This window comes from Roseobacter sp. MH60115 (genome assembly GCF_015644665.1).
In the GTDB taxonomy this organism is placed as follows: Bacteria; Pseudomonadota; Alphaproteobacteria; order Rhodobacterales; family Rhodobacteraceae; genus Roseobacter.
On record NZ_JADOBQ010000005.1, the window covers coordinates 110,592 to 220,938 of the forward strand.

At 61.0% G+C, this 110,347-nt stretch carries 119 protein-coding genes, 2 tRNA genes and 1 other RNA gene (2 of these 122 only partly in view); 71 read left to right on the top strand and 51 right to left on the bottom strand.

What is annotated here, in order from left to right:
- A protein-coding gene (gene pdxR, locus ISX84_RS16235) for a MocR-like pyridoxine biosynthesis transcription factor PdxR (protein WP_195821448.1) crosses the window boundary here: on the bottom strand, positions 1-680 show its 5' end (the start). It extends 817 nt beyond the left edge of the window; 680 of the gene's 1,497 nt are visible here — the first part of the coding sequence; its start codon is at positions 678-680; its stop codon lies beyond the left edge, outside the window.
- A 469-nt stretch (positions 681-1,149) separates the two neighbouring features.
- On the opposite strand from pdxR, the gene ISX84_RS16240 reads away from it, so the two are divergent.
- On the top strand, positions 1,150-1,389 hold the full coding sequence (locus tag ISX84_RS16240; protein ID WP_195821449.1) for a YdcH family protein: 240 nt from the start codon (positions 1,150-1,152) through the stop codon (positions 1,387-1,389).
- Between the two features lie 81 nt (positions 1,390-1,470).
- On the opposite strand, the gene ISX84_RS16245 is transcribed toward ISX84_RS16240, so the two are convergent.
- The gene (locus ISX84_RS16245; protein WP_195821450.1) at positions 1,471-2,865 is read right to left on the bottom strand and encodes an aminotransferase family protein; all 1,395 of its coding nucleotides are present in this window, start codon (positions 2,863-2,865) and stop codon (positions 1,471-1,473) included.
- Positions 2,866-3,820: 955 nt separating this feature from the next.
- Between ISX84_RS16245 and ISX84_RS16250 the strand changes: the two genes are divergently transcribed.
- The 5 genes from ISX84_RS16250 (at position 3,821) to ISX84_RS16270 (ending at position 9,024) form a co-directional block, all read left to right on the top strand.
- Positions 3,821-4,822: a taurine ABC transporter substrate-binding protein gene (locus tag ISX84_RS16250; protein ID WP_195821451.1), complete on the top strand. Its 1,002-nt coding sequence runs from the start codon at positions 3,821-3,823 to the stop codon at positions 4,820-4,822.
- Positions 4,823-4,932: 110 nt separating this feature from the next.
- Positions 4,933-5,739, top strand: a complete 807-nt coding sequence (locus ISX84_RS16255) for a taurine ABC transporter ATP-binding protein (protein ID WP_195821452.1) — start codon at positions 4,933-4,935, stop codon at positions 5,737-5,739.
- Entirely contained in the window at positions 5,736-7,001 is a 1,266-nt protein-coding gene (locus ISX84_RS16260) for an ABC transporter permease (RefSeq protein WP_195821453.1), read from the top strand. Before ISX84_RS16255 ends, ISX84_RS16260 begins: the two co-directional genes overlap by 4 nt.
- Before the next feature lie 163 nt (positions 7,002-7,164).
- Entirely contained in the window at positions 7,165-8,217 is a 1,053-nt protein-coding gene (locus tag ISX84_RS16265; RefSeq protein WP_195821454.1) for a fatty acid desaturase, read from the top strand.
- 171 nt (positions 8,218-8,388) lie between these two features.
- Entirely contained in the window at positions 8,389-9,024 is a 636-nt protein-coding gene (locus tag ISX84_RS16270) for a hypothetical protein (protein ID WP_195821455.1), read from the top strand.
- On the opposite strand, the gene ISX84_RS16275 is transcribed toward ISX84_RS16270, so the two are convergent.
- Positions 9,021-11,048, bottom strand: coding sequence for a DEAD/DEAH box helicase (locus ISX84_RS16275; protein WP_195821456.1), 2,028 nt, complete (start codon positions 11,046-11,048; stop codon positions 9,021-9,023). The two genes, ISX84_RS16270 and ISX84_RS16275, sit on opposite strands and share 4 nt — an antisense overlap.
- A 181-nt stretch (positions 11,049-11,229) precedes the next feature.
- On the opposite strand from ISX84_RS16275, the gene ISX84_RS16280 reads away from it, so the two are divergent.
- Complete coding sequence (locus ISX84_RS16280) at positions 11,230-11,859, top strand: LysE family translocator (RefSeq protein WP_195821457.1); 630 nt, start codon at positions 11,230-11,232, stop codon at positions 11,857-11,859.
- Here ISX84_RS16280 and urtE read toward each other — a convergent pair whose 3' ends face one another.
- The 16 genes from urtE to ISX84_RS16360 all read right to left on the bottom strand — a co-directional run bounded on the left by urtE (position 11,860) and on the right by ISX84_RS16360 (position 26,243).
- A complete protein-coding gene (gene urtE / locus ISX84_RS16285; protein WP_195821458.1) occupies positions 11,860-12,555 on the bottom strand; it encodes an urea ABC transporter ATP-binding subunit UrtE in 696 nt (231 codons plus the stop codon).
- On the bottom strand, positions 12,548-13,297 hold the full coding sequence (gene urtD, locus ISX84_RS16290; protein WP_195821459.1) for an urea ABC transporter ATP-binding protein UrtD: 750 nt from the start codon (positions 13,295-13,297) through the stop codon (positions 12,548-12,550). Before urtD ends, urtE begins: the two co-directional genes overlap by 8 nt.
- The gene (gene urtC / locus ISX84_RS16295) at positions 13,294-14,460 is read right to left on the bottom strand and encodes an urea ABC transporter permease subunit UrtC (protein ID WP_195821460.1); all 1,167 of its coding nucleotides are present in this window, start codon (positions 14,458-14,460) and stop codon (positions 13,294-13,296) included. Before urtC ends, urtD begins: the two co-directional genes overlap by 4 nt.
- A gap of 4 nt (positions 14,461-14,464) precedes the next feature.
- Positions 14,465-16,390, bottom strand: coding sequence for an urea ABC transporter permease subunit UrtB (urtB, locus tag ISX84_RS16300; RefSeq protein WP_195821461.1), 1,926 nt, complete (start codon positions 16,388-16,390; stop codon positions 14,465-14,467).
- A 65-nt stretch (positions 16,391-16,455) separates the two neighbouring features.
- A complete protein-coding gene (gene urtA, locus ISX84_RS16305; RefSeq protein ID WP_195821462.1) occupies positions 16,456-17,736 on the bottom strand; it encodes an urea ABC transporter substrate-binding protein in 1,281 nt (426 codons plus the stop codon).
- Positions 17,737-18,088: 352 nt separating this feature from the next.
- Positions 18,089-18,748, bottom strand: coding sequence for a DUF2461 domain-containing protein (locus tag ISX84_RS16310; RefSeq protein ID WP_195821463.1), 660 nt, complete (start codon positions 18,746-18,748; stop codon positions 18,089-18,091).
- A 12-nt stretch (positions 18,749-18,760) separates the two neighbouring features.
- Positions 18,761-19,105, bottom strand: coding sequence for a TfoX/Sxy family protein (locus tag ISX84_RS16315; RefSeq protein WP_195821464.1), 345 nt, complete (start codon positions 19,103-19,105; stop codon positions 18,761-18,763).
- Positions 19,105-19,503 carry an MAPEG family protein gene (locus tag ISX84_RS16320; protein WP_195821465.1) on the bottom strand — a complete coding sequence of 133 codons (399 nt, stop codon included), beginning with the start codon at positions 19,501-19,503 and terminating at the stop codon, positions 19,105-19,107. Before ISX84_RS16320 ends, ISX84_RS16315 begins: the two co-directional genes overlap by 1 nt.
- A gap of 22 nt (positions 19,504-19,525) precedes the next feature.
- Positions 19,526-19,912, bottom strand: coding sequence for a VOC family protein (locus ISX84_RS16325; protein ID WP_229884368.1), 387 nt, complete (start codon positions 19,910-19,912; stop codon positions 19,526-19,528).
- A gap of 69 nt (positions 19,913-19,981) precedes the next feature.
- Positions 19,982-21,217 carry an RNA polymerase sigma factor gene (locus ISX84_RS16330; protein ID WP_326838754.1) on the bottom strand — a complete coding sequence of 412 codons (1,236 nt, stop codon included), beginning with the start codon at positions 21,215-21,217 and terminating at the stop codon, positions 19,982-19,984.
- Between the two features lie 4 nt (positions 21,218-21,221).
- On the bottom strand, positions 21,222-21,593 hold the full coding sequence (locus ISX84_RS16335; RefSeq protein ID WP_195821466.1) for a YciI family protein: 372 nt from the start codon (positions 21,591-21,593) through the stop codon (positions 21,222-21,224).
- A gap of 400 nt (positions 21,594-21,993) precedes the next feature.
- Positions 21,994-22,467: a ribonuclease E activity regulator RraA gene (rraA, locus tag ISX84_RS16340; protein ID WP_195821467.1), complete on the bottom strand. Its 474-nt coding sequence runs from the start codon at positions 22,465-22,467 to the stop codon at positions 21,994-21,996.
- A 6-nt stretch (positions 22,468-22,473) separates the two neighbouring features.
- Entirely contained in the window at positions 22,474-23,112 is a 639-nt protein-coding gene (gene otnC / locus ISX84_RS16345; RefSeq protein ID WP_195821468.1) for a 3-oxo-tetronate 4-phosphate decarboxylase, read from the bottom strand.
- Positions 23,109-24,389, bottom strand: coding sequence for a 3-oxo-tetronate kinase (otnK, locus tag ISX84_RS16350; protein WP_195821469.1), 1,281 nt, complete (start codon positions 24,387-24,389; stop codon positions 23,109-23,111). The genes otnC and otnK overlap by 4 nt, the downstream gene beginning before the upstream one ends.
- Entirely contained in the window at positions 24,380-25,069 is a 690-nt protein-coding gene (locus tag ISX84_RS16355; RefSeq protein WP_195821470.1) for an aspartate/glutamate racemase family protein, read from the bottom strand. The genes otnK and ISX84_RS16355 overlap by 10 nt, the downstream gene beginning before the upstream one ends.
- Positions 25,070-25,157: 88 nt before the next feature.
- Positions 25,158-26,243: an isocitrate/isopropylmalate dehydrogenase family protein gene (locus ISX84_RS16360; RefSeq protein ID WP_195821471.1), complete on the bottom strand. Its 1,086-nt coding sequence runs from the start codon at positions 26,241-26,243 to the stop codon at positions 25,158-25,160.
- Positions 26,244-26,536: 293 nt separating this feature from the next.
- Here ISX84_RS16360 and ISX84_RS16365 point away from each other — a divergent pair, with 293 nt between their 5' ends.
- From ISX84_RS16365 to ISX84_RS16385, 5 genes are all read left to right on the top strand, one after another.
- Positions 26,537-27,502 carry a Bug family tripartite tricarboxylate transporter substrate binding protein gene (locus ISX84_RS16365; protein ID WP_195821472.1) on the top strand — a complete coding sequence of 322 codons (966 nt, stop codon included), beginning with the start codon at positions 26,537-26,539 and terminating at the stop codon, positions 27,500-27,502.
- Between the two features lie 78 nt (positions 27,503-27,580).
- A complete protein-coding gene (locus ISX84_RS16370) occupies positions 27,581-28,108 on the top strand; it encodes a tripartite tricarboxylate transporter TctB family protein (protein ID WP_195821473.1) in 528 nt (175 codons plus the stop codon).
- Between the two features lie 23 nt (positions 28,109-28,131).
- Positions 28,132-29,670 (top strand): tripartite tricarboxylate transporter permease, encoded by a 1,539-nt coding sequence (locus ISX84_RS16375; RefSeq protein ID WP_195821474.1) that lies wholly within the window; start codon positions 28,132-28,134, stop codon positions 29,668-29,670.
- A gap of 164 nt (positions 29,671-29,834) precedes the next feature.
- A complete protein-coding gene (locus ISX84_RS16380; RefSeq protein ID WP_195821475.1) occupies positions 29,835-30,764 on the top strand; it encodes a GntR family transcriptional regulator in 930 nt (309 codons plus the stop codon).
- Positions 30,761-31,165: a methylglyoxal synthase gene (locus ISX84_RS16385; protein WP_195821476.1), complete on the top strand. Its 405-nt coding sequence runs from the start codon at positions 30,761-30,763 to the stop codon at positions 31,163-31,165. Before ISX84_RS16380 ends, ISX84_RS16385 begins: the two co-directional genes overlap by 4 nt.
- A 50-nt stretch (positions 31,166-31,215) precedes the next feature.
- On the opposite strand, the gene ISX84_RS16390 is transcribed toward ISX84_RS16385, so the two are convergent.
- From ISX84_RS16390 to ISX84_RS16405, 4 genes are read right to left on the bottom strand one after another with little or no spacing between them, the layout of a single operon-like run.
- Positions 31,216-31,773, bottom strand: coding sequence for an SDR family NAD(P)-dependent oxidoreductase (locus tag ISX84_RS16390; RefSeq protein ID WP_195821799.1), 558 nt, complete (start codon positions 31,771-31,773; stop codon positions 31,216-31,218).
- Between the two features lie 31 nt (positions 31,774-31,804).
- Positions 31,805-32,248 carry a GFA family protein gene (locus ISX84_RS16395; protein ID WP_326838755.1) on the bottom strand — a complete coding sequence of 148 codons (444 nt, stop codon included), beginning with the start codon at positions 32,246-32,248 and terminating at the stop codon, positions 31,805-31,807.
- Positions 32,245-33,093 carry an ergot alkaloid biosynthesis protein gene (locus tag ISX84_RS16400; protein WP_326838756.1) on the bottom strand — a complete coding sequence of 283 codons (849 nt, stop codon included), beginning with the start codon at positions 33,091-33,093 and terminating at the stop codon, positions 32,245-32,247. Before ISX84_RS16400 ends, ISX84_RS16395 begins: the two co-directional genes overlap by 4 nt.
- Positions 33,086-33,679 (bottom strand): nuclear transport factor 2 family protein, encoded by a 594-nt coding sequence (locus ISX84_RS16405; protein WP_326838757.1) that lies wholly within the window; start codon positions 33,677-33,679, stop codon positions 33,086-33,088. The genes ISX84_RS16400 and ISX84_RS16405 overlap by 8 nt, the downstream gene beginning before the upstream one ends.
- On the opposite strand from ISX84_RS16405, the gene ISX84_RS16410 reads away from it, so the two are divergent.
- Positions 33,672-34,226 (top strand): TetR/AcrR family transcriptional regulator, encoded by a 555-nt coding sequence (locus ISX84_RS16410; protein ID WP_229884370.1) that lies wholly within the window; start codon positions 33,672-33,674, stop codon positions 34,224-34,226. The two genes, ISX84_RS16405 and ISX84_RS16410, sit on opposite strands and share 8 nt — an antisense overlap.
- A gap of 198 nt (positions 34,227-34,424) precedes the next feature.
- Here the strand turns inward: ISX84_RS16410 and ISX84_RS16415 are convergent, their stop codons facing one another.
- The gene (locus ISX84_RS16415; RefSeq protein WP_195821481.1) at positions 34,425-35,174 is read right to left on the bottom strand and encodes an SDR family oxidoreductase; all 750 of its coding nucleotides are present in this window, start codon (positions 35,172-35,174) and stop codon (positions 34,425-34,427) included.
- A 103-nt stretch (positions 35,175-35,277) separates the two neighbouring features.
- Here ISX84_RS16415 and ISX84_RS16420 point away from each other — a divergent pair, with 103 nt between their 5' ends.
- Positions 35,278-36,183 carry an AraC family transcriptional regulator gene (locus ISX84_RS16420; RefSeq protein ID WP_195821482.1) on the top strand — a complete coding sequence of 302 codons (906 nt, stop codon included), beginning with the start codon at positions 35,278-35,280 and terminating at the stop codon, positions 36,181-36,183.
- A gap of 146 nt (positions 36,184-36,329) precedes the next feature.
- On the opposite strand, the gene ISX84_RS16425 is transcribed toward ISX84_RS16420, so the two are convergent.
- Positions 36,330-36,405: transfer RNA gene (locus ISX84_RS16425), tRNA-Ala, on the bottom strand.
- A 118-nt stretch (positions 36,406-36,523) separates the two neighbouring features.
- The gene (locus ISX84_RS16430) at positions 36,524-36,856 is read right to left on the bottom strand and encodes a TIGR02300 family protein (RefSeq protein WP_195821483.1); all 333 of its coding nucleotides are present in this window, start codon (positions 36,854-36,856) and stop codon (positions 36,524-36,526) included.
- Positions 36,857-36,968: 112 nt separating this feature from the next.
- On the opposite strand from ISX84_RS16430, the gene ISX84_RS16435 reads away from it, so the two are divergent.
- The 3 genes from ISX84_RS16435 (at position 36,969) to ISX84_RS16445 (ending at position 39,021) form a co-directional block, all read left to right on the top strand.
- Positions 36,969-37,667, top strand: a complete 699-nt coding sequence (locus ISX84_RS16435) for a M48 family metallopeptidase (protein ID WP_195821484.1) — start codon at positions 36,969-36,971, stop codon at positions 37,665-37,667.
- A 74-nt stretch (positions 37,668-37,741) separates the two neighbouring features.
- The gene (locus ISX84_RS16440; protein ID WP_195821485.1) at positions 37,742-38,392 is read left to right on the top strand and encodes a GntR family transcriptional regulator; all 651 of its coding nucleotides are present in this window, start codon (positions 37,742-37,744) and stop codon (positions 38,390-38,392) included.
- 224 nt (positions 38,393-38,616) lie between these two features.
- On the top strand, positions 38,617-39,021 hold the full coding sequence (locus ISX84_RS16445; RefSeq protein ID WP_229884371.1) for a GNAT family N-acetyltransferase: 405 nt from the start codon (positions 38,617-38,619) through the stop codon (positions 39,019-39,021).
- Positions 39,022-39,024: 3 nt separating this feature from the next.
- Here the strand turns inward: ISX84_RS16445 and ISX84_RS16450 are convergent, their stop codons facing one another.
- Positions 39,025-39,987, bottom strand: a complete 963-nt coding sequence (locus tag ISX84_RS16450; RefSeq protein WP_195821487.1) for an acetyl-CoA carboxylase carboxyltransferase subunit alpha — start codon at positions 39,985-39,987, stop codon at positions 39,025-39,027.
- 63 nt (positions 39,988-40,050) lie between these two features.
- Positions 40,051-40,647 carry a LysE family translocator gene (locus ISX84_RS16455; RefSeq protein ID WP_195821488.1) on the bottom strand — a complete coding sequence of 199 codons (597 nt, stop codon included), beginning with the start codon at positions 40,645-40,647 and terminating at the stop codon, positions 40,051-40,053.
- 72 nt (positions 40,648-40,719) lie between these two features.
- On the opposite strand from ISX84_RS16455, the gene ISX84_RS16460 reads away from it, so the two are divergent.
- Entirely contained in the window at positions 40,720-41,172 is a 453-nt protein-coding gene (locus tag ISX84_RS16460) for an Lrp/AsnC family transcriptional regulator (RefSeq protein ID WP_195821489.1), read from the top strand.
- A 53-nt stretch (positions 41,173-41,225) separates the two neighbouring features.
- Here the strand turns inward: ISX84_RS16460 and ISX84_RS16465 are convergent, their stop codons facing one another.
- The gene (locus ISX84_RS16465) at positions 41,226-41,696 is read right to left on the bottom strand and encodes a DUF302 domain-containing protein (protein ID WP_195821490.1); all 471 of its coding nucleotides are present in this window, start codon (positions 41,694-41,696) and stop codon (positions 41,226-41,228) included.
- Between the two features lie 66 nt (positions 41,697-41,762).
- The gene (locus ISX84_RS16470) at positions 41,763-42,719 is read right to left on the bottom strand and encodes an L-malyl-CoA/beta-methylmalyl-CoA lyase (protein WP_195821491.1); all 957 of its coding nucleotides are present in this window, start codon (positions 42,717-42,719) and stop codon (positions 41,763-41,765) included.
- 251 nt (positions 42,720-42,970) lie between these two features.
- Between ISX84_RS16470 and dgcN the strand changes: the two genes are divergently transcribed.
- The 5 genes from dgcN (at position 42,971) to ISX84_RS16495 (ending at position 46,905) form a co-directional block, all read left to right on the top strand.
- Positions 42,971-43,972, top strand: a complete 1,002-nt coding sequence (dgcN, locus tag ISX84_RS16475) for an N-acetyltransferase DgcN (protein WP_195821492.1) — start codon at positions 42,971-42,973, stop codon at positions 43,970-43,972.
- A 42-nt stretch (positions 43,973-44,014) separates the two neighbouring features.
- Positions 44,015-44,980 (top strand): N-acetyl-D-Glu racemase DgcA, encoded by a 966-nt coding sequence (dgcA, locus tag ISX84_RS16480; RefSeq protein ID WP_195821493.1) that lies wholly within the window; start codon positions 44,015-44,017, stop codon positions 44,978-44,980.
- Positions 44,971-45,567 carry an NUDIX domain-containing protein gene (locus ISX84_RS16485; protein WP_195821494.1) on the top strand — a complete coding sequence of 199 codons (597 nt, stop codon included), beginning with the start codon at positions 44,971-44,973 and terminating at the stop codon, positions 45,565-45,567. The genes dgcA and ISX84_RS16485 overlap by 10 nt, the downstream gene beginning before the upstream one ends.
- Complete coding sequence (locus ISX84_RS16490; protein WP_195821495.1) at positions 45,564-46,427, top strand: D-amino-acid transaminase; 864 nt, start codon at positions 45,564-45,566, stop codon at positions 46,425-46,427. Before ISX84_RS16485 ends, ISX84_RS16490 begins: the two co-directional genes overlap by 4 nt.
- Positions 46,428-46,713: 286 nt before the next feature.
- The gene (locus ISX84_RS16495) at positions 46,714-46,905 is read left to right on the top strand and encodes a hypothetical protein (RefSeq protein WP_195821496.1); all 192 of its coding nucleotides are present in this window, start codon (positions 46,714-46,716) and stop codon (positions 46,903-46,905) included.
- A 38-nt stretch (positions 46,906-46,943) separates the two neighbouring features.
- Here the strand turns inward: ISX84_RS16495 and ISX84_RS16500 are convergent, their stop codons facing one another.
- Positions 46,944-47,255, bottom strand: a complete 312-nt coding sequence (locus ISX84_RS16500; protein ID WP_195821497.1) for a DUF1244 domain-containing protein — start codon at positions 47,253-47,255, stop codon at positions 46,944-46,946.
- Between the two features lie 225 nt (positions 47,256-47,480).
- On the opposite strand from ISX84_RS16500, the gene pyk reads away from it, so the two are divergent.
- From pyk to ISX84_RS16565, 13 genes are all read left to right on the top strand, one after another.
- Positions 47,481-48,929 carry a pyruvate kinase gene (gene pyk, locus ISX84_RS16505; RefSeq protein WP_195821498.1) on the top strand — a complete coding sequence of 483 codons (1,449 nt, stop codon included), beginning with the start codon at positions 47,481-47,483 and terminating at the stop codon, positions 48,927-48,929.
- Positions 48,930-48,962: 33 nt separating this feature from the next.
- The gene (locus ISX84_RS16510; RefSeq protein WP_195821499.1) at positions 48,963-49,187 is read left to right on the top strand and encodes a hypothetical protein; all 225 of its coding nucleotides are present in this window, start codon (positions 48,963-48,965) and stop codon (positions 49,185-49,187) included.
- 130 nt (positions 49,188-49,317) lie between these two features.
- Positions 49,318-49,518 (top strand): 50S ribosomal protein L35, encoded by a 201-nt coding sequence (gene rpmI / locus ISX84_RS16515; RefSeq protein ID WP_027263382.1) that lies wholly within the window; start codon positions 49,318-49,320, stop codon positions 49,516-49,518.
- Positions 49,519-49,536: 18 nt separating this feature from the next.
- The gene (rplT, locus tag ISX84_RS16520) at positions 49,537-49,902 is read left to right on the top strand and encodes a 50S ribosomal protein L20 (protein WP_195821500.1); all 366 of its coding nucleotides are present in this window, start codon (positions 49,537-49,539) and stop codon (positions 49,900-49,902) included.
- Between the two features lie 123 nt (positions 49,903-50,025).
- Complete coding sequence (locus ISX84_RS16525) at positions 50,026-50,964, top strand: lysophospholipid acyltransferase family protein (protein WP_326838758.1); 939 nt, start codon at positions 50,026-50,028, stop codon at positions 50,962-50,964.
- 122 nt (positions 50,965-51,086) lie between these two features.
- Positions 51,087-51,896, top strand: coding sequence for an ABC transporter substrate-binding protein (locus ISX84_RS16530; RefSeq protein WP_195821501.1), 810 nt, complete (start codon positions 51,087-51,089; stop codon positions 51,894-51,896).
- A 10-nt stretch (positions 51,897-51,906) separates the two neighbouring features.
- Entirely contained in the window at positions 51,907-52,716 is an 810-nt protein-coding gene (locus ISX84_RS16535) for an amino acid ABC transporter permease (protein ID WP_195821502.1), read from the top strand.
- Positions 52,703-53,431, top strand: a complete 729-nt coding sequence (locus ISX84_RS16540) for an amino acid ABC transporter ATP-binding protein (RefSeq protein ID WP_195821503.1) — start codon at positions 52,703-52,705, stop codon at positions 53,429-53,431. Before ISX84_RS16535 ends, ISX84_RS16540 begins: the two co-directional genes overlap by 14 nt.
- A gap of 105 nt (positions 53,432-53,536) precedes the next feature.
- Positions 53,537-54,610: a phenylalanine--tRNA ligase subunit alpha gene (pheS, locus tag ISX84_RS16545; protein WP_195821504.1), complete on the top strand. Its 1,074-nt coding sequence runs from the start codon at positions 53,537-53,539 to the stop codon at positions 54,608-54,610.
- 143 nt (positions 54,611-54,753) lie between these two features.
- Positions 54,754-54,900 (top strand): hypothetical protein, encoded by a 147-nt coding sequence (locus ISX84_RS16550; protein WP_195821505.1) that lies wholly within the window; start codon positions 54,754-54,756, stop codon positions 54,898-54,900.
- Positions 54,901-54,956: 56 nt separating this feature from the next.
- Positions 54,957-55,769, top strand: coding sequence for an alpha/beta hydrolase family esterase (locus ISX84_RS16555; protein ID WP_229884373.1), 813 nt, complete (start codon positions 54,957-54,959; stop codon positions 55,767-55,769).
- A gap of 85 nt (positions 55,770-55,854) precedes the next feature.
- On the top strand, positions 55,855-58,254 hold the full coding sequence (gene pheT / locus ISX84_RS16560; protein ID WP_195821506.1) for a phenylalanine--tRNA ligase subunit beta: 2,400 nt from the start codon (positions 55,855-55,857) through the stop codon (positions 58,252-58,254).
- A gap of 63 nt (positions 58,255-58,317) precedes the next feature.
- On the top strand, positions 58,318-58,767 hold the full coding sequence (locus ISX84_RS16565) for a YtoQ family protein (RefSeq protein WP_195821507.1): 450 nt from the start codon (positions 58,318-58,320) through the stop codon (positions 58,765-58,767).
- A 95-nt stretch (positions 58,768-58,862) separates the two neighbouring features.
- On the opposite strand, the gene ISX84_RS16570 is transcribed toward ISX84_RS16565, so the two are convergent.
- Positions 58,863-59,567 (bottom strand): glutathione S-transferase family protein, encoded by a 705-nt coding sequence (locus ISX84_RS16570; RefSeq protein WP_195821508.1) that lies wholly within the window; start codon positions 59,565-59,567, stop codon positions 58,863-58,865.
- 142 nt (positions 59,568-59,709) lie between these two features.
- Here ISX84_RS16570 and mscL point away from each other — a divergent pair, with 142 nt between their 5' ends.
- Entirely contained in the window at positions 59,710-60,132 is a 423-nt protein-coding gene (gene mscL / locus ISX84_RS16575; RefSeq protein ID WP_195821509.1) for a large conductance mechanosensitive channel protein MscL, read from the top strand.
- A 56-nt stretch (positions 60,133-60,188) separates the two neighbouring features.
- Here mscL and ISX84_RS16580 read toward each other — a convergent pair whose 3' ends face one another.
- A complete protein-coding gene (locus ISX84_RS16580; protein WP_195821510.1) occupies positions 60,189-61,055 on the bottom strand; it encodes a LysR family transcriptional regulator in 867 nt (288 codons plus the stop codon).
- Positions 61,056-61,150: 95 nt separating this feature from the next.
- Between ISX84_RS16580 and ISX84_RS16585 the strand changes: the two genes are divergently transcribed.
- Complete coding sequence (locus tag ISX84_RS16585; protein WP_195821511.1) at positions 61,151-62,209, top strand: sodium-dependent bicarbonate transport family permease; 1,059 nt, start codon at positions 61,151-61,153, stop codon at positions 62,207-62,209.
- Between the two features lie 57 nt (positions 62,210-62,266).
- On the opposite strand, the gene ISX84_RS16590 is transcribed toward ISX84_RS16585, so the two are convergent.
- Complete coding sequence (locus ISX84_RS16590) at positions 62,267-62,548, bottom strand: DUF1330 domain-containing protein (RefSeq protein ID WP_195821512.1); 282 nt, start codon at positions 62,546-62,548, stop codon at positions 62,267-62,269.
- A 104-nt stretch (positions 62,549-62,652) separates the two neighbouring features.
- Between ISX84_RS16590 and ISX84_RS16595 the strand changes: the two genes are divergently transcribed.
- On the top strand, positions 62,653-63,549 hold the full coding sequence (locus ISX84_RS16595; protein WP_195821513.1) for a LysR family transcriptional regulator: 897 nt from the start codon (positions 62,653-62,655) through the stop codon (positions 63,547-63,549).
- On the opposite strand, the gene ald is transcribed toward ISX84_RS16595, so the two are convergent.
- Complete coding sequence (ald, locus tag ISX84_RS16600; RefSeq protein WP_195821514.1) at positions 63,539-64,657, bottom strand: alanine dehydrogenase; 1,119 nt, start codon at positions 64,655-64,657, stop codon at positions 63,539-63,541. The two genes, ISX84_RS16595 and ald, sit on opposite strands and share 11 nt — an antisense overlap.
- A gap of 139 nt (positions 64,658-64,796) precedes the next feature.
- Here ald and ISX84_RS16605 point away from each other — a divergent pair, with 139 nt between their 5' ends.
- Positions 64,797-65,258 carry an Lrp/AsnC family transcriptional regulator gene (locus tag ISX84_RS16605; RefSeq protein ID WP_195821515.1) on the top strand — a complete coding sequence of 154 codons (462 nt, stop codon included), beginning with the start codon at positions 64,797-64,799 and terminating at the stop codon, positions 65,256-65,258.
- Positions 65,259-65,328: 70 nt separating this feature from the next.
- Here the strand turns inward: ISX84_RS16605 and ISX84_RS16610 are convergent, their stop codons facing one another.
- Together ISX84_RS16610 and rpsU are read right to left on the bottom strand one after the other, a co-directional pair.
- On the bottom strand, positions 65,329-66,462 hold the full coding sequence (locus ISX84_RS16610) for a CAP domain-containing protein (protein ID WP_195821516.1): 1,134 nt from the start codon (positions 66,460-66,462) through the stop codon (positions 65,329-65,331).
- 285 nt (positions 66,463-66,747) lie between these two features.
- Positions 66,748-66,954: a 30S ribosomal protein S21 gene (gene rpsU / locus ISX84_RS16615; RefSeq protein WP_007118112.1), complete on the bottom strand. Its 207-nt coding sequence runs from the start codon at positions 66,952-66,954 to the stop codon at positions 66,748-66,750.
- A gap of 114 nt (positions 66,955-67,068) precedes the next feature.
- Here rpsU and ISX84_RS16620 point away from each other — a divergent pair, with 114 nt between their 5' ends.
- From ISX84_RS16620 to ISX84_RS16630, 3 genes are all read left to right on the top strand, one after another.
- Positions 67,069-67,767 carry a COQ9 family protein gene (locus tag ISX84_RS16620; RefSeq protein WP_195821517.1) on the top strand — a complete coding sequence of 233 codons (699 nt, stop codon included), beginning with the start codon at positions 67,069-67,071 and terminating at the stop codon, positions 67,765-67,767.
- 266 nt (positions 67,768-68,033) lie between these two features.
- Positions 68,034-69,023, top strand: coding sequence for an NAD(P)H-quinone oxidoreductase (locus tag ISX84_RS16625; protein WP_195821518.1), 990 nt, complete (start codon positions 68,034-68,036; stop codon positions 69,021-69,023).
- Positions 69,024-69,084: 61 nt separating this feature from the next.
- Positions 69,085-70,059 (top strand): quinone oxidoreductase family protein, encoded by a 975-nt coding sequence (locus ISX84_RS16630; RefSeq protein ID WP_195821519.1) that lies wholly within the window; start codon positions 69,085-69,087, stop codon positions 70,057-70,059.
- 33 nt (positions 70,060-70,092) lie between these two features.
- Here ISX84_RS16630 and ISX84_RS16635 read toward each other — a convergent pair whose 3' ends face one another.
- Positions 70,093-70,722, bottom strand: coding sequence for a ribonuclease T2 family protein (locus ISX84_RS16635; RefSeq protein WP_195821520.1), 630 nt, complete (start codon positions 70,720-70,722; stop codon positions 70,093-70,095).
- 138 nt (positions 70,723-70,860) lie between these two features.
- Here ISX84_RS16635 and ISX84_RS16640 point away from each other — a divergent pair, with 138 nt between their 5' ends.
- Complete coding sequence (locus ISX84_RS16640) at positions 70,861-71,640, top strand: DUF1013 domain-containing protein (RefSeq protein ID WP_195821521.1); 780 nt, start codon at positions 70,861-70,863, stop codon at positions 71,638-71,640.
- Between the two features lie 108 nt (positions 71,641-71,748).
- Complete coding sequence (locus ISX84_RS16645) at positions 71,749-72,279, top strand: DUF1569 domain-containing protein (protein WP_195821522.1); 531 nt, start codon at positions 71,749-71,751, stop codon at positions 72,277-72,279.
- A gap of 18 nt (positions 72,280-72,297) precedes the next feature.
- Here ISX84_RS16645 and recR read toward each other — a convergent pair whose 3' ends face one another.
- The 5 genes from recR to ISX84_RS16670 form a co-directional block, all read right to left on the bottom strand.
- A complete protein-coding gene (recR, locus tag ISX84_RS16650; protein WP_195821523.1) occupies positions 72,298-72,891 on the bottom strand; it encodes a recombination mediator RecR in 594 nt (197 codons plus the stop codon).
- A gap of 81 nt (positions 72,892-72,972) precedes the next feature.
- A complete protein-coding gene (locus tag ISX84_RS16655; protein ID WP_195821524.1) occupies positions 72,973-73,317 on the bottom strand; it encodes a YbaB/EbfC family nucleoid-associated protein in 345 nt (114 codons plus the stop codon).
- Between the two features lie 51 nt (positions 73,318-73,368).
- Positions 73,369-73,767, bottom strand: coding sequence for a RidA family protein (locus ISX84_RS16660; protein ID WP_195821525.1), 399 nt, complete (start codon positions 73,765-73,767; stop codon positions 73,369-73,371).
- The gene (locus ISX84_RS16665) at positions 73,760-75,523 is read right to left on the bottom strand and encodes a DNA polymerase III subunit gamma/tau (RefSeq protein WP_195821526.1); all 1,764 of its coding nucleotides are present in this window, start codon (positions 75,521-75,523) and stop codon (positions 73,760-73,762) included. The genes ISX84_RS16660 and ISX84_RS16665 overlap by 8 nt, the downstream gene beginning before the upstream one ends.
- Before the next feature lie 79 nt (positions 75,524-75,602).
- A complete protein-coding gene (locus ISX84_RS16670; RefSeq protein WP_195821527.1) occupies positions 75,603-76,193 on the bottom strand; it encodes a TetR/AcrR family transcriptional regulator in 591 nt (196 codons plus the stop codon).
- An 86-nt stretch (positions 76,194-76,279) separates the two neighbouring features.
- On the opposite strand from ISX84_RS16670, the gene ISX84_RS16675 reads away from it, so the two are divergent.
- Positions 76,280-77,158: an alpha/beta hydrolase family protein gene (locus ISX84_RS16675; protein ID WP_195821528.1), complete on the top strand. Its 879-nt coding sequence runs from the start codon at positions 76,280-76,282 to the stop codon at positions 77,156-77,158.
- 57 nt (positions 77,159-77,215) lie between these two features.
- Here ISX84_RS16675 and ffs read toward each other — a convergent pair.
- An RNA gene (gene ffs / locus ISX84_RS16680) (signal recognition particle sRNA small type) lies at positions 77,216-77,312 on the bottom strand.
- A gap of 45 nt (positions 77,313-77,357) precedes the next feature.
- Positions 77,358-79,238, bottom strand: coding sequence for a 5'-nucleotidase C-terminal domain-containing protein (locus tag ISX84_RS16685; RefSeq protein ID WP_195821529.1), 1,881 nt, complete (start codon positions 79,236-79,238; stop codon positions 77,358-77,360).
- Between the two features lie 145 nt (positions 79,239-79,383).
- Between ISX84_RS16685 and nudC the strand changes: the two genes are divergently transcribed.
- The gene (nudC, locus tag ISX84_RS16690; RefSeq protein ID WP_195821530.1) at positions 79,384-80,352 is read left to right on the top strand and encodes an NAD(+) diphosphatase; all 969 of its coding nucleotides are present in this window, start codon (positions 79,384-79,386) and stop codon (positions 80,350-80,352) included.
- A 35-nt stretch (positions 80,353-80,387) separates the two neighbouring features.
- Complete coding sequence (locus tag ISX84_RS16695) at positions 80,388-80,855, top strand: SRPBCC family protein (protein WP_195821531.1); 468 nt, start codon at positions 80,388-80,390, stop codon at positions 80,853-80,855.
- A 245-nt stretch (positions 80,856-81,100) separates the two neighbouring features.
- Here the strand turns inward: ISX84_RS16695 and ISX84_RS16700 are convergent, their stop codons facing one another.
- Complete coding sequence (locus tag ISX84_RS16700; RefSeq protein WP_195821532.1) at positions 81,101-81,946, bottom strand: prephenate dehydratase; 846 nt, start codon at positions 81,944-81,946, stop codon at positions 81,101-81,103.
- Between the two features lie 119 nt (positions 81,947-82,065).
- On the opposite strand from ISX84_RS16700, the gene ISX84_RS16705 reads away from it, so the two are divergent.
- The 5 genes from ISX84_RS16705 to ISX84_RS16725 all read left to right on the top strand — a co-directional run bounded on the left by ISX84_RS16705 (position 82,066) and on the right by ISX84_RS16725 (position 88,485).
- Positions 82,066-82,569, top strand: a complete 504-nt coding sequence (locus ISX84_RS16705) for a c-type cytochrome (protein WP_195821533.1) — start codon at positions 82,066-82,068, stop codon at positions 82,567-82,569.
- Between the two features lie 199 nt (positions 82,570-82,768).
- Positions 82,769-84,700 (top strand): extracellular solute-binding protein, encoded by a 1,932-nt coding sequence (locus ISX84_RS16710; protein WP_195821534.1) that lies wholly within the window; start codon positions 82,769-82,771, stop codon positions 84,698-84,700.
- A gap of 7 nt (positions 84,701-84,707) precedes the next feature.
- Entirely contained in the window at positions 84,708-85,802 is a 1,095-nt protein-coding gene (locus tag ISX84_RS16715) for a microcin C ABC transporter permease YejB (RefSeq protein ID WP_195821535.1), read from the top strand.
- Positions 85,802-86,908, top strand: coding sequence for an ABC transporter permease (locus ISX84_RS16720; protein WP_195821536.1), 1,107 nt, complete (start codon positions 85,802-85,804; stop codon positions 86,906-86,908). The genes ISX84_RS16715 and ISX84_RS16720 overlap by 1 nt, the downstream gene beginning before the upstream one ends.
- Positions 86,905-88,485 carry an ABC transporter ATP-binding protein gene (locus ISX84_RS16725; protein ID WP_195821537.1) on the top strand — a complete coding sequence of 527 codons (1,581 nt, stop codon included), beginning with the start codon at positions 86,905-86,907 and terminating at the stop codon, positions 88,483-88,485. Before ISX84_RS16720 ends, ISX84_RS16725 begins: the two co-directional genes overlap by 4 nt.
- Positions 88,486-88,543: 58 nt before the next feature.
- Here ISX84_RS16725 and hemN read toward each other — a convergent pair whose 3' ends face one another.
- Positions 88,544-89,899, bottom strand: coding sequence for an oxygen-independent coproporphyrinogen III oxidase (gene hemN / locus ISX84_RS16730; RefSeq protein WP_195821538.1), 1,356 nt, complete (start codon positions 89,897-89,899; stop codon positions 88,544-88,546).
- A 64-nt stretch (positions 89,900-89,963) separates the two neighbouring features.
- On the opposite strand from hemN, the gene fnrL reads away from it, so the two are divergent.
- Positions 89,964-90,707, top strand: coding sequence for a transcriptional regulator FnrL (fnrL, locus tag ISX84_RS16735; protein WP_195821539.1), 744 nt, complete (start codon positions 89,964-89,966; stop codon positions 90,705-90,707).
- Between the two features lie 18 nt (positions 90,708-90,725).
- Here fnrL and ISX84_RS16740 read toward each other — a convergent pair whose 3' ends face one another.
- Complete coding sequence (locus ISX84_RS16740; protein ID WP_195821540.1) at positions 90,726-91,562, bottom strand: universal stress protein; 837 nt, start codon at positions 91,560-91,562, stop codon at positions 90,726-90,728.
- Positions 91,563-91,756: 194 nt separating this feature from the next.
- Here ISX84_RS16740 and ccoN point away from each other — a divergent pair, with 194 nt between their 5' ends.
- From ccoN to ccoS, 8 genes are all read left to right on the top strand, one after another.
- On the top strand, positions 91,757-93,370 hold the full coding sequence (ccoN, locus tag ISX84_RS16745; protein WP_195821541.1) for a cytochrome-c oxidase, cbb3-type subunit I: 1,614 nt from the start codon (positions 91,757-91,759) through the stop codon (positions 93,368-93,370).
- Positions 93,371-93,381: 11 nt separating this feature from the next.
- Positions 93,382-94,107 (top strand): cytochrome-c oxidase, cbb3-type subunit II, encoded by a 726-nt coding sequence (gene ccoO, locus ISX84_RS16750; RefSeq protein WP_195821542.1) that lies wholly within the window; start codon positions 93,382-93,384, stop codon positions 94,105-94,107.
- 11 nt (positions 94,108-94,118) lie between these two features.
- The gene (locus ISX84_RS16755) at positions 94,119-94,304 is read left to right on the top strand and encodes a cbb3-type cytochrome c oxidase subunit 3 (RefSeq protein WP_195821543.1); all 186 of its coding nucleotides are present in this window, start codon (positions 94,119-94,121) and stop codon (positions 94,302-94,304) included.
- Positions 94,301-95,164, top strand: coding sequence for a cytochrome-c oxidase, cbb3-type subunit III (ccoP, locus tag ISX84_RS16760; RefSeq protein ID WP_195821544.1), 864 nt, complete (start codon positions 94,301-94,303; stop codon positions 95,162-95,164). The genes ISX84_RS16755 and ccoP overlap by 4 nt, the downstream gene beginning before the upstream one ends.
- A gap of 67 nt (positions 95,165-95,231) precedes the next feature.
- Positions 95,232-96,686, top strand: a complete 1,455-nt coding sequence (ccoG, locus tag ISX84_RS16765) for a cytochrome c oxidase accessory protein CcoG (RefSeq protein ID WP_229884374.1) — start codon at positions 95,232-95,234, stop codon at positions 96,684-96,686.
- Positions 96,683-97,156 (top strand): FixH family protein, encoded by a 474-nt coding sequence (locus ISX84_RS16770; RefSeq protein WP_195821546.1) that lies wholly within the window; start codon positions 96,683-96,685, stop codon positions 97,154-97,156. The genes ccoG and ISX84_RS16770 overlap by 4 nt, the downstream gene beginning before the upstream one ends.
- Entirely contained in the window at positions 97,153-99,342 is a 2,190-nt protein-coding gene (locus ISX84_RS16775; protein WP_326838759.1) for a heavy metal translocating P-type ATPase, read from the top strand. The genes ISX84_RS16770 and ISX84_RS16775 overlap by 4 nt, the downstream gene beginning before the upstream one ends.
- Positions 99,339-99,497 carry a cbb3-type cytochrome oxidase assembly protein CcoS gene (ccoS, locus tag ISX84_RS16780; RefSeq protein ID WP_195821548.1) on the top strand — a complete coding sequence of 53 codons (159 nt, stop codon included), beginning with the start codon at positions 99,339-99,341 and terminating at the stop codon, positions 99,495-99,497. Before ISX84_RS16775 ends, ccoS begins: the two co-directional genes overlap by 4 nt.
- A 10-nt stretch (positions 99,498-99,507) precedes the next feature.
- Here the strand turns inward: ccoS and ISX84_RS16785 are convergent, their stop codons facing one another.
- Positions 99,508-100,977 (bottom strand): D-alanyl-D-alanine carboxypeptidase family protein, encoded by a 1,470-nt coding sequence (locus ISX84_RS16785; RefSeq protein WP_195821549.1) that lies wholly within the window; start codon positions 100,975-100,977, stop codon positions 99,508-99,510.
- A gap of 235 nt (positions 100,978-101,212) precedes the next feature.
- On the bottom strand, positions 101,213-101,920 hold the full coding sequence (locus ISX84_RS16790) for an HAD family hydrolase (RefSeq protein WP_195821550.1): 708 nt from the start codon (positions 101,918-101,920) through the stop codon (positions 101,213-101,215).
- An 88-nt stretch (positions 101,921-102,008) separates the two neighbouring features.
- On the opposite strand from ISX84_RS16790, the gene clpS reads away from it, so the two are divergent.
- From clpS to hemF, 4 genes are all read left to right on the top strand, one after another.
- Positions 102,009-102,350, top strand: coding sequence for an ATP-dependent Clp protease adapter ClpS (gene clpS / locus ISX84_RS16795; RefSeq protein ID WP_195821551.1), 342 nt, complete (start codon positions 102,009-102,011; stop codon positions 102,348-102,350).
- A 4-nt stretch (positions 102,351-102,354) separates the two neighbouring features.
- On the top strand, positions 102,355-103,347 hold the full coding sequence (locus tag ISX84_RS16800) for a class I SAM-dependent methyltransferase (RefSeq protein ID WP_195821552.1): 993 nt from the start codon (positions 102,355-102,357) through the stop codon (positions 103,345-103,347).
- A gap of 38 nt (positions 103,348-103,385) precedes the next feature.
- Positions 103,386-104,186 (top strand): SDR family NAD(P)-dependent oxidoreductase, encoded by an 801-nt coding sequence (locus tag ISX84_RS16805; protein ID WP_195821553.1) that lies wholly within the window; start codon positions 103,386-103,388, stop codon positions 104,184-104,186.
- A gap of 73 nt (positions 104,187-104,259) precedes the next feature.
- Entirely contained in the window at positions 104,260-105,153 is an 894-nt protein-coding gene (gene hemF, locus ISX84_RS16810) for an oxygen-dependent coproporphyrinogen oxidase (RefSeq protein ID WP_195821554.1), read from the top strand.
- A 15-nt stretch (positions 105,154-105,168) separates the two neighbouring features.
- Here hemF and hemC read toward each other — a convergent pair whose 3' ends face one another.
- Positions 105,169-106,119, bottom strand: coding sequence for a hydroxymethylbilane synthase (gene hemC, locus ISX84_RS16815; RefSeq protein ID WP_195821555.1), 951 nt, complete (start codon positions 106,117-106,119; stop codon positions 105,169-105,171).
- A gap of 103 nt (positions 106,120-106,222) precedes the next feature.
- On the opposite strand from hemC, the gene hemE reads away from it, so the two are divergent.
- The 5 genes from hemE to ISX84_RS16840 form a co-directional block, all read left to right on the top strand.
- Entirely contained in the window at positions 106,223-107,257 is a 1,035-nt protein-coding gene (gene hemE / locus ISX84_RS16820) for a uroporphyrinogen decarboxylase (RefSeq protein ID WP_195821556.1), read from the top strand.
- A gap of 53 nt (positions 107,258-107,310) precedes the next feature.
- Positions 107,311-107,387, top strand: a tRNA-Met gene (locus ISX84_RS16825).
- A gap of 74 nt (positions 107,388-107,461) precedes the next feature.
- Positions 107,462-108,673: a 3-hydroxybenzoate 6-monooxygenase gene (locus tag ISX84_RS16830; protein ID WP_195821557.1), complete on the top strand. Its 1,212-nt coding sequence runs from the start codon at positions 107,462-107,464 to the stop codon at positions 108,671-108,673.
- 136 nt (positions 108,674-108,809) lie between these two features.
- Entirely contained in the window at positions 108,810-109,850 is a 1,041-nt protein-coding gene (locus ISX84_RS16835; RefSeq protein WP_195821558.1) for a TRAP transporter substrate-binding protein, read from the top strand.
- A 71-nt stretch (positions 109,851-109,921) separates the two neighbouring features.
- A protein-coding gene (locus tag ISX84_RS16840) for a TRAP transporter small permease (protein ID WP_195821559.1) crosses the window boundary here: on the top strand, positions 109,922-110,347 show its 5' portion. 75 nt of this gene lie beyond the right edge of the window; 426 of the gene's 501 nt are visible here — the first part of the coding sequence; its start codon is at positions 109,922-109,924; its stop codon lies beyond the right edge, outside the window.

A 110,347-nucleotide genomic window follows, 5' to 3' on the forward strand; every position in this document is an offset into this window, starting at 1 on the left:
GCCGGATAACAAGGATCCTCCAGTGCGGCGCGACGTCTTTGCGTCAGCAGGACCTGTGTGGTCAGCCAGAGTGCATTCTGTGCGCCCAGCGTGATCAGGATCTGTTCCGGGCGCGCAGTTATGCCGCGTCGGGGCAGCGTGTGGCGGGCGATGAATTCGATCAGTTGCGGGTCGTCCTGATCGTAGTAATCGGTCGTAAGGGCGGTGAAGTCCTTCTGCCCCAGCGCCTTCAGCGCACAAAGCCGCCAGTTGGCGTGATCAAACAGTTCCGGATCGGCCTGCCCGTAAATGAAAGGATACCGATAGCCGCCCCAGTCCGCGGGCTTGCGGGGCATATCCCCGCCGGAGAATTTCTGGCCGATTGCGCGGGTCCAATCCACCGCGTCCTGACCGGTCTGGCTTGGGGCAAAGGCGGGCGGCACGGGCGCATTGTCGGAGACGTAGTACCCTGACCGGCCCCGCGACGTCAGGTAATCGTTAGCCAGCAATTCGGTGTAGGCAATGGTTACGGTGATCCGGCTGACCCCCAGATGGGTTGCAAGCTTGCGGGTTGATGGTAGCTTCTCGCCGCGCTGGAAACGCCCCGAGAGGATGCCTTGGGCAATCATCTGCTGAATCTGCGACTGCAGCGTTCCCTGTGCATCGGGATGCAGAAAAAATGTTTCCACGGGCAGCGCCATGACGATAGCCTATACTGGATATAGACTGCCATCAATCTGGTATTAATCGGAGATGAAAACCTCCGACCTCTCCCCCCATCTATGCAGTCTGCTTTGACCAAAAAGCGAATTATTGAAACCATGGGTATCATTAATTGAGAAATTTGACAAGTGGTTCGCGCCTTTGTCCGGTCAGACGCAACTATGTCACTGATTATGCAACAAGAGACAGATTTGCAGGCACCATTTGATCTGTATCAGTGACCGGCTTCCGGAGTGCGGCAAAACTGTGTGGGACCGAAAAGAGAGGCGTCATGTATGAGGCACACAGGCCTGCGCATAAATCAAGCATCCGTTTGGCTGCCTGATCCTTTGGCGGGAAGCCCCCATGCACGTGCCGAAACAAGTCGGAGCGTCCCCGCGTCTTGATCGAGGCGCCTTTCATCACATCCCGCCGGTTTTGATCCGGCCTCAGCCAATGGAGACATAAATGGCCAACACCCCACATGAGCTGCACGAAGAATTCCCCGAAAAAAAGCAGGCCATAAGCGATCTGAAATCGTCAGACGGTCACTTTGCCCGCCTGTTTGAAGAGTATCACGAGGTCAATCGCGCGATCCATCGGGCCGAGACCAATGTCGAGCCAACCGACGACCTGCACATGATGGAAATGCGCAAGGAACGCATGGTCCTGAAGGACGAGATTGCCAAGTGCCTCGCCGAGGTGTGAAGCCGCCCGGTTAAAAAGGACCGGTCTCCGCACATAAAAGGCCCCGGTTTCGCGCCGGGGCCTTTGTGTTCGCGTATGGGTTTATCCGAAGACGCGGGTGAGGGCGCTGTCGACCGCACTACAGATGTGGTCAATGTCGTCCTTCGTCGCGATCAGCGCGGGCGAGAAACAGAGCGTGTTGTTCTTGCCGGGCAGAGACCGGTTGGTCGCCCCGATGATCACCGCCTGTTTCATGCAGTCACCCACGACGGCCTGAACCATCTTCTCGGCGGCGGGCTCGCGGGTTTCGCGGTCGGCAACAAGCTCGGCCCCGACAAAGAGGCCCTTGCCGCGCACGTCACCGATCACCGCGTGCTTGTCCTGCAGCGCGCGCAACTGGTCGACCATGTAGTCGCCCATGGCCACGGTGTTCTCCAGCAGGTTCTCATCCTCGATGATCCGCATGTTTTCCAGTGCTGCCGCCGGACCGGCCGTGCAGCCGCCGAAGGTCGAGATATCGCGGAAGTAGCTCATGTGGTCCGAGGTGTCTTCCTTGAACATGTCAAAGACTTCGTTAGTGGTGGCCAGGCAGGAGATCGCCGCGTAGCCTGAGGCGACACCTTTGGCCATGGTCACCATGTCGGGCTGGATGCCGTAGTGCTGGTAGCCGAACCATGTGCCGGTCCGGCCCACGCCGCAGACAACCTCATCGATGTGCAACAGGATGTCATATTTCTTGCAGATCTCGGCGACGCGCGGCCAGTAGCCGTCGGGGGCTTCGATGACGCCGCCACCGGCTGTGACCGGCTCAAGGCAGAGCGCGCCCACGGTGTCGGGACCTTCGCGCAGGATGATCTCTTCGATCTGGTTCGCTGCCCATTCGCCGTAGTTCTGATCGGGCGCGCCGTCCTGCTCGTGTTTGCGGTACTCAAGGCAGTGGGGCACGCGCACGAAACCGGGGGTATAGGGTCCGTATTGCGCGTTGCGCTCGTCCTGGCCGCCCGCGCTCAGGCAGGCGATGGTGGTGCCGTGATAGTCGCGGTCGCGGTAGAGGATCTTGTGCTTCTTGCCGCCATAGCGCTTGTGCGCGATCTGGCGCACCATCTTGAAGGCTTTCTCATTCGCCTCGGAGCCGGAATTGGCGTAGTAGATACGGTCAAGCCCGGGCATCTTGGTCAGCAGCTTTTCGGCGAAAAGCGCGCCTGGGATCGAGCCCACGGTGCCGCCAAAGAAGTTCATTTTTACAATGGCGTCGCGCACCGCATCGCCCATTGTCTCGCGGCCGTAGCCCACGTTGACGGTCCAGACCCCACCGGAGACTGCGTCGATATGTTCGATGCCCTTCTGATCCCAGACGCGCATCCCCTTGCCTTCGATGATGATCTTTGGATCGGCGCCGGTAAAGAAGGGCTGGTGCTGGATCAAGTGGTGCCAGACATTGGCGCGGTCCGCTTCGACAACGCGGCTCAGGTCGTTCTCATTGAAATTGCCGTCCATGGATCGGGCCTCTCCTCATGTGTAGAATCAGGTGAAATCGGATGACATATTATCCGGATTTGGCTGACATGACTGTTTTTCAGGCGCTGGAAGTAGGGCCAGTTCCGTGCAAACATAGAGCCAGATAGCCCTTTCGATCAAGCGATATCGGGCGCAGTGCCCTGTATTTATGGGCCAATTGGCACGATGCCGTCAAATCCCAGGGCACGGCCTCCGCATCGACCGATGCCGCATTTGTGAGCAACTGCCCTGCCGACGCAGATCCCTGACGCCCTCTTGTGGGTTACCCTCCTGATGCTGTCCGTGGTGGTGTCCGACGGTCCGCACAGGACGGTGGGCCGATCTATTTCGAGTGGATAGTGGAAACTTAGCAGAGATCAGCTGACGACCTTTTCGATCTCATCCGCGCCCATCTGATCCCATACGATGCACGACCGATGGGGTGGATTCGCATGGATCATTGCAGGTGGCGCGGGACGTGTCGCGGAAGGATCTGCCGTTTTCAGTCACCAAAGTCCCGTCCTATAAGTTCCACACACTGCAGGTGCTGGCGGCGGGGCTGCCGATGGCCGCGCCGTGCATATGCGACCAGATGAAGTGGAAAAGCGACGCAGGAGAAAAAACTGGACTCATGTAGCGTGTCAAAGTGGTCATTTTTTCTTGTCCGCGCAATGCCACTATGCGCGCGAAACCCGCCAGAAGGCCGGTTTGACTTCAGGGTTTTGCAATCGGAGTTTTCAGGTTTTGCAATGTCCCGCATAAATAGAAAAGAGGGGCATGTTTTTCGGGCAGTTTCATCCAGATGACAGTTTTGTATCAATAATGCTCTTGCAGGCGGTGCAATTCTGACATTGGATACCTTGTGCAATAACGAACGATAAGCGGCGCAAAGCCGCATCGCACCAAATGAAGGCTGGCCTGGGACGGGCTGGCGTATGATCAACGGGAGAACAAGATGATCAAGAAGACAACATGCGCATTTGTAGCGGGCGCCGTGATGGCGATCAGCGCGCAGAGTGCCCTGGCCGACGGCCACGGTGAAATCACCGTAGGCTACTTCCTGGAATGGCCCATGCCGTTTCTGGCAGCGAAAGCCACTGGGGCCTACGACGAAGCGCTGGGGATGAAGGTGAACTGGGTGTCGTTTGAGACCGGGACAGCGATGTCCGCGGCGATGGCCTCTGGTGACGTACAGATTTCCGTCAGCCAGGGTGTGCCGCCCTTCGTGGTTGCGACCTCCGGCGGTCAGGACATCCAGGTCGTGGACGTTGCGGTGTCCTACTCCGAGAACGATAACTGCGTTGTGCATGCCGATCTGGAAATCGAAAAGGAAACCGCAGGCGAATTGGCCGGTAAGAAGGTGGCTGTACCTCTGGGGACCGCCGCGCATTACGGTTTCCTGCGGCAGATGGATCATTTCGGCGTTGATGTGGCCAGCCTGCAGGTCGTGGACATGGCACCACCAGAGGGTGCGGCTGCATTGAGCCAGAAAGCAGTGGATTTTGCTTGCGGCTGGGGCGGTGGCCTCGCGCGGATGCAGGAATATGGCAACGTGCTGCTGACAGGCGCTGAAAAGCAGGAACTGGGTATCTTGGTGTTTGACGTCACCTCAGCACCCGCCTCCTACATTGCCGAAAACGGCGATGTCGTCGCGCAGTTCGCAGCGGTGACCGCGGCGGCCAATGCCGACTGGAACGCAAACCAGTCCGAGGAAATGCTGGAAATGATCGCTAAGGAATCCGGTATGGATTTGGAAGCGGCGCGCGCGTCGATCTCCACCTTCGAATTTCCGTCGGTCGAAGAGCAGCTGTCCCAGGCCTGGCTCGGCGGCAACGCGGCTGAGTTCATGAAAGGCGTCGCGGATGTCTTCGTGGAAGCGGGCTCCATCGACTCGGCGCTCGACAGCTATGACGATGCCGTGAACACCGGGCCGCTCTCGGCAGCAGGCGGCAGCTAAGACAATGGCAGGCGGCGCGGGACACCCCCGCGCCGCTTCACATTAAAGACCAGAGGCGGGGCCAACCCCGCCCATCCACCCGCAGTGCGCGGACAACAGGTGGGGACCTTATGACGGGATTATCCATAAACAGTTTATCGATGCGCTTTGATCTGCCGAATGGCGATCATGTGCAGGCGCTGCAGGATGTGTCGCTCGACCTCAAGGCGGGCGAGCTGCTGAGTGTGCTGGGCCCGTCGGGCTGCGGCAAGACCACGCTGCTGAACATCGTGGCGGGGTTTCTCGCGCCCACCAGCGGGGAACTGATCCTGAACGGCCACAAGGTCACCGGGCCCGATGCCGAGCGTGGAATGGTGTTCCAGCAGGGCGCGCTCTTTGAGTGGATGTCGGTGCGTGAAAACGTAGGCTTTGGCCCCTCGATGAAGGGCACACCCAAGGCCGAGAAGGACGAGACGGTGAATCACCTGCTCGATGTGGTGGGCCTGCAGGACTTCAAGGAAAAGGCCGTCTATGAGCTCTCGGGCGGCATGCAGCAGCGGGTCGCTCTGGCGCGATGCCTGGCCAATGATCCTGACGTCATCCTGATGGATGAACCGCTGGGGGCGCTCGACGCGCTGACGCGGGAGAAGATGCAGAGCCTCGTGCTGAAGCTCTGGAAAGAGACCGGCAAGACGATCATCCTCATCACCCACTCGGTGGAAGAGGCGCTGCTCTTGGGCGAGCGGCTGATCGTGATGGCACCGCGCCCCGGACGCATCCACACCGAATACCGCCTGCCTTTTGCAGACCTCGGCGTCGATGCCGACCTGCGCGAGGTCAAGAAACACCCCGACTTCGGGCCCAAGCGCGAAGAGATCCTGAACATGATCTGGGATATGGAAGAAGAAATTATGGGCGGTAAGGAGGACGCGGCATGATCCCTCTGCTGATGTATGTGGCCATCTTCGTGGCGGCCTTCTTTATCGTCACCAAGGTGGTGCAGGGCGCGGGCCTCAAGGATTACACCTCGCTGAAAACCGTGACTTTTGGGGATGAAAGTGCCGTGCGACCGAACCGGGCGGCGGGCATCATCTCGATCCTGACGATCTTCCTGATGTGGGGCATCTTCACCGGCTCCAGCCTGTTACCGGGGTTCCTGCATGCGCCGGGCCCCTATGAGGGCACGACCACCTTCACCTATACCGCCGAGGCCGACGGCCAGACGGATGACGCGACGGTCACCGTGGTCGTGCATCCGCGCGAGCAGGCTACCGAGGCGCCCGAGGTCGATCCGGGGGACGGGTTTGCCAAGAACGATTCCGCCGCCATTGCGCAATGGCGGACGGGGCTGATCCGAGTGGACCGCAACGACGAATTGGGCCGCGATGCGGGCGCCACGGTCGTGGCGATCAACGGTGAGCCCATCGCGCCGGGCGAGACGGTGTCGGTAGACGGCGGATCGGTGACGCTGAGCGACCGCGGCACGCCCAACTTCGAGCCCACCAAGGGCTGGCAGATGGAGCCGCTCTACCTGCCGGCACCCGAAGCGGTCTGGACCCGGTCGCTGGAGATTGCCGGTGCAGGCTTCCGGAACTTTACGCTGATCGAGCATCTGGGCTATTCGCTGTTCCGCGTGGTCGTGGGCTTCCTCTTTGGCGCGCTGGTGGGCATTCCGCTGGGCTATGCCATGGGGCTTTCGGACTGGTTCCGCGGCTGGTTTGACCCGATCGTGGAGTTCATGCGTCCGGTGCCGCCGCTGGCGCTCATTCCGCTGGTGATCATCTGGGCGGGCATCGGCGAGGCGGGCAAGATCATCCTGCTGTTCCTGGCGGCCTTATGGATCATGGCGATTGCAGCGCGCTCCGGCGTGTCTGGCGTGAAGATCTCCAAGGTGCACGCGGCCTATAGCCTCGGGGCCAGCAAGTGGCAAATCATGCGCCATGTGATCATCCCCAACTCGCTGCCCGAGATCTTCACCGGTGCCCGGGTGGCGATGGGGGTCTGCTGGGGCACGGTGGTCGCGGCGGAACTGGTCGCGGCGGAGCAGGGGGCGGGCATGATGATCATGACCGCGTCGAAGTTCCAGAACACCGACATCGTGATCATGGGCATCATCCTGATCGGCGTCATTGGCTTTGGCATCGACATGCTCATGCGATGGGCCGAACGCCTCCTCGTCCCGTGGAAGGGCAAAGGGTGAGGCGCTTTGACAGCCTCAAGTCTCCAAACGGAGCCTCCGGGCTCCGTTTTTTATGGGCAAAAGGTCACAATGATCACAGCTTCGTTCAGGAAGGCTCAATTTTCTTGTGTAATGCTGCGCAATCTCTATGCCTGAGGAAACGCGCGTACGGAAGGCAGACCTCATGACATCCCAAACCCAAATGGAGGGTGCGATCCCGGTGGATCCCGCACCAAGGTCTGCTGCAAGCTGGGTTCGGGTGCTCGCCCGTTACCGGGAACCGAACACCGTGCGATCCTGGTTCGAGATCGGGGTGAGCCTGATCCCCTTCCTCGCGATCTGGGCCCTGGCGTGGTGGTTGTTGTCGGTGAGCTACTGGGCGGGTTTCGCGCTGGCCTGCTTCAACGGTCTGTTTCTGGTCCGCATCTTCTGCATCCAGCACGATTGCGGCCACGGCTCCTTTTTCAACAACCGCGTGCTCAGTGACTGGATTGGGCGGGCGCTTGGGGTGCTGACCCTGACGCCCTACGATGTTTGGCGGCGCAGCCACGCGCTGCATCACGCAGGCTCCGGCAATCTGCAGAAACGCGGCATGGGCGATGTCTACACCCTGACGGTGGAGGAATACCGCGCCCGGACCTGGTTTGGCAGGCTGCGGTATCGCGCCTATCGTCACCCATTGGTCCTCTTCGTGATCGGCCCGGCCTATCTTTTTTACCTCGAAAACCGCCTGCCGTTTGGCCTGATGGCGGATGGATGGCGCATTTGGGTCAGCTCCATCTGCACGAATATTGGCGTGGCCCTGTCCGTTGGTCTGATCCTCTACTTTGGCGGCTGGGGGCCTTTGCTGCTGGTCTTCGTCCCGACAACGCTGATTGCCGCAACCCTGGGGGTCTGGCTCTTTTACGTGCAGCACCAGTTTGAAGAGACACACTGGGATCAGGCAGAGGATTGGGCGCTGCACGATGCCGCGCTGCACGGCTCTTCGCACTACGTTATGCCCCGGGTGTTGCAGTGGTTCACCGCCAACATCGGTATCCATCACGTGCATCACCTCTACAGCCGCATCCCGTTTTACCGCCTCAGCGAAGTGTTGCGCGATCATGGCGAATTGGCTCAGGCCCAGCGGCTGAGCATCGCCGAGAGCATTGCCTGCGCGCGGCTGCATCTGTGGGATGAAAAGGAACGACGCCTCTTGTCTTTCCGGCAGATGCGCGCGGCTTACGGCATCGCCTGAACGCTCACGCAATGGTCAGGCCCTGTGCGCGAGGTGCGATAGCTTCCGGACAGTAAAAAGGCTAACCAAGCCTATTGCCGGGCGCATCGCCCTCTATCTTCAGGATATTCTGTTGAACTCATTTCAGATTGCCAAATTGCATTTTATGGTCCCAGCGTCGGGGGTCCGACCATGATCCGTCGCTGGCTGCCGCTGCTTTTGATCTACGCATTGCTGATCCTACTGGGACTGATGATCAGCGATCAGGTCTCCGAGGCCATTGCGCAAAAGGCGGGTTCTGACACAGGCGACATGATGTGGATGATCGCCTTGGTATGTCTCGTCTACATGCTCGCGTCCGCGATCCCTTTTGTCCCTGGGGCCGAAATCGGCTTGGGCCTGATCGCGGTCTTTGGCGCGCGCAGTGCCCTGCTGGTCTATGGCTGTATGATTGTGGCGCTGAGCCTGTCCTACCTGATCGGGAGGCTGGTGCCCGCGCGGTGGCTTGCTGCAACCTTTCGCATTCTTCGGCTGCACAAACCGGCTGCTCTTGTTCACGAACTGGCCGAGCTGCCCCCCGCCGCCTGCGAGGCCCGATTGCGCAACCACACCAGTAATCGCTTCCTGCGGGCCCTGCTCGGGTATCGCTACGTGGCGCTGGCGCTGGCCATCAATCTGCCCGGCAACACGGTGCTGGGCGGCGGTGGCGGGTTGGCGCTCTTTGCGGGCATGAGCAGGCTCTTCAGCCCCTTGGGCTTTCTGATCACATTGCTGATTGCCGTCGCGCCGATCCCGTTGACCGTTGTGATGATGGGTTACCAGCCCTAGGGTTTGCGCCGTGGCGTTGCGTTGGGCCCTTTGCCGCCGGGTTTGCCGCGCTTGTGCGGCGGTACAAACCGTTTCGAGGTATCGGCGGCGCGTTTCTTGGAAGCCCCGTCATCGCGTTTGCCCGCCGGTTTGCCTTTGGGCCTGTCCTCCCGCTTGTCGCGCTTTGGCCGTTCGGATTTTGCCGCATCGCGGTTTTCCTTGGTCCAGACCGGTTTGGCCCGCGGTGTGCGCGCGCCATCCGCTGCAGTATCCGATTTCGGTTTGGGCTTGGCGCCGGGCTTCATCGGCGAGCGGTCGGTCTTGTGCGACTTCGGTGGCTTCTTTCCCTTGGCGGCGGCGGCTGGTTTATGGGGTTTTTCCTCTCTGTGGGGCCTGCTCTCTGGTGCTCCTCCGTCGCGGGCCGGTTTCCGCCCGCCGGGTTTCGTCCCTCGGGACGGTGCGCTGCGCTCCAGCGTCGGAGGTGTATCAAGCCGGGTGAGGCGTGCGCCGTCTTCCAGGGTCATATCCGCGCCGACGGCGGCCACGAAAGCATCCGCGCGGCTGGCCAATACCTCGATATAGCTGTGATCCTGCTGGATGCGGATGGCGCCGATGTCATCCTTGGTCAGGTCACCCCGTTTGCACACCATCGGCAACAGCATGCGCGGCTCTGCACCATCGCGCCGCCCGAGCGAGACCGAGAACCACACCGACGGGCCAAATTCCTTGCGCGGACGGTCATCCTTTGCGGCAGGGTCCGACAGCTCCTCGGGCGCGGATTTGCGCGCACGGCTGAGATTGACAAAAGCAGCCGCCAATTGTTCGGCGGAGAATTCAGCGACCAGTTGGGAGACGATTTCCTGCGCATCATCGGGCACGGGGTCCGTCCAGGAGGGGTCCGACATCATCCGCGTCTGATCTGCGGCCAGCACATCGGCGGCGGAGGGCGGCACATCCCACTCCGCCGTCAGTTTAGCCCAGCCCAGCAGACGGTTGGCCTTGCCGCGCATCTTGGGCGGCACGATCAGCGCAGAGACGCCTTTGCGTCCCGCCCGCCCGGTGCGCCCGGAGCGGTGCAGCAATGTATCGGAATTCGACGGCAGATCGGCGTGGATCACCAGTTCGAGGTTGGGCAGATCGATGCCGCGCGCGGCGACATCGGTGGCAACACAGACCCGTGCACGCCCGTCGCGCAAGGATTGCAGCGCGTTGCTGCGTTCTGATTGGGTAAGTTCGCCTGAGAGGGCCACAACCGAAAAGTTGCGATTGGTCAGCCGCGAGGTCATACGCGCCACGGCTGCCCGCGTGTTGCAGAAGATGATCGCGTTTTTCGCTTCGTAAAACCGCAGCACGTTGATGATCGCATTGTCGATGTCGCGCGGATGCGTGTTGAGCGCGCGGTATTCGATATCGCTGTGCTGGCGGGCATCGCCTGCGGTGGAGATACGCTGCACATCGCGCTGATAGCTCTGCGCCAGCTTGGCGATGGCTGCCGGGACAGTGGCCGAAAAGAGCAGGGTGCGGCGATCTTCGGGCGTCTCAGACAGGATGAATTCCAGCTCTTCGCGGAACCCCAGATCCAGCATCTCATCCGCTTCATCCAGTACCACGGCACGGATAGCAGAGAGGTCGATATTGCCGCGTTTGATGTGATCGCAGAGCCGCCCCGGCGTGGCGACCACCACATGCGCGCCCCGTTCCAGCGCGCGGCGTTCGCTGCGGCTGTCCATGCCACCCACGCAGGAGGTCACGGCGGCACCGGCCAGCCCGTAGAGCCATGTCAGTTCACGGTTCACCTGCATGGCCAGCTCACGCGTGGGCGCAATCACTAGCGCCAGCGGTGCACCGGCGCGGTCAAAATGGGTGTCGTCTCCCAGCAGGGTCGGCGCGATGGCAAGGCCAAAGCCTACCGTCTTGCCGGAGCCGGTCTGGGCGGAAACCAGCAGATCAGCCTGCGCAAGGCTCGGATCGGTGACAGCCTCCTGCACGGGGGTCAGCGTCTCATAGCCCTGCTGTGCAAGGGCGTCGGAAAGGGTCTGGATCACGGAAAGGTCCTTCGTATGATGAGCGGCGGGGCCGCCTGCGCAGGGGCGCGGTTGCGGCGTCGTTATGCCTTTGGCCGCCAAGAGTCGATGGGCATTCCGAAATACAACAGGCCGGTGACGCATTGACGCTGCGGGGTTTGCGCGGCTAGCGTTCCGAGACACGAGGAAGGACGCGCCGCGCATGCCACTGGACACCTACCTGCTCTATCTGGCAGCTGTCGCCGTCTTTTTCGCCACGCCGCCGGACACCAGCCAGCTGTTGATCATCTCCAACAGCATCCGGCACGGGCTGCGCCGCAGCATTTTTACCATTGCCGGGGACCTCTCTGCCAATGCGGTGCAGATGACGGCGGCGGCCTTTGGTCTGGCGGCAATCATCGCCACCTCTGCGAGCGCGTTTCTCTGGATCAAGTGGCTGGGCGTGGCCTATCTGCTCTGGATCGGGGTGCAGCTGTTTCTGAGCAGGGACCAGACGCAAGAGGTGGGCGCGGGCACGGCGGGCGGCGCGCTGCGCCTGTTCCGGCAGGGGTTCGTGACCTCGATGGCCAACCCTTTTGCGGTGGTGTTCTTTGGTGCGCTTTTCCCGCAATTCATCAATCCCGCGCAGCCGGTGCTACCTCAGCTTTTGATCCTCGGGGTCACCTATATCGTGGTCGACGGGCTGATCCTGCTGCTCTGGGGGTGGTTCGGGGTGCGGGCCGCGCGTGCGTTGCAGCGATTTTCCTTTGCCTTGATCAATCGCGTCTGTGGCGCCTTGATGATTGCGGCGGCGGGTTTGCTGGCCAGCAAGGATTTCCAACCGCAGCGGTGATCAGAGGGCCAGGTCTTCCAACAGATCAGCCATGGCGTAATCCGCCTTGGCACGCGCCCGTTTGAGCCGTCCGCCTTCCATCAGTACGAAACTGTCGCCCAGCCGGTAGGCGAAATCCGCGTTCTGTTCGACCAGAACGATGGCCATCTCACCCTGCGCGCGCAGCATCTCCAGCGCACCACCGATCTGCTGGATGATGTTGGGCTGGATGCCTTCGGTGGGCTCGTCGAGCAAGAGCACCTTGGGCCGGGTGATCAGCGCGCGGGCGATCGCCAGCTGCTGCTGTTGCCCGCCGGACAGGTCGCCACCCCGCCGGGTGCGCATGTCGCCTAGCACGGGGAAGAGGTCAAAGATGTGGTCAGGCACGTGATGATCCGACTTGGGCAGGCAGGCAAACCCGGTTTCGAGGTTTTCCAGCACGGTCATCATCGGGAAAACCTCGCGGCCCTGCGGAACATAGGCGATGCCGGCACGGGCGGCCTGTGCGGCTGACCCTTGTGGCAAGGTTTGCCCGTTGAGCGTCACGCTGCCGCTGGAGGCCGGATAGCGGCCCGCGATGGCCTTGAGCAGGCTGGTCTTGCCGACCCCGTTGTTGCCCATGACGGCCGTGATTTGCCCCCGCAGGGCGGCAAAGGTGATGTCATAGAGAATACGGCTCTGGCCGTAGTGCAGGGAGAGATCGCCAACCTCAAGCATGGGACCGCCCCAGGTAGACGTCGATCACCTGCTGGTTCGAGGTGACGTGATCAAGGTTGCCTTCGGCCAGTACCGACCCCTCGTGCAGCACGGTAACCTTGCAGTTCAGACGGCGCACAAACTCCATATCATGTTCGACAACCACAACGGCCCGGGTTTCGGCGGCACGGCGCAGGATGTCGGTGGTCTTCTCGCGTTCCTCCACGGTCATGCCGGCGGCGGGTTCGTCGACCAGCAAGAGGCGCGGGTCCTGCGCCAGCAGCATGCCGATCTCCAGCCATTGTTTTTGCCCGTGGCTGAGCTCCCCCGCCGGGCGGGTAAGGCTGTCCAGCAGTCCGATTTCATCGGCAATCGCCTCGATCCGCGCGCCGTTTTTTGCCGTCTTCTTGTGGGTCAGCACCGCGAAGGGCCCGCGCGGGTTCTTGAGCGCCATGGCGAGGTTCTGCCGCACGGTCTGGTCCTCGAACACGGTGGGTTTCTGGAACTTGCGTCCGATGCCTTCGCGGGCGATCTGGCTTTCGGACATGCCCAGCAGCGAGATGTTTTTGTCGCCCCAGATCACATGGCCTTCATCCGGTTTCGTCTTGCCGGTCACGATATCCATGAAGGTGGTTTTGCCCGCACCATTGGGGCCGATGATTGCGCGCAGTTCCGCCGGGGCGAAGTTGATCGAGAGATTGTTGATGGCGCGGAACCCGTCGAAACTGACCGAAACGCCGGAGACCTCCAGCAGCATGCTCATGGCTGTTTCCTCACCAGATAGTCAAAGAGCCCGCCGATGCCTTTGGGAAAGAGCAAGGTCACGGCGACAAAGGATACGCCCAGCAGCACCAGCCACCAGTCGGTCCATTGGATGGTGTAAAAGCCGAGGTTGATGTCAGGTGCGCCGCCGCCCGTGAACCAGCTGGAGAGCAGCGAGACAAAGGCCGCGCCGATGACCGCGCCATAGAGCCTGCCGCGCCCGCCGATCGCGACCCAGACGGCGAGGTAGATCGAGGCGATGGGGGCGATTTCACCGGGGTTGATAATGCCCGCCTGCGGATAGTAAAGCGCGCCCGCGATGCCGGAGATGACAGCGGTGATGGTAAAGACGAAGAGCTTGTAGCTTTCCACGTGGTAGCCAAGAAAGCGCACGCGGGCCTCGTTGTCGCGGATGCCCTTGATCACGCTGCCCATCTTGCCCGAGACGATCCAGGCGAAAAACACATAGCCTGCGCCGAGGGCTGCGGCGGAAATGAGGAAGAAAACGATGGCTATGGTGGATTGTGGTGTGCCTTCGAACCCGGGAATGTTCTGCAGGCCAGAGAGGCCGTTGTTGCCGCGCAACCCGCTGTCGTTCTGGAAGAGGTAGAGCGACAGAGCCAGCGTCATCGCCTGTGTCAGGATCGACAGGTAGACGCCGGTGACGCGGCTGCGAAAGGCGAGCCAGCCAAAGACCAGCGCCAGTAGGCCAGGGACCAGCACCACCATCAGCAGCTGCAGAAATAGGCTGTCGGCAAAGGCCCAGATCATTGGGAATTCGGACGACCCCACGACGCCGAAGATCTGGTTGCCGATGGCGTCCGAGATTTCCTGTGGCGTGGGCGGGATGGTCTGGCCCGCGAGGCTCTCCAGTACGATGCCCTCGGTGCGCGCGTACATGAGCCACATGCCGATGGCGTAGCCGCCGATCCCGAAAAAGGCGAAGTGGCCCAGCGAGAGGATGCCGCAATAGCCCCAGACCACGTCCATGGCGATGGCGATGAGGCAGAGACAGAGGGTCTTGCCCAGCGTTTTCACAAAGGAGGTGGAAATCAGCCCGGCGCCCGTGGCCTCGGACAGCAGGGTGACCATGAGGGTGAAAAGACCCAGGGCGGCGATGAACCACAAGACGGACGGGTTTTCGGAGAGAAAGCTTTTGCGCATGGGGTCAGTCCGCCGCCGCCCGGCCTTTGAGGGCGACGATGCCCTTTGGTCGGAACTGGATGAAGAGGATGATGAAGAGGATCATGTAGGTCTGGGCCGCGAGCGTGTTCGAGGGGTTCAGCCATTCGATGCCCTTTTGCAGGAACCCGATCATCGAAGCACCTGCGAGCGTTCCCCAGACATTGCCGACACCGCCGACAACCACGGTCATGAAGCTTTGCACGATGTAGTCGGCCCCCATTTCCGAGGTCACCTTGGCGTAAAGGCCGATGGCTACACCGGCGATGCCCGCGATGCCGGAGCCTAGGCCAAAGGTCAGCATGTTGATCCGGTCGGGGTTGATGCCCATGCTGGCGGCCATGCCGGGGTTCTGCGTGACGGCGCGCACCTCCAGCCCCAGTCGGGTGCGTTTGAGCACAAAGAGAATGAGTGCCAGGAACAGCAGCGCCAGCACGAAAATCGCGATGCGGATATAGCTGATGGCGATCACGTCCGAGATCACCCAGGCCCCGTCCAGCCAGTCTGGCGAGGTCAGCGGGCGTGCCTGCGTGCCAAAGATGTTCTTGGCCAGCTGCTGCAGCGCGATGGAGATGCCGAAAGTGGCGAGCAGCGTCTCCAGCGGGCGGTGATAGAGGTGGCGGATCACCAGCCGTTCCATGGTGACCCCCGCGCCAAAGGTGATCGCAAAGGCCAGCGGCAGGGCAACGAGGATCGAAACCGTGTAATCTGGGATGAAGGTCTGGACGACGTAGCCCGTGTAGGCCCCCATCATGATGAATTCGCCATGGGCCATGTTGATCACGCCCATCACGCCGAAGGTAATGGCAAGGCCGATGGCGGCGAGAAAGTAGATCGAGGCGAGCGAAAGCCCGTCAAGCGCGAGATCCGCTGCCTGGGCAAAGGCCACCCGTTGTTCCACCGACGAGAGTGCTGCCTCTGCAGCGGCGGTAATCTCTGCGTTGGGCTCGTCGTAGAGATCGTAGAAGACGTATTCCCCCAGCGCATGGTCGCGCGTCTGCGTGGTGACGAGCGGCGGCGCCAACCCCTCTTTGGCGAGCGCCGCATAGGCCCGCTCGCGCGCGGCATCTGTGCCAAGCTGGGCCAGGGGGATATTGCCAACCCGCCCGTCGACAATGTTGGCCTCCAGGGCGGCGCGGATCACTGCCGGCCCGGTGCGCGCCGGTGCGAAGCCTGCTTCCACCAGTTCGGCATAATAGGCATCGGGCGCCTGCATCGGGTCGAGAATACGTGCGATGTTCCCTTCCGGCTCTGATGGGGCGACACCCGAACTGTTTTGCAGGATCTGATTGAGCACGCTGCGCGCCTCGACGCTGGTGTCCTTGGCCAGGCTGTTGATGGCGGTGATGCGGTCTTCCGGATTGTCGGCAAAGCGGGCAGAGAGGAAATTGGCCAACTGTATCTTGCGCGCCTTGAGAGCCGGATCGGGTTCGCCCTCGACCGACGCCAGCAGGGGGGCGAGCTGGTCTGCAGCCGGGCGGCGCGCGATGGAGGCAACGGCGGTCGTGCGGCGCGTCAGATTGTCATCGCTGAGCTGGAATTGTACGAGCGCGGTGCCAATCACCCGGCGCACGCCACCGTTTGGCTTGAGCTGCTTGAAATCTGACTTGTCTGCCGTGGACTCTGCGCCGCTATCCACGTCACGCAGATTGATCTGGTCGTCTTCTACTGCGCCGATGAAGAATTGCCCGTCACCCCGCTGCCACACCGACTTTTCAACCCAGGCCTCCAGAAAGCCCGGGACGGTCGGCAGCCCGGAGGCGACCAGGTCCTCCAGCGCAACGTTCACAGTCTTGCGTGAGGGTTTGGCGATTTCATCCGCATGGGTCTGCAGGATCGTCTGAAGCTCCTGCGCCTGCGCGGCCATAACGGTGCCAAAACAAAGTGCAATGGCGTAGAAAATGCGGCGCATGGGGGGAAGCCTTCGGTCTTGGACGTGGCGGGGCCGCAGGGAGGATGCGGCCCCGGTCTTGGCGATCAGTAGTTCGAGGTCAACTGAACGCAGGTCTCTGTCTCGGTGTTGAACATGCCGCAGCCGAGCTCTTTCCAGTCGGAGACAAGCTTGGCGCTGTCAGGCAGGAAATCGGTCCAGGCGTCGCCCGGAACTTCCTTGGTCTGCGAGATGATGTCGAACTGACCGTCTGCCGTGATCTCGCCGATCAGCACCGGTTTTGCCAGATGGTGGTTCGGCAGCATGACGGCGGTACCGCCGGTCAGGTTCGGGAATTCCTGCCCATACATGGCCGCGCGCACGGCATCGACATCGGTGGTACCTGCTTCGGTCGCCGCATTCACCCACATGTTGAAACCGATGTAATGTGCCTCCATCGGGTCGTTGGTCACGCGCTCTTCACCGGCAAACGCCTTCCAGGCGTCGATGAATTCTGTGTTGGCGGGCGTGTCCGCAGATTGGAAATAGTTCCATGCAGCGAGGTGCCCCACGAGGTTCGAGGTGTCCAGACCGGAGAGTTCTTCTTCACCCACCGAGAAGGCCACAACGGGGATGTCATCTGCGGAAATGTCAGCCGCGGCCAGTTCTTTGTAAAAACCGATGTTGGCGTCCCCGTTGATGGTGGAGATCACACCGACCTGTTTGCCGTCCTCGCCCAGGGCCACCACATCGCCCACGATGGTCGCCCAGTCAGAGTGGCCAAAGGGCGTGTAGTTCACAAAGATATCGTCTGCCGCAATGCCCTTGTCCTTCAGATATTGCTCAAGAATATTGTTGGTCGTGCGCGGATAGACATAGTCGGTGCCGAGCAGGGCGAATTTCTCCACCCCCAGTTCTTCGAGGAAGTAATCCACCGCCGGGATCGCCTGCTGGTTGGGCGCGGCGCCGGTGTAGAAGACGTTCTTGGAGCTTTCTTCGCCTTCATATTGCACGGGGTAGAACAGCAGCCCGTTCAACTCTTCGATGACCGGCAGCACGGATTTGCGCGACACGGAGGTCCAGTTGCCAAAGATCACGTCGACATCGTGCACGGTCAGCAGTTCGCGCGCTTTTTCGGCAAACAGCGGCCAGTCGGAGGCGGGGTCGACCACCACGGCCTCGATCTGGCAACCCAGCACGCCACCGGCGGCGTTCTGTTTTTCGATCAGCATCAGCATGGTGTCTTTGAGCGTTGTTTCGGAGATGGCCATGGTGCCGGAGAGCGAGTGCAAAACACCCACCTTCACCGGATCCGCACAGTCGGCGGCGGCCATGGCGGCGCTACCCAATATGGCAGCAGTCACATATGAGGAAAATTTCAGCGTCATAGGTCGTTCGTCCCTGTTGTCGCTGCGGGAGGCTCGGGCGGCGCATCGGGCGCTTTCCAAGGGTGGTCTGACCGGTGTAAGTCAGGTCCCGCAACAGTGATGTTGTAGTCGCGCGGGGGGAGCTATCTGCCAGGATGGCCCCCTGCGCGGCGTTGATGCCCATCTTGAGCGCACTCAATTGACCGCAAGCATGCGGAACGGGCCAGCGAATGGGGCGCATCGCGGGGTGGAATACAGGGCTCTGCTCAAATGGATGCCTAAAAACTAGCTGATTGCTTATTTTTTAGTCGCATAACGTCTGCAAAACTAAGCAGATTGGTGATTCTGGCGGGTTTACGCGGCGCGTGACGTCTCAGCTCAGATCGAGCAGAAGGTCGTAGATGGGGCGGAGCGATTGCATCTGCTGCACCGTTCTGGACGTGAGGTCAGGTATGGTGACAAAGCCAGGGTCCTCGATGTCTTTCCAGCCGGAAAACCCCTTGCGACGCAGGGCCTCGCCATGCGGGTGCGCACTGTCAAAGCCGGCGGGTACCCGTTTGAGGTCCGGCGTGCTGACCCGCAATCCCTGCGCTTCCATTTCTTCCGCAAGACGGATCAGCGCGGCCCCCTGCGGCCCGGCCATCGCAGCCCGGAACCGTGTCAGACCCTCCTTGTCGTATTGAAAGACGCCGCAGCCCAGCGACAGCTTTTCCGGTGAGAGGCCAAAAAACCACATCGGCGGGCTCACCTGATCCGACTGCGGCGCAAAGGAGATGCGGATATGCGCATTATAGGGCGTCTTGTCCTTGGAAAACCGGATGTCCCGGTTGATCCGGTAGATCTTGGCGTCATGCCTCCGCCCGGTGAACTGTCCCAGCGCGTCGCTCATGTGACGAGCAAACCCTTTGGTCGGTTCTCGGACCTCGACCTCATAGGTCTTCCGGTGCTGGTTGAACCAGTCGCGTGTGTTGTTGGATTTCAGATCGGTGAGAAATCCCAAAGCTTCTTTGGAAAAATGATCGAAACGGGGCATGCGAAGGTCCTTTCACGATTTGGGCGGCAGGGCGGCGGCATGTGCGAGGCAGAGGCTCAACCAATCGCGTAATTTGGCGTCGGGGCAGTCCTCATCAACCACAAGGATGAAACCACCCAGCTTGCGGGTGCCGTGAATGACCGGCCGCGCCTCGGGCCTGCTGAGGGCCGCGGCTTCACGGTCTTTGCCAACGCGGAACATGAAGCGGCGGACACCGTCCTTGTCGCGCCGCGCGCCGCTCAGCATGTTGCCGTTGAGGAAAAAGCAGGTGCCGCCCATCATGCGCTTTTCCGAAATACCCGCATGCGCCTCAAGGGCGAGGCGCATGCGGTGAGTGAGTTCGGCGTCCTGCGGCATCAGATGACCCCGGCGAGGGCGAGCAGGATAACGGCGCCCGAGACCAGCATCGTCAGGGATGTGAGCGCCGCGCCAATGAGCCGCCCCACGTTGTCTGGTGACGTGCGCAAACCGGCATAGTGGATCAGCCGCGCCGCCAGCAGCGTGCCGCCACAGCCAAACACCAGCCACAGGGGCGCGCCCACCAGTTCGACGCCTGCCAGCCCGAGCAGCGCCAAGGGCACGTATTCGGTAAAGTTGCCATGCGCGCGCATGCGTCTGAGCAGGTCCTCGTCATCGCCGTGCAGCAGCATGATCCCCGTTTCCACCCGCCTGAGGCCCACGGATATTGACATGGGAACGCTGATCAGCACGAAAAGCGCGGTGAAAAGCAGCGTGATTTGTGGTGCGTTGTCCATTGAGGTATCTCCCCGGCGCGCCTCAGGAGGCCATGCTCTCATAGGTGATCAGGGCGAATTGTGCGCCCTGCGGGTCGGTCAGGGTTGCCATGCGGCCGACACCCGGCATGTCCATCGGTGGCGCCAGGACCGTGGCGCCTTTCGATTGTGCCTTTTCCACGCTAGCATCGACGTCGGCGACGGTGAAATAGATCGTCCAGCTGCCGTTTTCCTCGGGCATGGGCGAGAACCCTCCGATGGCCGTCTCGCCCACCACGGCAGCCCCGTAGCTTGACCCGTCCTGCATCGGCATCTCGTTGATCGACCAGCCCAGAACCTCCTTGTAGAAGGATTTGGCCTGCCCGGCATCGGGGCCAGCATGGCCAATCCACCCGGCGTTTCCCACGGCTGTCATGTCAAGAATACTCATTTTAACGCTCCCTTGATTGCGCCCGCCCACTGCGGGACTGAACCAAGGACGCACGACGGGAGATCATCCCTACACGGGGCGCAGATTTTTTTCACAAAGGGCGATTTTTTCGCGGATCACGGCGCCTTCCGGTTCTGTCGGGTTCAGTTCCAGCGCTCGCTCCAGCGCCGCCTTGGCGGCTCTGTGGTCATTGATCTGCTCCAGCAGGCTGGCGCGCATCGTATGGTACCAGCGGTACCTGTCGAGTTCATCAGCGAGGGGCGCCATCTCCGCAAGCGCGAAACCGGCGCCTTTGGTCCTGGCCTGCGCCGCAATGTGGTTGAGGCGCACGACAGGTGTGGGCTGTATCGCGTAGAGCGCTGCGTAATGGGCTTCAATCGCCAGCCAGTCGGTCGCGTCTGACGCCGCCGCGCGCGCGTGTTCCGCCGCGATGGCTGCTTGAATGCGGTAGGGTCCGAGGTGGTTGAGACGCGACGCCTTTTGCAGCAGGGCAGACCCTTCCGCGATATTGGAGAGGTCCCATTGGGTGCGGTCCTGTTCTTCGAGCGCCACCAGTTTACCCCCCGCATCAGTGCGCGCATCGCGCCGCGCATGTTGGAACAACAACAAGGACAAAAGCGCCACTTGTTCGCCCATGCCCGGAAACAGCGTCACCAGCAGACGCGCCAGCCGAATGGCCTCTTCACACAGGGTCACGCGGATCTGGATATCCCCGCCAGAGGTCGACCAGCCTTCGTTGAACATCAGGTAAATCATCAGGGAAACATCGCCAAGCCGTCTGCCGCGCTTCTGCGGGCTGGGGGTCTCGAAGGCAACCGGGTTGTCCGCAATCCGCTTCTTGGCGCGGGTGATGCGTTGCTCCATCGTTTTGGGTTTGATCAGGAAGGCCTGTGCAATCTCGCCGACGGTCAGACCGCCAACGATCTTCAGTGCCATCGCAATCTGATCCTGCCGTTCCAGCGCAGGGTGGCAACAGATGAAGAGCAGGCGCAGGACGTCATCGCGCAATTCATCCGGATCGGGCGCGGGCTGGTCCACAGCTTCCAGATCGGCTGCGTGATGCGCCAAAAGCCTCTTTTGCCGCTGTGCCTTGCGCAGCCGGTCCAGTCCGGCGTTGCGGGCTGTTGTCAGCAACCAGGCCAGCGGGTCGCGGGGTGTGCCGTTCTCGGGCCAATCGACCAGGGCTTTGACACAGGCTTCGGCAAAAACCTCCTCTGCGATCTCGATGTCGCGGAAGTATCGCGTCAATGCGGCCATCGCATGAGGGCGTTGCGTGGTGAAGCTGGCTTCCAGCCACCCGGTCACCTTGTCACTCCGACGATATCGCGCCGCCCGCCCAGGCAATAGGGCGTACCTCGAGCCGCGCAATGGGCGACGATATCATCCGGGCATGTTCCAACGCGTCGTCCAAGGTCTGGAAGTCGGCAGCATAGAAACCCAGAAAACTCTCCTTTGTCTCAGCAAAGGGCCCGTCTGTGATGAGGGGCTTTTGATCCGCTGTCGCAGGTGGTTCCACGGTCACGGCGGTAGAGGGTGGCATCAGCTTGACGGAGATGAAGTCGCCGCGTTTGTCCAACGCCTCCTGTAGCGTTCGGTGCCCGGACATCACCTCTTCCTGTTTCTCCGCAGGCAGGTTTTCGAAGACGCCTGCCTCGCCGTAGATCGTGATCGCATACATCATCTTTCTGTCTCCACAGTTGCTTTTCGATGGTGCAAGGACGCGCCGAGGATTGCAAATCCGACAGCGGAGAGGAGTTTTGTGGTGAATAATGACGGTACTGAGAACAGCCGCGGCGCAGCGCGCAGTTCGGAATCATTGCTTTTGGCGTTTGTCGATCGGCAGGTGAGGTCTCCGGGGGCCAAGCGAAGCCGTTCTTTGCGACTGCGCGTTGTTCGGACCGGGAATCTACACAGCGGGGGGGGGCCTGCTCCCGAAGTGTATCGCTCATGCCCGATGGGCCCATTTGAAGTCGATCAGTCGCTCCGGTGTATGTTCACGCCCGCTCTGTGATCTCGCCTGTTGCGAATGACGGGTGCAAATCCGAGCCATGCGATAAGCCTAACCTGGCAAGTTAGTGCCCTCAGACCAATTTCTTAGCGCTGTGCAGGACACCATCAGAATCGCCATAAAGCCAGTCACCGGCAGAGATTGTCACACCACCAATATGGACCGGGCATCCCGCTTTGCCCCATCCCTCTTTCGCGCTTTTCACGGGGCTTGTCGCCAGGGCAAAAACCAATGTGTTCATCTGTGCGATATCAGCGCTGTCGCGGATGGCGGCATTCAGGACAATGCCGGCCCAGCCATGATCGATGGCCAGTTGGGCCAGCATATCGCCCAGAAGCGCGATGCGTGTGGATCCCCCACCATCTACCACAAGAACGCGCCCATTGCCGGGTGTTTCAAGCGCTGCCCGCACGATTGTATTGTCCTCAAAGCACTTCACCGTGTGGACGGGGCCCGCGAAATGGGTCTGCAGCCCAAAGCGCCGAAACGGCAGGTGAACGAGCGAGAGTTCGTCAGCGTGATTATCGATCAGGTCAGCGGTTTTCATAGGTCCTCACATGTTGGCGCAGCTGCGTTTGAGGTCGGCGACGTCCGCATCTGACAGCAGGCGCGTTTTCTGACCCCGTGTGGCCATGAGCAACTTGGCCGTTTCTTCCAACTCTTCAGCGGCACAGACCGCCGAGAACAGATCCTTGCCGCTGACAACGGGCCCGTGATTTGCCAGGAGGACAGCGCTGTATGCGCCTTTCAGATCAGCAATCAGATCACCGGCCCTGGGATCGCCGGGTTTCACATAGGGAACCAGCTTGACCGTCCCGACGCGCATGACGACATAGGGCGTGAGCGGAGGGATGCAATCATCGGGATCGGTGGCCTCAAGGCATGACAAGGCCGTCGCCCATGTGGAATGCAGGTGGACAACCGCACCGCATTGGGGGCGCGATTGGTAGAATGCGCGATGCAGGAATGTTTCCTTCGTGGGTTTGGCACCGCTGATATGTCGTCCGTCCGCATCAATCTTGGAGATGCGATCGGGGTCAATGGCGCCAAGCGTGGCATTCGTCGGCGTCACCAGAATGGCGTCGCCGATACGTGCAGAGACGTTCCCTGCTGTTCCAACGCTGAAACCGCGCTGAAACAGTGACGCACAAAGCATCGCCATCTGCTGGCGCAGGTCGCTTTCCTTGGTCATACCCCATGCCCTTCCATCTGGCGCAATGCTTTCGCAAAGAAGTCCTGTGCGCCAAAGTTCCCTGACTTCAGTGCCAAAGCGACGGGGTCCTCCTGTCCAACGGTCAGGACCGGCACGCCGGGATCGATTTCCGGTCCGATGTTCATGGCGGAGACACCACATTGATCGGTAATGGCCTGGGCGACCGCCCCTGACGTTTCCCCACCTGCAACGACAATGCGGCGATGGCCTTGCTGTACCAGCCGCCGCGCTGTCATCGCGAAGAGGTTATCGAGTTTCTCGGAAACGGCCTCCCGGCCATATTGCGATTGAAGCGTTGCGACGTCATCCGGCGCCCCGGAGGAATAAACCAAAGGGGCGCTGCCCGTGTTGGCCGCGATAAAACCCACCAGATCATCATCCGTGACCGCGCCAGCCATCACGCCCGGCACGTCAATCGCAAGGGTTGGGTGCGTCTCGGCGTGGAGCGCAACCTGACCACGGGTTGCCCCAGAGCAGGAGCCTGCCAGAATGGCCTCTGGTCCACTGACACAAATGCTGCGCACGCCGTCGCCTGTCGCCTTGCGGGCCCGGATGAAATTGCGCGGCAGGCCCAATGCGATACCAGACCCGCCAGTCACCAGAACGCTGTCGGCAACTGCGTCACCAAGCACCAGCAGGTCGCTGTCCGTAACGGCATCTGCCACTATGAACCGGACATCGGGGTCCGTCAGCGCCGCGCGGGTCTCTTGCACGCCAGCAAGGATAGAGTTCAGGGTGAGATGACCTATCGGGCCTCTTGTTTGGTGCCCCAACCAGCGGCGGATGTCCGGGTCCGTCATTGGTGTCAGCGGGTGATGCTGCATGCCAGATTCGCTCAGCAGCTTGTCAAAGACAAACAGATGCCCCTGATAGACCGTCCGCCCCGTCGCCGGGAACGCCGGGCAAACGATCACGCCTGATGTGCCAAGCGCGTCCGCCAAAGCCTCTGCAACCGGTCCGATGTTCCCGTTTTTGGTCGAATCGAATGTGGAGCAATATTTGAAAACAATCTGCTCACAGCCCTGTGTCTGCAACCAGTCGAGTGCCAGAAGACTGTCTTCAACAGCCTCTTTGACAGGCGCAGACCGGCTCTTGAGCGAGATCACGCCCGCCTCAATTTCCGGATCGGCGGGGACGTCCGGCACACCCGCAAACTGCGCGGTTTTCAAGCCGCCTTCCGGTGCCACACCTTTGGCCAATGTGTTGGCGATGTCGCTCGCGCCGGTAAAATCATCTGCGATAACGCCTAGCAGCATGATGCTTTGCCTCTTTTGGTCGCTTCCACGCGGCGGCGGATTTCGAGGATCGCGGCTTCAGGACTGGTCAGGATCGGGATGCCGGTTGCTTTTCGCACGTCTTCGGCCGCGCCTGCCATTGAGAATTGTCCGAGCATGATGACGTCAGCCTCCGTGACCCGAGACGCCAGTTCCGCGATCAACTGATCATGTGTCGCATCATCTCCAGCACGTTTGGCCTCAAGCGCGCCCGGACAGAAATAGGGTATGATCTGTGCCGTAACGCCACGTTGTGCTGCCGCGTCGCGAAATTCGCTTTCCATACCGGCGGCGGCAGGGGCGAATGTGGTTATCATCGCCACACGGTCCCCGTGGGCCAGGGCCGCATCGAACATGGCTTCGTTTGGTTTCATCACGGGAATTGAACTGCTTTCCGCCGCATCCTCAATTGCCTTGCCAAAAGCAGAACAGGTAAACAGAACGCCGTCCGCCCCCGCGCCTTCGGCATATTTCGCAAGCCCGATGATGCGGTCCCAGAGTGCCAGCGTCAGATCATCGGATTTTTGCCGATCCATCGACAAGCCCTCTTCAAGGAGGGTCATGGTTTCAGCCTCCGGCCAGAGTCTTCTCGCCGCTTCTTCAATCGGATCAATCGCAACGCGTGTGGCGTGGATCAGGGCTATGCGCGGGTGCTTGGTCATCAACGTCATCGTTCGGGAAAGAGGACAGTTACACCGCCGAAGGACGGCGTCACCAGATGTGCGGAGGGCAGGTCCGTCGGGAGGTTGCTCAAGCGGCAACCGCCTGCCGCGACAGAGCGTCAGCAACATGTTGACCGAACGCATCCGTGTTTACGCTGCCACCCAGATCGCGTGTTCGCTTGTCAGGGTCATCAATGACGGCATCAACGGCATCTGTGATCGCCTTGCCCGCGTGCATCAGTTTTGGAACACCGCGTCGCTCGCCCAGCCAGGACAGCATCATTGCGGCAGACAGGATCAGCGAGGTCGGGTTGGCCACATTCCGGCCAGCGATATCAGGGGCAGAGCCGTGCTGTGCCTGAGCGCAACACAGACCCGTTTCGGCATTGGCATTGATCGACCCGGCAAGACCAAGGGACCCGGACAGTTCCGACGCAAGATCAGAGAGGATGTCACCGTAAAAATTCGTGGCAACGACGACATCATACGTTTCCGGTTTGCGCACGAGGAGCGCGGCAAAAGCGTCGACGATCAGTTCTTCTGTATCAACCTCGGGGAAGTCTTTCGCGACCTCGCGAAAACACTCCAGGAACAACCCGTCCGTCATCAGAAATGAATTGGCCTTGTGGATCGCCGCGACCTTTTTGTCCCGCTGCATCGCCAGCTTGAAAGCCTCGCGGCAAATCCGCATGGAACCGTGCCGCGTGATCTTGCGGACAGACAAGGCCATATCGGGGTCAGGCATCATCTCACCCACACCCTTGAACATGTTGCGGTCGGGATAAAACCCCTCTGTTGCCTCGCGCATGATCACCAGATCCATACCCGGTGCCTTATTCGCCAAAAAGTCGCGAGAGCGGGCAGGGCGCACATTGGCGTAAAGGTCCAAACCAATGCGAAAGCCTGCAGAGACGTTGCGCCCGCCTTCGGCGACGGGCGGATAATCCATATGCGACTGGGTGCCGAGGATCACGCCGTCGAACCCGGTGCGTGCACGCTCAAGCACTTCTTCTCGAAGCGTTACTCCATGCGTCTTGAGGCTTTCGAAACCGGACTGTTCTTCGTGGAAGGTCATATCCAGATCAAAGCGGTCATTGGCGGCATGCACCACCTGCAATGTGGCGGCCATGATTTCCGGGCCGATCCCGTCACAAGGCAATGTCATGATTTTCATACTTCAAGCTCCTCCCGGCCGGTCTGCCGTATCCTTCATTCATACTTATATTGGTCTTTTATATTTAAATATGCAATTTGCAAGGCGAAAAAGCAATCGTATCAAGCGAGCGGTAGCTTCATATCTCTTGCGGTGTAGCGAAGTGATACAGCTGTATGGAAGAAGTTATTGATGCTTGTGCAGTGGTTTATTCTGCGAGAAATGATTTTTGCATTTTAAGTTGACAACATGCAATCTATGCCTTTATTGCACTAATCATTATAAAAATGCAAAGTGATCTTAGGGAGGAAACCATGATCAAGCGCCGAACATTTACCCTGCTGGCTGCCGCCATTACCGCGTCGGCTGTCGCACTGCCTGCCGTTGCAGAGGAATACCCGTCCGAACGGCTGACCTATACAATCGCCTTCGGGCCCGGTGGCGGCAATGATCGGATGTCCCGGACCGTCGTGGATGTTCTGCGCCAGTATGACCTCTATTCCGGCGATATCGTCGTGGAAAACCGTGAAGGCGGCAGCGGCGCAGTCGGCTTCAGCTACGTCAGTCAAAAAGCGGGCGACCCGTACCGCTTGACCTCGACAAGCGGCAATTTCATCGGCACGCCGCTCGTGGCAGACACGGATTGGACTTACGCGGATTTCACCCCCATCGGACTGCTCGCAAGTGATGCAATGCTGCTTGTGGTGCGTGCCGATTCCGATTTTGTCGATCTCGATGCCTTTGTGAGCGCCGCAAATGCCGGACGCGTGACCATCGCGGGCAGCGGCTCTGCCGGGCCGGAGCGTGTGACAGCGGCCCTTTTTGCCAAGGCCGCAGGTATCGAATTTGAATACGTGCCCATCGGGTCCGGTGGTGAGCTTGTCACGGCATTGACCTCCGGCAGCGTCGACGCCGTTGTTGCAAACCCCTCTGAAGTTGCAGGCCAGTTGGAAGCGGGGACGCTGACGGCTCTTGCCTTCTCAGATTCCGCCCGCAGCACAAATAACCCTGACGTGCCGACCTTCATGGAACTCGGCTATGACTTCAGTTTCTCACTGCCACGCGGTGTTGTGATGCCGTCCGATCTCGATCCGGCGGTTCAGGACTGGTGGATCGCGACCCTGAAGCAAGTGGTCGAGACGCCGGAATGGCAGGAATACCTTGTCAAAAATGGTATGTCAGGCAACCCGATCTGGGGTGACGACTTTGCCACCTATCTTGAAGAGACAAGCGCACAATACCGTGCCACGCTCGTCGAGATCGGTGCGATCAAAGAATAGCACTGCAGATGCTCTCAAGTGGGCGCATGTCTCTTGCGCCCACATCCATTCTCACACGCAATCGGGAGGGGAGGACCGATGAAAAAGTGGTTCGCCGCAGGTCTTCTTGCATTAGCCATTGGCTACACAGTCTACGGGCTCAGCACGCTGACGCTGCTGACGTCATCCGGGCGCCCAGCTGCAGGGTTTTTTCCCCTTCTGATCGGTATCCTGCTGATCACGTCCTGCACGGTCAACCTATGGGGTGACCTGCGCGAATGGATGATGGAAAAACGCACCGGTATCGCCCCGGTTCACCAGGCGGAGCCGGAGACCGACGCGAAGGCCGACGCCCTTGGCGTTGATGCTCATGGCATTGATGGTGGCCCGGAGTTCGGGCGGGATGTGTTCATCGTCTTCCTCTACATCTGCGGCTTTGTGGCCATCATGAATGTGGTCGGCGCGCTGCTGGCGATGTTCATTTTCATGCTCGTCTATCTCTTCACCTTCAATCGCGCCCACACAATCGGCAACCTGATCTACAGCCTGGCATTGCCTGCGTTTCTGTATGGGCTTTTCAAAATTCTACTCAATGCGTCGCTGCCCGTCGGCCCGCTCGGGTTTTAACGTCCTGCGAAAGGAACTCTCCGATGCTTGCTGATATTGCGGCAAATCTCTCTCTTGGGCTCAGCATTGCAGCCTCGCCTGACGGGTTCCTTTTTCTCGTGATCGGGGCGTTCCTCGGGATGATCGTGGGCCTTTTCCCGGGTTTTGGACCAGCGGCAGGGATCGCGGTCTTGATCCCCATGACCTTCGGGCTGGAACCAACGATTGCGATTATTATGCTGGCCGGTATCTACTACGGCTCAATGTACGGCGGCACGATCACCTCGATCCTGATCAATACGCCGGGCGAATCCGCGACGGTTGCCTCAACAATTGATGGATACCCGCTGGCCCAGAAAGGCCGGGCCGGGCCAGCCCTGGTGATGCAGGCCATCGCGTCTTTCTTTGGCGGGACAATCGGCGTCATCCTGATCACGGCACTTGCGCCGTCACTGGCCAACTTTGCGGCGTCTTTCGGACCCTCCGAGTACTTCCTGATCATCGCGGTGGGCTTGCTGATGCTGACCACAATGATGGGCGACAACAAGTTCAAGGGCTTCATCTCCGCGCTGATCGGCTTTGCTGTCGGCACGATTGGCGTCGATGTGATGAGCGGGCAACAGCGCTACACTTTCGGGTCGCCGGAGTTGATCGGTGGGGTCTATTTTGTCGCCGTGGCGATTGGCCTCTTCGGGATTGGAGAGCTTTTGCACTGCATCTTCAACGGACAGCACCGGCAGCCTGCCAAACGTTTGCGGATCAGTTTCCGCGACAAGGAATTCTGGCCCAGCAGGCAGGACTACTACGAGTCCCGTTTCACGTTCTGGCGCGGCTCGGCCATTGGCTTCATTGCGGGCGTCTTGCCCGGATCGGGGGCCACGCTGGGGTCGATCATCGGTTATTCTGTTGAAAAGAAAGTCGCGAAAGACCCCGAGAAATTCGGCAAAGGCGAGATGCGCGGCCTGGTCGCGCCGGAAGCCGCAAACAACGCGGCGTCTGCCGGTGCGATGGTACCTCTCCTCTCCCTCGGCATCCCCGGATCGGGCGCGACGGCAGTCCTTTTGGGCGCGTTTCTGATGTGGGGGCTGCAGCCGGGGCCACTCCTGATCGTCAACGATCCTGAGTTCGTCTGGGGGCTCATCGCAAGCATGTATCTGGGCAACATGATCCTCATCGCCATGAGCATTTTCGCCATTCCACTCTTTGTGAAGTTCCTCGACATTCCTTACGTGAATGTTGTGCCCGTCATCGTCCTGCTGTGCGTCATCGGCGCATTCGCGATCAACGCAAGCATCATTGAGACCTGGATCCTGGTGCTGAGCGGATTGGTCGGATTTGCCATGAAAAAGTACGGCTATTCGCCCGCTGCGACGGTGCTGGCCTTGGTTTTGGGATCAATGGCCGAAGAAACATTCCTGCAAACCTACATCATCTCGCAAGGCACGATGAACCTGTTCTGGGAGCGGCCTGTGTCCCTTGTCCTGTCAATCGTCCTGTTGGCTGTTGTCATCACCCCGATTGCGCTCGCCGTGATGTCGCGCCTCAAAGGAAACGCGGCCAAGGTGAACGGTGAAGCGTCATGAGGCCTTGTCAGAACACGCAGGTGCGGGATCGCACCCCCTCTTTTGCATTTGCCAAAGCAATAAGTTCAAAAAATTGCTTACGCTTTGCTTGAATAAATGCAATTTTTGGATGACGCGGACGGGGCGATCAGACCCCGATCACAGTCGGAGGATGAGCCCTAAGCATGCGAACAAGTGATCTTCCGCAACGTATATCCCGGCGGTTGCTGCAAGACATCGCAGCCGGCAGTATCCAGGCCGGGCAGCATTTGGGCGCACAACACCTCGCGGACCGCTACGGCGTATCCCGCACACCCATTCGCGACGCCATGACGATCCTGGAGGAAGGTGGCTTTGTCGTCCGGCAGGAAAACCGCGGCTATTTTGTCGCCGACACCGATCCCCAAATGCTGACCGAAATGCTCGATCAGCAGCCCGCGTCAATGAACGACGAATACCATCGGTTGGCAGAAGACTGGCTGACAGGGCGCCTGCCGGAAGAGGTGACAGAACAGTTTTTGCGTCAGGAATACGGGTGGTCGAAGTCGTGGATACATGACGTGCTTGTTCGTGCCGCCCGCGAAGGCTGGGTCGAACGCAAGGAAGGCTATGGCTGGCGCTTTCTGCCTGTTGCCAATACGCCGGAAGCCTTCGATGAGATCTACCGCTTCCGCATGGCGATTGAACCCGCGGCGATGCTGGAACCCTCTTTCGAATTGAACCGTCAGATCCTGACGGAACAGCGCCGTATTCAAGAAGGCATGCTGGACATGGATTTCAATGCCGTGCCTGCTGAATCGCTTTTGGAAAATGGGGCGCTCTTCCACGAAGAGCTGATCAAGATGTCGGGCAATCCCTATTTTCTGATGGCGCTTCAACGGGTCAATCGGATGCGACGCCTGATGGAGTATCGCGCCGAGGTAAACCACGACCGCCTCGTCGAGCAATGCACCGAACATCTCGAAATACTGACGCTGCTGGAAGCGGGCAATACTGTCGATGCATCTTACCGTATGCGCCAGCATCTCAGCGGGGCCCTCAAGCGCAAGTCGCCCATTGCCTGGAATTGGGCGGCCGACAAAGAAACGGTGCAACCGGCCAAGGCTGCCACGTGAAGGATGTTGCGCTCGTTGCGCATGACCAAAAGAAGGATCAGATGATTGCCTGGGCAAAGGAGCATGAGGCGGCTCTGAGCGGGTTCACGCTTTACGGGACCGGAACGACGGGTGGTCGGATTGGCGATGAAACGGATCTTGAGATCACCCTGCTCAAAAGCGGGCCACTGGGTGGCGACGCACAGATCGGCGCGATGATTGCCGAAGGTCGGCTCGACACGCTGATCTTCTTTATTGATCCACTTTCAGCCCTTCCGCATGATGTTGACGTCAAATCGCTCCTCCGGCTTGCCATTCTCTATGACACGGCACTGGCCGTGAACGAGGAGACAGCATCCAGATTGATCGCAAGCACCCGTGAAGTGAGAGCGAGCAAGCCAGCGCGACAACCCGATCGTTGATCGCCTAATCTTTACCGCACAAACTCAAATTGTAGGTTGTCCGGCGCCTTTCAGGCCAGCGCATTTGCGTTCACAGTTGTGGTACGCCCGCGCAAATTCTTGGCCAGCACCGACGTCATCGTCTCGATAGCGGCCTTGATGCCAGCATACACACCGTAGGTTTCAAGCTTCAGTCCAACAACGCTTGAGGAGAAATTGACAAGGGTGCCGCCGTCTCGCAGCTCGTGGGCGGCCGCACGCAAGGTGTTGAACGAACCTTTCAGATTCACGGCGACCCGGCTGTCAAAGAGGGTATCGTCGCTGTCAGCGAGGGTCGACGGTTTCATGATGCCTGCATTGTTGACAAGGACATCGACGCCGCCGAACGCTGCCCGGATGGCGGGGAGTAGATGCTGCACCGCCTCCGTGTCAGAGACACCGGCGTTGACGGCGATGGCGCTGCCTCCGGCTGCCTTGATGTCTTCAACGATCCGTTGTGCAGCGTCTTCGCTTCCCGCGTAGTTGACAACAACGTTCAGCCCGTCGCTGGCGAGACGCCGGGCAACGGTCGCGCCGATCCCGCGAGAGGCACCTGTGACAATTGCGGTTTTGGTTGTTGAGTTTTCGATGTCTGATCTCCTTGTCTATACACGCTGCAGATCACCACGGCCAATGGTCGCCGAGGGTGATCGATGTGCGTCTGTAGTCAAACGAGCCCGCGCCCGACCATCTGTCACCGTCTGGGAAGCGCAATTCGACACCTTTGAGGTCGTGGGGATCAAAGAGCCTCATGTTCACGCCCATCAGGTCTATTGCTTCATTCTGTTCACGGAAGGCCTTCGAAAATGTCCAATGCGTCGTGGTTCCGCAGCGCCTGCAGAACTGGAGTTCGGCGGCAGCATTCGCCTTGTCTTTGCGCAGGTAGGATCCGGTTTCTCCGGTCGTTTTCACCATTGCCTGTGGAAAGTAACCCCAGGCGCCGCCAGAGGTTCGGCAAAGCCTGCAGTTGCAGTCGTGAATAAACGCCGGTCTGGATGTAATCGTGACGCCGACCACGCCACAAAGGCACCGCGCCGTCAGGGGATGTTCCTGTGGGCCACTCACGCTGTGACCCTCTTGCGCCAGACGGCACGGCTCGCGGTTGCGAAATCCGACAGACTGCGCGGGGCCCGCCCGGTCATGCGCCTCACTGCGTCGGTGACGCGGTCCTCTGACCCTGCAGCGATACTTGTGTCCATGGCCGCAAGCGCCGTTGCATAGGCTTTCGGCAATCCGGCGGCCATGTGACGTGCCACGAGTTCTTTTTCGCTCAGATGGTGGTGTCTGACCGGGCGTCCCAAGACCTCGCCCAATATCTTTGCGACATCGTCATAACTGAGCGCCGCAGGGCCGGTCAGGATGAGGTCACCCGAGGCAAATTGCGGTTGGCTCAGCGCCTCGACTGCGACGGCTGCAATATCCTCCGCATCGATGAAACCGACCCGTCCATTCTGCGTGGCGGTTGCGATGGTCCCATGATCGCGGATCGGCGCAAGAAGCTGTCCCTCTGAAAAGTTCTGCACGAACCACGTCGGGCGCAGAACCACCCATTCAGGCGCATGATCGCGCAACCAGGCATGCACAGCACCCATCATCGGCCCGCCTGCGTCCAGCGAAGACGCGCTGAGTAGGGCAAACCGTTTCACACCGTTCCGAATGGCTGTTTCCATGAACGGAACCATCGTTTGCAGCGGCTCTGCCACGCCACTCGGGGCGACCAGATAAATGCTTGCAACATCCTTCAATGCCCCAGACCAAGTGCCTTGATCACCCCAATCAAAACGAACGTCATGGGTGACAGCGGGGCTGCGGGTTGCGACGCGATGGCATAGGTCGCGTTCGGTCAGCTGCTCGGAAATACGGCGACCGGTGGTTCCGGTCCCGCCGGTGATCAGGATGAGGTCAGGCACGGGTAAATCCTTCTCCTTCAGGGTTCGGCACCGCATCGCCGGTTGCGGCCAGCGTGATCCGGGGGTCCCAGTAGTCGGCGTAGTGAACGATCTTACTGTTGCGCGTTTCGATCACGGAAATCCACTTCTGATCGTAGGCCGCACCGGTGCGGCCTTCGCCGCTGCCTCGAAACTCAAGGACGACCTTGTCGGGGTCGGCCATTTCACTGATGCGAAGGTCAAAGAAATCGTCGATGCGGATCAGGTCGGGCAAGACCTTCAGGTAACGCGCCAGGGCGTCGCGGCCTTCGATGCGGGCGATGAAACCTGGCGGCGCATAGGGCGCTTCAAACACGCAATCCTGTGCGAACATGTCGAGAAAGCTGTCGGCTGTGGGATCAATCCGAGTCCCCAGTCCTTCTCGCAGGATGTCAGTGAGGCCTTCAAAACGGGTTTGCTGAACGGTCATTGACAAATCTCTCTCTTCGATGGAACGGTAGCGTATCGACCATATAAGGAGCAATTGGATGGAACGCAAACGTTCCAACGAAAATTCATCAGCGGAACCCTCCTCGCGGACCCCGAGCGGAGCGGCCGTGATGCGCACATCAGTCACCGCCGCGCTGACGCGTGCGTTTTTCGAGGAATGGGCGCGGGCGGGGATCGGTGCGCTCAGCCTTGAACGCGTGGCCAAGCGGGCGGGTGTGGGCAAGGCCGCGCTCTATCGCCGCTGGTCGTCCAAGCATGACATGGCGATCGAGTTGATCCGGACGGTGGGTGTGGAGCTCACGCCGATCCCCGACAGCGGGTCGTTGCACGAAGACATTCGGCTCATTCTGTTGTCGTTGCGCAGGGTGCTGCGCCACCCGCTGATCCGGCGCATACTTCCCGACCTGCATGCAGAAATGGCACGGACAAGCGCGCTCAGCATCGAGATACGCAACACCTTGCAGACCGAACGCCGCGCGCGGGGCGCTCTGATCGTCGATCGAGCCATCGAACGCGGCGAACTGCCTGCGGATGCCGACCGGGACCTCGCCAATGATGCGATCGCCAGCATTCTCTACTGGCGGATGATTGTTACCGGAGGCCATGTGAAACGCCGGGACATAGACAAGATCGCAGGGTTCATCGTCGCGGGGCTGGCGGTGTGACAGATGCGAGTTCTTCACGGTTCTTTGCCTTTGTACACGAACAGACTGTTGGTGGACTTGGATCGTGCCACCGTGCCGGAGCGCGGTTGTAACTTTGCGCGCGCCGTGCAGAAATGCCGGACCGCTCTGCCGGTCGGGCGGAGCCCCGTGCCAGTCCGGACGGGCGGCGGTCTGCGCCACTGCCCCACCTGATCCTGATCAAGCAGCCAGCGCCAGGGCATCGCTGCCGGCAGGCAGGCGCAGCGGGCAGTCTTCATCCGTCACGGCGCGCCAGATGGCCTGCACGACATCTGCGGGATGTGTCAGTTCCTGCGCTGCATTGGCGGTGAAAGCCGACATCACCTGCTCGACAAACGCCTGATAGTCATCGGGCGTTTCGTTCGCCTTGGCCATCAGCGCGCGTGCCGTGCTGCCAAAACTGGTGCCCGGGGCCTGCCCCGGCAAGACCAACCGGGTGCGAATGCCCAATGGCGCAAGCTCGAGTGCAAGACATTCGGAATAGGCGTTCACTGCAGCCTTGCTGGCGGTGTAGACGGGCAAGAGCGCCAGCGGTTTCATCGTAACACTGGAAGAGACGTTCACGATCACGCCGCTTTGCCGCGCGCGCATCTGCGGCAAGACCGCGCGGATCATCGCGAACGTGCCGAATGTGTTGGTTTCGAACAGGGCGCGCATGGCCGTCTCTGGCGTGCCTTCGAAGGTGGAAAGCCAGCCGATACCGGCATTGTTGACCAGAGCGTCGATGGGACCTGCCGCCTCTACTGCACGGGCGATGCTGGTAGGCTCGGATACGTCCAGCGGCACGATCTTCAGGCGATCAGAAGCGGGCAACAGGCTTGCATCGGGTGTGCGCATCGTTGCGACAACCGACCAGCCCTGACCAAGAAAGTGGCGGGCGGTTTCAAGCCCGAACCCTGAAGAACATCCTGTGATCAATACGGTTTTCATGATGTGGTCTCCTTTTCGCTTTGGTTGTGTTGTCTGATATGTTGTCAAATTGAGCGAGATTTTCTATAATCGGAGATACTTAAATCCTTATCGAAAGTCCGAAATGCAGGATCCACTCTCCGAAGTGATCTCGCTTTTGCGCCCGCAGGCGACATCGACCAAGCTCGTGCATGCGTCCGGATCATTCCGAGTGTGTCGCGATGATGTGGATGCGGCGTTCTACTGCATGCTGTTGGCCGGGCGGGTCAGGCTGGAGGTCGATGGACATGCGCCGGTCCATCTCTCCGCCGGGACCTTTGTTCTCATTCCGGCGATTGCCCCGTTTGCCGTGTCCAACCTGACCCCTCCACCACCCGCCGGACTGGTCAGCCAGCCTGTTGCCGCAGCGGACGGGATCGTGCGGCTTGGCGCATCAGACACCCCCCCGGACGTCGAGATGCTGGTCGGGCATTGCAGCTTCGGCAGCCCGGATGCCGGGCTCTTGGTCTCGCTCCTGCCCGACATGATCCTTGTGCGTGACGAGGATCGGCTGGCGACGCTGGCCGCAATGGTGCAAAGCGAGGTGCGCGCGGATCGACCGGCGCGGGATGCCGTGGTCGAACACCTCTTGCAGATCCTGTTGATCGAGGCCTTTCGCTCGGCTGAGCAGCCTGACACCACATCCGCGCTGATACGCGGGCTTGTCGATGCCCGGATCGGCCCGGCATTGCGGGCGATCCATGCAGCACCAGACCATGCTTGGACGATTCATGAACTGGCCCGCACAGCAGGTCTCTCGCGGTCGGCATTCTTTACCCGATTTTCGCGGGTCATTGGCGTTGCACCGATGGGATATCTGCTGAACTGGCGGATGACGCTCGCAAAGCACATGCTGCGCGAGGGGACGCACGGGATTGCGGAAGTTTCCGACAAGATCGGCTATGGCTCCGCCAGCGCGTTCAGCACCGCCTTTGCGCGCCATGTGGGCGCGCCACCACGGGAATACGCCAGGGGTGCCGCTGCTGGCTAGATGCTTGGGCGGCGCTCCGGCGTCTCCGAAACGCAAGCGAACAGATTCTGTGCGATGGATGCGTGTTCGCTTCGGGAAGCCACCATGCGGTAGTTGAGTTTTTCACCAGCGGCGGCTTTGCGCCAGCTTCATTCACATAGGGGATTTGGTGGAGCCTAGCGGGATCGAACCGCTGACCTCCTGCATGCCATGCAGGCGCTCTCCCAGCTGAGCTAAGGCCCCAATATCGGAACCTCAGGTCCCGACGGGATGGATTGTGAAATCCAGTGCGCCGCTGAATAGGCGCAACGCGGGGCGGGATCAAGTCAAAAAAGACCGCCCCGCGCGCGAAATCTCGGTTTCAGTTGTCGTCGTCTTCCGATGCAACATCCGCGATCTCTTCGAGCGGCACGCTGTCATCATCGTCTTCGTCGTCATCGAGCAGATCGTCACCCAGATCCACATCAACATCTTCCTCGTCATCCTCCAGGACCGCATCATCCTCCTGGGTGGAGGCCTTGGCCTTGGCGGATGCCGCGTCTTCTGCGTCTGCTGCGATCATGCGCGATTTGCTGAGGTCGATCTCAACCACTTCGCCGGTATAGGGGCTGACGATCGGATCCTTGTTCAGGTCGTAAAACCGCTTGCCGGTTGTGGGGCAGAGGCGCTTCGTTCCCCATTCTTCTTTGGGCATGAAAAACCCCCTTTTACAATTGCTGTTCTGCTGTAGATGATTCCGGCCAAGTGCCATATGAATCGGGGGCTGTAAAGGGCTGCCGCACGCCGACCCATCTTCAAGAGCGCATATGACCGAGAACTCACTGCCTGGTGACCCGCCCATCCCCCTGATCCTGCGCCGTTCCGCGCAGGCAAAGCGCATTTCGCTGCGAATCTCTCAACTCGACGGGCGGGTGACGCTGACCCTGCCCAAACGGGTGCCAGAGCGAGAGGCGCTTCAGTTCGCATATGAAAAAGAAAGCTGGATTCGCAAACATCTGGCGGCCCGGGGGGACGATGTCGCAGTGGGTATCGGCACGCTGCTGCCCGTGGGGGGGCAGATGTATGAGGTGGCGGCAGGCAGCGGGCGTCGCGTGCAGTTCGAGGGGGGCCGCGTGGCCGTGCCGGGGGCGCCTGCGCGCGTGGGTCTCCGCCTTGCCGGACATCTCAAGGAAATCGCGCGCGCCCGGCTGGCGGAGGCGTCGGATAACTATGCCGCCCTTCTGGGCAAACCCTATCAGGCGATTACCCTGCGCGACACACGCTCCCGCTGGGGGTCCTGTACGGCCGAAGGGCGGTTGATGTATTCCTGGCGTCTGATCCTCGCGCCGCCGGATGTGCTGGACTATGTGGTGGCGCATGAGGTGGCGCATCTGGCGGAAATGAACCATTCCCCGGCCTTCTGGGCGCAGGTCAGCCGGATTTATGGAGACTACGCGGGTCCAAGGCAATGGCTGCGCCGACAAGGCAGCGATCTGCACCGCTATCGGTTCGACCTTGCCTCTTAAGTTGTTCGGTCCTTATGGCGGCCAGACCTGCGGCGCGTCTTGACCCTGCGTGGATTTGTGATCACAAAAGCCCCATGATCCTGTCTCCGCGCCCTGCCGATGCGGCTCCCGCCGCGCATGACCGTGTGTACCGCGCGTTGCGCGGTCGGATCATGCAGGGCGATCTGCCCCCCGGCGAGGGGCTTACCCTGCGCGGGATCGGCAGCGAATATGAGGTGTCGATGACACCGGCGCGCGAAGCGGTCCGGCGCCTGGTGGCCGAAGGAGCGTTGACCATGTCCTCTTCCGGGCGGGTCTCAACGCCGGAACTCAGCAATGAGCGGATCGAGGAACTGGCCGCGTTGCGGGCGCTCATCGAGGTCGAACTGGCCAGCCGGGCCTTGCCGCGCGCGCATATGGCGCTGATTGAACGGATGCAAACGATCAACACCACCATCGCCGAGGCCGTGGCCCATCGCGATGCGGCAAGCTACATCCGTACCAATCTGGAGTTTCACCGCACCCTGTACCTGCGCGCGCAGGCCCCGGCGATGCTGGCCATGGCGGAAACCGTCTGGCTGCAGATGGGGCCGACGATGCGCGCGCTCTACGGTCGGCTGCGCAAGACCGAACCGCCGCACTTCCACCGGCTGATCATCGCAGCACTCAGGGCCGGGGACGAGCCGGGCCTGCGCCTCGCGGTGCGGTCGGATGTGACGCAGGGTTTGCGGATGTTGGCGAGCTGAATCTTTACCAATTCCTCACATCGCCATTGAAAATTTCTACCATATGTAGAATTTTAACAAAATTCGGCCCAGTCGAGGACATAGTTTCACGTTCAAATACGGCAGGGGTCACTGGAAACGGGGGTGCAACAGTTTCGTAAGTGGTTCAGGTTGAAATGAAAAACTCGATTTTTACAGGGAGGATTCGGCCCGTAAGGCCGGATGACCTTCAGGTTGTATTGAAAATGGTCTCGAAACTCGCCGAGTTTCACGGCGATGTGGCGACAGTCACTGCGGATGAGCTGGCGCGCGACATTCTTGGGCCCCGGCCTTGGGTGCGCATCCTGCTGGCCGAAGCGGCGGGCGAGGTCGTCGGATACGCTGCACTCTGCCCGCTCGCCCGGATGCAATTCGGCGCGCGGGGCATGGATATGCATCACCTTTATGTGGCGGAGCCCGCGCGCGGGACCGGTGTTGGCAAAGCGCTGATCAAGGCCAGTGAGGCCCTGGCCCGGGCCGAAGGATGCCAGTACCTGATGGTTGGCACCCATCCCGACAACATCGTGGCCCAAGGCATCTATCTGGCCATGGGCTTTGACCGGCTCGACCAGGCGGGTCCGCGTTTCCGCATCAAACTCACTGCGGCGTAGAGGTCAGGCCGCGAGGCCTTTGCCGCCAATGTCGAGGAATTTGGCGCGACGATCCTTGATCAGCGCCTCAGGTGCCTTGCTCTCCAGATCTTTCAGCATCGCTTCCAGCGCGCGCCCGACGGCGGCGATGGCCGCGCTGGCATCTCTGTGCGCGCCCCCCGTCGGTTCGGGGATGATCCGGTCGATCACGCCAAGCTGTTTGAGGTCGTCGGCGGTCAGACGAAGCGCCTCTGCCGCTTCGCGCATTTTTTCAGCGTCTTTCCAGAGGATCGAGGCACAGCCTTCGGGGCTGATCACCGAATAGACCGAGTGTTCCAGCATCGCGACGCGATTTGCCGTGGCAAAGGCGACCGCACCGCCGGACCCGCCTTCGCCGATGATGACGGAGATCAGTGGCACACCGATCTGCAGACATTTCTCGGTGGCGCGTGCAATGGCTTCGGACTGGCCGCGCTCTTCGGCACCTTTGCCGGGGTAGGCGCCGGGTGTGTCGACCAGGGTAATCACGGGCAGGCCAAAGCGATGGGCGATGTCCATCAGACGAATGGCCTTGCGATAGCCTTCGGGCCGCGCCATGCCAAAGTTGCGCTCAATCCGGGATTTCGTGTCATTGCCTTTCTCATGGCCGATCACCATGACCGGGCGGTCGTTCAACCGCGCAAGGCCGCCCATGACGGCGTGGTCATCGGCAAAGTTCCGGTCACCGGCCAGCGGCGTGTAGTCGGTAAAGAGGGCATCGACGTAGTCCTGGCAATGCGGGCGCTCCGCATGCCGTGCCACCTGGCATTTCCGCCAGGGGGTCAAGGATCTGTAGAGTTCTTCCAGCATCGCACGGGCTTTGACGTCGAGGGCGGCGGCCTCTTCGGTCACATCCATTTCTTCGTTGGACCGGGCCAGCGCGCGCAGTTCCTCCGCCTTGCCTTCGATCTCGGCCAGCGGTTTCTCGAAATCCATATATTGGGTCATGGGAGACCTTATTGTTGTTCTCTCCCGTTATATGGCGGGCATTTCAGGGCAATGCAACGCCGCTTACCCCGGCCAGAGCACCGGATAGAGCGATGCGATGAGCAATCCGGCCATCGCCCAGTTGAATGTGGTCAACCGCCTGGGGTTGGTCAGGATGCGCGCCATCTGTTGGCCAAGGACGGTCCAGAAGGTAATGGCGGGCAGGTTCACCGTGGCAAAGATCACGGCCACGAGGGCAAAGGCGGTCAGCGTCTGACTGGGTGCATAGACGGAGAGGGCGGTCAGGGCCATCGCCCAGGCTTTTGGGTTGACCCACTGAAAGGCGGCAGCTTGCAGAAAGGTCATCGGTCGCCCCTCTTCCGCTGATTTCCGGATTGGCGCGGCGGTCGCGATCTTCCACGCAAGATATGAAAGATAGAGGACCGACAGGGCTTTGAGCACCGTGTAGCTGACCGGGTAGGCCTCGAATATCTGAGCCAGCCCCGCCCCGACCAGCACAATCATCAGCGCAAAGCCGACGGAAATGCCCAGCATATGCGGGATGGACCGGGTGAAGCCGTAGTTGGCGCCCGAGGCCATGAGCATCAGGTTGTTGGGTCCGGGCGTTGCCGAACTGGCTAAGGCAAACAGGATGAGGGCGGAAAGAAGTTCGATAGACATGACGCAATAATTATGCATCCAAAGGGGATTGAAATTGTGTTTTCCTTTGATTTTGCTCTAGATGTGCAACTTATGGGTGGAATTGACGATAAATCGGAGCGGATATTGCGTGAGTTGAGGCGCGACGGTCGGATCAGCAATCTGGACCTTGCCGAGCGCGTGGGCCTGTCGCCCTCCGCCTGCCTGCGTCGTGTTCAGGAGCTGGAGCGGTCGGGCGTGATCCGCGGGTACCGGGTGGTGCTGGACCCGGCGCAGCTGGGCATCGGGTTCACGGCTTACATCACCGTAGGGCTCAGCGATCATTCGAAGGCGTCGCAGGAGGCATTCGAGCGCGCGATTTCACGCTCGCCCGAGGTGGTGGAATGTCACAATGTCACCGGGGCCACGGAGTATTTGCTGCGTGTGGAATCAGCGGATTTGCCGAGCTACAAGCGGTTTCACACCGACAAGCTGGGGGCTTTGCCACAGGTGAATGCGATTACGTCCTATGTGGTGATGGGCTCGCCCAAGGATGAACGGGCGTGAAGGGGGGGCCGGTGGTCCGGTTTTGCATATTTTTGGAACAATGAAGTGGTGGGTCAGTTGCGCGCGGCCTCGGCAATGGATGCAAAGCGGGTGTCGAGTTCTTCTGCGAGGGCTTCGAGACCCGGGCCTGCTTCTTTGATGTAAGGCGTAAAGACGAAGCTGGGGGTTTTGTAGGAAAGCGTGGCCGTGCCGTCGGCTTCTTCGGTGACGTAGAAGCGGATGGGTGCTTCGATCATCGCGGCGGTGGATAGCGCGAGGATTTTCACCGCGAAGTCGTTGTTGAAGACGCCGACCACCCGGTTTTGCGGGATGGTGATGCCGCGCGCCTTGGCCGCTCCGGTCGGGCCGGCTTGGGTCACGACGCCCATCTTGTTTGCCTTCACGGCTGTTTTCAGGTCGGTCAACAGGTCGGCGTGTGTCTTCTTTGTTGCGATCACCACCCAGCCGTCGCGTGGGGCGATGGACTGGGCGTGCAGTGTGGTGGCCCAGATGAGGGTGAGGCAGGCGGCAAGGATTGATCTCATGGCAGGCTCCCGGATGGTCGGCCCCATAGGGGCAGGCCGGACCGGATTTGCCAAGTCACGAGCGTGTCAGCCCGCGATCATTTCGGACTGACGTACGATCACTTCGGCCTGCTTGATCGAGGCAATGTCCACCAGGCGGCCCTTGTAGACTGTGGCGCCTTCGCCCTTGGCCTTGGCGTCTTCCATGGCGGCGAGGATCTCGCGGGCCTCAGTGACGGCCTCTTCCGAAGGGGTGAAGACCTCATTGGCGATGGCCACCTGTTTCGGGTGGATCGCCCATTTGCCAACCATGCCGAGGGTGGCGGAGCGGCGGGCCTGGGCTCGGAAGCCTTCATCGTCCGAGAAGTCGCCGAAGGGGCCATCGACGGGCAGAACGCCATGGGTGCGACAGGCGGCGACAATGGCGGCCTGGGCCCAGTGCCACGGGTCGGACCAGTGTTTTTCACCCTCGCGGATCATGTAGTAGTTTTCCTGCGTGCCGCCGATCCCCGTAGTCGCCATGCCCATGGAGGCCGCGAAATCGGCAGCGCCGAGGCTCATGGCGGCCATGCGCGGGGAGCTGGCGGCGATTTCTTCTACATGGGCGATGCCTGCGGCGGATTCGATGATGACCTCGAAGGTGATCTTCTTTGTCCGGCCTTTGGCGGCTTCGATGGCGGTGACCAGCGCGTCGACCGCGTAGATGTCAGCAGCACAGCCCACCTTGGGGATCATGATCTGGTCGAGCCGGTCGCCCGCCTGCTCCATCAGGTCGACCACGTCACGGTACCAGAAGGGCGTGTCGAGGCCGTTGATGCGCACCGAGAGCGTTTTGCTGCCCCAGTCGATGTCGGATATGGCAGCGATGATGTTCGCCCGGGCGCTGTCCTTGTCGCTGGGCGCGACGCTGTCTTCAAGGTCGAGATTGATGACATCCGCTGCCGAGGCGGCCATCTTTTCGAAAATGGCCGGGCGCGAGCCGGGACCGAAGAGCTGGCAGCGGTTTGGTCGGGCAGGCGGGCTGGGTTGGATGCGGAAACTCATGCGGACCTCGAAGAAATAAAATTGCGATTGCGTTGCTGTGGTTGGTATTAAATTGCGCAACATGCTGCAAGCGCATTTTGCAGGTGCAGCATGCGAGTCGGATGGTTGACTCTGACGCATACGCTTAATTCTTCGTCATTATCCGCATATGATCGAAGAAAATTGCGCCTGAGACATTGATCCGGGTGTTTTCGAGATGCCTTTGCGGGGCAAAGAGGAGAAATTGCAGCAAATCTGACGGAGGCTTAACCATGATCCAGACACCTTATCTTTTGTTCCTCGGCGACGCACCGGACCAGCTTGCCGCGAAGGTGGCGCAGGGCATCAAGGACTGGCGTCCCGAAAACGCCGTCGGTCAATTCCGTCTGCCGGGCTGCGGCGCGGATATGGGCCTCACCGATATGACGCTCGAAGAGGGGCTGAATGCGGGTGCCAAGACGCTTGTGATCGGCGTGGCCAACCGCGGCGGCGTGATCTCGGAAGAGTGGAAAGTGGTTTTGGTCAAGGCCCTGCAGATGGGCTATGACGTGGCTGCTGGTTTGCACAATCTCTTGCGCAACGAAGATGAGTTGCAGGCGGCGGCCAAGGTCAATGGCGGGACGCTGCACGACGTACGGGTGCCCAGCGTGGCCTATCCGATTGCAAATGGCCAGAAGCGGACTGGAAAACGGGCGCTGGCGATTGGCACCGATTGCTCCTGCGGCAAGATGTACACCGCGATGTCGATGGACGCAGAAATGATCAAGCGCGGGATGAAATCCGATTTTCGGGCCACCGGGCAGACGGGTATTCTGATCACCGGCAAAGGTGTCCCGCTGGATGCGGTGATTGCCGATTTCATGGCGGGTGCGGTTGAATATCTCACGCCTGACAATGACGCAGACCACTGGGATCATATCGAAGGGCAGGGCAGCCTCTTTCATGTATCATACTCCGGTGTGACCATGGCCCTAATCCATGGCGGGCAGCCGGATGCGTTGATCCTCTGTCACGAACCGACCCGCACGCATATGCGGGGGCTGCCGCAGTACGGGCTGCCGACGCTGGAGACCTTGCGCGACACGGCGCTGCCGTTGGCCAAGGTGGCGAACCCCAATTGCCAGGTGGCGGGCGTGTCCGTGAACACCAAGGCGCTGGAGGAGGAGGCGGCCAGGGCCTGCCTGCAGGAGATCGAGGACCGGATGAACCTACCCGCGACCGATCCGTTCCGTTTCGGGGCGGGCAAGCTGGTGGATGCGCTGCTCACGATCTGATAGCGATCCATCGTGGCGATTTAGAGCGGAGAAGGAGCGGACATGCGTATTGAGGTCAGCCGGGATGTCTTTCGTCTCGCTCAGGTGTTCACCATCAGTCGCGGGTCGCGGACGGAGGCCAAGGTGCTGACTGTGCGGATCACGGACGGGCAGCACGCAGGCTGGGGTGAATGTGTCCCCTATGCGCGCTATGATGAAACGCTGGAGAGTGTGACGGCCGAGATCGAAGGGCTGCCTGACGATCTGACCCGCGCGGGGGTGCAGGACCTGCTGCCTGCCGGAGCTGCGCGCAACGCGGTGGATTGCGCATTGTGGGATCTCGAGGCGAAACGCGCGGGCAAGCGGGCGTGGGAGCTGGCGGGTCTGCCCGCACCGGGGCCAGAGATCACCGCCTATACACTGTCGCTGGATACCCCGGAGAAGATGCGGGCGCAGGCGGCTGAGAATGCGTATCGGCCGCTCTTGAAGATCAAGCTTGGCACGCCGGATGATATGCCGCGGCTCGAAGCGGTGCGCGCCGGGGCCCCGGACGCGAAGATCATCGTGGATGCCAATGAGGGGTGGAGCGCGGAGGTCTACGCCGATCTCGCGCCGCATTTGGTGCGTCTTGGTGTGGCGTTGGTTGAACAGCCGCTGCCCGCCGGGGAAGACGAGGCCTTGATCGGGCTGGAGCGGCCGGTGCCCGTTTGTGCGGATGAGAGTTGCCATGACCGGGCCAGCCTGCCCAAGCTCAAGGGCAAATATGATGTGATCAACATCAAGCTCGACAAGGCGGGTGGTCTGACGGAAGCGCTTGCCCTGCGCAGCGAAGGGTTGGCGCAGGGATATGACATCATGATCGGCTGCATGGTCGGGTCCAGCCTTGCCATGGCGCCGGCGGTTCTGCTGGCGCAGGGGGCAATGGTGACCGATCTGGATGGCCCGTTGTTGCTGGCCGAAGACCGACCGCAACCGTTGCTTTTCGATGAGGCAGGCGTACACCCGTCGGGGCGCGTGCTATGGGGCTGAACATGGGGTGGGAGGTGTTGGAGACAACGCTTCTTTCTGACAGCTGGGCGACCCTCAAGAAAACCAAGCTGCGGCTGACCCTGTCCGATGGGACCATCAGCGAGCAATGGCGCGAGACCTATGATCGTGGGGATGGTGCGGTGATCCTGCCCTATGATCCGGCGCGACGGCATGTGCTTTTGGGGCGTCAGTTTCGCTGGCCTGCCGCCTATCGCGACGACCCGCACCCCTTTTTGATCGAAGCAGCCGCCGGGTTGCTGGATGCGGATGATCCGACGGATTGCATTCGCAAGGAGGCGCAGGAAGAATTGGGGTTGGTATTGACCGATCCGACATTCCTTTTCGACCTCTACATGTCGCCCGGGTCGGTCACCGAGAAACTGCATTTCTTCGCCGCGCGATATAGTGCTGCGGATGCGCAAACCCAGTTTGGTGGTCTGCGTTCCGAGGCCGAAGAGATCGAAATTCTGGATGTACCTCTGGATGAGGCCTTGACGATGGCACGCGATGGGCGCATCCGCGATGCCAAAACCGTAATTCTGCTGCAACATGCAGCGCTGCACCTGATGCCGGAGGCTCCTTTATGACCCGCACCGTTTATGTAAATGGCGACTACCTGCCCGAAACCGAAGCGACCGTTTCAATCTTTGATCGCGGTTTTCTGATGGCGGATGGTGTCTATGAAGTCACCTCTGTTCTGGGTGGCAAACTGATCGATTTCGACGGCCACGCGGTGCGCTTGCAGCGGTCGCTTGATGAGCTGGAGATGCGCAGCCCGATCAGCAAGGAGGACTTGCTGGAGGTCCACCGCGAGCTTTTGCGGGTCAATGAGATCGACGAGGGCATGATCTATTTGCAGATCACGCGCGGCGCGCCAGGTGATCGCGATTTTGTCTTTCCCGATCCGGAAACGACCACGCCAACCATTGTGCTCTTCACCCAGAACAAGCCGGGTCTGGCGAACAGCCCGGCGGCTCAAAAGGGGATGAAGGTCATCAGTATAGACGACATTCGCTGGGGCCGCCGCGATATCAAGACGGTACAGCTGCTCTATCCGTCGATGGGCAAAATGATGGCCAAGAAGGCCGGTGCCGATGACGCCTGGATGATCGAGGATGGCTATGTCACCGAAGGCACCTCGAACAACGCTTACATCGTGAAGGGCAACAAGATCATCACCCGGGCGCTGTCGAACGATATTCTGCACGGGATCACGCGCGCCGCTGTTCTGCGGTTTGCGCAGGAGGCGCAGATGGAAGTGGAAGAGCGCAACTTTACCATCGATGAGGCGAAAAAGGCCGATGAGGCGTTTATCACCTCGGCCAGCACATTTGTGATGCCGGTGGTGGAGATTGATGGGGTGGCTCTGGGTGAGGGCGTGCCGGGCCGCGTGGCGCCGCGCCTGCGCGAAATTTATCTGGAAGAGAGCCTGAAAGCGGCCGTCTGAACGGCTGGTAAAATCTCGATACAACCGCCGACGGTGATCTGATCGACCGGTTGCAGTCCTTTGAAAGACGGCAAAATACGCGTCGATTTTGCGGTCGTGTCTTGCTGGGACCTATCGACTTGAGCGCCGGTCGGGTGCTTTCTGGGCCTCTTCTCCTTTTGCTTGGCAGGAGGGCGCAGCGGCACGGTGCGTCCAACTTTCCAAATGGGACGGAACGGTTCGTACGGGGCATGATATCCCGCATGGGTCGAGCGCCGAACGACGCGGGTTTTCAAAGGACTTTTTAGTGGTCGATCTCATAGGTCCCTCCGATGCTGATGGCGTCGCCTTCAAACCGGTTGCAAGCTTCGACGTCGTGTTGCGTGATCTCAGCAGAGCCGTATCGGTCGCAGCGATGTCCTTCAATTCATATCCAATCATCGACAACTTCGGTGATGATCTGACCTGGAATTTAACTGATTTCAGCGGACTCACTTAGCTGTTTAGATGTCTCGCCAAGGGACATGAAAGCACCCGTCAGCTTGTGCCGACGTTCTCCTTGAACGCCGTCTCAAAGGCCTTCTGCTGATCGTCGGTTGCGTCGGTCTGATAGTTGGCTTTCCATTCCGCCATGGTCATGCCGTAGAACAGCTCGCGTGCCTCATCCTTGCCCATCTCGATGCCTTTCTCGGCGGCGGCTTCCTGATACCAGCGGCTGAGACAGTTGCGGCAGAACCCGGCCAGGTTCATCATGTCGATGTTCTGCACATCGGTGCGGTCTTCCATCAAATGCTTCTGCAGGCGGCGAAAGGCGGCGGCCTGAAGTTCGATCTCTGTCTGGCTGGGCACGGCGGTGGTCTCCTTTGCGGCTGCCCTTAAGATTGGGATGGTGCAGCGCCCTGTCAACCGTGTCCGAGCGCTTGCAGCTTGTGCACCTTGCGTGTCATCAAGGTTTTATTCTGGCCGTTCAGGATGAGCACAGTTGCCCCGTGGCGCATCATGCGACATAAGGTGCGCAATCCCGTTAGCGGTAACAACTTGCTGGCAGTTACAGGACGAAGGAACGACAGGAAAATGAGACGCTCGCGCAATGTCAAGATCGTGGCCACACTGGGGCCTGCCTCCGAAGACTATGAGACGATCCACGCGCTGCACCTCGCGGGCGCGGATGTGTTTCGCCTGAACATGAGCCACGGCAGCCACGAAGAGATCCGCGAAAAGCACAAGATCATCCGCCAGATCGAAGAGGACACGGGCGGCAGCATCTGCATTCTGGCCGACCTTCAGGGGCCAAAGCTGCGCGTTGGCGTGTTCGCAAACGAAGAGGGCGAGATGCTGGAAGAGGGTGCGACGTTCCGCATGGACCTCGACACTGCCGAAGGCGATGTGAACCGTGTGAACCTGCCTCATCCAGAGATTTTTGCCGCGTTGGAGCCCGGCGCCAGCCTGTTGGTGAACGACGGCAAGATTCGCTTGAAAGTCGAGGCCTGCGGTTCGGATTTCGCGGAGTGTACGGTGATCGCCGGTGGTGTCATCTCGAACCGCAAGGGTGTGAATGTGCCGGATGTTGTGCTGCCGCTGGCCGCGCTCTCTGACAAGGATCGCAAGGATCTGGAGTTTGTCTGCGATCTGGGTGTCGATTGGCTGGCGCTGAGCTTTGTGCAGCGGCCCGAAGATGTTCTGGAAGCCTCTGACCTTGCAAATGGACGCGCGGCGATCCTCAGCAAGATCGAGAAACCGGCGGCGGTGGCGAATTTTGATGACATTCTGAAGGTCAGCGACGGGATCATGGTTGCGCGCGGCGATCTGGGTGTGGAACTGCCGGTGCAGAACGTGCCGCCGATCCAGAAGCGGTTGGTGCGCAAGTGCCGCTCTGCCGCCAAACCGGTGATCGTGGCGACACAGATGCTGGAAAGCATGATCGAAAGCCCGATGCCGACGCGCGCCGAAGTCTCGGACGTCGCGACCGCCATCTACGAGGGGGCGGATGCCGTCATGCTCTCGGCAGAGTCGGCGGCGGGTGATTATCCGATGGAGGCGGTGACAACGATGAACAACGTTGCCACCGAGGTCGAACAGGATCCGACCTATGCCAAGATCATGATTGCCTCGCGTGATGCGCCGGGCACGACGATTGCGGATGCCATCGTCTCTGCCGCGCGCGAAATCGCCGAAAAGACCGATATCAAGGCGATCTGCTGTTTCAGTCAAAGCGGGACAACCGCGGCGCTGGTGGCGCGGGAGCGGCCCATGGTGCCGATCCTGACGATGACACCGTTGAAGAGCACGGCGCGCCGCCTGACACTGACCTGGGGCACGAACTGCGTGATCACCGATGTGCTGGAACGCTTCAAGATGGCGGTGGTTGCCTCTGCCAAAGCGGCGCGGGATCAGGGCTATGCCGGCCCGGAAGATCAGATCGTGGTGACCGCAGGTGTGCCTTTCAATGTTCCTGGCAGCACCAATATTCTCCGAGTTGCGCCCTGCGACGAACGTTTGATTTTCAGCACCGACCCGGAGTAGCCCTTTCCCGCGAAAGAACGGGGAGGTGCGGCCATGGATGCCGACCCGGCGCTGGTGCTAGGCATCGTCATTGGGGCGTTTTCAATCATTTCGATCTATGCGGCGCTCGTAGATCGTCGGCTGCCCCGAACCTCGGCCCTGACGGTGTTGCTGGCCACTGGACTGGTCGTCTGTGCGACCACGACATCGGAGGTCGGATACACCGCCGCGTCCCAGCCCAGGACCTTCGTGAACGTCTTTGTGAAATACCTGCCGTAGGGCGCGGCCGTGACGCATCTGCTCTTGCCATCTGCGGCGCAACCTCCTATAGCGCAGCTTCTTATCCGCCCGACCGGCTCAAGTGGCATGCCGAGTCGCGCGCAAACCGACCCAAGATCAGGAGACGGAAATGCCCAAGATGAAGACGAAATCGAGCGCCAAGAAGCGCTTTAAGGTGACGGCCACCGGTAAGGTGATGGCCGGTCAGGCTGGCAAACGCCACGGGATGATCAAGCGGACACGCAAGTTCATCCGTGATGCGCGCGGGACAACAACGCTCTCCGCGCCGGACGCCAAAATCGTCAAGGGCTTCATGCCCTACGACCGCTAAGCCTGAAGGAGCTAAGATATGTCCCGAGTTAAAGGTGGAACCGTCACCCACGCCCGTCACAAGAAGGTCATCAAGGCCGCCAAAGGCTATTATGGCCGCCGCAAGAGCACCTTCAAGGTCGCGCGTCAGGCCGTCGACAAGGCCAACCAATACGCCACCCGTGACCGCAAGAACCGCAAGCGCAATTTCCGCGCGCTGTGGATCCAGCGGATCAACGCGGCTGTGCGAAGCCACGACGAAGCGCTGACATACAGCCGTTTCATCAACGGTCTGTCGCTGGCCGGCATCGAGGTGGACCGCAAGGTTCTGGCCGATCTCGCCGTGCACGAACCCGATGCTTTCAGCGCGATCGTGAAACAGGCGCAGGACGCGCTCGCAGCCTGATCCGCGCAAAGCGAAATCTCGAAAGCCGCTCCACACCGGGGCGGCTTTTTTCATGCCGGGTCGATGTACGCATGCGCCTTTCCACGACCCGGAGGCCAACGGGTCTTGAGCCCATGCCATTAAATGGTACAAGCTCGACATCTGAACAAACGCGAAAGCGCAATGGCGGCAACAGGTAAACCCCCTTCCAAAAATGACGAGGATGTCGGTCTGAAAGATCGGATCGTGAGCGCGTTGATCATCGGGGTCATCCGGTCGCTCACGCTTTTGCCGTATCGCACCCGCATTCCGGTGGGGGGATGGGTGATCTCGCGTCTGGTCGCCCCGATCATCGGATATCGCGGGCGGATACGCGACAACATGCATTTCATCTTTCCGGAGATGCCCGAGGACGACGTCGAGCAGATGACACGTGACGTGCCCGACCAGATCGGCCGCACCTTGTGTGAATTGTTCTCGCCGCGGAAACTGGTCGAGACCGCCCGGAACACGCCGGTCACCGGAGACGGTATCGATGCGGTGGACGCGGCGCGCGAAGCAGGCCGTCCGATCATTCTCGTATCAGGCCATATCGGCAACTATGACATCGTGCGGTCCAAGCTGATCCAGCGCGGTCACCAGGTTGGCGGGCTGTACCGGAGCATGAACTACAAGGGGTTCAATGACTTCTACGTCTCGCGCATCAGCCAGGTGGGCACCCCGCTGTTTCTGCGCGGACGCCGGGGCATGGGAGAGATGGTCAAGTTCCTCAAGGCGGGCAATGCGATTGCGCTGCTGATCGACCAGCACATGTGGGCGGGGGCGCCCCTGAAATTCTTTGGCAAAACGGCGTATACAGCACTGTCAGCGGCGGAGCTGGCGCTGCGCTATGATGCCTTGTTGGTGCCATGCTACGGCATCCGGCAGCCTGATGGTCTGAGTTTCAAGGTGGTATTGGAAGCGCCGATCCCGCACACGACACCCGAGGAGATGACGCAGGCCCTCAATGACAGCCTCGAAGCGCAGGTGCGCGCCAACATGGCGCAGTGGCTTTGGGTGCATCGACGCTGGAAGGCACAGTAGCGATAATTTCGGGCAAGGGTCCGGCAGATATGCGCGCCCGGACCTGACGGGCTTGCGCCGCGAGACATGCAAGGGGATAACCTGTGGTGAGCGCGCATTCATAAAATGGGGAGAACCGATCCATGCTGAAACATCTGACATCTGCCGCCCTTGGAACCCTTCTGCTGGCCGGGACCGCCGTGGCGCAAAGCTGCGCAGACGGCAAAACGCTGGCCGCGGGCAAACTGACAATCGCCACCGGCAACCCGGCGTATTACCCTTGGGTCATCGATGATGCGCCTGAGAGCGGAGAGGGATTTGAAGCCGCCGTGGCCTACGCGCTGGCAACCGAAATGGGGTTCGACGCCGCCGATGTGGTCTGGACCCGCACCTCCTTTGATCAGGCGATCCAGCCCGGTGCCAAGGATTTCGACCTGAACATGCAGCAGTTCTCGATCACGGCGGAACGTGACAAGGTCGTTGATTTCTCAGAGCCCTACTACACGGCACCCATGGCCGTTCTTGTGCGTGGGGGCGACGGGATCGACGTCAGCATGGAGGCGATGAAAGCGCTCAAATGGGGTGTCGTCGCCTCGACCACAGCGCTGCCCGTGGTGATGGAGGAGATCTCGCCATCGGCAAGTCCGCTGGTTTACGATGACAACGCAAATGTGGTCGAAGCCATGAAGGCGGGGCAGGTGGATGCCGCCCTTTTTGATCTGCCGACGGCACTTTATCTCTCGGCGGTCGTTCTGGAGGGCGGCAAGGTGCTGGGCCAGTTCGCCCCGGACGAGAGCGCCAACCCCGATCACTTTGGCATGCTGATGACCGAAGGCAATCCCCTCAAGGAATGTGTGGATGCCGCCCTCTCGGCGATGAAGGCGGACGGGTCGCTGGCCGCCATCGAAGCGGAATGGTTGCAGCAGGCGACAGGCGTGCCCCTGATCCAGTAAGGCCCCGTCAGTGAACCGTAGGCAAACATATGAGGCGGCGCAGCGGCGGCGCTCGCTGGCCGTGGCGGGCGTCAGTACGTTTGCCGTGCTGGCCGCGATCATCCTGCTGGTGCCGCTTGCGCCCGGCTGGCCTGCGGTCAAGGCCAGTTTTTTCGACGGCGGCGTCTTTGTACAGACCTTCCCGACGTTGCTGCAGGCCTTCCTGATCGACGTGATGATCTTTGCCTGGTCGGTTCCGCTCATCCTCGGGCTGGGGCTGGCGATTGCCTTGGCGCGGGGTGCGCAGGCCCCGGCGCTCTTCCCGCTGCGGATTTTCGGGGCCCTATACGTCGATATCTTTCGCGGGGTGCCGGTGGTGCTGACCATCTACCTGATCGGCTTTGGCGTGCCGGGTCTTGGTCTGCCGCGCCCATGGAATTCGCCCTACATCTGGGGCACCGTTGCCTTGGTGCTGACCTATTCCGCCTATATCGCCGAAGTGCTGCGCTCCGGCATCGAGAGCATCCACGCCAGCCAGCGGAATGCCGCGATCTGCCTTGGCCTCAGCGAGCGGGACACCATGCGCTACGTGATCCTGCCGCAGGCCATTCGCCGCGTGGTCCCGGCGAATATGAACATGTTCGTGGCGCTGCAAAAGGATGTGGCGCTGCTGTCCTTCATTGGTCCAGTGGAGATTTTGAGGCAGGCGGGCATCTACAAAAGCCTGCTGGCAAATTTCACGCCTTACGTGGTTGCCGCTGTCATCTTCCTCGCCGTGACCGTTCCGGCCACACGCTATGCGGACCACCTGCTGAACAGGGACCGCGATGCCCGAAGCTAAGCTGTCCCTGCGCGGCGTGCAGAAATCTTTTGGTGACAATCAGGTCCTGCGCGGCATCGATCTGGACGTGGCAGCGGGCGAGATGATCTGCCTGATTGGCGCGTCCGGGTCCGGCAAATCCACGCTGTTGCGCTGTATCAACCAGCTGGAACCGATTGATGACGGTACTGTCTGGCTGGACGGGCTGGATATCTCCGAGCCGGGTCTCGATCTGGGACCGGTGCGGCGGCGCATTGGCATCGTGTTCCAGTCCTACAACCTTTTCCCGCATATGTCTGCGCTGGACAATGTGCTGCTCGCCCCGCGCCGCGTGCTGGGCGAGGACAGCACGGCACAGGCTGAGGCGCTGTTTGAGCGGTTCGGGTTGGCGCAGCACATGCGCAAGTATCCCGATCAGCTGTCCGGTGGTCAGCAACAGCGTGTGGCTGTGATCCGCGCCTTGGCCATGCAGCCCGAGATCATGCTCTTTGACGAGATCACGGCTGCTCTTGATCCGGAACTGGTGGGTGAGGTGCTGAACGTCCTGCGCCAGCTGCGCAGCGAAGGCATGACGATGATCCTGGCAACCCACGAGATGGGTTTTGCCCGCGAACTGGCGGATCGTGTCTGTTTCATGGATGGCGGCGTGATCGTGGAGGAAGGCCCGCCAGAGCAGATATTCACCGCCCCCGAGGTCGCACGGACACAGGCTTTCCTGCGCTCGGTCCTGCGGTAAACTTCAAGTGTCAGCAGGCGGCCCGGTGACATTGCACCTTTCGCTTGTCTTGCAATCGGCGATCATTCTGCTAGCACCGGCGCACCTGTGAATAGCGAGGCAGAGATGGACGATCTCAAGCAAAAATATCTGGGCCAGATTGCGGAGGCCGGCGACGAATCCGCGCTGGAGAGCATCCGGCTCGCCGCCGTGGGGAAAAAGGGTGAGGTTGCGCTGAAGATGCGCGAGCTTGGCAAGATGACCCCCGAGGAGCGGCAAACGGCCGGTCCTGCGCTCAATGCCTTGAAAGACGAGATCAACTCGGCGCTGGCCGCCAAAAAGGCGGCCCTCGCGGACGCCGCGCTCGATGCGCGGCTGCGCGAGGAGTGGCTGGACGTGACCTTGCCTGCGCGCGGCACGCGTCAGGGCACCATCCACCCGATCAGCCAGGTCACGGAAGAGGTCACCGCGATCTTTGCCGAAATGGGGTTTTCGGTCGCCGAAGGCCCGCGCATCGACACCGATTGGTACAATTTCGACGCGCTGAACATCCCCGGACATCACCCCGCGCGCGCCGAAATGGACACGTTCTACATGCACCGTGCCGAAGGCGACAATCGCCCGCCACATGTGCTGCGGACCCACACTTCTCCGGTGCAAATCCGGTCGATGGAGAAGATGGGCGCCCCCCTGCGCATCATCTGTCCCGGGGGTGTGTACCGCGCGGACTACGACCAGACGCACACGCCGATGTTCCATCAGGTGGAGGGGTTGGCCATCGACAAGGACATCTCCATGGCGCATCTGAAATGGGTGCTGGAGGAATTCGTGAAGGCCTATTTCGAGGTGGACGGTGTCGATCTGCGGTTCCGCGCCTCGCATTTTCCCTTCACCGAACCCTCTGCCGAGGTTGACATCCGCTGTTCCTGGGAGGGCGGCACGCTGAAAATCGGCGAAGGCGATGACTGGTTGGAAATTCTCGGCTCCGGCATGGTGCACCCCAAGGTGCTCGCCGCGGGGGGCATCGATCCCGACGCCTGGCAGGGCTTTGCCTTTGGCATGGGCATCGACCGCATTGCCATGCTGAAATACGGCGTTCCGGACCTGCGGGCCTTTTTCGACAGCGACCTGCGCTGGTTGCGCCACTACGGCTTTGCCAGCCTCGATCAACCCAACCTTCATGGCGGGCTGAGCAGGTAAGCGTCGACGTCTCGGTTTTACCGTGCTATATTCCCGCTATGGTAGAGGAAGAACACACGCCCGACCGGGGTTTTCGCGTCTTGCTTGTGACAGTTATGCTGTGCCTGATCATCCTGGCACATGTGTTTATGTGGCTGTCTGATATGCCTCGCGATCTCAAGATCGTCTTTACGGTTTTGAATGTTGCCGGATGGACGGTTGTCCTGGCGCCGATCCTGCTTGTGGACCGGTGGCTTGCGACATCCCGGCACGATGTCGAGGACGACGAGCAAGTGCCCCACTCCCTGTGACCGGCGCTTACGCGGAAGTGATGTGACACCGCGCAAGCGGTGCGTAGAGTGCGGATATGATGTATCGTCTTATTCCGCTTTTTCTGCTCGCTTTCTTTTCTCATGCCGCCGCCGCGATGGGCCCGTGGAAAGGAGAGTGCCACGAGGAAGTGCCCTGCCAACTCGGGGATCGCTCCTATCACATCAAACTGCCGGATGACTGGGATGGCACCTCGGCTTTGCCCGTGGTGATGCACTTTCATGGATGGCAGCGCACCGGTGCCTTGCCGGTAAATCACCAGCGGATCTCGGGCGCGACGCGGAGGCGGGGCGTTCTGCTTGTTGCCCCCAATGGGCTGCGCAAGACATGGGATTTCTGGCGTGCGGGCTCTGCGGATGTCGATTTTGCCCGGGCCGTGCTTGAGGATGTGAAAGCACGCTTCCCGGTGAGTGACGATCAGGTCTATATCTCGGGCTATTCCTGGGGCAGCAACATGGCCTGGCGGTTTGTCTGCGAGGATGGCGCGGATGTCGCGGCGCTCCTGGCGATTTCCGGGACGCTGGACCAGGATGAGGTCTGTGACACCGCGCCGCGCGAGGTGCGTCAGGTCTACGGGCTGAATGATCCGGTGCTGGAATACCCTTACGGACCGAAGGGGGAGCAGGACCACGCGGTCGCTCTCTGGCGTGAGAAATTTGGCTGTGGCGCGGGGACCGCAACCGGCCCGTGGCAGCAGGTGCCTTTCCTCACGCTTGAGCGCACCGTCTGGACCACTTGCGAGACCGGGCGCGTCAGCCTTGATGTGCATCCCGGCGGTCATTTCATCCCGCACGGCTGGATCGCGCGCCAGCTGGACGAATTATTGGACCTGCCGCAGTCCTATCCTTGATGCGGGCAGGGCCCAGCAATGGCTTTCCCCCCTGATCGCTTTCGGCTATCAGGGCGCGGAAACGATTTGATGCCGGTGATCCCTCATGAAATTCACGCTCTCCTGGTTGAAAGACCATTTGGACACGACCGCAACGCTGGATGAGATCCTCTATGCGCTGACCGACCTCGGGCTGGAGGTGGAAGGCGTCGAGGATCGGGGCGCGCGGCTGCGTGATTTTACCATCGGCTATGTGAAATCCGCCGAAAAACACCCCGATGCCGACCGGCTGCGCGTCTGCCAGGTGGAGACGGACGAAGGCGTCAAACAGATCATCTGCGGCGCGCCGAACGCGCGGGAAGGCATCACCGTTGTCGTCGCCAAACCGGGCGTCTACGTGCCGGGGATCGACACCACCATTGGCGTCGGCAAAATCCGCGGGATCGAGAGCTTTGGCATGATGGCGTCAGAGCGTGAGATGGAACTCAGCGACGAACACGATGGCATCATCGAATTGGATACGGGCGAGGTCGGGCAGTCCTTTGTGGATTGGCTGGCGGAAAATGACCCCGCGAAAGTCGATCCGGTGATTGAAATCGCGATCACGCCAAACCGACCTGACGCGCTGGGCGTGCGGGGCATTGCCCGTGATCTGGCCGCCAGAGGGCTTGGCAAGCTCAAGAAACGCGATGTCGATGCGGTAGAGGGCACTTTCGATTGCCCCGTGTCCGTCACGATTGATGGCGACACGCTGGAACAATGCCCGGTTTTCTACGGACGTGTGATCCGAGGGGTGAAAAACGGCCCGTCGCCCAAGTGGCTGCAGGATCATCTGCGCGCGATTGGTTTGCGGCCGATCTCCTTCCTTGTGGATGTGACGAATTTCTTCACCTACGACCGCAACCGCCCGCTGCACGTCTTTGACGCGGATAAGATCGCCGGTAATGCCCTGCGCGTGCATCGTGCAAAGGGCGGTGAAACCCTGGTTGGCCTCGACGAGAAGGAATATACCTTCGAGGAGGGGATGACGCTGATCTCCGATGCCAATGGCGTCGAAAGCATTGGTGGCGTCATGGGGGGCATGGCCTCCGGCTGTACCGAAGAGACAACGAATGTCTTCCTTGAGGCGGCCTATTTCGATCCGATCCGCACCGCCTACACCGGACGCGCGCTCAAGATCAATTCGGATGCGCGCTACCGCTTCGAGCGTGGCATCGATCCGGCCTGGACCCCCTACGGCATCGAGCATGCGACGCGGATGATCCTCGACCACGCGGGGGGTGAAGCCTCCGAAGTGATCGTTGCGGGCAAAATTCCCAACACCGACCGCGCCTACAAACTGGATGCGGCGCGGGTGCGGTCGCTTGTTGGCATGGATATCCCGGAAAGCGAACAGCGCCAGACCCTCACCTCTCTGGGCTTCATCCTCGAAGGCAATATGGCCCATGTGCCCAGCTGGCGCCCGGACGTTCAGGGCGAAGCCGATCTGGTCGAAGAGGTGGCGCGCATTGCCTCCCTGACCAAACTGCAAGGGATACCCCTGCCACGGCTGGCTGCCGGTGTGCCGAAACCGGTCCTGTCCCCGGCGCAGCGGCGCGAGGCGATTGGGCGGCGTACCTGCGCTGCGCTCGGCTACAACGAATGCGTCAGCTACACCTTTATCGATCAGGCGTCTGCGGCGCTTTTTGGTGGCGGCGAAGACACGACGCAGCTGGAAAACCCGATCAGCAGTGACATGAGCCACATGCGGCCTGCGCTGCTGCCGGGCCTGCTGCAGGCCGCGTCGCGCAATCAGGCGCGCGGCTTCGCAGACCTTGCCCTTTTCGAAGTGGGTCCGGCCTTCCACGGTGGTGAGCCGGGAGAGCAGCATACACTGATCACCGGCTTGCTGGTGGGGCGTACCGGGCCCAAGGACGTACAGGGTGCCTCCCGTCCGGTGGATGTTTTCGACGTCAAGGCGGATGCCGAAGCGGTGCTGGCGGCCATGGGCGCCCCGGCGCGGGTGCAGATCCTGCGCGGTGCGCGGGAGTGGTGGCACCCCGGTCGCCATGGCATGATCTGTCTGGGGCCCAAGAAAGTGCTGGGCGTCTTTGGCGAGGTACACCCCCGCGTGCTCGACGCGATGGATGTGAAGGGACCAGCCATGGCCTTCACCCTCTGGCCCGAAGAGATCCCGATGCCGCGCAAAGCGGGCGCCACACGACCCGCCTTGGACATCAGCGATCTGCAGGCGGTCGAGCGTGACTTTGCCTTTGTCGTGGATGCAGAGGTTGAGGCGCTGACGCTGGTCAATGCCGCGATGGGGGCAGACAAGGCGTTGATCGAAGACGTGCGCATCTTTGATGAATTCATTGGTGGCAGCCTCGGCGAGGGCAAGAAATCCCTGGCGCTGACCGTGCGGCTGCAGCCGGTGTCCCAGACTTTGAAGGATGCCGACATCGAAGCCGTCAGCGCCAAGGTTGTCGACAAAGTGACCAAGGCCACAGGCGGTGTGCTGCGCGGATAGTAGGGGACATCACAGGCGGCTGGCCTACCTGTCAATTTCACGCTCAGCAGCAGGGAGACTACGATGACGTTAAAAGTGTATCTGTCCGGTGAAATTCACACGGACTGGCGGGAGCAGATCATGACGGGCGCCGCTTCGTTGGACGTGAGCTTTGACAGCCCCGTGACCGATCACGCCGCCAGCGACGACTGCGGTGTCGCCATCCTCGGGGCCGAGGACAACAAATTCTGGCACGACCACAAGGGCGCGATGGTCAACGCAATCCGTACACGCAAGGGCATTGCAGAGGCGGATGTGGTGGTTGTGCGTTTTGGCGATCAGTACAAACAGTGGAATGCGGCATTCGATGCAGGCTATGCCGCCGCCTTGGGCAAATCGCTGATCATCCTGCACGGGCCGGATCATGCCCACGCCTTGAAGGAAGTGGATGCGGCCGCTTTGGCGGTGGCGCAAGAGCCTGCGCAGGTCGTGGATATCCTGCGCTATGTCCTGATCGGCAGCCTGCCGCAATAGGATTAACCGCCCTCCGCCGATAGACCGGAAAGCGGCCTGGCGCCTACCTAACCTGCAGCAGGTAGGGCGGGCTTCAGGCCGCCATTCTTTTTCCTCTATGCAGGCTCACGGGGTGGGATTTGCAGCCCTTTCTCGACCGCCGGGCGGTCCAGGAAACGCTCCAGATAGGCTGCTGCGTTTTTGTAATCAGCGAAACCAACGGCCTCTTTCGCGCCATAAAAATCCAGCGCGCGCAGCCAGGGCGCAATGGCGATGTCGGCGATGGAGTATTCCCCGGCAATCCAGGTCTTGCCGTCCAGTTCGCCGTCCAGCACGCTCAAAAGCCGTTTGGCCTCATCAATGTAGCGTTGCTGCGGGCGCTTGTCTTCCCATTGCGATCCCGCGAACTTGTAGAAGAACCCCAACTGCCCGAACATCGGACCCAGGCCGCCCATCTGGAACATCACCCACTGCACAATCCGCGCTTTTTCCGCAGGATTCGCGCCAATGAGCTTCCCCGATTTTTCAGCAAGATAGATCAGAATGGCCCCGCTCTCAAAAAGCGCCAGCGGTGCGCCCCCCGGACCATTGGGGTCAACAATCGCCGGGATCTTGTTGTTCGGGTTCAGCGACAGGAACTCGGGGCTTTTCACATCCGCATCCGACAGCGTCACGGTGTGCGCTTCATAAGGGATGCCCATTTCTTCCAGCGCGATGGAAACCTTCACCCCATTTGGGGTCGGAAAGGAATAGAGCTGCAGGACGCTGGGGTCCTTTGCTGGCCATCTATCGGTGATCTTGAGGGTGGATAAATCGGCCATAAGGCATCTCCTGTTTCCATAACCGGGTAACACTTAGGCGGATTTCCCCCTAAAAACAGTCTCGTCAGCGCGCAGCGATGTGTTAACAGACGCACAGAGGCACAATGCAAAAGCAGGCCTGAAGACAGAGTGAGGGACACTAATGATCAACGAATTCAAAGATTTTATCGCCAAGGGCAATGTCATGGACATGGCCGTGGGTATCATCATCGGGGCGGCATTCACCGCGATCGTCACATCGCTGGTAGGCGATCTGATCAACCCGATTATCGCATTGTTCACCGGGGGCATCGATTTCTCCGGCTGGTTTTACGTGATGGGTGAGGAGAGCTTCCCTTCCATCGAAGCGGCGACCGAAGCGGGGGTCCCTGTCTTCGCGGTGGGTAAATTCGTCATGGCGATCATGAATTTCCTGATCGTGGCCTTCGTCGTTTTTTTGCTTGTCAAAATGGTCAACCGGATCAAGGAGGCTGCTGAAAAGGAAGAAGAGGCTGCACCGGAGGAGCCAAAAGGACCGTCCGAACTGGACGTACTGCTGGAAATCCGTGACGCGCTGAAAAAGTAAGCCTGGTCTGCCCCGCAAGACCCCCGAAACCCGCGTTTGAAAAGACGCGGGTTTTTCTACGTCTGGAGCGGTGCGCGTAACAGTGTCTCCAGGACGGGATGCGGAAAGCGGCGCTGCACGGTGACGGCGAAAAAACTCTCTACGATGTTGAGATCAAAGGGTGCCGTTTTCAGGCGCCCGGATGCGATTTCATCTGCCAGAACCACCGACGGGGCGATGGCCAGCCCGACGTTTTCACGCGCCAGCAGGCGCACCATCGCCATGTCATCCACATCCGCCACGATGCGGGGCGACACATCCAATCGGGCAATCAGGCTGTCGAACCCGGTCCGGATGGAGTTGTCGGTCGGAACGATCAACGGTTCCTGTGCAAGCATGTCCTTGAGAAGAGAGTATCCTATGCGAGACGGGTCGCCATGCACGCCAACCGTCTGCTCTGCGATCCGGTGGGCTGTCATCTCGGGGCGAGAGGGCGCTTCGGTTGTCAGAACAACGTCGAGCGCCAGGGAGGTGAGGGCGTCGAACAACACGGTATCGCTGCCTGATTTAAGGATCACCTGTGTCTCAGAAGACCCCAGAACCGGCTTGAGAAACCGCATCTGAAAGTTACGCGACAATGTGGAGAGCGCGCCAACCCGCAAGGGTTGCGAGGCGGCCCCGGCACCTTGCAAGACCGCCAGTAACTCTTCGCCAGTGCCGAAAATACGGTCCGCGTGGTCCAGCGCGATCCGGCCCACTTCGGTCAATACCAATTGACGCCCCACCCGATCGAACAAGGCGTGCCCGAGACGGTCCTCCAGTGTCCGAATTTGCGTCGAGAGCGCAGATTGCGACAGGTTCACCCGCGCCGCCGTGCGCGTCAGGTTCCCGTCATTTGCCACTTCCCGGAAATACCGCAGGTGATGATAATTGAGCGTGTCCATAGTTTTAAAAAATAGAACATTTAATCAATAAAGATATATTTTATTTTGTCTTGCGCCTGCGCCATATCACGTTGAACACAACCAAGGAGACCGTGATGGACATCGTGATCGACATTGCCAGCACGATGCTGGCGCAGATGCAAAAACCGACATTGGCGTTTCTGCTCGGGGGCATGATGCTGGCCGCCCTCGGCAGCAAGCTCGAAGTGCCGGACCCGGTCTACAAATTCATTGTCATGCTGCTCCTGCTGAAGGTCGGACTGGGCGCGGGCATCTCCGTGCGTGAGGCCGACCTCATTGCGCTGGCCGTGCCGGCTCTTTGCGCGGCAGCTGTGGGGATCGGGATTGTCCTGCTCGGTAGTGGAACGCTCGCCCGCTGGCGTGGTGTTTCCAAGATGGACGGCATGGCGACCGCAGGTCTCTTTGGTGCGGTTTCGGCCTCGACGCTGGCGGCGGGCATGGCGATGCTGGATGCCGAGGGGATTTTTTACGAAGGATTCATTGGCGCGCTCTATCCCTTCATGGACATTGCGGCGCTCGTCACCGCAATTGTTCTGGCCCGCATGAGCGCGGAACGGCGGACGGCCTCGACCATGCAGTCCGGTGGCACTGTGACCGTCGGCGGCGGGCAGGGCTCCGGCGGCGGTTTCGATGGCGACATCGTGCGCGGTATCCTGGTCGATACCTTCCGAAGCCCCGCGATCTCCGCCTTGTTGCTTGGCATCGCCATCGGCCTTTTTGCGCGGCCTGAAGCGGTCTACCAGAGTTTCTACGAACCGCTCTTCCGGGGTTTGCTGTCGATCCTGATGCTGGTGATGGGCATGGAGGCATGGTCGCGCCTGTCGGAGCTGCGCAAGGTGGCCCATGCCTATGTGCTTTACGGTCTGACCGCCCCGATCATTCACGGTCTGATGGGGTTTGGGCTGGGGTTGTTGGCACATCACCTGACCGGATTTTCCGCGGGTGGCGTGGTGCTGCTGTCGATCATGGCGGCCTCCAGCTCGGACATTTCGGGCCCGCCGACCATGCGCGGCGCGCTGCCAGAGGCGAACCCCTCGGCCTATGTGGGGGCATCCACCGGGCTGGGCACGCCGGTGGCCATCCTCAGCATCCCGCTCTTCATGGCGCTGGCTGATGTGTTCATCGGGTTCTGATCCCGGACACAAACTGACCGCAGAACCCGCGCCTCGACAGCGCGGGTTTTTTTGGCTCTAGAGCAGTGTAATCGACGTCCTGCCGGATCCGGTGCGCAACGCATGTGTCTCGGCCAGGTCCGGATCGGCACGCCAGTTTTCGGCCCCATCACGGGTCTCGAATTCAAGCACGACCGCCATTTGGGGCGCAGTGATGTCCCCCTCCAGGACGGACGGCGATGCAGAGGCCTGCAGCACTTTCCCCCCGTGCTTTGCCAGCGCGTCGCCCGCCACATCGCGATAGGCGGCAAGCTTGTCCGGGTCTGTCACGTCCAGCGTGACAAATGCATATGCGGTCATCGATCCGTTCCTCTCCTGTCATGAACCTGGTCAAGAATAGGGTCTGCCAGCATGAACGAAAACTGCTCAACATTGCGTCTGCGATGTGCATAAATGATCGGATGATGCTGAACTGGAATGACATGCGATTTGTGCTGGAAACCGTGCGGCACGGCGGGCTCAGCGGTGCGGCGCGCGCACTCAAGGTCAATCATGCCACGGTGTCGCGCCGGATTGCAGCGGCAGAAACGGCCATGGGCGCGCGCCTGTTTGACCGTGCGCCCGGGGGCTACAGGCCCACGGAGGCCGGTTTGGAAGCCGCCCGGATGGCAGAGCGGATGGAGGTCGCGAGCCATGACCTGAGCCGCAGTCTCAGCGCGCGCGATCAGCAGTTGAGCGGTGCCTTGACCGTGACCGCGCCGCAGCTTTTGGTGGAACGTTTTCTGGCCGCGCATCTGCGCGAATTCAAGGAGCTGTATCCGGCGATTGATCTCAAGGTGATCGCTGCAAACCGACAACTTAACCTCGCAGCCCATGAAGCGGACGTGGCGTTTCGCATTTCCGATACGCCGGGTGATACGCTTGTCGGGCGGCGTGTGACGGAACAGGCGGCGGCGGTTTATGTCTCAGGCGAGCAGGCGGAGCGGATGCGCGCAGACCCGTCTCAGCCACTGGACTGGATCCGGTTTGCCCATTGGCCCGGGCCGCCGGAGGTCCTGAAACAGGCCTGGCCGAACCGCCGCGTGACGCTGACGGTGGACGATATGTACGCGGCCCTCGCGGGGGTGCGTGCCGGGCTGGGGGCGACACGCATGCCCTGTTTTATCGGCGATGCGGAACCCGGTCTCGAACGGCTCGACCGGGTACCGCTGTTGCCGTATCGTCCCCTTTGGGTGCTGACACACGCCGATTTGCGCGGCACGCGGAAGGTGACCACCTTCACCAATTTCGCTGCGGCCCGTATCCATGCGCTGCGCCCCCTGTTCGAGGGGCGCATGCCAGCCGAGCCGGTCAGCCCTTGATGGCGACGTTTGGGGAAATCACGTCAATCCCGAGGGCCTTGCCGACCGCGTAGTAGGTCAGCTGGCCCGCGTGCACATTCAGCCCGTTCATCAGATGGGGATCATCGGTGCAGGCCTGACGCCACCCTTTGTCGGCCAGCGCCAGCATGAAGGGCATCGTGGCGTTGCCAAGCGCGATGGTCGAGGTGCGCGCAACCGCGCCCGGCATGTTCGCCACGCAATAGTGCATGATCCCGTCCACCTCATAGACCGGATCCTGATGGGTGGTGGCTTTGGAGGTCTCGAAACATCCCCCCTGGTCGATGGCCACATCGACCAGCGCCGCCCCCGGTTTGAGCTCGTTCAGCTGTGCGCGGCTGATCAGTTTCGGCGCGGCGGCGCCGGGGATCAGGACGGCGCCGATGATCATATCGGCGGCACGGGCCAGTTCGATGGTATTGCCCGCCGAGGCGTAGGAGGTCTTGAACGTACCGCCGAAGACATCATCAAGATAGCGCAGGCGCGGCAGCGACCGGTCGAGCACGGTGACATCCGCGCCCATGCCTGCGGCGATCTTGGCCGCATGTGTGCCCACGACACCGCCACCGATGACGACCACTCGGGCCGGGCCCACGCCTGGCACGCCGCCCATCAGCACACCGCGCCCGCCGTTGGCTTTCTGTAGGGTCCAGGCCCCGACCTGCGGCGCCAGCCGCCCGGCCACTTCCGACATCGGGGCGAGCAGGGGCAGGCCACCGCGATCATCCGTCACCGTTTCATAGGCGATGCAGGTGGCCCCGGAGGCCAGCAGATCATGTGTTTGCTCGGGATCGGGCGCGAGATGCAGATAGGTGAAGAGCAGCTGATCCTTGCGCAGCATCTTGCGCTCGCCAGCCTGCGGTTCCTTGACCTTTACGATCATGTCCGCCGTGGCGAAGATCTCTGCTGCGGTGTCGATGATCCGCGCGCCAGCCGCGGTGTAGTCTGCATCTTCGAAACCGGCGCCCGCACCGGCACCGGCTTGAATGAGCACATCGTGCCCGTGACTGACCGCTTCCTGTGCCGCGTTGGGCGTCATGCCAACCCGGTATTCCTGTGGTTTGATCTCTGTCGGGCAACCGATAATCATGGGTGTCTCCTCCACCAAATGTTTAAGCGTGACCTACAGCAATCGATTTGCAATGTCGCACCAAATTTGGCTCGCCATTTCCCTCTTTCTACGAATATAATGGCGCCTCAATGACAGTATGCAGGAAATTTTTGCGCCAATGAGCCTTGATGCAACAGACCGACGTATTCTCAAAGCTCTGCAGCGCAAAGGTCGCATGGCCAATGCCGAGTTGAGCGAGGCGGTGAACCTATCCCCCTCGGCCTGTCACCGGCGGGTACAGCGGTTGGAGAAAGACGGATACATCCGCGATTACGTGGCCTTGCTGGATGCTCGCAAGATGGGGGTGCCGACGACGGTTTTCGTGGAGATCACCTTGCAGGGGCAGGCGGATGAGGTGCTGGATGCGTTCGAAAGGGCGGTCAGCCGCATTCCGGACGTGTTGGAATGCCATTTGATGGCGGGTACGGCGGACTATCTGCTGAAGGTAGTGGCCGAGAACACGGAGGATTTTGCCCGCATCCACCGACAGTATCTTGCCCGGCTCCCTGGGGTGGGTCAGATGCAATCAAGCTTTGCGCTCCGGACGGTGTTCAAAACCACGGCGCTGCCGGTCACCTGACTTTTGCGGCCTGAAAGATGCGGCTGGCAGAGGGCCCGCTCCGCAAGTCGCGGAACGGGCCGTGTTTCAGTTAGGCCAGGCAATCCCAGTCATCAATAAAGTTGAAACCGGTGTCGCCATCTTCCGTGGCATCTTGCTGCATCGCCATCACGTCGGTGTCGCCCGTTTCCGTGTCGCCGTCTTCCGGCATCTCAAAGAGGCTGGCAAAGAACTCGTCGACATCGAAAGTGATGGTCTGCGGCGCGCCATCGTCGCCACCGTCCCAGGTGAAGGTGAACTCTTCGTCGAAGAGCGCTGCGAGGAACCCGGTGGCAAAGAATTGCAGCTGCGCGAAGGTGGTGCCGTCGTCTGAGCTTGGGCCATCACCAACCACATCGGGTGTATCTGGCTCAGGTTCTGGCTCCGGCGTGTCGGGTTCCGGCTCCGGGTCCGGCGTGTCGGGCTCAGGTTCTGGCTCCGGTGTATCTGGCTCGGGTTCCGGCTCGGGCGTGTCGGGCTCAGGCTCTGGCTCGGGCGTGTCGGGCTCAGGCTCTGGCTCCGGTGTGTCGGGCTCAGGCTCTGGCTCCGGTGTATCTGGCTCGGGTTCCGGCTCGGGCGTATCGGGTTCAGGCTCCGGCTCGGGTGTGTCGGGTTCGGGTTCAGGTTCCGGCGTGTCGGGCTCAGGTTCTGGCTCCGGTGTATCTGGCTCGGGTTCAGGTTCCGGCGTATCAGGCACCGGTTCCGGCTCTGGCGATGTCGGGTCATCCTGGTCCAGCTGCACTTCAGCATCTGTGCTGGCAAAGTTCTGCGTGACCATCACGGCCTCGAACCCGTCGAACTCACCGACTTCGATCCCGAGGCCAATGACCTCATAGTCAGGGTTCAGGATGTTCGCGCGGTGACCGGGGCTGTTCATCAAACTGTTGTGCAGGTCGACCACATCGTCGGCCAATCCCGGCTCGCCCCGCTCGCTTTGAAAAGCGATGTTTTCGCCCCAGGACCACGCACCTTCGAATTCGAAATCGGCATTGCGCATGCGATCACCCGCGCTTGTCCCGTTTTCGCCCGTGTGTGAAAACTGATCTTCCTCCAGCATCCACTGGCTGTGATCTTCGCTGCTCTCATTGAGACGCAGCTCCAGTTCGACCGGGTTCAACCCCCGTGACGTCCTCTCCTCATTGATGAGCCCCAGCATTTGCTGTTCCAATTCGCTCGCGCGTGACATGTCATTCTCCTTGATGAGTGTTGTCGGCACGCAGATCGCTAGGATTTGATGCAAAGCTTGGATAGGCTGGCCTGCCATTGCCTAAATTCTCAGCAGGGATGAGCCAGAATGCAGCACCCGGCACGGCGATAAAATGCCGCGTCCATCCCTGCCCCGCCGCAGGGCCGTGGCCAGCAAGAAAACGCGACCTTTATGTGAAGGAAACCAGGGCCTTTGAAACAACAAACCCCCGCGTGGTCTTGCCACACGGGGGTCCGTATTCACATCAGCCTTCGGGCGGGGTACTTACATCATACCTTCGCGTTGGGCTTTTTTGCGTGCCAGCTTACGGGCACGGCGGATCGCTTCAGCTTTCTCGCGCGCTTTTTTCTCGGACGGCTTCTCGAAATGTTGCTTGAGCTTCATTTCACGGAAGACACCTTCACGCTGCAGCTTTTTCTTCAGAGCCCGGAGGGCCTGATCGACGTTGTTGTCGCGAACACTAACCTGCATGTGGTTTTCACCACCTTTCTAAGTTGAGTTGCAAGGATTTGCAGGAAGTGGGCATATAGCAAGGACAACCTATCTTGTCCAGTATACCGCGCCCTTTCCCGCAGGAGACATGTCATGAGCGTATCATACGAGACCGCAAAAACACAGCTTTTGGACGCAGCGCTTGCGCATGTGCCCTTTGATGGCTGGTCCGAGGCCAGTTTTCAGGCTGCGATTCGCGACACGGATGTCGCTCCGGCGGTGGCGCGCGCGGTGTGTCCGCGCGGTGCTGTCGATCTGGCGGTGGCCTTCCATCATCGCGGGGATGAGGCGATGACCGCCCGGATTGCCGCCGAGGATATGAGCGCGTTGAAGTTCCGCGAGAAGGTGGCCAGCGCCGTGCGGTTCCGCATCGAGGCGGTCACCGACAAGGAGGCCGTGCGGCGGGGCACCACGCTTTTCGCCCTGCCGATGCATGCGGCGGATGGGGCAAAGCTGATCTGGGGCACGTCCGATGCGATCTGGACCGCGCTGGGTGATACCTCGGACGATGTGAACTGGTATACCAAGCGCGCGACATTGAGCGGTGTTTATTCCTCCACGGTTCTGTACTGGCTGGGCGATGACAGCCCGGACAACATGGCGACATGGTCCTTCCTGGACCGGCGCATCGAAGATGTCATGCAGATTGAAAAGCTCAAGGCCCGGGTCCGGCAAAGCCCGACGCTCAGCCGGTTGATGGCAGGGCCGAACTGGCTGATGAGCCATATCAAGGCGCCGGCTCGCATGCCGAAGATGGACTTCCCCGGCAGCTGGACCGCGCCGCGGGAGTGAGGCCTGGATCGGCAACATACATTCATCGTGACCGTATGTAGCAGGATCACCGCAGGGTTTGGCTGCAGATGCTGAACGTGACAGATGTGTCGACCCGGTGGATGCCCTCTGTTCCCGGCAGACCGGGCACCCTGCAGCTGCAAAAGAGCGAACGGACACACAGACAGAGATTTTGCAGGCACCAAAAGAACGAGCACAAGAGCTGCCTTCGGTTTGCCATTCCGGTCTGTCCTGCTACGCATGGAGCAACAGAAAGGATCCCGCGAATGTCCCAGATGATGCGTGCCGTTGAAATCACGAAACCCGGTGGACCGGACGTGTTGGCACTTACGGAGCGCCCGATGCCCGAGCCCGCCCATGGTCAGGTGGTGATCAAGGCGGCCTGGGCTGGCGTGAACCGCCCCGACGCCCTGCAACGTGCGGGTCTCTACGCGCCGCCCCCGACGGCCAGTGATCTGCCGGGGCTTGAAGCCTCGGGCGAAATCGTCGCGCTGGGCAGCGGCGTGTCCGGTCTGGCGGTTGGGGATCCCGTTTGCGCCCTGTTGCCCGGTGGCGGCTATGCCGAATACGTCGCAACGCCTGCAGCCCACTGCTTGCCGGTGCCTGCGGGCATGACGCTGAAAGAGGCGGCCTGCCTGCCAGAGACGTTTTTCACGGTCTGGTCCAATGTCTTCACCCGCGGTGCCCTCAAATCAGGTGAGCGGTTTCTGGTGCACGGTGGCTCCTCCGGCATCGGCACAACTGCCATCCAACTGGCCAATGCCTTTGGGGCCCGGGTCTTCGCAACCGCAGGGTCCGCCGATAAATGTGCCGCTTGCACAGAACTTGGGGCCGAGGTCGCGATCAACTACCGCGACGCGGATTTTGTCGAGGTTCTGCGCGCAGCAGGGGGGGCTGACCTGATCCTGGACATGGTCGGCGGTGACTATATCCCGCGCAACCTCAAGGCCCTCGCGGATGACGGGCGGCTGGTGCAGATCGCTTTTCTGAACGGCCCGAAGGTGGAGGTGAACTTCGCACAGCTGATGATGCGGCGGCTGACGATGACGGGCAGCACCCTGCGCCCGCAGAGCGACACAGCCAAGGCCTGCATTGCGCAGGACCTGCGAGAGAAGGTCTGGCCGCTGCTGGCGATGAAACGCGTTGCACCGGTGATGGATCAGGCCTTCCCGCTGGCAGAAGCCGCCAAGGCGCATGCGCGGATGGAAAGCTCCGAACATATCGGCAAGATCGTATTGGATGTTTCCGGCAGGTAGGGTGGGCTTTCAGGCCACCTTTGCAACAGCAGTATTCACGCAACGTGAAAGGAAAGCCAAAATGGCACAAACAGTCATCATCAAAAGCCCCGGTGGGCCCGAGGCCATGATATTGGTGGATCGCGAGGTCAGCGACCCAGGGCCCGGCGAGGTACGGATCAACCATAAAGCCTGCGGGCTGAATTTCATCGATGTGTATCAGCGCAGCGGTCTCTACCCGCTCGACCTGCCCCACGCGTTGGGCATGGAGGCGGCAGGGGTCATCGACGCTGTTGGCGCGGGTGTCACGCATCTCAAGCCGGGAGACCGCGCCGCCTACGCCGCAACGCCTGCGGGCGCCTATGCAACCGCCCGGGTGATGCCCGCCGCGCAGGTCTGCCCGCTGCCGGAGGATATCTCCTTCGACAAGGGCGCGGCCATGATGCTCAAGGGCATGACCGTCAAATATCTCTTTCACCGGACGACGCCGATTGCTGAGGGAGATACGGTGCTCTTTCACGCCGCTGCGGGAGGCGTCGGTCTGATCGCCTGCCAATGGGCGCGGTCCGAAGGCATCACGCTGATCGGGACGGCCGGAACGGATGAGAAATGCGCGCTCGCACTGGACCATGGGGCGGCGCATTGCATCAACTACCGGACCGAGGATTGGGCCGCCCGCGTGCAGGAGTTGACCGGTGGGCGCGGCGTGGATGTGGTCATGGATGCCGTTGGCGCAGACACCTTCGAGGGCTCGCTCGACAGTCTGAAACCTCTGGGCATGATGATTTCCTTTGGCAACGCCTCGGGCCCCGTGCCGCCTTTCAATCTCGCTGTGCTGGGACAGAAAGGGTCGTTGAAAATCACCCGGCCCACGCTCTTTGCGCATATCGGCGACCACGCGGCTTGTCAGGAAATGGCGCGGCATCTCTTTGACAAGGTGCAGTCCGGCGCCGTGGACATCCGCATCGATCAACGTTTTCCCTTGAGCGAGGTGCGCGCCGCGCATGAAACCCTGGAGGCCAGAAAAACCACTGGCTGCACGATTCTGGAGCCATGATGCCCGAAACCCGCGCCACGGCCTGCCCCAATATCACCGGATGGGCGTGAAAAGGGCGCTTGCAGAAGAACAGTCCAGCAGGACATCCGCACCGCATGTCCGCGGGCTCAGAGCCCGCGTCAGGCAGATACGCGCCTCCTGAATATGCCCGGCTTTGCAGGTGATGGTGATCCCCTTGGCCTCCAGGTCTGGGTTCGACTGCAAAAAGGCCTCTTCGACCACGGAGGCGGGCAGGCGCACCGGCTTGTCGAGCTTCCGGAACACTTCGGGTCTGGTCACACGCGCATAGGCTTCGCGGGACAGCGCGTAGTAATCTGACGCATTTAACCCACTGCAAGTGCCGTGTTTTTTCCACTGGTGCCAGGCCAGCCCGGAGGTGCCCATCACATCTGCCATCTCGCGTGTCATGCGGCGCGACGGCGCGCGCTCGCCCGTTCGGCAATATTCCGGATAGCCCCGTTCGTACTGCGGCCACAGCCCGTGCAGTATCCAGCCATGATCATGGCGCGGCGCGCATTGATCCGACCCGCGCGCATCGCCTTCGAGCGCGCACCAGGTCGGCGACCAGCTGAGCGACAGCACGTAATAGTCGAAAAAACCGGCGCGATGGTCCTGTGCTGCAAGGGGCAGGGCCGTCAGAAGCCAGATCAGAGCCGCACGCATTGGGTCTTTCCTTATTCGGTTTGCCCGCTTATATAAGCCACAAGTTCCCCCACAATGGAAACCGTTCCGACCCTCCGGGACAGCCCTTTCAGGCGACGGGAAAGATGTGGGCTCACGCAGGTAGACAGGAGAATGAAAATGGCAAAACCGATCATGGCCAAGGCCACCGCCGTCTGGCTGGTGGACAACACGACCATCAGCTTCAAACAGATCGCGGATTTCGTCGGCATGCACGAGCTGGAAGTGCAGGGCATCGCGGATGGAGACGTGGCGCAGGGCGTGAAGGGGTTCGACCCGATTGCCAACAACCAGCTCACGCAGGATGAGATCGAAGCCGCCCAGGGCAACCCGTTGCACAAGCTGCAGCTGAAATTCAACGCCGCGGCCCAGGGCGAAGAAAAGCGGCGCGGTCCGCGTTATACACCGCTCAGCAAACGTCAGGACCGGCCCGCGTCGATCCTGTGGCTGGTGAAATTCCATCCCGAACTCAGCGACGGACAGATCAGCAAGCTGGTGGGCACAACCAAACCCACCATTCAGGCAATCCGCGAACGCACCCATTGGAATATCGCCAACATCCAGCCGATCGACCCGGTTGCCCTGGGCCTGTGCAAACAGTCCGAACTGGACGCTGTGGTTCAGAAAGCCGCCGCCAAGAAAGCCGCAGACGCGCCGGTGATGAGCGATGATGAGCGCCGCAAGCTGGTCAGCACCGAACAGAGCCTTGGCATGGAGGCCGAGCCGAAAATTCCGACGGCCATCGAAGGCCTGGAAACCTTCACGCTCGCTGGTGATGGTGACGAACAGCCGGAGGTCGAAGAGAGTGGAGATTTCGCGGATGCGGACAGCTTCTTCAACCTGCCTGACGGACCTGTCGATGACGATGAAGACAGCAAGGAAAGCGATCCGCGCAGCTGATCACGGGGCAGAGCGGGTCCGGGACACAAGCACCTGCACCCGCTCTGTCGCTCAACGGGTCCGCAGCTTCGGCTATCCACCAGCGGCCCGATTTGCTAAGGCGGACGGATGAACAGACGCCGATTTGCAAAATACGTGGTGACGGGTGCCTTTCTTGGGGTGGCCGGTGGGGGATACCACTGGCTCAACGCGCCGCGGGATCAGAGCCATCTGGCGCTTGACCTGATGCTGGACAAACTGGATGACCTGTCGCGGCAACCGTTGCAAACCACCGGCGCATGGGACGCCTTTCGCACCTTCAATCATCTCGCGCAGTCGGTCGAGTTTTCAATGTCCGGCTTTCCGCAGCAGAAGTCCGCTCTGTTTCAGAACACGATTGGACAATTGGCCTACCGGGTTTTCAGCGCGCGCGGCGAGATGAGCCATGGGCTGGATGAGGTGATCCCGGGCGAAATCGTAGCCGACGGTGGCCCCGCCAATGCGGGTCTCATGCGCCTGAAGTCTGCCTTGGTTTCCTTTCGCGGCTATGAGGCCGAAATGAAACCGCATTTTGCTTACGGTGATCTCAGCAAGGACGACTACGCCGTCGCGCATGTCCTGCACATCAACAACCATCTTGAAGAGTTTCGCCTCGCCTGAGGTCCGTCCGATCAGGCATCAAAGGGTTTTGCGGGCCCGCATTGCCGCGGTGATCGTCCCGTCATCGAGATAATCAAGCTCTCCCCCAATTGGCACCCCCTGCGCCAGCGATGTGAGCGTGACCTGCCCGTCAAGCTGATCTGCGATGTAGTGCGCCGTGGTCTGCCCATCAATCGTGGCGTTCAGGGCAAGAATGACCTCGGTGATGTCTTCGCTGAGCACCCGGTCGATCAGCCGCGGAATGCGCAGCTCATCGGGGCCCACCGCATCAAGGGCGGACAATGTACCGCCCAACACGTGATACCGGCCTTTGAACACGCCCGAGCGTTCCATGGCCCAAAGATCGGCCACGTCTTCGACAACACAAAGCTCCCCATTGGCGCGTTTTTCGGAGGTGCAGATATCGCAGACATCAAGGGTGCCGACATTGCCGCAATTCAGGCATTCGCGCGCAGTGGCGGCGACGGTCTGCATCACATCTGCCAGTGGGGTCAGCAGCAGGCTGCGCTTGCGAATGAGGTGCAGCACCGCGCGCCGCGCAGACCGCGGGCCAAGACCGGGCAGCTTGGCCATCAGCTCGATCAGGGCGTCGATGTCTTTGGTGCTGCTCATGTCTTGTGCTCGGTCAGGACCGGAGGTGCCTGCAAGATGCCCCTTGGGCACATTCTGCCGCTCTGTGCCTGCAAACCCGTGTTAGAACGGCAGCTTCATGTCTGCTGGCAGGCCCAGGCCTTCGGTCAGCTTCGACATCTCTTCCTGCGCCCGTTCGCTCGCCTTTGTCTGCGCGTCCTTGATCGCCGCCAGGATCAGATCCTCGACAACTTCCTTGTCATCGCCGTTGAAGATCGACGAGTCAATATCGAGCGTTTTCAACTCGCCTTTGGCCGTGCAGGTGGCCTTGACGAGACCTGCCCCGGAGGAGCCTTCCACCAGGATGCCGTGCATATCTTCCTGCAACTGGGCCATTTTGCCCTGCATTTCCTGCGCTTTCTTCATCATCCCGGCCATATCGCCGAGGCCGCCAAGTCCTTTGAACATGCTCTGTTCCTTCTTGTTTCAAATCCGCATGAGGCAGTGCTGCCCTGTTACTTAGTCACTTTTGAGCCGGGCGACCACCTTAAGCTCGACAATCACGCCGGGCGTCGCAAAGCCCGCAACCTCTATTGCCGTCCAGGCCGGATAGGGGCGGCTGACCCGCCCCCCGCGCAGTTTCCTGAAAAGCGTCAGGTGATCGGCGAGACCAACATGATACGACGTCATCTCGATGACATCGGCAAAGCTGAGGCCCGCCTCGGCCAGCACCATCTCGACCGCATCGAAGGCCGTGGTGATCTGCATTTCGGGATCCGGAGAGGGCGGTCCGTCGAGCGGGCAGCCATTGAACCCGGTCAGGAAGACGTGACCGTTGGATACAATGCCCGGCGACATCTGCCAATCCTGCTCAAGCGACGCCATCCGGGGCGGGATCAGCGCCCGGGGATTAGTCATCCTCGAAGGGATCCCATTCGTCTTCTACTTCGGGCAGGGCTTCCTGAACGGCTTCGGCGGCGATCTGATCCGCGGTGCGGATATCCTTGATCTGTGCCTTCGGGAACTGGGCGAGCACGGCCTGCATCAGGGGATGCGCTTTCGCCTCGGCTTCCAACGCGTATCGCTCCGCGTTGCGCACCTCGTCGATGGTCTTGCCGCCGCCTTCGTTCACGACCGTCACGGCCCAGCGGTTGCCGGTCCACATCTGCAGCCGATGCCCCAGCCTTTGCGCCAGATCGCGGGGGGCCCGCGCCGTGGGCTCGAATTCGATGCGCCCGGGCTGATAAGAGGCCAGCCGCACATCGGTCTCCACATCTGCCAAGAGCTTGCCGTCCCGATTGGCCCGGATCAACTCGACCACGTGATCGAAACTCGGGAACCGTGCCAGAGCCGCATCAACGTCCAGCGCCTGAGCCGTCGCCGGTCCTGCGCCGCCATTGGCGGATGTCCGGGCCGAGGCGACAGCCGAGGCCCCCCCGCCCGCGGCACGCGCGCCTGTGCTCTGCACAGGCTGTGACCCACCCGAGGATCTGCCCGGCGCCGGAGGTGGCGTGGTCCCTTGCAGCTTGCGTACCAACTCTTCCGGGCTGGGCAGATCGGCCACATGCGTCAGCCGGATGATCGCCATTTCCGCCGCCATCATCGCATTGGGTGCGCTGGCAACCTCATCCAGCGCCTTCAGCAACATTTGCCACAGCCGGGTCAGAACCCGCATCGGCAAGGCGTCAGCCATTGCCATCCCGCGGCTGCGTTCATCCGGCGACACGGTCGGGTCTTCGGCGGCCTCGGGCGTGATTTTCACCACCGACACCCAATGGGTAATCTCCGCCAGATCCCGCAGCACGGCCATCGGGTCCGCGCCTTCGGCATATTGCGCCGAGAGTTCCGTCAAGGCCCCCGCCGCGTCGCCCTTCAGGATCATGTCGAACAAATCGAGCACCCGCCCGCGATCCGCTAGCCCCAGCATGGCCCGCACCTGCAGGGCTGTGGTCTCTCCGGCACCATGGCTGATGGCCTGGTCCAGCAGCGATGTTGCATCCCGGGCAGAGCCTTCTGCCGCGCGCGCGATCAGGGCCAGCGCATCATCCGCAATCTCCGCGCCCTCGGCACCGGCAATCTTGCGCATCAGGGCGATCATCACCTCCGGTTCGATCCGCCGCAAATCGAACCGCTGGCAGCGCGACAGGACCGTGACCGGCACCTTGCGGATTTCCGTGGTGGCAAAGATGAACTTCACATGCGCCGGCGGCTCCTCAAGCGTTTTCAACAGTGCGTTGAAGGCCCCGGTCGACAGCATGTGCACTTCGTCGATGATGTAGACCTTGTAACGGGCAGAGGCCGCGCGATAGTGCACCGAATCGATGATCTCGCGGATATTCGCCACCCCGGTGTTGGACGCGGCATCCATCTCCAGCACGTCCACATGGCGGCCTTCCATGATCGCCGTGCAATGTTCGCAGGTGCCGCAGGGCTCCGTGGTCGGGCCGCCACTGCCATCCGGACCAATGCAGTTCATGCCCTTGGCGATGATCCGGGCGGTCGTGGTTTTCCCCGTCCCGCGAATGCCGGTCATGATGAAGGCTTGTGCTATCCGGTCCGCCTCAAAGGCGTTTTTCAGCGTGCGGACCATTGCGTCCTGACCCACCAGATCGGCAAAGGTCTCCGGGCGGTACTTGCGCGCCAGCACCTGGTAGTTGGATGTGTCGTCTTGCATGCTCTGCCTTCCGGAACCGGGGTGCAGGCAAACTAGAGGCTCCGCCCGGTGGCGTCCAGCAGCGCAGGCCGGATTTGCTCTAATTCCTGCCGGTCCCGGATGCCGCCTGCGGCATATGGGCGAACAACTCCGGCAGGCCGCGCAACACCTCCGAACTTTTGCGGGCGCGGGCGAGCTGCCAGCCGCCCTGGATCAGCAGGAACACATGTTCCGCGCGCCGTCGGGCGTCTGCCTCCTGCAAGCCGAATCGGTTGGCGTGGTCCTGCACCTCTTCGATCCAGCCTTCGTAGCATCGCTCCGCGTGGCGCAGGAATTCTGCATTGCCGGGACCTTCAAAGAGGGTTGAACCCACGGGGCAGCCATCTTGCTGGCCGGTGAGGTCAAAGAGTTTGGCCAGCTTGAAACACAGCGTGGTCGCCCCGTCCTCAAAGGTCTTTGCCCCGGCAAAACTCGCCGCGATCACGCGCAACATCTCGTCCGATGCCCAGGTCGCCGCCGCCAGTGCGAGATCCGCCTTGCCGTTTGGAAAATGGTGGTAGAGCGACCCTTTGGGCGCCGTCGCTTCGGCTAGCAGATCGTTCAGGCCAACCCCATGATATCCGCGGGACCGGAAGAGTTGTGCCGCTGCGCGGATCAGCCTGTCTTTGGTCGGAAGAGCGCTTGTATCCATACTGGCAGCTTGACAGAGCTAGACCAAATGGTCCAGTCATGGGAATAGACCAATTGGTCTACTGATTGGATGCGCAGGAGGTCAGCATGTTGAAAGTCGTGGAAACGCCCAGAATACGCCGCCGCCTGATCAAGACGGCGGATGGGGCCGAACTGGGGGGGACGCTTTTTCTGCCACCGTTCCACCCCTGCGCCGCCCTGGTGCTCAACGGGGCAACCGGCGTGCCGCAGTCCTACTACAGCGCCTTTGCGGAATGGGCCGCTGTCGAGCACGGCATCGCGGTCCTGACCTACGACTATCGCGGCATGGGGCGGTCGTCCGCCGGGCCGATGCGCCAGAGCCGTGCCACCATGTCCGACTGGGGGTTGCGCGACAATGCCGCCGCCCGTGCCCATCTGCGCCGCGCGGTGCCGGATGTGCCGCTTTGGGTCATGGGCCATTCGCTGGGCACGATGCTCCTGCCGATGCAGGACGACATCAGCGGCATTGATCGCGTGATTGGCGTGGCGTCGGGCTTTGTGCATCACGCCGATCACCCCTGGCCGTACCGAGCCTTTGCGCTCTACTTCTGGTATGGGATTCCGTCACTTGTGACGCCTTTGTGTGGCTATCTGCCCGGCCGCAAGCTGGGCCTGGGGGTCGATATGCCCGGCACTGCTTACACGGAATGGCGCCGCTGGTGCACGACACCAAGCGTGCATGATGGCGCCTTGCGCGACAGCCTGCCTGCGCCCGACTGGTCACGATCCGGCGCGCCGGTGCGTCTGATTTCCTTTACCGATGACGACGTGTGCCCGACCATTTGCTCGCAGCGGTTGGCGGAAACCTATGACGGATATGCGCAGGTGGAAACGCTGGATCCAAAAGCCTTTGGCCTGAAACGCATTGGACACATCTCCGCCTTTGCCAAAAAGAACGAAGCCGTGTGGCATGCGCTTCTGGTCGGTCGGTCAGTGGATATCTGATCTGCGCCCCATCGCGCTTTGGGGTGACGTACATCCGCAAAGCCGCATGCAGGGATCGGTGAGAGGCTGGACAACGACCCAAGCGGGGCTCGTTACGGCTGCTTCCTTCCGGATCTGACCGGGTTGGCGAGGCGCTCGCCCGCGCCAACCTCTCAGGCCTGCATATAGGCAAGCGGTGCGCGGGACGCAAGGGTGTGATCTAGAGATGCAGCCGCAGGCGCACAAAGCCATCCTGCGTGTATCCGCAGGGTTCCGGGCGCAACTGCGCGATGTCGGATAGATGGTTCAACGCATCCGGTGCCGTGTTCAAGATGGCGCTCAGACCCGCGGCGGAGGGCGCAAAATGCCAGGGGGTGGCAGACCGCACGGCCTCGCAGTTCGGGGCCGCAAGATAGTCGATCAGGGCCAGATCGAGAGGCGCATCTTCCCGCACCACGATGTCGTTATCGTCAAAAGCACGGAATGTACCCCCACCGCCTGCCCGGTGATCGGTCACGGCAACCAGAAACTCCTGATCGGGGTGAACGGGTTGGCCCTGCCATGTGATCTCCGACACCCGACCCGCCGCCCCGTCGATGGGACGGCCCGCCGCGTCAAACCGCGCCGGCACTGTCAGATCGATCTGATAGTTCAGGCCATAGAGCGCGTCGAAACGGAACCCCGGCACCTGGGGATCGATCAGCATCTGGTCCGGCCTGTCCGTTTGCAGGACATTGAACAGCAACGAAGACCGTTCCAGCCATCCGGCGATCCGCGCGCCACTGGCTTTGACCGCCCAGACCTGATTGGCATAGGGGATGAGGCCCGCAACATGGCGCCGCTCAAGCTGGCCTGCGGGCAATGCGATGAAGTTGTCCGGCCCTTCAAACCCGCCGGTCGCAGGGGTCGCCGTTGCGGCCAGCAGGGGCAGGGCTGCGAATTCCGTCCCTGCGACAGCCTTCGCAATGGCGTGTTTCTTGGCCTCGGCTAGGAGCGCGGTCACCGGGCTGGGGGAGGCCAGGGCGAAATAGCTGTGCATCGGGGCGCCAAGCTGCGCGACGGCACGCGCCAATTCCTTGCGCGTGGCCTGATGGGCGTCCTGTGCGAGGGCCGCGATATGCGTGTCCTCGCCGATATCCGGCGTCAGCGGTCTGAGCGCAACAGAGACGTCGTCCATGTGCCAGCCCGACTTGCCGTCACGCGGGCGTAAGGAGAGGTCCATCACCCCGAGGTAGCAGGCCCCGCTGCCCGGCATGACAACCGGTTTTTCTGCGATGCGCCCTGCCTGGCAATCAATGCCGTCAACACCGTCGTGATCCGGACCCGGAAACCGCAGATGCGTGTGGCCTGCAATCACCGCATCCACATCAGCCAGCGCTGCAACCTCGGCCGCCTGATTTTGCGCGTCGTCCCCTTCGTCGAATTGCGCGATGCCCATATGGGCAAGGGCAATCACGAGGTCGGCGCCTTCGGATTTTACTTGCTGAACGGTCCGCTCCAAGGCAGGCAGTGGTGAGGTAACGCGGGCGGTCTCATCCAGATGGTGCCGGTTCCATGTCGCTGTCTGTTGCGGCAGCCCCGAGACCACGCCAATGCGCAGGGCCTTCGTCTCACCCGTCGCGTCCGGGATTTCACGTTCAATCAGCGCGTAGGGCAGCAGCGATGTCAGCCGATCGGAGGTCAGGTTGGAACAGACAACTGGTGCGTCAAATTCCGCGATGCAATGCGCCAGATGATCCGTACCGTGATCAAAGTCGTGATTGCCGATGCCTACGGCGTCGTATTTCAACGCGTTCATGGCCATCACCATCGGGTGCGGTGTCACGCGATGCTCGGCAAGGTGTACGCCCAGCGGTGTCCCTTGCAGCGTGTCGCCATTGTCCATCAGCAAGCAGACCGCGCCCATCTCGGCTGCCTCGTCTCTCGCCCTGCGGATCAGAGTGGCCAGCCGCGCCAGACTCTCCGCCCCCGTATGGCGGTCTTTGACGTAGTCATAGGCGATCAACTGCATGTGCAGATCGCTTGTGGCGAGCAGACGTACCCTGACGCCGCCATTGGCGAATTCAGGAGCGGCATCAGGCAATGGTTCAGCAGCGATCATGATCGAGAGTTTATCAACTTGGGCACGAATTGATATCCATCAGATCGCGCAGAGGTTGGCAAGCCTTGCAGTGGCCAAATCGGTGCTTTGGCCTTGCAAGACTGCAGACCGCATGCCAGTCGTTCAAAAACGACAGGGACAGGGTATGAAACACGCGGAAACGGTGACCTTCGGAGGGTCCGCGCTGGACCGTGCAGGCGAGATCCGCGAGGACGCGGCGGCCCTGACATCAGCCCGCGACCACCCGGACAGCCGTGCAATCCTGTTCTGGCGTGGCAAGCCGCTGGTCACGCCGCATAAACCGTCCGAACTTGTGCGCCTGCCGCTGGATCATCCCGTCTTGGCCTCGGCGTCCGACGAACAGATCCTGCTGGGGCGCGAGGACGGCGCCTTTCGCTTTGCCTATGACCTGTCCGACTGGGAGCCGGAAGATTTGGATGCCACCCAACTTGGTGGTTTCCTCGACCCGACCGAGCAGCATCACCCGGACTTGCCGGACACCATGGCGTTTCTGGAACTGCGGCGGATCATGACCTGGCTGACACCGCGCGATGCAGAGCTTGCAGCAACGGGCAAGGCCATCTTTGGCTGGCACGAAACGCATAAGTTCTGTTCCAAATGCGGCGAGAAATCCGAGATCAGCCATGCGGGCTGGCAGCGCAAATGCCCCACATGCGCCGGGACCCATTTCCCGCGCACCGATCCGGTGGTGATCATGCTGATCACGCGGGGGAACAAGGTGCTGATGGGGCGGTCTCCGGGATGGCCGGAGGGGATGTATTCGCTGCTCGCGGGATTTGTTGAGCCGGGCGAGACGCTGGAAGCTGCCGTCCGGCGCGAGGTTTTTGAGGAGACCGGCGTTTCCGTGGGACCGGTCAGCTATCTGGCCAGCCAACCCTGGCCTTTTCCCGCCTCCTTGATGTTCGGATGTGCCGGTGAGGCAACCAACGAGGAGATCACGATCGATCCGGTCGAGATCGAAGACGCGCTATGGGTCAGTCGCGAGGAGATGATGCAGATATTCGCCGGGGATCATCCGCGCATCCTGCCCGCCCGCAAAGGAGCCATTGCGCATTTTTTGCTGGAAAACTGGCTTGCGGACAGGTTGGATTGACCGAACATCAACGCTCTGGCTGATACAGGGGCCCTATGAAGTTTTCTACCCAAGAGGTCATGGAGGCCCCGATTGCGGAGGTTTTCGCGATGCTGACGCGTTTCGAATACTTCGAGCGCTCGGCGATGCGGCGGGGTGCTGATGTTCGGCGCACCGATGATCTGACCGGCGTGGGTGTCGGGATGACCTGGCTGGCCAGTTTTCAACTGCGCGGCCGTAGCAGAGAACTCAATCTGGAGGTCGCGTCCTACGAGCCGCCGCATCAGGTGGTGCTGGATCTGACCTCGCCAGGGCTGCAGGGTGACACGCGGTTTGAGCTCATTGCGCTCTCAAAGAGTCGAACCCGCATCATGGTCAGCCTTGAGATGCGCCCGCTTACGCTATCGGCGCGCATGCTGTTGCAGCCGCTCAAGCTGACGAAATCGTCGCTGAACAGGAAATATAAAGACCGCGTCGCAAGCTATCTTGATCAGATCGAAGAGCAGTACCGCAACAGCGCCTGAGCAAGGGTGTTGCAAAGGTCGGTTGTGACGCCGCCTTGTCTGCCCACTCGCGAGTGCCACACCTGCAAGGGCGGGACAGTATTCCGGCGTGTCAGGGAATCCCCGTGTAGAAAACGGCTTCACGCGGTGCACCGTTGACCGGTTCGCACGCCTTGTCTTTTGGGCGGAACGGGCTGGCGGGACCACATTGTACGTGTGGACCAGCAAGATGCGTCGAGGTTGAGCCGGTCGCTAAACGCTGTTGATCAATGACGCCCGGGGTCAGCCGGATACACACCTAAAATCTCGATCATATTTGTGAAGTAGTCCAACTCCTCCAGGGCGCGCTGCACACCCGGATCCTCGGGATGACCTTCGATATCGGCGTAAAACTGCGTGGCCGTGAAGGAGCCGCCGACCATGTAGCTTTCCAGCTTGGTCATGTTGATGCCGTTGGTCGCAAAGCCGCCCATGGCCTTGTAGAGCGCGGCGGGAATGTTGCGGACCTCAAAGACGAAGCTGGTGATCATGCCATGCGCGCCGCGGCGTTTGTGGTCCGCCTCGGGAGACATCAGCAGAAACCGGGTTGTGTTGTTGCCCTCATCCTCGATGTGACGCGCCAGGAGATCGAGGCCATAGATCTCTGCCGCCAGTTCACTGGCAAGCGCGGCCATTGCGGGGTCCCCGGCGGCAGCGACCTCTTTGGCGGAGCCTGCGGTATCGGCGCCTGTTACCCGCGAAATACCGTGCTGGGCGAGGAATTCCTTGCACTGTCCCAACAAAACGGTGTGGCTCATTGCCGATTTGATCTCCCCGATGGGGGTTCCCGGTACGGCCAGCAGGTTGATATGCACGCGCACAAAGGCTTCCTCGATGATGTGCAATCCGGATTTGGGCAGCAGGGAATGAATGTCGGCGACGCGCCCGTAGGTCGAGTTTTCAACCGGCAGCATCGCCAGTTCCGCGTCCCCTGAGCGCACGGCATCCACCGCATCTTCGAACGTCGCGCAGGGCACCGGTGTCATGTCTGGGCGCGCGGTGCGGCAGGCTTCGTGGCTATAGGCCCCCAACTCTCCCTGAAAGGCGATGCGGGCGGACGATGCAGTGCTCATTAAGCGATCCTTGGTTCTTTTCTTCTATGCGAGGTCGATTGGTCGCGGTAAGTACACCTTGCCACCGGTAAGGTGAAGCAATAGATACCGCCCAAACCCATAGAAACGGATCGCTGAGTATGTTCGACACAATGACCTTCACCAAAGCAGCCGGTGGCATCTGCGGCGCGCTGCTCGTGTTTCTGCTAGGTAAGTGGGCTGCGGAAGAATTGTACCATGTGGAAAGCCATGGCGAGGCATCCTACGTGATCGAGGTCGAAGGCGGTGAAGAGGTGGCCGAGGTCGAGGAAGTCGACTTCGCAACGGTTCTTGCGGCGGCCGATCCCGAAGACGGCGCCAAGGTGTTCCGCAAATGCTCGGCCTGTCACAAGCTGGCCGATGGCGAGAATGGCACAGGCCCGCATCTCTACGGCGTTGTCGGGCGTGAAAAAGGCGCAGTGGGCGGCTTCAACTACTCCGACACGCTGGCATCCATGGACGGCGCCTGGACGGCGGAAAACCTCAACGGCTTCCTGGAAAAGCCGTCCTCCTACGCGCCCGGCACGTCGATGAGCTTTGCCGGTCTGCGCAAAGTGGAAGAGCGTGCCGATCTGATCGCCTATCTCGACAGCCTCGACAACTGATTTAGAAATCTGGTCTTAACGACTAATTAACCAAAAAAGCCGCTTGTTAAGAAACAGGCGGCTTTTTTGTTGCGTCAAGGTGGCAGTGCACTCCGGATCACATTTTCGCAACTTGTAACTTGGCGTGGTGTCCCGTTAGCTTACATGGTTAACGACGCAGATGCCGACACAGACGGCGCAAGACCGGAGGATATGCCAGATGAAACCCCCCCAGGCTCAGGCGAAGACACGTACGGCGGCGGCGCGCGCCCTTGATTTCTGTACCGGCTTACTGATCCTGGCGCTGGCGCTTTTCTGGACCAGCAGCCTGCGCGCCGAGGAAGAAACGATCGTCAGCCATGGCTATTCCTTTTACGGCGAGTTGACCTATCCAAAGGACTTCAATCACTTCAACTATGTGAATCCTGACGCGCCCAAGGGCGGCGAAATCTCCCTGTCTTTTGTGGGGACACTCGATTCGATGAACCCTTACAACGGCAAAGGCCGGGCGCATCTCTTTTCGGTTTTCCATTATGAGAGCCTGCTGGGGTCAGCGCCAAGTCAGGTGTCGCTGCCCGCTGACGTTTACAGCGAATACTACTGCCTTTTGTGCGAGAGCGTGGAATATCCCAAGGGCCGTGAATGGGTTATTTTCCGCATGCGCCCCGAGGCGCGGTTTTCGGATGGGACACCCGTCACTGCGCATGATGTCGTTTTCAGCCACAATCTGATCCTGGATCAGGGTCTCAGATCTTTTCGTGAGGCGGTGAAAAAACGCATCCCGAAAGTCGAGGCGATCGACGATCATACCGTCAAGTTCTACTTCGCCGATGGTATTTCGCGCCGGAGCCTGATTGAGCAGGTCGGCAATACCACCGTGTGGCAAAAGAAATGGTTTGATGAAACCGGCAATAGGTTGGATGAAACCTGGATCGAGACACCGCCCGGCTCTGGCCCGTACGTGATCGAAAGCGTCGATCTGACGAGGCGGATCGTGCTCAAGCGCAACCCGGACTACTGGGGAAAGGATTTGCCGATCAACGTTGGCCGCAACAATTTTGATCGCATCCGGCTGGAAATTTTTGGCGACGACACCGCCGCCTTCGAAGGGTTCAAGGCGGGTGAATATACGTTCCGCTCGGAAGGCGACAGCCGCAAATGGGCCACCGGATACGATTTCCCAAAGGTCGATCAGGGCCATGTTGTCAAAAAGCCGTTGCCCGATGGGTCGCCTCCGGTGCCAACAGGGATTGTCTTTAACCTTGGAAAAGACGTCTTGAAAGACAGGCGTGTACGGGAGGCGATTGCGCTGGCGTTCAACTTCGAATGGACCAACGAGAGCCTTCAATACGGTTTGTTTTCGCAGCGTTCGTCGTTTTCACAAGGAACGCCCATCGAGGCAAAGGGAAAACCGGAAGGGCTGGAGCTGGAGCTGCTGCAGTCACTGGGCGATCTTGTCCCACCGGAGATGCTGACCGAGGACGTGCGCCAGCCCCATACGTCGAATGCCGCGCGGGTCTTTGACAGACGCAATGCGCGCCGGGCGATGCAACTGCTGGATGAGGCGGGTTACACCATTGGAGACAACGGCACCCGTGCAGATGCGGCGGGCACACCCTTGAAGTTGAACTTCCTGCTCAGCGGGTCGTCTTCGGCCACCGGCAAGGCGGTGATGGAGAATTTCGTGGCCAATGTTCGAAAGCTTGGTATCGACATCACGCTCGAAATCGTTGACCCCGCACAATACACTTCGCGCGAGCGGGATCGGGACTATGATTTGGTCTATGATCAATACGCGGCGTTTTTGGGGACAGGAACCGGCTTGCCCCAGTTTTATGGGTCTGAAGCCGCCGAGTTTTCACTTTTCAATCCGGCCGGGCTGGCCAGTCCGCTGGTCGATGCCATCATTGACGAATCCCTGCAGGTACTGACGCGTGAAGATGAGAAGGCTGCGGTCATGGCGCTGGATCGTGCGCTGCGGCACGAGTTCTTCATGATCCCCCTCTGGTACAACCCCGATCACTGGGTGGCTTACTACGATCAATACGAGCATCCTGAATTCATTCCGTCTTACGCGCTCGGGCATCTCGATTTCTGGTGGTACAATCAGGATAAGGCGGATGCCTTGCGCGATGCCGGGGCGCTGAGGTAACCGCTGTATGGGCGCCTATATTGTCCGAAGATTGCTGCTGATCATTCCGACGCTGCTCGGGATCATGCTGATCAATTTCGCCCTGGTACAATTCGTTCCCGGGGGGCCGGTGGAGCAGGCGATTGCCCGTGCGCAGGGCGGTGGCGATGTCTTTGGCGGCTTTGCCGGAACCAACAACGACGCCGGGGCGGATGAGCTTGCCACCACCGCGAATGAGAGTGAATACATCGGCGCGCGCGGGCTGCCGCCGGAGTTCATTGCAGAGCTGGAAAAAGAGTTCGGGTTCGACAAACCTCCGGTGGAGCGGTTTCTGAACATGCTTTGGAACTACGCCCGGTTCGATTTCGGAGAGAGCTATTTCCGATCCATTTCGGTCATCGACCTGATCAAGGAAAAGCTGCCGGTGTCGATCACGCTGGGCCTCTGGTCCACGCTGATTGCCTATCTGGTGTCGATCCCGCTGGGCATTCGTAAAGCAGTCAAGGATGGCACCAGCTTTGACACATGGACCTCCGGTGCCATCATCGCGGCCTACGCGATCCCGGGATTTCTCTTCGCCATCCTGCTGCTCGTGCTCTTTGCCGGCGGCTCTTACTGGCAGATCTTCCCGCTGCGCGGTCTGACGTCGGATAACTTCGACCAGCTCACCCCGCTGGGCAAGGTTGCGGATTACTTCTGGCACATCACGCTGCCGGTGCTGGCCTCGACCATCTCGGCCTTTGCCACGTTGACGCTGCTGACCAAGAACAGCTTTCTCGACGAGATCAAAAAGCAATATGTGATCACCGCCCGCGCCAAGGGGCTGGCAGAGCGCCGCGTGCTTTACGGCCATGTGTTCCGCAACGCGATGCTGATCGTGATCGCTGGCTTCCCGGCGGTCTTCATCGGGGTGTTCTTTGGTGGCTCGCTGATCATCGAGACGATTTTCAGCCTCGATGGCCTTGGCCGCCTCGGCTTCGAGGCGGCAGTAGCGCGCGACTACCCGGTGGTCTTCGGCACGCTTTTCATCTTTGGGCTGATTGGCCTGATCGTTGGCATCCTGTCGGATCTGATGTACGTGTTGGTCGACCCGCGGATCGATTTTGAGCGGAGGGAAGGCTGATGGCTCTGTCCCCCCTCAACCAACGCCGTTGGCGCAACTTCAAGCGGAACAAGCGGGCCTATTGGTCGCTGTGGATTTTCGCGTTGCTTTTCGGCATCTCGCTGATGGCAGAATTCGTGGCCTACGATAAACCCATCCTCGTGCAGTATCGCGGCAGCTACTATACGCCGATCTGGAATTTCTATCCCGAAACGGAGTTCGGCGGCGACTTCCAGACCGAGGCGGTCTACCGCGATCCGGAGGTGAAGTGCCTGATTGAAACCGGCGGTCTTGATCTGTGTTTCGATGATCCCGAAGGGTACTTCGAGGACGCGCAGGACGGCATCGTCGATGGCGAGACCATCGAAAAGGGCTGGGCCATCTGGCCGCTGATCCCCTATTCCTTCAACACCGCGGTCGACAGACCGGGTGCAGCGCCGCTGCCGCCCAATGGGGAAAACCTGCTGGGCACGGATGGCACCAAGCGCGATGTGCTGGCGCGAGTCATCCACGGGTTCCGCCTGTCGATCCTGTTCACGCTGATCGTCACCGGCGCCGCGAGCCTGATCGGGATATTCGCAGGCGCGGTCCAGGGGTTTTTTGGCGGCAAGACAGATCTCATCTTTCAGCGCATCATTGAAATCTGGTCCTCAACCCCGTCGCTCTACGTGATCATCATCATGTTCGCCATTCTGGGCCGAAGTTTCTGGCTGCTGGTCATCCTGCTGGTGCTCTTCAGTTGGACATCGCTGGTGGGCGTCGTGCGCGCTGAATTCCTGCGCGCCCGCAATCTGGAATACGTCCGGGCCGCGCGCGCCTTGGGGGTGTCGAACGTCACGATCATGTTCCGCCATATGCTGCCCAACGCGATGGTAGCGATGCTGACAATGCTGCCCTTCATCATCACCGGGACGATCTCGACGCTGGCGATCCTCGATTTTCTGGGCTTTGGCCTGCCCTCCTCGGCGCCGTCTTTGGGCGAGCTCACCCTGCAGGCGAAACAGAACCTGCAAGCGCCCTGGCTGGCCTTCACGGCTTTCTTCACCTTCGCCATCATGCTCTCGCTTCTTGTTTTCATCTTCGAAGGCATCCGCGATGCCTTTGATCCCAGAAAGACCTTTTCATGAGTGCACTTCTGGAGGTGAAAGACCTGCGGGTCGGGTTCCGGCAGGACGGGCAAGTCACCGAAGCCGTGAAGGGTGTGAGCTTCTCGGTGGAACGTGGGGAGACTGTTGCGCTGGTGGGTGAATCCGGATCAGGCAAATCCGTCTCGGCGCTCTCAACGGTATCCTTGCTGGGCGACAGCGCGGAGGTCTCCGGATCTGTCACCTATGAAGGCCAGCAGATGATCGGCGCCAGTGAGGCGCAGCTGCGCAAGGTGCGCGGCAATGACATCAGCTTCATCTTTCAGGAGCCGATGACGTCGCTCAACCCGCTGCACACCATTGAAAAGCAACTGGCGGAGAGCCTTGCCCTGCATCAGGGTCTGGCCGGTGCGGCTGCCCGGGCCCGTATTCTCGAACTGCTGGATCAGGTCGGCATTCAGGACGCCGAAAGCCGGATCGGCAGCTATCCGCATCAACTCTCGGGCGGGCAGCGGCAGCGCGTGATGATCGCCATGGCGCTGGCCAATGAGCCGGACGTGCTGATCGCGGACGAACCGACCACGGCGCTGGACGTCACCATCCAGGCGCAGATTCTCGACCTGTTGAAGGAACTCAAGGACCGGCTGGGCATGGGGCTTTTGTTTATCACCCATGACCTCGGTATCGTGCGGCGGATCGCGGACCGGGTCTGTGTCATGCAGCACGGCGAAATCGTGGAAACAGGGCCCGCGCGCGAGATCTTTGACGCGCCGCAGCATCCCTACACCATCAAGCTTCTGAGTGCTGAGCCGTCGGGCACCCCCACGCCCGTGCCGGAGACCGCCGAGGTTGTCGCAAAAACCGACAATCTGAAAATCTGGTTCCCGATCCACGCGGGTCTGCTGCGCCGCACGGTGGGCCATGTGAAGGCCGTGAATGACGCGAGCCTGTCGGTGCGGGCGGGCGAAACCATCGGAATCGTGGGCGAAAGCGGGTCCGGCAAGACCACGCTGGCGCTGGCGGTGATGCGGCTCATTGCCTCCGAGGGGCAGATCGTCTTCATGGGGCAGGACGTGCGCAAGTGGTCGACACGGGAATTGCGCGGGCTGCGCAAGGACATGCAGATCGTGTTCCAGGACCCCTACGGCTCGCTCTCGCCCCGCATGACCTGCGCGCAGATCATCTCCGAAGGGCTGGGCATTCACAAGGTCGATGCGGACCGCGATCCGCGCGATCTGGTGCAAGAGGTGATGGTGGAGGTTGGCCTCGACCCCGCAACCATGGACCGCTACCCGCATGAGTTCTCCGGCGGGCAACGCCAGCGGATTGCCATTGCCCGCGCCATGGTGCTGCGGCCTCGGCTGGTGGTGCTGGATGAGCCGACCTCGGCGCTGGATATGACCGTTCAGGTCCAGATCGTGGACCTGCTGCGCGATCTTCAGGCGAAATACGGGCTGGCCTATATCTTCATCTCGCATGACCTGAAAGTCGTGCGGGCCATGTCGCATCAGGTCATGGTGATGAAGCGCGGAGATGTCATCGAAACCGGCGATGTCGACGCAGTCTTCGACCGCCCGCAACACAGCTACACGCAAACGCTGTTGCAAGCGACGACCTAAGCTGTGGAAGGGCCACCGCGAGGCAGCAGGTAGGGTGGGCCTTGGGCCACCGCTGCCCTCAGATGGCCGACGCATGCCCCGCGCCCGACATGTCATAGGCATCGAAATGCCGGGCGATGATCCGGGTAAGCGGCTCGCCTTCGGGGCGAATGCGCAGGCCGGTCTCACTGATCTGCACCATGTCGTCGAAACGCTCCGCCGCCTCACGCAGCAAGGCGGTGACGCGTGCGCCTGATCCGGGGAAGCGGGCGGTGATGTCGATCAGGCTCACCTCGAAATCGCACATCAGCGCCTCGATGATCCGCGCCCGTAACAGATCGTCACCCGCGAACACATGTCCGCGTGCGGTAGAAAAATGCCCCTGTTGAATGGCCTTAGCATAAGCGGATGTGGCTGGGGCGTTCTGCGTATACCCCTGCGGAAAACGCGAAATCGCAGAGGCCCCGAGCCCGATCAAAACGTCAGCGGGATCGTCCGTATAGCCCTGAAAGTTTCTCCGCAGCCGCCCGGCGCGCGCCGCTATGGCGAGCGTGTCATGTGGCGCTGCAAAATGATCGATCCCGATCTGGGTGTACCCGTCCCAGTCAAACAACCGCCGCGCGGTATCAAAGAGTTTCAGCCGTTTTTCCGGTGCCGGCAGCGCATCGCTGGGGATCATCGATTGCCGCCGCGCCATCCAAGGCACATGCGCATAGCCGTAAAGGGCGACGCGGTCCGGATTCAACGTCAGCAGTTTCTGCACGGAACCGGCAATGCGCGCCTCATCCTGATGCGGCAGCCCAAAGAGGATGTCCGCATTGAGAGAGGTGATGCTGGCCCCGCGCAGCATTTCCGCCGCGTCGCGGGTGATCTCGAATCCCTGAATGCGACCGATCGTGTTTTGCACCTCCGGATCGAAATCCTGCACGCCGATGGAGGCACGAGTCATGCCTGCCCTGGCCAGCGCATCCACGCGTGCGGCGTCTATCTCATTGGGGTCGATCTCGACGGAAAACTCCGCAGTGCGCGCCAGGGGGGCAATCGCCACGACTGCATCAGAGAGCTCACCAATCATCCCTGGCGAAAGCAGCGTTGGTGTGCCGCCGCCCCAATGCATCCGGCTCAGTGTGACACCCTCCGGCAGCCAGCGACCGAGCATCTCAATTTCCTGTATCAGCGTCTGCAGATAGCTTGCCACGGGCGACAGGGTCTGCGTGCCTTGCGTCCGGCAGGCACAGAACCAGCACAGCCTGCGGCAGAACGGAATGTGCAGATAAAGCGAAATCTGACTGCCCGGCGGCACTGCCTGCACCCACTCCTGCATATGCTCACTGCCGGTCGTGGGTTTGAACTGAGGCGCGGTGGGGTAGCTCGTGTAACGCGGAACCATCGCGTCAAATAGCCCCAGCTTGGCTAATTTGGATGTCATGTGCATACTGATCCAATAAAGTGCGCCCTGTCATCGTTCCTTGACACAGATCAAAAAATGGAGCCTCAAAATGCAGCAGGCGGTTGCCCCTGCCTTCAAGAATTGTACTGACTGCCCGATCCGGCATCGCGCGGTCTGTGCCAAATGCGACAGCGAAGAGCTCGAGCTGCTGGAAGACATCAAATACTACCGCAGCTTCAGCGCCGGGCAGCCGGTGATGTGGGCCGGAGACCATATGGATTTCGTGGCCTCCGTGGTCTCCGGTGTGGCGACCCTGACCCAGACAATGGAGGATGGGCGTACGCAGATGGTGGGTCTCTTGTTACCGTCGGACTTCGTGGGGCGTCCGGGACGCGGTGTGGCGGCCTACACGGTCACCGCGACAACCGATCTGACGATGTGTTGCTTTCGGCGCAAACCCTTTGAAAAGATGATCGATACCACCCCCCATGTGGCGCATCGCCTGCTGGAAATGACCCTAGACGAACTGGACGCGGCGCGGGAATGGATGCTGGTCCTGGGGCGCAAGACCGCGCGGGAAAAAATCGCCAGCCTGCTGTCGATCATCGCGCGGCGGGATGCGCTGCTCGGGTCGGCACCGCCCGGCAAGGAGCTTGTCTTTGACCTTCCCCTGACCCGCGAAGCGATGGCCGATTATCTCGGGCTGACGCTGGAGACGGTCAGCCGCCAGATTTCTGCGCTCAAACGCGATGGCATCATCTCGCTCAGTGGCAAGCGCAAGATCAGCATACCGGATATGGACCGGCTGCTGACCGAAGCGGGAGATGACAGCGATGGCGGTTACCTGACCTGACCCGCCATCGCGTAGGTCCTAATGCGCCATGAACACGGGCACTTTCGCATGCTCCAGCATTTCCCGTGTGGCGCCGCCCAGGATCGCCTCGCGGAAACGGGAGTGTCCGTAGCCGCCCATGACCAGCATGTCCGAATCCGTTTCTGTCACGTGGCGCTGCAGGCGTTCGCTCACACGGGCACCGCTGCGCGACATCACCTGAATGTCGCAGTTGACGCCGTGACGGGACAGCATCACCGCAAGGGCGCCGCCGGGATCTGACCGGTCCGCCGCATGTTCCGGCGGGTCGATGATTGCGATATGGACTTCCGTTGCCGCGATCAGCAATGGCATGGCAGACCGTATCGCCCTCAATGCCTCGGCGCTCTCGTTCCAGCCGATCACGATGCGGGAGGGTACGGGCACCGGCTCCACATCGGGCATGACCAGCGTTGGACAGGCCGCATCAAACATCATCGCCTCGAGGATCAGGTTTTCCTCGTTGCCGCTGGTGTCGCGATAGGGCAGGGAGACAACGCAGAGATCGGCAAATCGCGCGGCCTGCGACAAGGGGCGCCCGACATCCGCCAGCGTTGCAACCGCAGTTGTCGTGTTCCAGCGCAGCTTGCTCGTTTCCAGCCAGGCGTCGGTTTTCTTGCGGACCTTGGCGCCTTTCTTATGCGCCTCTTCCAGGGCTGTTTGAACGATGAAGGCATTTGCACCAACTTCGTAGTAGTTGCTGCGCGATCGGTCCATGCCGAGGCACATGACATCAAGATGCGCGTCCTGCGCTTCTGTCATGGCCGCAGCCTGGGCAAGTGCTGCCTGATGCGCGTCGAAGGAGGTCATTGCGGTGAAAATGGTTTTGAACGACATCGCCGTGTCCTTATCCAGAGGGTCCTCTGCGACAACTTAACCGCGTATTTCCTCTATTTCCTTGATCCGGGTCAGGGTAAATCCACCCTAGAGTTGATGCAGATCAAAGCGCGCGGAGGCACTTCACGCCACACCCGCATCACCAAGAACGTTCCCACGCCTGCGTGGGGCTAACCGGAAGGGAACCCGGAGCAATGAATACCGGAACACTAAACTACGTGAAGCTGGTGGTCCTGGCGCTCGCCACGCTGTTTACAATGATCGCGGCAAGCTACGCCCGCGATCTTGCCTATCAGGTCCATATGGTGATCTTCATGATCGTTGCGGCGGGGCTGTTTTTGACAACCTTGCGCGCGACGGATGAGCCCGTCACCCCAACCCCGACAAATGAGTATTTCGACAGCGTCGTGCGCGCGGGCGTGATCGCCACCGCATTCTGGGGGGTCGTCGGGTTTCTGGTGGGCGTGGTGATCGCCTTTCAGCTGGCATTTCCGCAACTGAATTTCGCCTGGGCCGAAGGCTACGCGAATTTTGGCAGGTTACGCCCACTGCACACCTCCGCGGTGATTTTTGCGTTTGGGGGCAACGCCCTGATCGCTACGTCCTTCTTCGTGGTGCAGCGGACCTCGGCCGCGCGGCTTTGGGGCGGCAACCTGGGGTGGTTCGTGTTCTGGGGCTATCAGCTTTTCATCGTTCTGGCGGCCACCGGCTACCTGCTGGGCGGCACCCAATCCAAGGAATACGCGGAGCCTGAATGGTACGTCGATATCTGGCTGACCATCGTCTGGGTCGCTTATCTCGCCGTCTATCTCGGCACGATCATCAAGCGCAAGGAGCCGCATATCTATGTGGCCAACTGGTTCTTCCTGGCCTTCATCGTGACCGTGGCGATGCTGCACATCGTCAACAACATCTCCATTCCGGTTTCCATCTGGGGCAGCAAATCGGTGCAGGTTTTCTCGGGCGTGCAGGATGCCATGGTGCAGTGGTGGTACGGCCACAACGCGGTGGGCTTTTTCCTGACGGCGGGCTTTCTGGGCATGATGTACTACTTCGTGCCGAAGCAGGCGGAACGACCAGTGTTCTCCTACAAGCTGTCGATCATCCACTTCTGGGCGCTGATCTTCCTCTATATCTGGGCCGGTCCGCACCACTTGCATTACACCGCGCTGCCGGATTGGGCCTCGACGCTCGGCATGGTCTTTTCGATCATCCTGTGGATGCCCAGCTGGGGTGGGATGATCAACGGCCTGATGACGTTGCAAGGCGCCTGGGACAAGCTGCGGACTGATCCGGTGCTGCGGATGATGGTCACCAGCCTCGCCTTCTACGGTATGTCCACCTTCGAGGGGCCGATGATGTCGATCCGCTCCGTCAACTCGCTGTCGCATTACACCGACTGGACCATCGGCCACGTGCACTCCGGTGCGCTCGGCTGGAACGGTCTGATCACCTTTGGCGCGCTCTACTACCTCGTGCCGGTGCTCTGGAAACGCGAGCGGCTCTACTCGCTTTCACTGGTCAGCTGGCACTTCTGGCTCGCCACCATCGGCATCGTGCTCTACGCGGCGTCCATGTGGGTGACCGGCATCATGGAGGGCCTGATGTGGCGCGAAGTCGACGCCAACGGCTTCCTCGTGAACAGCTTTGCCGACACCGTCAGCGCGAAGTTCCCCATGTATGTGGTGCGCGGTCTGGGCGGGGTTCTGTTCCTCTCCGGTGCCATCATCATGTGCTACAATCTGTGGATGACTGTCCGCGCGGCCCCTGCCAAGGCGTCGCTCGGTACAGCTGTCCCCGCTGAATAAGGAGGGGTGAAATGTCGATCCTTTCAAAACACAAGCTCATCGAAACCAATGCCACCCTGTTGCTGATCCTCAGCTTTCTGGTGGTGACCATCGGGGGCATCGTGCAGATTGTGCCGCTCTTCTATCTCGAAAACACCATCGAGAAAGTCGACGGCATGCGGCCCTATTCGCCGCTGGAACTGACCGGGCGGGACATCTACGTGCGCGAAGGCTGCTATGTCTGCCACAGCCAGATGATCCGCCCGATGCGCGACGAGGTGGAGCGTTATGGCCACTACTCACTGGCGGCGGAGTCGATGTACGACCACCCGCACCAGTGGGGCTCCAAACGCACCGGGCCGGATTTGGCCCGGGTGGGCGGACGGTACTCGGACGATTGGCACATCGATCACCTGCGCGACCCGCAGTCCGTGGTGCCGGAATCGATCATGCCCAAATACGGCTTTCTGGAGCGCACGCTGCTGGACGCCGAGCACGTACAGGACCTGCTGGAGACCCATGCCTTTGTGGGCGTGCCCTACACCGACGAGATGATCCAGGCCGCCGCTGCCGATTTCCGGGCCCAGGCGGACCCGGACAGCGACTATGACGACATGCTGGAACGTTATCCGGGGGCGCAGGTGCGTAACTTCGACGGCCAGCCGGGCATTTCCGAGGCCGACGCGCTGATCGCTTACCTGCAGATGCTGGGCACGCTGGTCGATTTCTCGACCTTCACCCCAGACGCAAGCCGCTAGAGGAGAGACCGATGGAAACCTACAGTCTCTTACGTGAATTCGCCGACAGCTGGATGCTGTTGCTGCTGTTCTGCGTCTTCGTGGGCATCTGGTTCTGGGTCATCCGGCCCGGGTCCAGCAAGACCCACCGTGACGCCGCGACCATGATTTTCCGAAATGACGAACGACCCGCCCCGGATAAGGAGGCACAGAAATGAGCAAAGTTCCCCCAAAACAAGAGGGCGATCCGAACACCACCGGCCACAGCTGGGATGGGATCGAGGAATTTGACAACCCGATGCCACGCTGGTGGCTGTGGACCTTTTACGCCACCATCGTCTGGGGCGTGGCCTACACCATCGCCTATCCCGCGTGGCCGCTGGTCTCCTCCGCCACCGCCGGTCTGCTGGGCTATTCCACCCGCGGCGAGGTGGCCGCCGAAATCAGTGCCGTTGAAGAAGCCAATGCCGGGATCAATGCGCAACTGGCGTCGGCAGAACTGACCGAGATTTCCGCAGATGCCACATTGAACAGCTATGCGGTGTCGTCTGGGGCTGCGGTTTTCCGTACCTGGTGCGCGCAGTGTCACGGGTCGGGTGCAGCTGGTTTTGTCGGCTACCCGAACCTGCTCGACGATGACTGGCTCTGGGGGGGCGATATTGAGGCCATTCACACCACCATCGCGCATGGCATCCGCAACGAGGAAGACCCCGATGCCCGGTACTCCGAAATGCCCGCCTATGGTGAGATTTTCGAACCGGAGGAGATCACCCAAGTGGTCAACTATGTCATGTCGCTGTCGGGCGGTGCGTTTGATCCCGCGCTGGCAGAGCCGGGGGCCGAGCTTTTTGCGGACAACTGCGCGGCGTGCCATGGCGACAACGGTCTTGGAAATGTCGATCTCGGGGCACCGAATCTCGCCGATGCCATCTGGCTCTATGGCGGTGACGAAGAGACCCTGACCGAGACTGTGACCTATAGCCGCTATGGCGTCATGCCACCTTGGACACAGCGTTTGACCGAGGCACAGATCAGGGCGGTGGCACTCTACGTGCACCAACTTGGCGGGGGCGAATAATCCCCGCTGGACAGGGCCGGGTTTGTGGTATGGTGTCACAAATACGCTCCGGCCCTGACTGCATCTGATGAAACCCGCAAGGACCGTCGTGACAGATCAAGCGCAACCTCCCAGCCTCTACGCCGCCCGCGAACCCATCTTCCCGCGCCGCGTTTCCGGCCGGTTCAGAAACCTCAAATGGGTGATCCTCGCGGTCACCCTCGGCATCTACTACCTTGTCCCGTGGATCAGGTGGGACAGGGGCCCGAGTCTGCCGGATCAGGCGGTGCTGCTCGATCTGGCGAACCGCCGGTTCTATTTCTTCTGGATCGAAATCTGGAGCCATGAGTTCTATTTCGTCGCTGGGCTGCTGATCATGGCCGGGCTTGGATTGTTCCTCTTCACCTCCGCGCTGGGGCGCGTCTGGTGCGGCTATGCCTGCCCGCAGACGGTCTGGACCGACCTCTTCATTCTGGTCGAACGCTGGGTCGAAGGCGACCGCAACGCGCGCCTGCGCCTGCACCGCCAGCAGAAAATGGACGTCCGTAAGATACGGCTGCGCGTGACCAAATGGGTGCTCTGGCTGCTCATTGCCGTGGCCACCGGGGGTGCCTGGGTCTTCTATTTCGCAGACGCGCCAACCCTGTTTGTCGAGCTCTTTACCGGACAGGCACATGCGGTGGCTTATGGGACGGTGGCCTTTCTGACGGCCACGACCTTTGTCTTTGGCGGGTTCATGCGGGAGCAGATCTGCATCTATGCCTGCCCCTGGCCGCGTATTCAGGCCGCGATGATGGACGAAGACACGCTGACCGTTGCCTATCGCGACTGGCGGGGAGAGCCGCGCAAACACAGCCAGGAAGCCAAGACCGAGCCCATGGGCGACTGCATCGACTGCATGGCTTGCGTGAATGTCTGCCCGATGGGGATCGACATCCGTGACGGGCAGCAGCTGGAGTGCATTACCTGTGCCCTGTGCATCGATGCCTGCGACGACGTCATGGAACGCATCGGCAAACCGCGCGGTCTGATCGACTACATCGCACTGGCGGATGAAACCCGCGAACGCGAAGGCCATGCGCCGCGTGCGATCTGGCGGCATGTGTTCCGGCCTCGCACGCTGCTCTACACGGCCCTTTGGGGCGGCGTTGGTCTTGCCCTGATCGTGGCGCTTTTCATTCGGGCGGATATCGAGATGACGGTTGCCCCGATCCGCAACCCGACCTTTGTCACCCTGTCGGATGGATCGATCCGCAACACCTATGACATCCGCTTGCGCAACAAGAACAACGAGGAGCGCCTGTTCCGCGTCTTTGTCAAAGGTAATCCGGCGTTGCGTGTTCAACTGGAAGGCACGCCTTACGCCTCGGTGACCGTGCCCACGGATACATCCCTGCTGCAGCGGGTCTACGTGATCGCGCCGCCCGGATCAGACCCGGCAGAGGCAGCCCGGACGGACCTGCGGTTCTGGGTGGAAGATCTCAGCAACGGTGACCGCGCCTACAAGGACAGCAGCTTCAGCGGCAAAGGAGACGCCCAATGACCACGACATCCAGGCCTCTGACCGGGCGCCACGTTGCGATGATTTTTGTCATCGGGTTCTCCGTGATCATCAGCGTGAACCTTCTGCTTGCCTATAGTGCGATCAGCACCTTTCCCGGGCTGGAGGTGAAGAACTCCTACGTCGCCAGCCAGAAGTTCGATGAAAACCGCATGGCCCAGACAGCCCTGGGTTGGTCCGTGCTGGCGCAGGCGCGCGGTGACGAGGTTGTCCTTTCGATTACCGACGCTCAGGGCGCGCCCGTCGAGGTGGCGTCACTGGAGGCCACATTAGGGCGCGCCACCCATGTGCGGGATGACCAGACACCAGCGTTTGTGTTCGATGGCAGCCGCTATGTGGCACCGGCACAGCTTGCGCCCGGGAACTGGAACCTGCGCATGAAGGCATTGGCCGAAGACGGCACCGTCTTTCAGCAGCGGGTGATCCTGCATATTCCCAAAGGCGCGGAGTGAGCGCGCTGAGCACAAATAGTCCGGCCGCCTGTCCGGGGTGTCTGGCGGGACCGCCAGAGCCGGTTGCGGCGCCATCTGGGGATGCGCGGCTGATGCTGTCTCTGCCCACGATCCACTGTCAGGCCTGCATCGCCAAGGTGGAGGCGGCACTGGATGCCCATCCCGGGATCAAATCAGCGCGGGTGAACCTGACCCTCAAACGTGCCCTGATCGACGCGGAACCAGAGGTGAAGGCGGCAGAGCTCGTCACGGTCCTGGAGACCGAAGGGTTCGAAGCACACGAGCTTGACCCCGGCGCGCTGAACGACACCGCAACCCGCAACGCCAGCAAGGATCTGTTGATGCGTCTGGCCGTCGCCGGGTTTGCATCGATGAACGTCATGCTGCTATCGGTCGCGGTCTGGTCGGGGGCCGCCGACGCCACGCGGGATCTGTTCCATTGGATTTCCGCCGCAATTGCCTTGCCCGCCATCTCGTTTTCAGCGCAGCCCTTTTTTCGCAACGCCTGGAGTGCCCTGCGCGCGGGACGGCTGAACATGGATGTGCCCATCAGCCTGGCCATCGTGCTGGCGCTGGTGACCTCGCTTTGGGAAACATGGCTTTCCGGCCACCATGCCTACTTTGACGCGGCCCTGACGCTGACGTTTTTCCTGCTGGCCGGTCGCTGGCTCGATGCGCGCGCCCGTTCCGCCGCCCGTTCTGCCGCCGAAGAGCTGACGGCGTTGGAGGTGCCGCGGGCCCTGCGTATGGCGACGGACGGACCTGTCGAGGTGCCCGTTGCCGACTTGCGCATTGACGATCATGTCCTGATCCGCCCGGGCGCCCGTGCCCCCGTGGACGGTATCATCATCGACGGCCGGTCGGAGATTGACCGCGCCATGCTCACCGGTGAAACCCTGCCGGAAGTGCGTGGTGTCGGGGACCCCATCAGCGCGGGCGAGGTGAACCTGACCGGACCGCTGACCCTGCAGGCAACCGCAGTGGGGCAAGAGACATCGCTGCACCGCATGGCCGCCTTGGTGGCCGTCGCGGAAAGCGGTCGGTCGCGGTACACCTCCTTGGCGGATCGGGCGGCGAAACTCTACGCGCCCGGGGTGCACATCCTGTCTGCCCTGGCGTTTTTGGGTTGGTTGATCTGGTCCGGTGACATGCGTGTTTCGCTGAACATTGCCGCCGCCGTCTTGATCATCACCTGTCCTTGTGCGCTCGGTCTTGCGGTTCCGGCGGTCACAACGGCTGCATCGGGCAGGTTGTTCGGCAAGGGGCTGTTGATCAAGAATGCAACGGCCCTGGAACGTCTGGCCGAGGCGGACACGGTGGTTTTCGACAAGACCGGCACCCTGACCACTGGCAAGCCGAAGATCATGAACTGGGGGCAGCTCACAGATGCGCAGAAATCTGTGGCATTTGCCCTTGCCGAGGGATCTGCACATCCGCTTTCGCGTGCGATTTCCGAGATGGCTCGCACCGGAAATCATGCGCCGGCCGACGTTACAGAGATAGTGGAAAAACCGGGTTTCGGGACCCAGGCGCTGCTGGACAAACAGGCAGTGCGGCTGGGACGGCCCGACTGGATCGGGGTGACGCCTCCCGATGACAGTATTTGCGCGGCACTGGATATGGGCGATGGAACGCCCGTGCTTTTGACCTTCACGGACGCCCCGCGCCAAGGGGCGGCTGAGGCCATCGCGGGCCTGCGGGCTCAGGGCGTTGATGTGATCCTGTTGTCTGGCGATCGTGCGCCTGCCGTGGCCAGCTTTGCGGCCGGGCTAAAGATCGAAGAATGGCATGCGGCCATGTTGCCCGACGCCAAGGCGCATTTTGTTGCCAAGCTGAGGGATGAGGGGCGGCATGTGCTGATGGTTGGCGACGGCCTGAATGACACCGCCGCCTTGGCGACGGCCCATGTGTCGATCAGCCCGGCGCAAGCGCTGGATGCTGCGCGTGCGGCGTCGGACATGGTGCTACTTGGGCAGAACCTGGAACCGATTGCTGATGCTGTGGCGGTTGCCCGTCAGGCCACGCGGCGCATCCGCGAGAACTTTCAGATTGCAACGCTCTATAACATCGTGGCTGTGCCGTTAGCTGTGGCGGGTCTTGCCACGCCCCTGATTGCGGCGCTGGCCATGTCGACCTCGTCGATCACTGTGTCCTTGAATGCGCTGCGGGTCAGGGGGCGTGGATGAACGTTCTGGCCTATCTGATCCCGATTTCACTGATCCTGGGCGGTCTGGGGCTGGCCGGATTCCTCTATACTTTGAAGTCCCGTCAGTACGACGATCCCGAAGGTGACAGCCGACGCATCCTCAGTGACAAATGGGACGATCACCCCAAGGAATAGTGGTGGCCCCTTAGGAAGCGGGGCCGACCATCAAGCAACTGATATTGCGGGCGGCAAGGCGGCGACAGGCGAGGTCCGCACTGTCGCGTGTCATACCAAGGAAGTTCGCATCGAAGCCCGTGGGTTTTTTCACAACCTTGCGCAGGGTGCCTTCGAGTGTGGTCATTTCCGCAAGCGCTGTGGTGACAAGTGCGCGCTCCGCGTTGTAGCGGCTGGTGTACCGCCCCACATTCACGCCCCACTGATGCCCGCCCGATGTGGACAGCCGTGTCACGACTTCGTTTTCCGGCGGTGTCTCGGCGGCCAGAGCGAGCACGGTGCTGCTGCCGGGTCGCATGGCCGGGCGCAGAGTTGCGGCGGCAAAGCTGCTGTTCGACGCGACGATTGTCTGAATCGGTTTGGTCTCCGCTTCCACCGGCACTTCCTGCGCGGCGACAAGCGCCATCTGAATGTCAGAGGACAGCACGCCGCTGGCGCTGGCCTGCGCGGCGGCAGGGGGCGGGGCCGCCGGTGTGGCAATTGCCGCAGCGGCCAACTGCGTGCCGGCGCGCAGGCGCGGACGCAGGCTGGTGCGGGTGATGCCGCTGGCGCGCACGATTTTTCTAGCACCACCGGGCACATATTCCGGTTTCCTCGGCTTGTTCAGGGCGACACGCGTTGGCGCTCGTTTGAAGCCCATGTCGAGAAGCTCGGCCACGCGCGCATTCCGTGCACTGGTGGAGGTGCCGCCAAAGACGGTGGCGATGATGCGTTCACGACCCCGTTCGGCAGAGGCTACAAGATTGAACCCTGCCGCGCGCGTATAACCGGTCTTGATGCCATCGGCACCGCGGTAGGCGCCCAGCAGGCGCCGGTTGGTGTTCGCCACTTCACGCACGCCGGCATTGGTGGAGCGGCGCGAGAAGAGATTATAATATTCCGGATAGTCATAAAGCACGTGGCGGCCAAGGATCGACATATCCCGCGCCGTGGAGAGGTGACCGGATTCGGTCAACCCGTGCGCGTTTTTGAAGGTCGTGCGGGACATCCCCAAGGCCTTGGCAGTGCGGTTCATGCGGCGGGCAAAGGCGGCCTCCGACCCCTCAAGCGCCTCGCCGATGGCAGTTGCGGCGTCATTGGCAGATTTCACGGCGGCGGCGCGGATCAGGTAGCGAAAGGCAATACGCTGTCCCGATTTCAACCCAAGCTTCGACGGTGGCTCGGACGCGGCATGGCGGGAGATCTTGACCTTGGTATCGAGGGAAATCTCACCCCGCTCCACCGCCTGAAACGCAATGTAGAGCGTCATCATCTTGGTCAGCGATGCCGGGTGAAGCCGGGTATCCGCGTTGCGCGAATGCAGGACTTTGCCCGACCTCGCGTCCATCACATATGCTGCGTAGGGAGCAGCGACCGCACTGAGGGGAAGAACCACCAACAACCACAGAGCTGCGAGTAAAAATAGCCCGTAACGGGCCGGCATTGCGCGCCGAACCTTCATGATAACCTGCCTTTTTTCTGCCTCATGCCGCCGATTTGTTCGACTGGCTGTTTTGTAAGTGCGAGGCTAACACAGCTTTCGATTTCTATAAAGCCTTTGATTTAAGGTATTTGCGTTAACTTTCAGTGAAGCATGATCCACATCTGGTTGGTGCGCACGGGCGCACACCAAGAAGAGCGATTGTGGCAGGAATGGGGCGTCCCCTGTGGCGAGAATCGGATCTCGGCCCGTGCGGTCAGATGGACTCGATCTTCGCGATCAGGTCAGAGAGTTCGCCAAGGTCCTGCAAGGCATGGTACCGGGCATCTTCCGATGGTGCCTCTGCCCGCTCGAAATCCCATGCGTGACCGTGGTGAACGAAGACACCCCAGCCGCCTGCTTCTATCATCGGCAAGACATCTGACCGCATGGAATTCCCAACCATCAAAGCGCGGTCCACCCCTGTCCCGTGCCGGTCGAAAATCCCGCGGTAGGTGTCCGGTGTTTTATCCGAGACGATCTCGACCGCATGGAACAGATCACCCAGCCCGGATTGGGCCAACTTGCGCTCCTGATCCAGCAGGTCACCCTTGGTGATCAGCAGGGTGCGGTGCGTCTGTCGGGCCGTTTCCACTGCTGCGCGCGCATGGGGCAGCAAGTCCACAGGGTGACGCAGCATCTCGCGACCTGCGTCCAGAATTTCCGCGATGACCGGCGCGGATACCTTGCCCGACGTCACCTCGATCGCGGTTTCGATCATGGAGAGGGTGAAGCCCTTCACGCCAAACCCGTAGTGGCCCAGATTGCGCTTTTCGGCGGCAAGCAGGCGCTGCATCAGGTTCGGTTTATCGGTGAAATCGGCCAGCAGTTCCGCAAAATGCGCCTGCGTCATCTGGAAAAAGCGTTCGTTGTGCCAAAGGGTGTCATCGGCATCAAATCCGATCGTGCTGAGCACCTGCGCCATATGGGCCGCCCCCTTTTCTAAATGTTCAGACAGGTTATATAGAGCGCTCAACGACTCACCGCGACCCAAAAGCAGATCAGGAGCAGAAATGCACCGCGACGCATTCATGATGGCAGACCGCCCCGAGGATGATGGCGATACATCAATCCTGACGGCGACCAAGCCCAAGACCAAGCGCCCGCCGCTGTATAAGGTCCTGTTGCTCAATGACGATTTCACGCCGATGGAGTTCGTGGTTCATGTGCTTGAGCGCTTCTTTGGCCTGAACCACGCGCAGGCGTTCGAGATCATGCTGACCGTGCATAAAAAAGGCGTGGCCGTCGTGGGCGTGTTCAGCCACGAGATCGCGGAAACCAAGGTGGCGCAGGTGATGGATTTTGCCAGGCGGCACCAGCATCCGCTGCAATGCACCATGGAAAAAGAAGACTAGGCGCGTGATCGACGCCCGTCTGTCGCTGGCCCTTGATGGGGGTGGTTTGCTGTGGCCGTCCGAGGGGCGCATCGCTGTTTTTCAACCCAAACCCGACGCAATGCTGCCCGGCCTTCCGAAAGAGCGGACACAGATTGTCACCGGGTTCAGACCGGACTTTGATCACTGGCGTGACCGCGGGTACGATTGCGTTGTTGCTGCAGAAGGGCAGTACGCCGCTGCCGTCGTCTCCCTGCCACGCGCCAAATCAGAGGCGCGGGCGCTGATCGCCGAGGCTGCGCGCCGGACGCAGGGGACGCTGATCATAGACGGTCAGAAAACCGATGGCGTGGATAGCATGCTGCGGGACGTCAGAAAGCGGGCGAAGATCGAAGGGCCGCTGTCCAAAGCGCATGGCAAGCTGTTCTGGGTCACTGATCCCGACGCTGATACGTTCGAGGACTGGGCCGCCGGTCCAGCCCTGACCGAGGGTGGCTTTTGGACAGCACCAGGCGTCTTCTCGGCGGATGGAATCGATCCGGCGTCTGCACTGCTGGTCGACACGCTGCCGGATCACCTGGGCAAACGCGTGGCCGATCTGGGTGCGGGCTGGGGGTTTTTGTCGGCGCATATCCTGACGCGGCCCGATGTCGAAGAGCTTCACCTGGTCGAGGCCGGACATATGGCGCTGGACTGCGCGCGCCATAATGTCACCGACCCGCGGGCGCAGTTTCACTGGGCCAACGCGATGACCTGGCGTCCCGAAGAACGGCTGGATACGGTGGTGATGAACCCGCCGTTCCACGCCGCGCGCAGCGCTGACCCGACCCTTGGACAGGCGTTTCTACGCACCGCCGCGCAGGCCTTGCACGCGCAGGGGCAGCTTTGGATGGTCGCGAACCGTCATCTGCCCTACGAGGCGACGCTGCAGTCGCTCTTTGCAAAAACCAGCGAAGTTGCCGGGGATCGGCGCTTCAAATTGTTCCACGCCAGCCGACCGCTTCGCAAGCGCGGCTGAATCGGTCTAGACTGGACCTGCGCAACAGGGGAGCCTCCATGTCCTTTTCCATCAACGGCAAAACCGCAATCGTGACCGGTGCGGCAAACGGCATCGGCCTCGCCATCGCCCGTCAGTTCGCAGACCGTGGGGCAAACGTGATGTGCGCCGACATGGACGAAAAGAAGCTGACGAATGAATGGGGGGATCACGCCGAGGATAGCGCCCTGCGCTATTTTGCCGGCGATCTGCGCCAGCGGCTGACCATTGCCAATCTTGTGTCGGCCACAATCGACGCCTTCGAACGGGTCGATATCCTGGTGAATGCGTCGCGGCAGGTGATGCCGACCGATGCGCTCAACATCGAAGACAAATCCGTTGCAGTACTGCTGGAGCAGAACCTGATGACCTCGCTGCATCTGACCCAGCAGGTGGCCAAGCGTATGATCAAGCAGGGCGCGGACCAGCCGGAGGGGCAGCTGGGCTCGATCATCAATCTCAGCTCGATTGCGGCGCGCAATACCCGGCCGGAACTGATGGGCTATTCCATCGCCTCTGCGGCTCTGGAACAGATGACCCGCTCCATGGCGCTTGCGCTGGCCCCGGAGCGCATCCGCGTGAACGCCGTGGCCTTCGGATCGGTGATGAGCGCGTCGCTGAAATCTTCCGTGGTGGAAAACAGCGACTGGCGGGAAGACATTCGCGACCATACACCTTTGGGTCGCATTGCCGGGCCCGCCGAACTGGCCGAGGCGGTGCAGTTTCTGGCGGCCGAAAGCTCCGGCTTCATGACCGGTGAGGTGATCACGGTGGACGGCGGGCGCAGCCTGCTCGACGCCGTCGCGGCGCCAGCGCATTAGGATTTCGCACTTTTCGCCGTGGGGCTTCCGGTCTAGGAATGATGTCAGACAAACGTGACACATTGGACCGCTCATGACCGACAGCTTCGATACCGAAAAATCCCGCGCCTCAGCGTGGTTTCGCAACCTGCGGGACGATATCGTAGCGGCTTTCGAAGCTTTGGAGCAGGACCATTCCGAAGGTCCGCTGTCGGAGGCTGCGGCGGGTGCTTTCGAGGTCTCGGAGACACAGCGCACCAGCGAGGATGGATCGGACGCAGGCGGTGGCTTGATGTCCGTGATGCGCGGCGGGCGCGTCTTTGAAAAGGTGGGAGTAAACATCTCCACGGTCTACGGCACGCTGGGGGAACGGGCGCAGATGGCGATGGCCGCGCGCAAGGGTATTCCGGGCATGAAAGAGGACCCGCGCTTCTGGGCGTCGGGTATCTCCCTCGTTGCGCATATGCAGAACCCGCATGCGCCCGCCGTGCATATGAACACGCGCATGTTCTGGACGCCGCATGCCTGGTGGTTCGGTGGCGGATCGGACCTCAACCCCTGCCTTGAGTACGACGCGGACACGGCGCATTTCCACGCGACCCAGCAGGAACATCTCGATCCACATGGGGCAGCGCTTTACCCGCGCCTCAAGGAATGGGCGGATGAGTATTTCTACATCCCACACCGCAACCGGGCGCGCGGGGTTGGCGGGATTTTCATGGACGATCACTGCACCGGCGATTGGGAAGCTGATTTCAGCCTGACGCAGGACATCGGGCGGGCCTTCCTGCCTGCCTATGTGCCGCTGGTGCGCAAACGTCGTGTGCAAGAGTGGTCGGATCAGGACAAAGAGGCACAACTGGTGCACCGCGGCCTCTATGCTGAGTACAATCTGGTGTATGACCGGGGCACCAAGTTCGGGCTTGAGACCGGGCATGATGCAAATGCGGTGCTGATGAGCCTGCCACCGCTGGCCAAATGGATTTAGGGCAGGGTTGCGATTTTACGCGTCATGCCAGTCGAAAAACGCCGGCCCGGCCCGTGACAGCAGTTCCTCGCCAAGATCCTTGCCCATGGCGGCGGCCTCTTCGATAGAGCCGTCACGTTCTCCGGCCAGCGCTTGCGATCCGTCAGGGCGCAGCACCTGACCCCGCAGGCGCAATCGGTCTCCGGTCAACTCCGCAAGCCCGGCAATCGGCGTCTCGCAGGACCCGTCCAGGGTCAGCAGCAGGCTGCGTTCTGCGGCAAGGCGTTGGCCGGTTTCCACATCGTGGATGGCCATCAGCATTTCGGCGGTATTGGCGTCGTCCATGCGACGCTCGATCCCGATAGCGCCTTGTGCGATGGCGGGCAGCATGTCGTCTGGTTCAACTGGTGTGGCGGGCACGTCGTCCATGCCCAACCGGCTCAGCCCTGCGGCGGCCAGAAAGGTGCATTCCGCAACCCCATCGGAGAGCTTTTTCAACCGGGTCTGCACATTGCCGCGAAATTCCACTACCTTCAGATCAGGGCGACGGTGCAGCAGCTGTGCCTTGCGGCGCAGGCTGGAGGTGCCGACAACCGCGCCGGGGGCCAGTTCGGCGATGCTGGACAGTTTGGGCGAGATGAAAGCATCGCGCACATCCTCGCGCGGCAGGAAGGTATCAAGGATCAACCCGTCCGGCTGCAACGTCGGCATGTCCTTGGTCGAATGCACGGCAATGTCAATTTTCCCTGACAGCAAGTCCTCTTCGATCTCGCGGGTGAAAAGCCCCTTGCCGCCAATATCCTTCAGCGCCCGATCCTGAATGGCATCGCCAGTGACCTTGATCACAACGATCTGAAAACAGTTTTCTTGCAGATCAAAGGCTTGCGCCAGCCGATCCCGTGTCTCATGGGCCTGTGCAAGCGCCAGGGGCGAGCCGCGTGTGCCAATTCTGAGCGGGCTGTCGGGGGTCGGGAGGGTCACTGTCATGCGCCCATCTTTATGCGCGTCAAATTATCCTGACAACCCGTCTGTGTCTTGACAACAGCGCCGCTGCCCCTGACCAACGTGGAGTTGCAAATTGAGGACATCCATGGCCCCGACAAAAACCATTCTGCGCGCGCTTGCAGGCGAAACGCTTCCAACCCCACCGATCTGGATGATGCGTCAGGCTGGGCGCTACCTGCCCGAATACAAGGCGACGCGGGCGCAGGCCGGTGACTTCCTGTCGCTCTGCTACAATCCTGATCTGGCTGCCGAAGTGACCTTGCAGCCGATCCGCCGCTACGGGTTCGATGCGGCCATCCTCTTTGCCGATATCCTGCTGCTGCCACAGGCCTTGGGGGCCGATCTGTGGTTCGTGACGGGTGAAGGTCCGCGTTTGTCCACCGTGCAGACACAGGCGGATTTCGACAAGCTGGGACCGGTTGGGGATATTCACGAGACCCTGAACCCGATCTATGAAACGGTGCGCATCCTGCGACGCGAACTGCCCGCCGAGACGACGCTGATCGGCTTTGCCGGCGCGCCTTGGACGGTGGCAACCTATATGATCGCGGGCCAAGGGACGCCGGATCAGGCACCTGCCCACGCCTTGCGGCAGGAAAACAACGCCCTCTTCGAGGCGCTGCTGGCGCGGATCACGGCGGGGACAATCGATTATCTGGCCGCACAGATCGAGGCGGGCGCCGAAGTTGTGAAAATCTTTGACAGCTGGGCGGGCTCGCTCAAGGGCGAGGCGTTCCAGAAATACGCACTCGAACCCGCACGCGAAATCACTGCCGCCTTGAAAGCACGCTATCCGCATATCCCCGTCATCGGTTTCCCGCGCGAGGCGGGGGATAACTACATCGGCTTTGCCAAAGCGACCGGTGTGGATTGCGTGGCGCTGGATAACTCGGTCAGCGCGGCATGGGCGGCGCAACACGTGCAGGTCGATGGCTGTGTGCAGGGCAACCTTGCCAGCAGCCATATGGTCACCGGCGGTCAGGCGCTGGTGGACGACACACGCGCCATCGTAAAAGCCTTTTCAAAGGGCCCGCATATCTTCAATCTGGGGCACGGGATCACGCCGGACGCGGATCCGGACAACGTGCAGCGCATGATCGACACGGTTCGGGCGGGATAATCGCGCTTTCTGGCTTGACGGGGCTGCGGGGCTGTCATAGTCCACGGCCCGATGGCGTTATAGCTCAGTTGGTTAGAGCGAACGACTCATAATCGTTAGGTCCCTGGTTCAAGTCCAGGTAACGCCACCAGCATCCCCCCACCGTTTCTGCCCATTGACCCCGCGCATGGCGCGCGCAACAGTTGCCGCCTGAAAGAGGGGGTCATGACCGAGAAAGACCGGATACTGATCGCGGGCGGCGGCATTGGCGGGCTGGCGGCAGCCCTGGGCCTGGCGCAAAAAGGGCTGTCTTCTCTGGTGCTGGAAAAGGCGGCTGAACTGGGCGAGATCGGCGCGGGCATTCAACTGGGCCCCAATGCCTTTCACGCCTTCGACGCTCTGGGCGTTGGCGATGCGGCGCGCGGAATGGCGGTCTATATCGACAACCTTCGGCTGATGGACGCGCTGACCGGTGACCGGATCACCCACATCCCGCTGGATGCCGGTTTTCGCGCCCGTTTCGGCAACCCCTATGCGGTTGTGCACCGGGGCGATCTGCACGGCGTCCTGCTCAGGGCCTGCAGGGATCACCCGCTGATTGACCTGCGGACGCAGGCGGCGGTGAGCCGCTATGATCAGGACAGCAGCGCGGCGACCGTCACGCTGGCGGATGAAGTGCAGATCACCGGGCGCGCGCTGATCGGGGCGGATGGTCTGTGGTCGCGCGTGCGGGGGCAACTGATCGGGGATGGCGCGCCGCTGGTGTCCGGCCATACGACCTACCGGTCCGTGATCCCGGTGGCAGAGATGCCCGAAGACCTGCGGTGGAACGACGCGACGCTCTGGGCCGGACCGAAATGCCACATCGTGCACTACCCGCTGTCCGGTGGGAAACTGTTCAACCTCGTGGTGACCTGCCACAACGACGCGCCGGACCCGGTGGCGGGCAAACCGGTGCGCCACGCGGAGGTGCGCAGGGGTTTTGAGCATATCCATCCGCGGGCGCAGCAGATCATCGACAAAGGATCGGATTGGAAACTTTGGGTGCTTTGCGACCGCGACCCGGTCATGGGGTGGACAGAGGGACGTGTCGCGCTTTTGGGAGACGCGGCGCATCCGATGTTGCAGTATTTTGCGCAAGGCGCCTGCATGGCGTTGGAGGATGCGGTGTGCCTTGCGGATGAACTGGACGGCGCGGAGGATGTCGCAGCGGCCTTGATCCGGTATCAGGATCGGCGCCGGTTGCGCACCGCGCGTGTACAGTTGCAATCCCGCGAGATCGGCACCCATGTCTACCACCCGTCAGGGGCCCACGCGGCCCTGCGCAATGCGGTGATGGCCGCGCGCGGCGCCGAGGAATGGTTTGATCAGGTGGCCTGGCTCTATGGCTCTACCGGTCTCGAAGGCGCCGTCTCCCCCGAGACCAGAGGGCCTTGACCATCGCCCTGTACTGCCAGCGGGATAGTTACAAACACGGGTGACATCCCCGGTGATCTGCAATAGCAATTTAGCAGGGAAGACGAGTCAGAGGCCGCAAAACGCAAGGCCCGACCGGGTTTAGGGAGGAACTAGAATGACGATCTCACGCAAATCATTTCTCAACATGGCGGCTGCCGCAGCGCTGGCGGTGGGCTTCGGGGCGGCGCCTGCGACGGCCCAGGACGTCACCCTGCGCCTGCACCAGTTCCTGCCGCCACAGGCCAATGTGCCCAAGCTGGTGCTTGATGTCTGGGCCGATAGTGTCGAGGAAGACAGCGGCGGTCGCATCAAGGTGGAGCGGTATCCGTCGATGCAGCTGGGCGGTAAGCCCCCGGAGCTGATGGATCAGGCGATTGACGGTGTGGCAGATATCGTCTGGACCGTGGTTGGCTACACGCCGGGCCGCTACCCGTCGACCGAAGTCTTTGAGCTGCCCTTCATGATGACGAACGCCCGCGCGGCCTCCCGCGCCTATTGGGAGATGTTCGAGAAACACATGAAGGACACCGAGTTCAAGGATGTGCATATCCTCGGCACATGGGTGCACGGGCCGGGCCTGATCCACGCCAACAAGGAAGTGCGCAAACCTTCCGATATGGACGGGCTGAAAATCCGTGGCGGCTCCCGTCTGGCCAATGCGCTGCTGGAAAAAGTCGGCGCAACCCCGGTGGGCATGCCGGTGCCAGCCGTGCCTGAAGGTCTCTCCAAGGGCGTGATTGATGGCACGACTATCCCGTGGGAAGTCACCGCCGCGCTGAAAATCCCGGAACTGGTGGACAACCACACGGAATTCACCGGCAACGCGCTCTATGTGCTGACCTTTGTGCTGGCGATGAACAAGGACCGCTATGAGGGCCTGCCGGATGATCTCAAGAAGGTGATCGACGAGAATTCCGGTCTGGAGTTCTCGGTTTTTGCCGGTGGGACGCAAGCGGATAGCGATGGGCCTGCCCGTCAGGCGGCGGCAGATCGCGGCAATAACATCGTGACGCTGAACGAAGAAGAGACAGCCGAGTGGAAAGCCGTCGCGCAGCCGATCTATGACGAATGGGTCGCCGACATGAACGAGAAAGGCATCGACGGTCAGGCGCTGATCGACGAAGCCCGCATGCTGATCGACAAGTACACCGAGTAAATTCGGTATTCCTTGACCCGCAGCACTGCGTTAAGTGCTGCGGGTCTTTTGTTTTCTGACCGGAGCCTTTCATGCATCAGGCCGTGCAAACGCTCGCCCGCGTTACCGCCATTATCGGCGGCCTCGTTCTGGTGGGGCTCGTTATTCTGACGACCCTGTCGACCGCCGGGCGCGAGCTGGGCATTGGCGAGGTCAACGGCAGCTATGAAATCCTTGAGGCGGGTGTCGCCTTTGCGATTTTTTCCTTCTTCCCGATTTGCCAGCTTCATGGGGCCCATGCCACGGTCGATATCTTCACATCCCAACTGCCGGGCCGGGTGCACCGCGCGATCATCGCCTTTTGGGAGGTCGTGCTGACCGCTGCCCTGATCCTGATCAGCTGGCGTCTTTACGAAGGCATGCAGCGCTACATCGGCAATGGCGAAACCACGTTTTTCCTGCAGTTCCCGGTCTGGTGGGCCTATTCCTTCAGTTTCGCCGCCTCGGTGGTCACCTGC

Excerpts from the sequence above, each read along its gene's own strand:
- ISX84_RS16240 (WP_195821449.1), top strand. The coding sequence starts at position 1,150 with ATGGCCAACACCCCACATGAGCTGCACGAAGAATTCCCCGAAAAAAAG.
- ISX84_RS16245 (WP_195821450.1), bottom strand. The coding sequence starts at position 2,865 with ATGGACGGCAATTTCAATGAGAACGACCTGAGCCGCGTTGTCGAAGCG.
- ISX84_RS16250 (WP_195821451.1), top strand. The coding sequence starts at position 3,821 with ATGATCAAGAAGACAACATGCGCATTTGTAGCGGGCGCCGTGATGGCG.
- ISX84_RS16255 (WP_195821452.1), top strand. The coding sequence starts at position 4,933 with ATGACGGGATTATCCATAAACAGTTTATCGATGCGCTTTGATCTGCCG.
- ISX84_RS16260 (WP_195821453.1), top strand. The coding sequence starts at position 5,736 with ATGATCCCTCTGCTGATGTATGTGGCCATCTTCGTGGCGGCCTTCTTT.
- ISX84_RS16265 (WP_195821454.1), top strand. The coding sequence starts at position 7,165 with ATGACATCCCAAACCCAAATGGAGGGTGCGATCCCGGTGGATCCCGCA.
- ISX84_RS16270 (WP_195821455.1), top strand. The coding sequence starts at position 8,389 with ATGATCCGTCGCTGGCTGCCGCTGCTTTTGATCTACGCATTGCTGATC.
- ISX84_RS16280 (WP_195821457.1), top strand. The coding sequence starts at position 11,230 with ATGCCACTGGACACCTACCTGCTCTATCTGGCAGCTGTCGCCGTCTTT.
- urtE (WP_195821458.1), bottom strand. The coding sequence starts at position 12,555 with ATGCTTGAGGTTGGCGATCTCTCCCTGCACTACGGCCAGAGCCGTATT.
- urtD (WP_195821459.1), bottom strand. The coding sequence starts at position 13,297 with ATGAGCATGCTGCTGGAGGTCTCCGGCGTTTCGGTCAGTTTCGACGGG.
- urtC (WP_195821460.1), bottom strand. The coding sequence starts at position 14,460 with ATGCGCAAAAGCTTTCTCTCCGAAAACCCGTCCGTCTTGTGGTTCATC.
- urtB (WP_195821461.1), bottom strand. The coding sequence starts at position 16,390 with ATGCGCCGCATTTTCTACGCCATTGCACTTTGTTTTGGCACCGTTATG.
- urtA (WP_195821462.1), bottom strand. The coding sequence starts at position 17,736 with ATGACGCTGAAATTTTCCTCATATGTGACTGCTGCCATATTGGGTAGC.
- ISX84_RS16310 (WP_195821463.1), bottom strand. The coding sequence starts at position 18,748 with ATGCCCCGTTTCGATCATTTTTCCAAAGAAGCTTTGGGATTTCTCACC.
- ISX84_RS16315 (WP_195821464.1), bottom strand. The coding sequence starts at position 19,105 with ATGCCGCAGGACGCCGAACTCACTCACCGCATGCGCCTCGCCCTTGAG.
- ISX84_RS16320 (WP_195821465.1), bottom strand. The coding sequence starts at position 19,503 with ATGGACAACGCACCACAAATCACGCTGCTTTTCACCGCGCTTTTCGTG.
- ISX84_RS16325 (WP_229884368.1), bottom strand. The coding sequence starts at position 19,912 with ATGAGTATTCTTGACATGACAGCCGTGGGAAACGCCGGGTGGATTGGC.
- ISX84_RS16335 (WP_195821466.1), bottom strand. The coding sequence starts at position 21,593 with ATGATGTATGCGATCACGATCTACGGCGAGGCAGGCGTCTTCGAAAAC.
- rraA (WP_195821467.1), bottom strand. The coding sequence starts at position 22,467 with ATGAAAACCGCTGACCTGATCGATAATCACGCTGACGAACTCTCGCTC.
- otnC (WP_195821468.1), bottom strand. The coding sequence starts at position 23,112 with ATGACCAAGGAAAGCGACCTGCGCCAGCAGATGGCGATGCTTTGTGCG.
- otnK (WP_195821469.1), bottom strand. The coding sequence starts at position 24,389 with ATGCTGCTAGGCGTTATCGCAGATGATTTTACCGGCGCGAGCGACATC.
- ISX84_RS16355 (WP_195821470.1), bottom strand. The coding sequence starts at position 25,069 with ATGACCAAGCACCCGCGCATAGCCCTGATCCACGCCACACGCGTTGCG.
- ISX84_RS16360 (WP_195821471.1), bottom strand. The coding sequence starts at position 26,243 with ATGAAAATCATGACATTGCCTTGTGACGGGATCGGCCCGGAAATCATG.
- ISX84_RS16365 (WP_195821472.1), top strand. The coding sequence starts at position 26,537 with ATGATCAAGCGCCGAACATTTACCCTGCTGGCTGCCGCCATTACCGCG.
- ISX84_RS16370 (WP_195821473.1), top strand. The coding sequence starts at position 27,581 with ATGAAAAAGTGGTTCGCCGCAGGTCTTCTTGCATTAGCCATTGGCTAC.
- ISX84_RS16375 (WP_195821474.1), top strand. The coding sequence starts at position 28,132 with ATGCTTGCTGATATTGCGGCAAATCTCTCTCTTGGGCTCAGCATTGCA.
- ISX84_RS16380 (WP_195821475.1), top strand. The coding sequence starts at position 29,835 with ATGCGAACAAGTGATCTTCCGCAACGTATATCCCGGCGGTTGCTGCAA.
- ISX84_RS16410 (WP_229884370.1), top strand. The coding sequence starts at position 33,672 with ATGCGCACATCAGTCACCGCCGCGCTGACGCGTGCGTTTTTCGAGGAA.
- ISX84_RS16415 (WP_195821481.1), bottom strand. The coding sequence starts at position 35,174 with ATGAAAACCGTATTGATCACAGGATGTTCTTCAGGGTTCGGGCTTGAA.
- ISX84_RS16420 (WP_195821482.1), top strand. The coding sequence starts at position 35,278 with ATGCAGGATCCACTCTCCGAAGTGATCTCGCTTTTGCGCCCGCAGGCG.
- ISX84_RS16430 (WP_195821483.1), bottom strand. The coding sequence starts at position 36,856 with ATGCCCAAAGAAGAATGGGGAACGAAGCGCCTCTGCCCCACAACCGGC.
- ISX84_RS16435 (WP_195821484.1), top strand. The coding sequence starts at position 36,969 with ATGACCGAGAACTCACTGCCTGGTGACCCGCCCATCCCCCTGATCCTG.
- ISX84_RS16440 (WP_195821485.1), top strand. The coding sequence starts at position 37,742 with ATGATCCTGTCTCCGCGCCCTGCCGATGCGGCTCCCGCCGCGCATGAC.
- ISX84_RS16445 (WP_229884371.1), top strand. The coding sequence starts at position 38,617 with ATGGTCTCGAAACTCGCCGAGTTTCACGGCGATGTGGCGACAGTCACT.
- ISX84_RS16450 (WP_195821487.1), bottom strand. The coding sequence starts at position 39,987 with ATGACCCAATATATGGATTTCGAGAAACCGCTGGCCGAGATCGAAGGC.
- ISX84_RS16455 (WP_195821488.1), bottom strand. The coding sequence starts at position 40,647 with ATGTCTATCGAACTTCTTTCCGCCCTCATCCTGTTTGCCTTAGCCAGT.
- ISX84_RS16460 (WP_195821489.1), top strand. The coding sequence starts at position 40,720 with ATGGGTGGAATTGACGATAAATCGGAGCGGATATTGCGTGAGTTGAGG.
- ISX84_RS16465 (WP_195821490.1), bottom strand. The coding sequence starts at position 41,696 with ATGAGATCAATCCTTGCCGCCTGCCTCACCCTCATCTGGGCCACCACA.
- ISX84_RS16470 (WP_195821491.1), bottom strand. The coding sequence starts at position 42,719 with ATGAGTTTCCGCATCCAACCCAGCCCGCCTGCCCGACCAAACCGCTGC.
- dgcN (WP_195821492.1), top strand. The coding sequence starts at position 42,971 with ATGATCCAGACACCTTATCTTTTGTTCCTCGGCGACGCACCGGACCAG.
- dgcA (WP_195821493.1), top strand. The coding sequence starts at position 44,015 with ATGCGTATTGAGGTCAGCCGGGATGTCTTTCGTCTCGCTCAGGTGTTC.
- ISX84_RS16485 (WP_195821494.1), top strand. The coding sequence starts at position 44,971 with ATGGGGCTGAACATGGGGTGGGAGGTGTTGGAGACAACGCTTCTTTCT.
- ISX84_RS16490 (WP_195821495.1), top strand. The coding sequence starts at position 45,564 with ATGACCCGCACCGTTTATGTAAATGGCGACTACCTGCCCGAAACCGAA.
- pyk (WP_195821498.1), top strand. The coding sequence starts at position 47,481 with ATGAGACGCTCGCGCAATGTCAAGATCGTGGCCACACTGGGGCCTGCC.
- ISX84_RS16510 (WP_195821499.1), top strand. The coding sequence starts at position 48,963 with ATGGATGCCGACCCGGCGCTGGTGCTAGGCATCGTCATTGGGGCGTTT.
- rpmI (WP_027263382.1), top strand. The coding sequence starts at position 49,318 with ATGCCCAAGATGAAGACGAAATCGAGCGCCAAGAAGCGCTTTAAGGTG.
- rplT (WP_195821500.1), top strand. The coding sequence starts at position 49,537 with ATGTCCCGAGTTAAAGGTGGAACCGTCACCCACGCCCGTCACAAGAAG.
- ISX84_RS16525 (WP_326838758.1), top strand. The coding sequence starts at position 50,026 with ATGGTACAAGCTCGACATCTGAACAAACGCGAAAGCGCAATGGCGGCA.
- ISX84_RS16530 (WP_195821501.1), top strand. The coding sequence starts at position 51,087 with ATGCTGAAACATCTGACATCTGCCGCCCTTGGAACCCTTCTGCTGGCC.
- ISX84_RS16540 (WP_195821503.1), top strand. The coding sequence starts at position 52,703 with ATGCCCGAAGCTAAGCTGTCCCTGCGCGGCGTGCAGAAATCTTTTGGT.
- pheS (WP_195821504.1), top strand. The coding sequence starts at position 53,537 with ATGGACGATCTCAAGCAAAAATATCTGGGCCAGATTGCGGAGGCCGGC.
- ISX84_RS16550 (WP_195821505.1), top strand. The coding sequence starts at position 54,754 with ATGCCTCGCGATCTCAAGATCGTCTTTACGGTTTTGAATGTTGCCGGA.
- ISX84_RS16555 (WP_229884373.1), top strand. The coding sequence starts at position 54,957 with ATGATGTATCGTCTTATTCCGCTTTTTCTGCTCGCTTTCTTTTCTCAT.
- pheT (WP_195821506.1), top strand. The coding sequence starts at position 55,855 with ATGAAATTCACGCTCTCCTGGTTGAAAGACCATTTGGACACGACCGCA.
- ISX84_RS16565 (WP_195821507.1), top strand. The coding sequence starts at position 58,318 with ATGACGTTAAAAGTGTATCTGTCCGGTGAAATTCACACGGACTGGCGG.
- ISX84_RS16570 (WP_195821508.1), bottom strand. The coding sequence starts at position 59,567 with ATGGCCGATTTATCCACCCTCAAGATCACCGATAGATGGCCAGCAAAG.
- mscL (WP_195821509.1), top strand. The coding sequence starts at position 59,710 with ATGATCAACGAATTCAAAGATTTTATCGCCAAGGGCAATGTCATGGAC.
- ISX84_RS16580 (WP_195821510.1), bottom strand. The coding sequence starts at position 61,055 with ATGGACACGCTCAATTATCATCACCTGCGGTATTTCCGGGAAGTGGCA.
- ISX84_RS16585 (WP_195821511.1), top strand. The coding sequence starts at position 61,151 with ATGGACATCGTGATCGACATTGCCAGCACGATGCTGGCGCAGATGCAA.
- ISX84_RS16590 (WP_195821512.1), bottom strand. The coding sequence starts at position 62,548 with ATGACCGCATATGCATTTGTCACGCTGGACGTGACAGACCCGGACAAG.
- ISX84_RS16595 (WP_195821513.1), top strand. The coding sequence starts at position 62,653 with ATGCTGAACTGGAATGACATGCGATTTGTGCTGGAAACCGTGCGGCAC.
- ald (WP_195821514.1), bottom strand. The coding sequence starts at position 64,657 with ATGATTATCGGTTGCCCGACAGAGATCAAACCACAGGAATACCGGGTT.
- ISX84_RS16605 (WP_195821515.1), top strand. The coding sequence starts at position 64,797 with ATGAGCCTTGATGCAACAGACCGACGTATTCTCAAAGCTCTGCAGCGC.
- ISX84_RS16610 (WP_195821516.1), bottom strand. The coding sequence starts at position 66,462 with ATGTCACGCGCGAGCGAATTGGAACAGCAAATGCTGGGGCTCATCAAT.
- rpsU (WP_007118112.1), bottom strand. The coding sequence starts at position 66,954 with ATGCAGGTTAGTGTTCGCGACAACAACGTCGATCAGGCCCTCCGGGCT.
- ISX84_RS16620 (WP_195821517.1), top strand. The coding sequence starts at position 67,069 with ATGAGCGTATCATACGAGACCGCAAAAACACAGCTTTTGGACGCAGCG.
- ISX84_RS16625 (WP_195821518.1), top strand. The coding sequence starts at position 68,034 with ATGTCCCAGATGATGCGTGCCGTTGAAATCACGAAACCCGGTGGACCG.
- ISX84_RS16630 (WP_195821519.1), top strand. The coding sequence starts at position 69,085 with ATGGCACAAACAGTCATCATCAAAAGCCCCGGTGGGCCCGAGGCCATG.
- ISX84_RS16635 (WP_195821520.1), bottom strand. The coding sequence starts at position 70,722 with ATGCGTGCGGCTCTGATCTGGCTTCTGACGGCCCTGCCCCTTGCAGCA.
- ISX84_RS16640 (WP_195821521.1), top strand. The coding sequence starts at position 70,861 with ATGGCAAAACCGATCATGGCCAAGGCCACCGCCGTCTGGCTGGTGGAC.
- ISX84_RS16645 (WP_195821522.1), top strand. The coding sequence starts at position 71,749 with ATGAACAGACGCCGATTTGCAAAATACGTGGTGACGGGTGCCTTTCTT.
- recR (WP_195821523.1), bottom strand. The coding sequence starts at position 72,891 with ATGAGCAGCACCAAAGACATCGACGCCCTGATCGAGCTGATGGCCAAG.
- ISX84_RS16655 (WP_195821524.1), bottom strand. The coding sequence starts at position 73,317 with ATGTTCAAAGGACTTGGCGGCCTCGGCGATATGGCCGGGATGATGAAG.
- ISX84_RS16660 (WP_195821525.1), bottom strand. The coding sequence starts at position 73,767 with ATGACTAATCCCCGGGCGCTGATCCCGCCCCGGATGGCGTCGCTTGAG.
- ISX84_RS16665 (WP_195821526.1), bottom strand. The coding sequence starts at position 75,523 with ATGCAAGACGACACATCCAACTACCAGGTGCTGGCGCGCAAGTACCGC.
- ISX84_RS16670 (WP_195821527.1), bottom strand. The coding sequence starts at position 76,193 with ATGGATACAAGCGCTCTTCCGACCAAAGACAGGCTGATCCGCGCAGCG.
- ISX84_RS16675 (WP_195821528.1), top strand. The coding sequence starts at position 76,280 with ATGTTGAAAGTCGTGGAAACGCCCAGAATACGCCGCCGCCTGATCAAG.
- ISX84_RS16685 (WP_195821529.1), bottom strand. The coding sequence starts at position 79,238 with ATGATCGCTGCTGAACCATTGCCTGATGCCGCTCCTGAATTCGCCAAT.
- nudC (WP_195821530.1), top strand. The coding sequence starts at position 79,384 with ATGAAACACGCGGAAACGGTGACCTTCGGAGGGTCCGCGCTGGACCGT.
- ISX84_RS16695 (WP_195821531.1), top strand. The coding sequence starts at position 80,388 with ATGAAGTTTTCTACCCAAGAGGTCATGGAGGCCCCGATTGCGGAGGTT.
- ISX84_RS16700 (WP_195821532.1), bottom strand. The coding sequence starts at position 81,946 with ATGAGCACTGCATCGTCCGCCCGCATCGCCTTTCAGGGAGAGTTGGGG.
- ISX84_RS16705 (WP_195821533.1), top strand. The coding sequence starts at position 82,066 with ATGTTCGACACAATGACCTTCACCAAAGCAGCCGGTGGCATCTGCGGC.
- ISX84_RS16710 (WP_195821534.1), top strand. The coding sequence starts at position 82,769 with ATGAAACCCCCCCAGGCTCAGGCGAAGACACGTACGGCGGCGGCGCGC.
- ISX84_RS16715 (WP_195821535.1), top strand. The coding sequence starts at position 84,708 with ATGGGCGCCTATATTGTCCGAAGATTGCTGCTGATCATTCCGACGCTG.
- ISX84_RS16720 (WP_195821536.1), top strand. The coding sequence starts at position 85,802 with ATGGCTCTGTCCCCCCTCAACCAACGCCGTTGGCGCAACTTCAAGCGG.
- ISX84_RS16725 (WP_195821537.1), top strand. The coding sequence starts at position 86,905 with ATGAGTGCACTTCTGGAGGTGAAAGACCTGCGGGTCGGGTTCCGGCAG.
- hemN (WP_195821538.1), bottom strand. The coding sequence starts at position 89,899 with ATGCACATGACATCCAAATTAGCCAAGCTGGGGCTATTTGACGCGATG.
- fnrL (WP_195821539.1), top strand. The coding sequence starts at position 89,964 with ATGCAGCAGGCGGTTGCCCCTGCCTTCAAGAATTGTACTGACTGCCCG.
- ISX84_RS16740 (WP_195821540.1), bottom strand. The coding sequence starts at position 91,562 with ATGTCGTTCAAAACCATTTTCACCGCAATGACCTCCTTCGACGCGCAT.
- ccoN (WP_195821541.1), top strand. The coding sequence starts at position 91,757 with ATGAATACCGGAACACTAAACTACGTGAAGCTGGTGGTCCTGGCGCTC.
- ccoO (WP_195821542.1), top strand. The coding sequence starts at position 93,382 with ATGTCGATCCTTTCAAAACACAAGCTCATCGAAACCAATGCCACCCTG.
- ISX84_RS16755 (WP_195821543.1), top strand. The coding sequence starts at position 94,119 with ATGGAAACCTACAGTCTCTTACGTGAATTCGCCGACAGCTGGATGCTG.
- ccoP (WP_195821544.1), top strand. The coding sequence starts at position 94,301 with ATGAGCAAAGTTCCCCCAAAACAAGAGGGCGATCCGAACACCACCGGC.
- ccoG (WP_229884374.1), top strand. The coding sequence starts at position 95,232 with ATGAAACCCGCAAGGACCGTCGTGACAGATCAAGCGCAACCTCCCAGC.
- ISX84_RS16770 (WP_195821546.1), top strand. The coding sequence starts at position 96,683 with ATGACCACGACATCCAGGCCTCTGACCGGGCGCCACGTTGCGATGATT.
- ccoS (WP_195821548.1), top strand. The coding sequence starts at position 99,339 with ATGAACGTTCTGGCCTATCTGATCCCGATTTCACTGATCCTGGGCGGT.
- ISX84_RS16785 (WP_195821549.1), bottom strand. The coding sequence starts at position 100,977 with ATGAAGGTTCGGCGCGCAATGCCGGCCCGTTACGGGCTATTTTTACTC.
- ISX84_RS16790 (WP_195821550.1), bottom strand. The coding sequence starts at position 101,920 with ATGGCGCAGGTGCTCAGCACGATCGGATTTGATGCCGATGACACCCTT.
- clpS (WP_195821551.1), top strand. The coding sequence starts at position 102,009 with ATGCACCGCGACGCATTCATGATGGCAGACCGCCCCGAGGATGATGGC.
- ISX84_RS16805 (WP_195821553.1), top strand. The coding sequence starts at position 103,386 with ATGTCCTTTTCCATCAACGGCAAAACCGCAATCGTGACCGGTGCGGCA.
- hemF (WP_195821554.1), top strand. The coding sequence starts at position 104,260 with ATGACCGACAGCTTCGATACCGAAAAATCCCGCGCCTCAGCGTGGTTT.
- hemC (WP_195821555.1), bottom strand. The coding sequence starts at position 106,119 with ATGACAGTGACCCTCCCGACCCCCGACAGCCCGCTCAGAATTGGCACA.
- hemE (WP_195821556.1), top strand. The coding sequence starts at position 106,223 with ATGGCCCCGACAAAAACCATTCTGCGCGCGCTTGCAGGCGAAACGCTT.
- ISX84_RS16830 (WP_195821557.1), top strand. The coding sequence starts at position 107,462 with ATGACCGAGAAAGACCGGATACTGATCGCGGGCGGCGGCATTGGCGGG.
- ISX84_RS16835 (WP_195821558.1), top strand. The coding sequence starts at position 108,810 with ATGACGATCTCACGCAAATCATTTCTCAACATGGCGGCTGCCGCAGCG.